Annotated in this window: 86 protein-coding genes, 4 tRNA genes and 2 pseudogenes; 59 read left to right on the top strand and 33 right to left on the bottom strand. The window is 64.8% G+C overall.

Annotated elements, in window-relative coordinates; genetic code table 11:
* Positions 1 to 463 (top strand): annotated as a pseudogene (locus CHB96_RS30235) (hypothetical protein); the annotation flags it as partial.
* 179 nt (positions 464 to 642) lie between these two features.
* Here CHB96_RS30235 and menE read toward each other — a convergent pair.
* The 5 genes from menE to CHB96_RS24760 are packed head-to-tail and all read right to left on the bottom strand — an operon-like array spanning position 643 to position 3,916.
* On the bottom strand, positions 643 to 1,785 hold the full coding sequence (gene menE, locus CHB96_RS24780) for an o-succinylbenzoate--CoA ligase (protein WP_089251313.1): 1,143 nt from the start codon (positions 1,783 to 1,785) through the stop codon (positions 643 to 645).
* A 9-nt stretch (positions 1,786 to 1,794) separates the two neighbouring features.
* The gene (locus CHB96_RS24775) at positions 1,795 to 2,097 is read right to left on the bottom strand and encodes a DUF3349 domain-containing protein (protein ID WP_089251311.1); all 303 of its coding nucleotides are present in this window, start codon (positions 2,095 to 2,097) and stop codon (positions 1,795 to 1,797) included.
* Positions 2,098 to 2,424 carry a DUF3349 domain-containing protein gene (locus CHB96_RS24770; RefSeq protein WP_089251309.1) on the bottom strand — a complete coding sequence of 109 codons (327 nt, stop codon included), beginning with the start codon at positions 2,422 to 2,424 and terminating at the stop codon, positions 2,098 to 2,100.
* A 35-nt stretch (positions 2,425 to 2,459) separates the two neighbouring features.
* Positions 2,460 to 2,738, bottom strand: a complete 279-nt coding sequence (locus CHB96_RS24765) for a hypothetical protein (RefSeq protein WP_089251307.1) — start codon at positions 2,736 to 2,738, stop codon at positions 2,460 to 2,462.
* A gap of 11 nt (positions 2,739 to 2,749) precedes the next feature.
* Positions 2,750 to 3,916, bottom strand: coding sequence for an inorganic phosphate transporter (locus CHB96_RS24760; protein WP_089251305.1), 1,167 nt, complete (start codon positions 3,914 to 3,916; stop codon positions 2,750 to 2,752).
* Between the two features lie 186 nt (positions 3,917 to 4,102).
* On the opposite strand from CHB96_RS24760, the gene CHB96_RS24755 reads away from it, so the two are divergent.
* Both CHB96_RS24755 and CHB96_RS24750 read left to right on the top strand, forming a co-directional pair.
* A complete protein-coding gene (locus CHB96_RS24755; RefSeq protein WP_089251303.1) occupies positions 4,103 to 5,308 on the top strand; it encodes a hypothetical protein in 1,206 nt (401 codons plus the stop codon).
* A gap of 54 nt (positions 5,309 to 5,362) precedes the next feature.
* The gene (locus CHB96_RS24750; RefSeq protein WP_089251301.1) at positions 5,363 to 6,667 is read left to right on the top strand and encodes a sensor domain-containing phosphodiesterase; all 1,305 of its coding nucleotides are present in this window, start codon (positions 5,363 to 5,365) and stop codon (positions 6,665 to 6,667) included.
* Here the strand turns inward: CHB96_RS24750 and CHB96_RS24745 are convergent.
* The 4 genes from CHB96_RS24745 to CHB96_RS24730 form a co-directional block, all read right to left on the bottom strand.
* Entirely contained in the window at positions 6,634 to 7,020 is a 387-nt protein-coding gene (locus CHB96_RS24745) for a VOC family protein (RefSeq protein ID WP_089251299.1), read from the bottom strand. The two genes, CHB96_RS24750 and CHB96_RS24745, sit on opposite strands and share 34 nt — an antisense overlap.
* Before the next feature lie 28 nt (positions 7,021 to 7,048).
* On the bottom strand, positions 7,049 to 7,486 hold the full coding sequence (locus CHB96_RS24740) for a hypothetical protein (protein ID WP_089251297.1): 438 nt from the start codon (positions 7,484 to 7,486) through the stop codon (positions 7,049 to 7,051).
* A gap of 162 nt (positions 7,487 to 7,648) precedes the next feature.
* Entirely contained in the window at positions 7,649 to 8,719 is a 1,071-nt protein-coding gene (locus tag CHB96_RS24735) for a GGDEF domain-containing protein (protein WP_245866147.1), read from the bottom strand.
* Positions 8,720 to 8,802: 83 nt separating this feature from the next.
* Complete coding sequence (locus tag CHB96_RS24730; protein ID WP_089251343.1) at positions 8,803 to 9,696, bottom strand: 1,4-dihydroxy-2-naphthoyl-CoA synthase; 894 nt, start codon at positions 9,694 to 9,696, stop codon at positions 8,803 to 8,805.
* 73 nt (positions 9,697 to 9,769) lie between these two features.
* On the opposite strand from CHB96_RS24730, the gene CHB96_RS24725 reads away from it, so the two are divergent.
* Genes CHB96_RS24725 through CHB96_RS24715 form a run of 3 tightly spaced genes read left to right on the top strand, consistent with a single transcriptional unit; the run spans position 9,770 to position 11,861 of the window.
* On the top strand, positions 9,770 to 10,399 hold the full coding sequence (locus CHB96_RS24725; RefSeq protein ID WP_089251341.1) for a PaaI family thioesterase: 630 nt from the start codon (positions 9,770 to 9,772) through the stop codon (positions 10,397 to 10,399).
* The gene (locus CHB96_RS24720) at positions 10,396 to 11,367 is read left to right on the top strand and encodes an o-succinylbenzoate synthase (RefSeq protein ID WP_089251295.1); all 972 of its coding nucleotides are present in this window, start codon (positions 10,396 to 10,398) and stop codon (positions 11,365 to 11,367) included. Before CHB96_RS24725 ends, CHB96_RS24720 begins: the two co-directional genes overlap by 4 nt.
* A 50-nt stretch (positions 11,368 to 11,417) precedes the next feature.
* Complete coding sequence (locus tag CHB96_RS24715; protein WP_089251293.1) at positions 11,418 to 11,861, top strand: DUF6918 family protein; 444 nt, start codon at positions 11,418 to 11,420, stop codon at positions 11,859 to 11,861.
* A gap of 50 nt (positions 11,862 to 11,911) precedes the next feature.
* Here the strand turns inward: CHB96_RS24715 and CHB96_RS24710 are convergent, their stop codons facing one another.
* The 3 genes from CHB96_RS24710 to CHB96_RS24700 form a co-directional block, all read right to left on the bottom strand.
* A complete protein-coding gene (locus CHB96_RS24710) occupies positions 11,912 to 13,330 on the bottom strand; it encodes a DUF2252 domain-containing protein (RefSeq protein WP_089251291.1) in 1,419 nt (472 codons plus the stop codon).
* Positions 13,331 to 13,438: 108 nt separating this feature from the next.
* Positions 13,439 to 14,518, bottom strand: coding sequence for an AbrB family transcriptional regulator (locus CHB96_RS24705; RefSeq protein ID WP_089251289.1), 1,080 nt, complete (start codon positions 14,516 to 14,518; stop codon positions 13,439 to 13,441).
* Positions 14,515 to 15,111, bottom strand: coding sequence for a flavin reductase family protein (locus tag CHB96_RS24700; RefSeq protein WP_089251287.1), 597 nt, complete (start codon positions 15,109 to 15,111; stop codon positions 14,515 to 14,517). Before CHB96_RS24700 ends, CHB96_RS24705 begins: the two co-directional genes overlap by 4 nt.
* Before the next feature lie 73 nt (positions 15,112 to 15,184).
* Here CHB96_RS24700 and menD point away from each other — a divergent pair, with 73 nt between their 5' ends.
* Entirely contained in the window at positions 15,185 to 16,828 is a 1,644-nt protein-coding gene (menD, locus tag CHB96_RS24695) for a 2-succinyl-5-enolpyruvyl-6-hydroxy-3-cyclohexene-1-carboxylic-acid synthase (RefSeq protein ID WP_089251285.1), read from the top strand.
* Here menD and CHB96_RS24690 read toward each other — a convergent pair.
* Positions 16,825 to 17,331: a DUF2505 domain-containing protein gene (locus CHB96_RS24690; protein WP_089251283.1), complete on the bottom strand. Its 507-nt coding sequence runs from the start codon at positions 17,329 to 17,331 to the stop codon at positions 16,825 to 16,827. The genes menD and CHB96_RS24690 overlap by 4 nt on opposite strands.
* A 58-nt stretch (positions 17,332 to 17,389) precedes the next feature.
* Between CHB96_RS24690 and CHB96_RS24685 the strand changes: the two genes are divergently transcribed.
* From CHB96_RS24685 to CHB96_RS24670, 4 genes are read left to right on the top strand one after another with little or no spacing between them, the layout of a single operon-like run.
* On the top strand, positions 17,390 to 17,824 hold the full coding sequence (locus tag CHB96_RS24685; RefSeq protein ID WP_089251281.1) for a DUF3592 domain-containing protein: 435 nt from the start codon (positions 17,390 to 17,392) through the stop codon (positions 17,822 to 17,824).
* A gap of 49 nt (positions 17,825 to 17,873) precedes the next feature.
* Positions 17,874 to 21,356 carry an ATP-binding protein gene (locus CHB96_RS24680; protein ID WP_089251279.1) on the top strand — a complete coding sequence of 1,161 codons (3,483 nt, stop codon included), beginning with the start codon at positions 17,874 to 17,876 and terminating at the stop codon, positions 21,354 to 21,356.
* Positions 21,357 to 21,402: 46 nt separating this feature from the next.
* Complete coding sequence (locus tag CHB96_RS24675; RefSeq protein ID WP_217899987.1) at positions 21,403 to 22,539, top strand: glycosyltransferase family 4 protein; 1,137 nt, start codon at positions 21,403 to 21,405, stop codon at positions 22,537 to 22,539.
* Between the two features lie 17 nt (positions 22,540 to 22,556).
* On the top strand, positions 22,557 to 23,249 hold the full coding sequence (locus CHB96_RS24670; RefSeq protein WP_176444488.1) for a demethylmenaquinone methyltransferase: 693 nt from the start codon (positions 22,557 to 22,559) through the stop codon (positions 23,247 to 23,249).
* Between the two features lie 72 nt (positions 23,250 to 23,321).
* Here the strand turns inward: CHB96_RS24670 and CHB96_RS24665 are convergent, their stop codons facing one another.
* A complete protein-coding gene (locus CHB96_RS24665; RefSeq protein WP_089251273.1) occupies positions 23,322 to 24,593 on the bottom strand; it encodes a geranylgeranyl reductase family protein in 1,272 nt (423 codons plus the stop codon).
* 113 nt (positions 24,594 to 24,706) lie between these two features.
* Between CHB96_RS24665 and CHB96_RS24660 the strand changes: the two genes are divergently transcribed.
* Both CHB96_RS24660 and htpX read left to right on the top strand, forming a co-directional pair.
* Positions 24,707 to 25,762, top strand: coding sequence for a polyprenyl synthetase family protein (locus CHB96_RS24660; protein ID WP_371829050.1), 1,056 nt, complete (start codon positions 24,707 to 24,709; stop codon positions 25,760 to 25,762).
* Positions 25,763 to 25,874: 112 nt separating this feature from the next.
* The gene (gene htpX / locus CHB96_RS24655) at positions 25,875 to 26,735 is read left to right on the top strand and encodes a zinc metalloprotease HtpX (protein WP_089251271.1); all 861 of its coding nucleotides are present in this window, start codon (positions 25,875 to 25,877) and stop codon (positions 26,733 to 26,735) included.
* A 63-nt stretch (positions 26,736 to 26,798) separates the two neighbouring features.
* On the opposite strand, the gene CHB96_RS24650 is transcribed toward htpX, so the two are convergent.
* Positions 26,799 to 27,299, bottom strand: a complete 501-nt coding sequence (locus tag CHB96_RS24650) for a YajQ family cyclic di-GMP-binding protein (protein WP_089251269.1) — start codon at positions 27,297 to 27,299, stop codon at positions 26,799 to 26,801.
* Between the two features lie 155 nt (positions 27,300 to 27,454).
* Between CHB96_RS24650 and CHB96_RS24645 the strand changes: the two genes are divergently transcribed.
* From CHB96_RS24645 to rplA, 11 genes are all read left to right on the top strand, one after another.
* Positions 27,455 to 27,537: transfer RNA gene (locus CHB96_RS24645), tRNA-Tyr, on the top strand.
* A gap of 183 nt (positions 27,538 to 27,720) precedes the next feature.
* A tRNA-Thr gene (locus CHB96_RS24640) sits at positions 27,721 to 27,793 on the top strand.
* Positions 27,794 to 27,876: 83 nt separating this feature from the next.
* A tRNA-Met gene (locus tag CHB96_RS24635) sits at positions 27,877 to 27,949 on the top strand.
* Between the two features lie 60 nt (positions 27,950 to 28,009).
* Positions 28,010 to 28,177: a 50S ribosomal protein L33 gene (gene rpmG, locus CHB96_RS24630; protein WP_027498281.1), complete on the top strand. Its 168-nt coding sequence runs from the start codon at positions 28,010 to 28,012 to the stop codon at positions 28,175 to 28,177.
* A 208-nt stretch (positions 28,178 to 28,385) separates the two neighbouring features.
* Positions 28,386 to 28,871, top strand: a complete 486-nt coding sequence (hadA, locus tag CHB96_RS24625) for a (3R)-hydroxyacyl-ACP dehydratase subunit HadA (protein ID WP_176444491.1) — start codon at positions 28,386 to 28,388, stop codon at positions 28,869 to 28,871.
* The gene (hadB, locus tag CHB96_RS24620; protein ID WP_089251265.1) at positions 28,858 to 29,283 is read left to right on the top strand and encodes a (3R)-hydroxyacyl-ACP dehydratase subunit HadB; all 426 of its coding nucleotides are present in this window, start codon (positions 28,858 to 28,860) and stop codon (positions 29,281 to 29,283) included. The genes hadA and hadB overlap by 14 nt, the downstream gene beginning before the upstream one ends.
* Before the next feature lie 159 nt (positions 29,284 to 29,442).
* Positions 29,443 to 29,515: transfer RNA gene (locus CHB96_RS24615), tRNA-Trp, on the top strand.
* Between the two features lie 66 nt (positions 29,516 to 29,581).
* Positions 29,582 to 30,034, top strand: a complete 453-nt coding sequence (gene secE / locus CHB96_RS24610; protein WP_245866143.1) for a preprotein translocase subunit SecE — start codon at positions 29,582 to 29,584, stop codon at positions 30,032 to 30,034.
* Between the two features lie 55 nt (positions 30,035 to 30,089).
* A complete protein-coding gene (gene nusG / locus CHB96_RS24605; protein WP_089251261.1) occupies positions 30,090 to 30,935 on the top strand; it encodes a transcription termination/antitermination protein NusG in 846 nt (281 codons plus the stop codon).
* A 66-nt stretch (positions 30,936 to 31,001) separates the two neighbouring features.
* A complete protein-coding gene (gene rplK / locus CHB96_RS24600; RefSeq protein ID WP_019666431.1) occupies positions 31,002 to 31,436 on the top strand; it encodes a 50S ribosomal protein L11 in 435 nt (144 codons plus the stop codon).
* Positions 31,437 to 31,516: 80 nt separating this feature from the next.
* Complete coding sequence (gene rplA, locus CHB96_RS24595) at positions 31,517 to 32,236, top strand: 50S ribosomal protein L1 (protein ID WP_089251259.1); 720 nt, start codon at positions 31,517 to 31,519, stop codon at positions 32,234 to 32,236.
* 149 nt (positions 32,237 to 32,385) lie between these two features.
* Here the strand turns inward: rplA and CHB96_RS24590 are convergent, their stop codons facing one another.
* The 3 genes from CHB96_RS24590 to CHB96_RS24580 all read right to left on the bottom strand — a co-directional run bounded on the left by CHB96_RS24590 (position 32,386) and on the right by CHB96_RS24580 (position 35,681).
* A complete protein-coding gene (locus tag CHB96_RS24590) occupies positions 32,386 to 34,353 on the bottom strand; it encodes a CocE/NonD family hydrolase (protein WP_089251257.1) in 1,968 nt (655 codons plus the stop codon).
* Between the two features lie 105 nt (positions 34,354 to 34,458).
* Positions 34,459 to 35,139 (bottom strand): hypothetical protein, encoded by a 681-nt coding sequence (locus CHB96_RS24585; RefSeq protein WP_089251255.1) that lies wholly within the window; start codon positions 35,137 to 35,139, stop codon positions 34,459 to 34,461.
* Positions 35,136 to 35,681 (bottom strand): sigma-70 family RNA polymerase sigma factor, encoded by a 546-nt coding sequence (locus CHB96_RS24580; protein WP_245866141.1) that lies wholly within the window; start codon positions 35,679 to 35,681, stop codon positions 35,136 to 35,138. Before CHB96_RS24580 ends, CHB96_RS24585 begins: the two co-directional genes overlap by 4 nt.
* A 185-nt stretch (positions 35,682 to 35,866) precedes the next feature.
* Here CHB96_RS24580 and CHB96_RS24575 point away from each other — a divergent pair, with 185 nt between their 5' ends.
* The 16 genes from CHB96_RS24575 to CHB96_RS24500 all read left to right on the top strand — a co-directional run bounded on the left by CHB96_RS24575 (position 35,867) and on the right by CHB96_RS24500 (position 53,358).
* Positions 35,867 to 36,571 carry a CHRD domain-containing protein gene (locus tag CHB96_RS24575; RefSeq protein WP_089251335.1) on the top strand — a complete coding sequence of 235 codons (705 nt, stop codon included), beginning with the start codon at positions 35,867 to 35,869 and terminating at the stop codon, positions 36,569 to 36,571.
* Between the two features lie 2 nt (positions 36,572 to 36,573).
* Positions 36,574 to 37,140 carry a class F sortase gene (locus tag CHB96_RS24570; protein WP_245866139.1) on the top strand — a complete coding sequence of 189 codons (567 nt, stop codon included), beginning with the start codon at positions 36,574 to 36,576 and terminating at the stop codon, positions 37,138 to 37,140.
* A gap of 319 nt (positions 37,141 to 37,459) precedes the next feature.
* Positions 37,460 to 38,035, top strand: coding sequence for a 50S ribosomal protein L10 (gene rplJ, locus CHB96_RS24565; RefSeq protein ID WP_089251253.1), 576 nt, complete (start codon positions 37,460 to 37,462; stop codon positions 38,033 to 38,035).
* Between the two features lie 81 nt (positions 38,036 to 38,116).
* Positions 38,117 to 38,503 carry a 50S ribosomal protein L7/L12 gene (gene rplL, locus CHB96_RS24560; protein ID WP_032380460.1) on the top strand — a complete coding sequence of 129 codons (387 nt, stop codon included), beginning with the start codon at positions 38,117 to 38,119 and terminating at the stop codon, positions 38,501 to 38,503.
* A gap of 356 nt (positions 38,504 to 38,859) precedes the next feature.
* Entirely contained in the window at positions 38,860 to 40,026 is a 1,167-nt protein-coding gene (locus CHB96_RS24555) for an ABC transporter ATP-binding protein (RefSeq protein ID WP_176444487.1), read from the top strand.
* A 5-nt stretch (positions 40,027 to 40,031) separates the two neighbouring features.
* The gene (locus tag CHB96_RS24550; protein WP_089251251.1) at positions 40,032 to 40,826 is read left to right on the top strand and encodes an MlaE family ABC transporter permease; all 795 of its coding nucleotides are present in this window, start codon (positions 40,032 to 40,034) and stop codon (positions 40,824 to 40,826) included.
* A gap of 6 nt (positions 40,827 to 40,832) precedes the next feature.
* Positions 40,833 to 41,693: an MlaE family ABC transporter permease gene (locus CHB96_RS24545; protein WP_089251249.1), complete on the top strand. Its 861-nt coding sequence runs from the start codon at positions 40,833 to 40,835 to the stop codon at positions 41,691 to 41,693.
* Positions 41,690 to 43,060: an MCE family protein gene (locus CHB96_RS24540; protein ID WP_089251247.1), complete on the top strand. Its 1,371-nt coding sequence runs from the start codon at positions 41,690 to 41,692 to the stop codon at positions 43,058 to 43,060. The genes CHB96_RS24545 and CHB96_RS24540 overlap by 4 nt, the downstream gene beginning before the upstream one ends.
* On the top strand, positions 43,057 to 44,124 hold the full coding sequence (locus CHB96_RS24535; protein ID WP_089251245.1) for an MCE family protein: 1,068 nt from the start codon (positions 43,057 to 43,059) through the stop codon (positions 44,122 to 44,124). Before CHB96_RS24540 ends, CHB96_RS24535 begins: the two co-directional genes overlap by 4 nt.
* Positions 44,121 to 45,113 carry an MCE family protein gene (locus CHB96_RS24530; protein WP_089251243.1) on the top strand — a complete coding sequence of 331 codons (993 nt, stop codon included), beginning with the start codon at positions 44,121 to 44,123 and terminating at the stop codon, positions 45,111 to 45,113. Before CHB96_RS24535 ends, CHB96_RS24530 begins: the two co-directional genes overlap by 4 nt.
* Positions 45,113 to 46,393 carry an MCE family protein gene (locus CHB96_RS24525; RefSeq protein ID WP_089251241.1) on the top strand — a complete coding sequence of 427 codons (1,281 nt, stop codon included), beginning with the start codon at positions 45,113 to 45,115 and terminating at the stop codon, positions 46,391 to 46,393. Before CHB96_RS24530 ends, CHB96_RS24525 begins: the two co-directional genes overlap by 1 nt.
* Before the next feature lie 5 nt (positions 46,394 to 46,398).
* Positions 46,399 to 47,664 (top strand): MCE family protein, encoded by a 1,266-nt coding sequence (locus tag CHB96_RS24520; protein WP_176444486.1) that lies wholly within the window; start codon positions 46,399 to 46,401, stop codon positions 47,662 to 47,664.
* Positions 47,661 to 48,908, top strand: a complete 1,248-nt coding sequence (locus CHB96_RS24515) for an MCE family protein (RefSeq protein ID WP_089251237.1) — start codon at positions 47,661 to 47,663, stop codon at positions 48,906 to 48,908. Before CHB96_RS24520 ends, CHB96_RS24515 begins: the two co-directional genes overlap by 4 nt.
* Positions 48,909 to 48,950: 42 nt before the next feature.
* The gene (locus CHB96_RS24510) at positions 48,951 to 49,658 is read left to right on the top strand and encodes a hypothetical protein (RefSeq protein ID WP_089251235.1); all 708 of its coding nucleotides are present in this window, start codon (positions 48,951 to 48,953) and stop codon (positions 49,656 to 49,658) included.
* A 48-nt stretch (positions 49,659 to 49,706) separates the two neighbouring features.
* Complete coding sequence (locus CHB96_RS24505) at positions 49,707 to 50,564, top strand: hypothetical protein (RefSeq protein WP_245866137.1); 858 nt, start codon at positions 49,707 to 49,709, stop codon at positions 50,562 to 50,564.
* Between the two features lie 229 nt (positions 50,565 to 50,793).
* Entirely contained in the window at positions 50,794 to 53,358 is a 2,565-nt protein-coding gene (locus CHB96_RS24500; RefSeq protein WP_089251233.1) for an aminotransferase class III-fold pyridoxal phosphate-dependent enzyme, read from the top strand.
* Positions 53,359 to 53,375: 17 nt separating this feature from the next.
* Here CHB96_RS24500 and CHB96_RS24495 read toward each other — a convergent pair whose 3' ends face one another.
* Both CHB96_RS24495 and CHB96_RS24490 read right to left on the bottom strand, forming a co-directional pair.
* Positions 53,376 to 53,999: a GNAT family N-acetyltransferase gene (locus CHB96_RS24495; protein ID WP_089251231.1), complete on the bottom strand. Its 624-nt coding sequence runs from the start codon at positions 53,997 to 53,999 to the stop codon at positions 53,376 to 53,378.
* Positions 53,989 to 56,157, bottom strand: coding sequence for an MMPL family transporter (locus CHB96_RS24490; RefSeq protein WP_176444485.1), 2,169 nt, complete (start codon positions 56,155 to 56,157; stop codon positions 53,989 to 53,991). The genes CHB96_RS24495 and CHB96_RS24490 overlap by 11 nt, the downstream gene beginning before the upstream one ends.
* 215 nt (positions 56,158 to 56,372) lie before the next feature.
* On the opposite strand from CHB96_RS24490, the gene CHB96_RS24485 reads away from it, so the two are divergent.
* Positions 56,373 to 57,341 (top strand): 3-oxoacyl-ACP synthase III family protein, encoded by a 969-nt coding sequence (locus CHB96_RS24485; RefSeq protein ID WP_245866135.1) that lies wholly within the window; start codon positions 56,373 to 56,375, stop codon positions 57,339 to 57,341.
* 61 nt (positions 57,342 to 57,402) lie between these two features.
* On the opposite strand, the gene CHB96_RS24480 is transcribed toward CHB96_RS24485, so the two are convergent.
* Positions 57,403 to 58,743 carry an aminotransferase class I/II-fold pyridoxal phosphate-dependent enzyme gene (locus tag CHB96_RS24480; protein ID WP_089251227.1) on the bottom strand — a complete coding sequence of 447 codons (1,341 nt, stop codon included), beginning with the start codon at positions 58,741 to 58,743 and terminating at the stop codon, positions 57,403 to 57,405.
* On the bottom strand, positions 58,740 to 65,168 hold the full coding sequence (locus CHB96_RS24475; protein WP_089251225.1) for a type I polyketide synthase: 6,429 nt from the start codon (positions 65,166 to 65,168) through the stop codon (positions 58,740 to 58,742). Before CHB96_RS24475 ends, CHB96_RS24480 begins: the two co-directional genes overlap by 4 nt.
* 1,134 nt (positions 65,169 to 66,302) lie before the next feature.
* Between CHB96_RS24475 and rpoB the strand changes: the two genes are divergently transcribed.
* Positions 66,303 to 69,809: a DNA-directed RNA polymerase subunit beta gene (gene rpoB / locus CHB96_RS24470; RefSeq protein WP_089251223.1), complete on the top strand. Its 3,507-nt coding sequence runs from the start codon at positions 66,303 to 66,305 to the stop codon at positions 69,807 to 69,809.
* A 95-nt stretch (positions 69,810 to 69,904) separates the two neighbouring features.
* Positions 69,905 to 73,861, top strand: a complete 3,957-nt coding sequence (locus CHB96_RS24465; RefSeq protein WP_089251221.1) for a DNA-directed RNA polymerase subunit beta' — start codon at positions 69,905 to 69,907, stop codon at positions 73,859 to 73,861.
* 123 nt (positions 73,862 to 73,984) lie between these two features.
* Here the strand turns inward: CHB96_RS24465 and CHB96_RS24460 are convergent, their stop codons facing one another.
* Positions 73,985 to 74,401 (bottom strand): VOC family protein, encoded by a 417-nt coding sequence (locus tag CHB96_RS24460; protein ID WP_089251219.1) that lies wholly within the window; start codon positions 74,399 to 74,401, stop codon positions 73,985 to 73,987.
* Between the two features lie 109 nt (positions 74,402 to 74,510).
* Here CHB96_RS24460 and CHB96_RS24455 point away from each other — a divergent pair, with 109 nt between their 5' ends.
* Positions 74,511 to 76,124, top strand: a complete 1,614-nt coding sequence (locus tag CHB96_RS24455) for an alkaline phosphatase D family protein (RefSeq protein ID WP_089251217.1) — start codon at positions 74,511 to 74,513, stop codon at positions 76,122 to 76,124.
* Here CHB96_RS24455 and CHB96_RS24450 read toward each other — a convergent pair.
* Positions 76,121 to 77,743 carry a GMC oxidoreductase gene (locus CHB96_RS24450; protein WP_089251215.1) on the bottom strand — a complete coding sequence of 541 codons (1,623 nt, stop codon included), beginning with the start codon at positions 77,741 to 77,743 and terminating at the stop codon, positions 76,121 to 76,123. The genes CHB96_RS24455 and CHB96_RS24450 overlap by 4 nt on opposite strands.
* A gap of 100 nt (positions 77,744 to 77,843) precedes the next feature.
* A complete protein-coding gene (locus CHB96_RS24445; RefSeq protein WP_089251213.1) occupies positions 77,844 to 78,212 on the bottom strand; it encodes a VOC family protein in 369 nt (122 codons plus the stop codon).
* Between the two features lie 155 nt (positions 78,213 to 78,367).
* Between CHB96_RS24445 and CHB96_RS24440 the strand changes: the two genes are divergently transcribed.
* A complete protein-coding gene (locus CHB96_RS24440) occupies positions 78,368 to 79,369 on the top strand; it encodes an MsnO8 family LLM class oxidoreductase (RefSeq protein WP_089251211.1) in 1,002 nt (333 codons plus the stop codon).
* Here CHB96_RS24440 and CHB96_RS24435 read toward each other — a convergent pair.
* On the bottom strand, positions 79,348 to 80,343 hold the full coding sequence (locus tag CHB96_RS24435) for an aldo/keto reductase (protein ID WP_089251209.1): 996 nt from the start codon (positions 80,341 to 80,343) through the stop codon (positions 79,348 to 79,350). The two genes, CHB96_RS24440 and CHB96_RS24435, sit on opposite strands and share 22 nt — an antisense overlap.
* 102 nt (positions 80,344 to 80,445) lie before the next feature.
* On the opposite strand from CHB96_RS24435, the gene CHB96_RS24430 reads away from it, so the two are divergent.
* Entirely contained in the window at positions 80,446 to 81,282 is an 837-nt protein-coding gene (locus CHB96_RS24430; protein WP_089251207.1) for a helix-turn-helix transcriptional regulator, read from the top strand.
* On the opposite strand, the gene CHB96_RS24425 is transcribed toward CHB96_RS24430, so the two are convergent.
* Positions 81,275 to 81,937: a hypothetical protein gene (locus tag CHB96_RS24425; protein WP_245866133.1), complete on the bottom strand. Its 663-nt coding sequence runs from the start codon at positions 81,935 to 81,937 to the stop codon at positions 81,275 to 81,277. The genes CHB96_RS24430 and CHB96_RS24425 overlap by 8 nt on opposite strands.
* A 52-nt stretch (positions 81,938 to 81,989) precedes the next feature.
* On the opposite strand from CHB96_RS24425, the gene CHB96_RS24420 reads away from it, so the two are divergent.
* Positions 81,990 to 82,193, top strand: coding sequence for a hypothetical protein (locus CHB96_RS24420; RefSeq protein WP_089251323.1), 204 nt, complete (start codon positions 81,990 to 81,992; stop codon positions 82,191 to 82,193).
* A 1-nt stretch (position 82,194) separates the two neighbouring features.
* Here CHB96_RS24420 and CHB96_RS24415 read toward each other — a convergent pair whose 3' ends face one another.
* On the bottom strand, positions 82,195 to 82,686 hold the full coding sequence (locus CHB96_RS24415; protein ID WP_089251205.1) for a SixA phosphatase family protein: 492 nt from the start codon (positions 82,684 to 82,686) through the stop codon (positions 82,195 to 82,197).
* Between the two features lie 93 nt (positions 82,687 to 82,779).
* Here CHB96_RS24415 and CHB96_RS24410 point away from each other — a divergent pair, with 93 nt between their 5' ends.
* The 7 genes from CHB96_RS24410 to CHB96_RS24380 all read left to right on the top strand — a co-directional run bounded on the left by CHB96_RS24410 (position 82,780) and on the right by CHB96_RS24380 (position 89,978).
* Entirely contained in the window at positions 82,780 to 84,447 is a 1,668-nt protein-coding gene (locus tag CHB96_RS24410; protein WP_245866131.1) for a hypothetical protein, read from the top strand.
* 71 nt (positions 84,448 to 84,518) lie between these two features.
* Complete coding sequence (locus CHB96_RS24405; RefSeq protein ID WP_176444484.1) at positions 84,519 to 85,109, top strand: biotin transporter BioY; 591 nt, start codon at positions 84,519 to 84,521, stop codon at positions 85,107 to 85,109.
* Positions 85,106 to 86,203: an AMP-binding protein gene (locus CHB96_RS24400; protein ID WP_089251203.1), complete on the top strand. Its 1,098-nt coding sequence runs from the start codon at positions 85,106 to 85,108 to the stop codon at positions 86,201 to 86,203. The genes CHB96_RS24405 and CHB96_RS24400 overlap by 4 nt, the downstream gene beginning before the upstream one ends.
* Entirely contained in the window at positions 86,200 to 87,327 is a 1,128-nt protein-coding gene (locus CHB96_RS24395) for a thiolase family protein (protein ID WP_089251201.1), read from the top strand. The genes CHB96_RS24400 and CHB96_RS24395 overlap by 4 nt, the downstream gene beginning before the upstream one ends.
* The gene (locus tag CHB96_RS24390) at positions 87,324 to 88,004 is read left to right on the top strand and encodes an energy-coupling factor ABC transporter ATP-binding protein (RefSeq protein WP_089251199.1); all 681 of its coding nucleotides are present in this window, start codon (positions 87,324 to 87,326) and stop codon (positions 88,002 to 88,004) included. The genes CHB96_RS24395 and CHB96_RS24390 overlap by 4 nt, the downstream gene beginning before the upstream one ends.
* Positions 88,001 to 88,603, top strand: coding sequence for an energy-coupling factor transporter transmembrane component T family protein (locus tag CHB96_RS24385; RefSeq protein WP_089251197.1), 603 nt, complete (start codon positions 88,001 to 88,003; stop codon positions 88,601 to 88,603). The genes CHB96_RS24390 and CHB96_RS24385 overlap by 4 nt, the downstream gene beginning before the upstream one ends.
* Positions 88,596 to 89,978, top strand: a complete 1,383-nt coding sequence (locus CHB96_RS24380) for an AMP-binding protein (protein ID WP_089251319.1) — start codon at positions 88,596 to 88,598, stop codon at positions 89,976 to 89,978. Before CHB96_RS24385 ends, CHB96_RS24380 begins: the two co-directional genes overlap by 8 nt.
* On the opposite strand, the gene CHB96_RS24375 is transcribed toward CHB96_RS24380, so the two are convergent.
* A complete protein-coding gene (locus tag CHB96_RS24375) occupies positions 89,926 to 91,356 on the bottom strand; it encodes a C40 family peptidase (protein ID WP_089251195.1) in 1,431 nt (476 codons plus the stop codon). The genes CHB96_RS24380 and CHB96_RS24375 overlap by 53 nt on opposite strands.
* A 197-nt stretch (positions 91,357 to 91,553) precedes the next feature.
* Here CHB96_RS24375 and CHB96_RS24370 point away from each other — a divergent pair, with 197 nt between their 5' ends.
* Positions 91,554 to 91,937, top strand: a complete 384-nt coding sequence (locus CHB96_RS24370) for a RidA family protein (RefSeq protein ID WP_245866129.1) — start codon at positions 91,554 to 91,556, stop codon at positions 91,935 to 91,937.
* On the opposite strand, the gene CHB96_RS24365 is transcribed toward CHB96_RS24370, so the two are convergent.
* From CHB96_RS24365 to aroQ, 3 genes are read right to left on the bottom strand one after another with little or no spacing between them, the layout of a single operon-like run.
* Positions 91,934 to 92,503 carry a vitamin K epoxide reductase family protein gene (locus tag CHB96_RS24365; RefSeq protein ID WP_089251191.1) on the bottom strand — a complete coding sequence of 190 codons (570 nt, stop codon included), beginning with the start codon at positions 92,501 to 92,503 and terminating at the stop codon, positions 91,934 to 91,936. The two genes, CHB96_RS24370 and CHB96_RS24365, sit on opposite strands and share 4 nt — an antisense overlap.
* Entirely contained in the window at positions 92,500 to 93,219 is a 720-nt protein-coding gene (locus CHB96_RS24360; protein WP_089251189.1) for a DsbA family protein, read from the bottom strand. Before CHB96_RS24360 ends, CHB96_RS24365 begins: the two co-directional genes overlap by 4 nt.
* Before the next feature lie 58 nt (positions 93,220 to 93,277).
* On the bottom strand, positions 93,278 to 93,715 hold the full coding sequence (gene aroQ, locus CHB96_RS24355) for a type II 3-dehydroquinate dehydratase (RefSeq protein WP_089251317.1): 438 nt from the start codon (positions 93,713 to 93,715) through the stop codon (positions 93,278 to 93,280).
* A 66-nt stretch (positions 93,716 to 93,781) separates the two neighbouring features.
* On the opposite strand from aroQ, the gene CHB96_RS24350 reads away from it, so the two are divergent.
* From CHB96_RS24350 to CHB96_RS24335, 4 genes are all read left to right on the top strand, one after another.
* Complete coding sequence (locus CHB96_RS24350; protein WP_089251187.1) at positions 93,782 to 95,068, top strand: MFS transporter; 1,287 nt, start codon at positions 93,782 to 93,784, stop codon at positions 95,066 to 95,068.
* 155 nt (positions 95,069 to 95,223) lie between these two features.
* Positions 95,224 to 96,861 (top strand): MDR family MFS transporter, encoded by a 1,638-nt coding sequence (locus CHB96_RS24345; protein ID WP_176444489.1) that lies wholly within the window; start codon positions 95,224 to 95,226, stop codon positions 96,859 to 96,861.
* 33 nt (positions 96,862 to 96,894) lie between these two features.
* Positions 96,895 to 97,290, top strand: coding sequence for a DUF6841 family protein (locus CHB96_RS24340; protein ID WP_089251183.1), 396 nt, complete (start codon positions 96,895 to 96,897; stop codon positions 97,288 to 97,290).
* A gap of 99 nt (positions 97,291 to 97,389) precedes the next feature.
* Positions 97,390 to 99,468, top strand: coding sequence for an ArnT family glycosyltransferase (locus tag CHB96_RS24335; RefSeq protein ID WP_371829049.1), 2,079 nt, complete (start codon positions 97,390 to 97,392; stop codon positions 99,466 to 99,468).
* A 103-nt stretch (positions 99,469 to 99,571) separates the two neighbouring features.
* Here the strand turns inward: CHB96_RS24335 and CHB96_RS30230 are convergent.
* A pseudogene (locus CHB96_RS30230) lies at positions 99,572 to 100,034 on the bottom strand (hypothetical protein); the annotation flags it as partial.

Genomic DNA, 100,034 nt, shown 5'->3' with positions numbered 1-100,034 from the left:
CCTGTGCCGCTACCACCACTCCCTCAAAACCATGGGCGCCTGGCATCCGACCATGCTCGCCGGCGCCATCGAATACTGGCAATCGAACTCCGGCACCACCGCAGTCACACTCCCCGGAAACACCATCGGGACAACCGACCTCACCGGCCACACACTCGCCCCACACATCCCACGCAAACGCCGACCCAAACACACCACCGAAACAGCCGACCAGATACCCACCGATCAGAAACCCGCCGATCAGAAAACCACCGACGAGAACAACACCGACGAGAAACCCACCGACACCGCGCAGACCGATACCGAACAGAAAGACAACGAGACGAAGACAGCAGACACCGCGTCGACCACAACCACCGCCACCGCGACGACCACCAAGCCACGCCCCACACCCACCACATGCTGGAGCTTGAAACTGTCACCCAGCGAAAGGGCAGACGCCGATGACCCTGCACCCTACTGAGCAGGCCGGTATCCGTACCGCAGGCGAAGTGGATGCCGACGCAACGAACGGCCGGACCGTCGACCGTCGACCGTCGTAGCGAAATCCCTCGCGGCGAAACCAGACGCGGCGAAACCAGACGCGGCGAAATCAGATTCGGCGAAATCCGTTGTCGCCGTGTGGCTTCGGTGCGTGACGCGTCAGTGCGGGCGATCGCCGATCAACCGCTCGCGCAGGGCCGCGCGGTCGAGTTTCCCAGGCCCGCGTACGGGCAACGTGTCGACCAGATACAACTCCCGGGGAGCCGCGGTGGAATCCAAGGTCTGCTCGACGTGCTCTCGCAACGATTCCAACGTCACCGGCCCCGACGCGACGACGGCAGCCACGACCCGTTCGCCGAGTCGCTCGTCGGGCAACCCGAGGACCGCGCATTCGCGCACGAGCGGGTGCGTCACCAACGCAGCCTCGACGACCTGCGGCACCACCGTCAGCCCGCCCGTCGAGATGGCTTCGTCGAGCCTGCCCTGGATGGCGAGAACGCCGTCGGACACGATGCCCGCGTCGTCGGTGCGAAACCACCCCGGCTCGGCGAACGCAGGATGATCCGGCATGCCGCGGTAGCCGAGTGCCACCGTCGAACCCCCGAGCACGACGCGTCCTGCGTCGATGCGGATCGTGACCCCGTCCAGCGGCACACCGTCGTAGACGCAGCCACCCGCTGTCTCGCTCATGCCGTAGGTGCGGACCAACGTGATACCAGCGGCAACGGCCTTCTCGCGCAACGGAACCGGAGTCGCAGCGCCACCGAGCAACACCGCATCGAACGACGCGAGTGCCTCCGTTGCGGCAGGGTCGTCGAGCACCTTCACCAGCTGTGTCGGAACCAAGGAGGTGTACCGACGGCCCGACATGCGGCCGACCGCAGCAACCAACCGAGAGGGATCGAAACCATTCGTGACGTCGAGGATCACCGGATCGGTTCCGGCGAGGACGCTGCGCAACAGCACCTGCATACCGGCGATGTGGTGGGCAGGCAACGCCAGCAACCACGAACCCGGGCCGCCCAACCGCGTGTACGTCGCGGTCCCGCTGGCACGCAGAGCCGACGCCGACAGCATCGCGCCCTTCGGCGTTCCCGTCGTACCGGACGTAGCAACGACGAGGGCGGCCGCGTCGTCGATCTCGGTGCCCGGCGCGAGTGCGTCGCGCAGTCGCGCAGTTTCACGCAGATCCGAGGAAGGCACCGGAAGCACCGCGGGGGAGTCACCGTCCAGAACCGAGCGAAGCCGCGGCAGGATATCTGCCACGGCTTCACCGGTCGGAATCTTCAATTCTTCGAGCACATCTCGAGTTTAGAGCGCGAATGGATCCGCGAGCGGCCACCCTCCGGACGCGAGCCGCGCCCGCACGCGAGAGATGTCCTCCTCGCGCGGCATCTCGTTGGTCACCTTCGTGATCGTCACTGCGATACCGGCCTTGTCGGTGGGTATCTGCCCGTCCGCGATGAGCGCATCCATCACGGCCTGGACCTCGTCGTCGGACAGTCGTCGCGCGAGGAGAGCGAACAGCGGAACGTAGTCCGAGTCCGGCACTCCTTCCGGGTAGCCGACGCGAAGCCACCCGAGAATCGACGAGAGGAACTGGGGTACTGCCATCTATTTCAGTGACGTCGGATCTGCGAGGGGCCATCCACCTGCCGCGAGCCGAGCAGAGACACGGGTGATGTCGTCCTGGGTCGGTTCGTGGTCGACGAGTTCACGAATGAACGTCGTGATCTCGTCGTTGGTGATGGCACCGTCCTCGAGGGCACCGCCGACGGGGGAGACGAGGTTGAGCACGATCTCGTGTACCTGCGAATCGGTCAGTTCTGCACGACGCAGCAGCGCGACGAGCGGAAAGCGATCCTTGGGCGGGACGCCCTCCGGGTATCCGGCGCGCAGCCATTGGAGTACGGAAGTAGGGAACGTGGTGGTCTCGGTCATGATGGTGGCCCTCTGTGGGTAAGGAGTGCGACGGGCTAGAAGACGGAGATTCCGAACGTGCTGTCGAGGAAGTCCTTCATGATAAAGAGAATTCCGGACACGATCGCGAGGACGACCACGGCGAAGCACAGAACAGCGGCTGCGGTGGCCACTGCGGGCCGTGCCGTGGTGACAGTGCTGCCGTCGTCGCGGGCTTCACCGACGGCGAGCGCCCTGAGCCCGAACGCGAAGATGGCGGGAAGACCTGCACCGAGCAGGAGTCCGACGAGGACGACCTGCCACAACGAGTCGAGCGTGTGCGTGAGGGTTTCCATTGTCCGCTTTCCTAGACCGTGGTGGGGGACTTCTCGTCGGCCGGGATGAGGCCGCCGTCCCACTCTTCGTTGACGTTGTTCGGGTCGATCGGCTGACGACGCGAGCGGATGTACATCAGGGCTGCCAGTGCGACGAGGATCGCGAAGACGACCAGGATGCCCGGCAGTCCGCCGACGATGTGTGCGAGGTACCAGCAGACCGCGCCGACGATGCCGGCCGACGGCAGCGTGATGACCCAGGCGACAGCCATGCGTCCGGCGACGCCCCAGCGCACGGCAGCGCCCGGCTTGCCGAGGCCCGAACCGAGGATCGAGCCCGTTGCGACCTGCGTCGTCGACAGCGGGAGCCCGAGGTGGCTGGAGGTGAGAATGATTGCAGCCGAGGAAGATTCGGCTGCCATGCCCTGAGGTGACGCGATCTCGACGAGCCCCTTGCCGAGGGTGCGGATGACGCGCCAGCCGCCGAGGTAGGTGCCGAGCGCAATGGCAAGAGCACACGTGACCTTCACCCACAGAGGCATCTCGGAATCGGGGGTGACGGTGCCGTAGGCGACGAGTGCCAGGAAGATGACGCCCATCGTCTTCTGCGCGTCGTTGGTGCCGTGAGCGAGCGAGACCAGCGACGCCGATCCGATCTGGCCCCAACGGAATCCGCGTTCCTTCGACTTCTCCGGAACGGCATTGGTGATGCGGTAGATGCCCCACGTGCCGACGGTGGCGACCAGGCCTGCGACGACCGGTGCGAGCACGGCGGGAAGAACGATCTTGCTCCAGACGCCGTCCCAGACGACGCCCGACGTGCCGAGCCCGGCGATGGTCGCGCCGATCAGGCCGCCGAACAGGGCGTGCGAGCTGCTGGATGGAATGCCGAGAAGCCACGTCGCGAGGTTCCAGAGAATACCGCCGACGAGGCCGGCGAAGATGATCGTCAGGAGGTCCTGACCTCCGGTGTCGCCCAGGTTGACGATGCCCTTCGCGACGGTGGCGGCTACCTCTACGGACAGGAATGCGCCGACCAGATTCAGGACGGCGGACAAGGTGACCGCAACCTTGGGCTTCAATGCGCCTGTTGCGATCGACGTCGCCATGGCGTTGGCGGTGTCGTGGAAACCGTTGGTGAAGTCGAAGGCGAGTGCCGTGACGACAACGACCAGAAGTACGAGGAATTCTGCGCTCACGACTGAAAGTGTGCGGCCTCGCGATCCAGATTCGATAATTTCGTTCGAAGTGTTCTTCTTGGGTTCCTGGAAGACCCTGTGCGTTCACCTTCTGTTCAACTAATTGCCTTATATGTCCGAATTGTCGGCGGCCCCCGTCACAGCCGTCGAAGTTTGTGTGTCGGTCTTCTGTGGGACAGTGAAAACATGGATTACGACGCGGCCCCGGGCGGCGAGCGACCCGGCGGCGGGCACGGTGTGGACGAGGCCGTCGCCGCTGCGTTGTCGTACCTCGATTCCGTCGATCCGGCCACCGCTGCCGATGCTCGGACCGGTTGGGAAGGGCTGAGTCTCGTCTCGCCGGTGGCGGGCCCGACTCAGAACTCGCTGCAGACATTTCTTTGGTTGCACCTGCGGGTGCTCAGTGAGGACTTCGACCGTGCGTGGGACATCGCGCAGGCGCTCGCCGACCTTCTCGACCGACTCGGTCACGGGCGCTATGCGGACATCGCGCGGAGCTCACGTACTCACGAACTCCTGGTCGCTCCCGACGACGAGACATGGCATCGGCGCTACGGTGAGGCCGTCGCGGATTCGGGCATCGGTGCCGAGGACACCGAGCTCGTGTCGTGGCAGGACGCACCGGAGGGGGCGGAACGCGCGATCGTCGAACTCATCGGTGAGACTCTCGAAGTGGCAACCGTCGCAGGCGAATTCGCGCCGAAGCGTCTGGGCGGTCCGCCTCTGCGGCCGTCGACTCTTGCAATGAGGCGACGCGGAATCACCGACTCGGTACTGCGGTCCGAGCGCGCGGGCGGTGTGCTGCTCGAGCAACTTCTCGACCATCGGATCGTGCTGTGGACTCAGTACAGTCCGCCGCGCGCCGAGCTGTACCGGGATCTGGCCGGGCAGTTACACGACTCCGCCGAGCCGGCGTACGGGTGTGTGCGGAAAGTCGAGGGTCTGCTCGCGGCCGTCGGCGACGGCGTCACGACCGCCGAATCCGCTGGTCTGCTGCAACGACTCGGGCTCGTCAGGAAACATCGTGGTCGTCTCGTGCCCACCGCTCGAGCCCGCGACATCAGTGCCGATCGAATGTGGACCACACTCGTCGGCAAGCTGATCGGCACCGAATACCACCCCGACGCCGTCGCAGCCGAGGTCGTGTTGGCCGAAGTCGCGCGCGGCACTCGGCCGCACGGCACGGCGATGTTGACCACCGCTCTGTTGCGCGCCGAGGGATGGACTCACGACGCCGCCGCGGACGAGCTTCTCGACGACCTCACCGCCGTCGGCGCATTCTCTCGCGACGGAGAACCGTCGCCGGACGGCATTCGATTGGCCGCGGCCGTGCTCCGACACCGTTTGCTCCACACCCGGCTTGATGGCTGTGTGATCCCGCCTCACGGCTAAGCTTGCACCGGTGCGTCCCGCCGGGGCCGGTAGGAACGTCGTTGGGAGGTTCGGATGGAGCACGACGCCGTCGAACCCAATCGGCGCTCGCAGGCTCGACGTCAGAGCGACTCGGCTCGTCGATACCTCGATCTCGAAGCCACCACTCCCGCCCTGCGCGCGACCGTCGAGCTGGCAGCACGCACCGTCGGATTCGCGATCGCACAGCTGAACGTGCTCGACGAGAAGACTCAGTACACGCTGGTGAACATCGGCGGACCGCCCGTGTCCACGGTCGATCGGTCCACGACTCTGTGCGACGACGTCGTCCGCAGCGAGAAACCTGCCGTCGTCTCCCGCACACGCGTCGACGCCACGGTGCGACAACGCAACATCCTCGACGAAGTCGGCGTCGCGGCATACGCGTCGGTACCGCTGAGGGGCCGCGAAGGTCTGGTGATCGGCACGCTGTGTCTGCTCGATCGGATGCCCCGCGAATTCGGCGACGGCCAGTTCCAGGAGCTGGAGCAGTTCGCGTCGATACTCGAGGAACAGCTCGATCTGCATCGACGCGTCGGATCCAGCCCGACACGACTCGACAGCGACTACGACCTCGCCGGCGCGCTGGACGCAGGACAGATGGTGCCGTGGTTTCAGCCCATCGTCGACATGCGCACCGACGAGACGGTCGGCTTCGAGGCGCTGGCACGCTGGCACCATCCCACCCGAGGTCTGGTGTCGCCCGCGGATTTCGTGCCGTTCGCGGAATCGACCGAGCTGATCATCGACGTCGACCTCGAAGTGATGAGGCAGTCGGTCGCAGAAGCCGAGGCGTGGCACACGGTGCGACCGGATCTGAGACTCAGTGTCAACCTGTCCGGTCGCCACCTGAAACACCCTGATGCCGTCGCACAACTGCAGGCCGCGGTCGCAGCGTCGTCGGTGTCCCCCTCGATGATCTCGCTCGAATTGACCGAAACGACATCGGTGTCCGACGGGCCGCTGATCCGCCGCCACATCGACGACGTCCACGCGCTCGGATTCAGGGTTCTGCTCGACGACTTCGGATCCGGCTGGTCCTCGCTCGAACGTCTCGTGACACTGGAGCCCGACGGCATCAAGATCGACGGCCAGCTGACCAGATACATCGACACCGAACGTGGTCGTGCGCTACTGCGCGCGTTGTCGGCCGTCGCGCAGGATCTCGGAATCTCGATGATCATCGAAGGGGTCGAAACGCGGGAGCAGGCGCAGATCGCACTCGACCTCGGTTGTACTCTGGCACAAGGGTTTCTGTGGTCGAGGCCGAAATCCGCCAGTGCCGTCAAACGAAGCCTCGGACTCGATCAATCACCACGGACGTCGCGTCGCAGCGGATGATCCGGCGGAATCTCGACGAGCACGATCGGAACGCCGTCGGGATCGCGTAACCACATCTCGATCAGCCCCCACGATTCCTGCTTAGGATCCCGCTCGATGACGACGCCGCGCTCGCGCAACTCGGTCGCGGTCGATTCGATGTCACGAACCTGGAGCCACAGGGCACCGTCGAACGTGCTCGGTGACGCGGACCCGCCGTGGGCTGCGATCTCGATGAGGCTCTGCCCGGCGAAGAACACGGTCCCGGCGCCGTACTCGCGGTGCACGGCAAGCCCGAGGCTGTCGCGGTAGAACGCGAGAGTGCGGTCGTAGTCGGCGGGGCGCAGAATCGTTCGACCGCTCAGAATCTCCACAGCACATCGATACCACACATATCGGACCTCAGGGGGTCGCCTCGTGCCCCGGCTTGCCATGGGTGCGGCGTGATTCCTTCATCTCTGCCTCGAAGATGTGCCGCTTGCCGTCCTGGAGTTCGTCGCGGACGCGCTGCTCGTGGCTGCGAAATTCCGACCAGTACAGGTCGTCGAAGTCCTCGACGATCTGAAACGACCACCGGCCGTCGATCACATTGCGGCCTACCATTTCTGTCTCGAGTCGATCCGCCTGCTCGGGATGGCCCGACTCCCGTAGCGCGGTGACGGCCTCACCGAGTTGCAGATCCGCATGTCCCATCAATTGATGGAACGAGTAGAGGCGTCCGCGGGCGCGCTCGATCGTCTCGAGGGCCTCGGAGACCTTGCCGACTGCGGCGACGGTGTCGTCGTCGACACCGTCCGGTCGGCGATGCTGCGGTGCGGGAGTCTGGCGGTCTTGGCTCATGTCCGGCGGATGCCCAGGCGAGAAGAAATCGAACCAGCGGAGTCGGATCAGCTCGGTCGCGACGCGGTTCCCACCTGCTGCATGTCTCGGAGAATTCAGATCAGCTGGATCGCGACTCGGTTCCCACCTGCTGTCTGTCTCGGAGATCTCGAACCAGCGCAGTCAGATCAGCTGGGTCGCGACTCGGTTCCCACCTGCTGCCTTGGCTTTGTACATCATCGAGTCCGCGACGCGCGACGCAGTCTCCACGGTGTCCGCGTCGGTCGCCCACAACTCGGAATCCGCATAGAGAATCGCGGCACCGACGCTGACCGTCACCGGAATCGCGTCGTTCTCGCCGTGCAGTGCGCGTCGAATTCCGTGAATCAGGGCATCGATGTGCAGACGGGACGTGACGACGGCCGCGAGATACTCCTCACCGCCGGTGCGTCCGAGGATGCCGTACCGCGCCACGTGCGCCGTCAACCGCTCGGCAACGCGGCAGATGACCGCGTCGCCCTCGTCGTGTCCGTGAATGTCGTTGACGGACTTGAAGTTGTCGATGTCGACGACGATGACGGCCGCACATCGACCCTCCTGCCTGCCCTGCTCCCACAGCACTTCGAGTGCATTGTCGAGGCCGCGTCGGTTGAGCAGGCCGGTCAGTGGATCGAGCACCGAACTACGCGCGTCGGCCGACAGCGTCGTCAGAAAGATGTGCGACGTGACGGGCACGCTCATGATCCCGAGCAGGACCACGTTGGTCTGCACGAACAACGTGATGACGTCGACGTCGCCGCGAAAGTAGAGGGCGACCGCGAACGTCACCGTCGTCGCCGACGCGAACAACAGATGCGCGACGACCCAGCGCGGGCTCAGGAAGAACGTCACGAACGCGCCGATGACGGCGAACAGCACACACCCCAACAACGCGTTGTGCCAGTCGAACACACTGAGTTCGGCGGCAACGCCGATATCCGCGTACAGCGCGAACGCGACGACACCGATCCTGCCGGGGAACGGAAGCAGCAGCCACATCGCCGCGATGACGATGTTGGCCGTGCTCAGCGTCAACGTCAGGGCGGTTGCTGCCGTGCCGGACGGGCCGCCGGCGGCGAACAACGACAGGAATGCCATGAGGCTGATGTTGACCATCGACAACGCGACGATCGTGCGGACGATCTTGCCCGACGGATGCGAGTTCTGGAACTCGGTCATCCACTCGTAGTCGTGGCGCTGAAGGAACCACTGCATCACCGACTCCCACACACCGCCGGGGCGAGGGCTCCGACGGCGTGTGAGGGGGTCACGGGAGAGGGACACTGCAGCGCTCGACGTCAGAAGTAACGAGGGAACGGCGACCAGTCGGGGTCACGCTTCTGCAGGAACGAGTCACGGCCTTCGACAGCCTCGTCCGTCATGTAGGCCATGCGCGTCGCCTCCCCGGCGAACAGCTGTTGGCCGACGAGACCGTCGTCCTGAAGATTGAACGCGTACTTCAGCATTCGCTGAGCCTGGGGCGACTTCGAGTTGATCTTCTTCGCCCAGTCGATGGCCACGTTCTCGAGCTCGTCGTGATCGACGACGCGGTTGACGGCGCCCATGTTGTGCATCTCCTCCGCCGTGTACACCTCGCCGAGGAAGAATATCTCGCGAGCGAACTTCTGGCCCACCATCTTCGCCAGATACGCACTGCCGTAACCGCCGTCGAAGCTGCCGACGTCGGCGTCGGTCTGTTTGAACCGTGCGTGCTCGCGGCTCGCGAGAGTCAGATCGCAGACGACGTGCAGGCTGTGTCCGCCGCCTGCGGCCCAGCCGTTCACGAGACAGATGACGACCTTGGGCATGAACCGGATCAGTCGTTGTACTTCGAGGATGTGCAGTCGGCCTGCTCGTGCTTTGTCGACCGTGTCTGCAGTTTCTCCTTCGGCGTACTGGTAGCCGCTGCGTCCGCGAATGCGCTGATCTCCGCCCGAGCAGAACGACCACACACCGTCCTTGGGTGCAGGTCCGTTGCCGGTGAGCAGAACGGTCCCGACGTCGGAACTGACCCGCGCGTGTTCGAGCGCGCGGTACAACTCGTCGACGGTGTGCGGACGGAAGGCGTTCCTGACCTCGGGTCGATCGAACGCGACGCGCACCGTGTCGTCGGTGACGTGACGGTGATAGGTGATATCGGTGAGATCTTCGAAGCCGGGAACGGGTTGCCACAGAGAAGGAGTGAAGGTCACCCCCGCCACGATAGATTGCGCCGGCCGGTCGGTCGCGGATACCCGAGATCCAGCCACGGGTTACGGTGCTGGAATGACGGAGATCGCAGGTAAAGACGAGTACGAGCATCACGGCGGGTTCCCTCGCTACACTCCTGCGGACGTCGGACCCGAGTACGGCAGGCTCGTCGACGCGCTGCGCACGCTGCAGGATCTGGCCGTCAGCACGAACCCGACACCCGAGGTGACGACGGAAGCCGCCGAACGAGTCGAGGCGCTCGTCGAACTCCTGCGGCCGTTCCAGGTTCCCGAAGGGGAGCAGCCCGCAGGCCGGGCCATCGCGTTGCCCGGCCGTGGCTCACTGTTGATGCTGCCGTGGACGATCGAGAAGTTCGACGCCGAGGGCGTGCGCAGCCGCGGAGTGTTCCGACGCTTCCACCTCGGCGGCAACGGTGCAGCACACGGCGGCACACTTCCACTGCTGTTCGACGACCTGTTCGGCATGATCCAGCACGCATACGGCCGCCCGATCAGCCGCACGGCGTATCTGCACATCAACTATCGAAAGATCACGCCGTTGAACGTCGAACTCGTCGTCGAAGGCAGCGTCGACAAGGTGGAAGGCCGCAAGACGTTCATCAGCGCGGTTCTGAAGGACTCCGAGGGCACCGTTCTCGCCGACTGCGAGGCCCTGATGGTCCAGCTCCTTCCGGGGCAGCAATGACGCCGACCGTCGACGAGATCCTGGACGGCTCGCACGTCCTGTCACTGCCGATGCGGACCAAGTTTCGCGGCATCACCACCCGCGAGGTCATGCTGATCCGCGGTCCCGCAGGCTGGGGGGAGTTCTCGCCGTTCGTCGAATACGACGACCAGGAGTCCTCGGCGTGGTTGCGTTCGGCGATCGAGGCCGCATGGGACGGCCCGCCCGAGCCGTACCGGCAGCGGGTACGCGTCAACGCGACGGTGCCCGCTGTAGCCGCTGAGGACGTCCCTGCGATCCTCGCGCGGTACTCGGGCGTCGACACGGCGAAAGTGAAGGTGGCCGAGAAAGGGCAGTCGCTCGCCGATGACGTCGCACGGGTGCGTGCTGTTCGCGCTCTCGTGCCGCGCGTCCGGGTCGACGCCAACGGTGGATGGACCGTCGACCAGGCGGTGGAGGCTCTGTCGCGGCTGAGGGAAGACGGTGAACTCGAGTATGCCGAACAACCATGCGCGACGGTTCCCGAGCTCGTCGAGGTTCGTCGTCGGCTGCCCGGAGTCCGCATCGCGGCCGACGAGAGCATCCGGCGTGCCGAGGATCCGCTGCGCGTCGTGCGCGCCGGGGGAGCGGACGTCGCCGTGCTCAAGGTCGCGCCGCTCGGCGGCATGCGGGCTCTCCTCGAATTGGCAGGCGAGCTGGGGGACTACGGCGTCCCCGTCGTCGTCTCCAGCGCGCTCGACTCGGCCGTAGGAATGGCGTCGGGACTCGCGGCGGCGGCAGCGATCCCTCGGCTCGAGTTCGCGTGCGGGCTCGGCACGGGGAGCCTGTTCGAGGCCGACGTCGCCGATACGCCCGGTTCGGTCGACGGGACCCTTCCTGCCGTATCCGTCGAGCCCGACCCGGAGCGACTGCGCGCGTTGGCCGCGCCCGAGGACCGGCGCCGGTGGTGGCACGATCGAGTTCGGCGGTGCCACGGCGTTCTGGGGTAGTCTTCCGGCGGTTACATGCTGACATGGAATTTTCTGGGAGGAATGTCGAAGTGGTTGCTGCACTGAAGGAATCGTTGCTCGACGAGTCGAAGCGCGATGTTCTGCTGCCCGACGTCATCGCACTGATCGACGCCGAGGTCTCGGACAAGAAGGGCGCGAGCGGCCTGGCCGTCAAGGGCGGTTACGGTGCCGTGAAGAAGGTCGGACCGTCGTACATCGAGCGGGCCGTCGAAGCTCTGTGGCCCGACTTCGTCGACCAGCTCGATCCGTTCTGGCAGGCGTACAACGCGGCGCCGACGGGAACCTTCGCGGACTACCTCGTCGCGAACTCCGACCAGGTGTCGAACGCGCTGCTGTCCGTCACGGACTCGCGCATCGAGGAGACCGACAAGAGCGTCGTCAAGAAGTTCTACGGCAGCCTGCGCGGCTCGGCTCAGAAGAACGTCGCCGAGGCGCTGCCGCGTCTGGGTGCGTTGGTCACGAAGCACGCTTAGCGGCTCCGCCGCTCGTGAGTGAATATGTGTAGCCCTCTATACATTTTCACTCACGAGGCGGCGAAGCGGCCCTTCCTGACAGCCTCGACCAACAACGCGTGATCGGCCTCGGTCTGATCGGCGTACAGCCGCGCGAACCTGCTGAGCGCGATGTCCACGGCGTCGGACTTCCCGAGATATCCCGCGATCATCGACGCCCCACTCGTGCGGGCATGCCCCTTGGCCAGCAATCGGCCGACGACACCCGCATAGTCCACGAGCGCAGGCGCGTCGATGGACCCCAGGTCGATCGTGCCCTTCATGTTCCTGAACTGCCGGACGTAGTACTGACGCCCGTCGATCGTCGTCCACCCCAGTAGCGGATCGCTCACCGTCTGCAGGTCCTGCTGATATTCGACGACGCGTTGGCCCTGATGCGCGTGCCACGCCGACTCACCATGGACATACGGCGCCAACACCGAACGTCGAGCCTGCTTGAGCTGCAAGAACACGACGTCGTCCGGGCTCGAGCCCTCCAGCAGCGCGACGTACGCCCGCAGCCCGACGCTGCCCACACCCACGACCCGATGCGCGACATCGATCAGCGTGTAGCCGCCCAGCACCCGACGCCAGTGGGGTGACAGCGTCGTCAAATACTCGTCGAGGCCCTCGGCCAGCAGGTCCTCGTCGCGCGCCGAGATGCGCGTCGTGATCGGCGGCTCCTCGACGAGTCGCCGCTTCCCCTCGTGTTCCTCGGTGAACTGAGGCAGCACGCGGTCGCTCGTGCGTCGTCGCGCCTTCTTCGTCGCCCGTTTGATCTCCTTGCGCAGCGAGCCCTCGGTCGCGTCGGCCTCCAGGCGGTCGGCCGTCAGACGCTGGAACGACCGCGACATCAGCGGCTCGTCGGCCAGGCGCGACACCTCCACCCGGTACGCCCGAACACACGCGACGACGGCCTCCTCGCACTGCTGCTCGGTGCGTCCGTTCTGCCGGCCTGCCACCCAGATGCTGGCGGCGAGGCGTCGTAGATCCCATTCCCAGGCGCCGGGGTGGGCCTCGTCGAAGTCGTTGAGATCGATGACCAGATCACGTTCGGGCGATGCATAGAATCCGAAGTTGCCGAGGTGCGAGTCGCCACTGACGACGGGGGTGATGCCCGTCGACGGCAACATCGCGACGTCACGGGCCATGACGATCGCAGTGCCGCGCAGGAATCCGTAGGGCGACTCGACCATGCGCTCGGCGCGGACGGGAATCAACCAGTCGATCCTGCCCTCGTGTGAGATCTCGATCTGACGAATCGGATCGGGGCGGTCTGCCGGAGGTGTCCAATCGCCCATGGATTCACGAGAAACCTTGTCGCGCAACTGCTTTCCGAGTCGATACCGTTCCTCGCGGGGGACCGGTCGAGCTCGCAGGCTGGCGAAGGATCTACTGTCCACGTCACCGATCTCGGGGACGACGGTGTGACCTGAACGCGCTTGGTGCATAGGTGAACTGTAAATCTTGTGCGCGCGGTGACCGAATGTCACCCTCGCTCACTCCGAGTGACCGGATGCCGCCCTCGCTCACTCTGAGTGACCGAATGTCACCCTCGCTCACCCCGGGCCGAACCCGGACGACCCAGACCCCCCACCGGGCGGCCGACGGTACCGCCGGACCACCTTGGCACCCACGGGTACCGCGAACAGCATCATGAACACCCGGATGACCTGTGCGGCGACGACGAAGGTGACGTTCGCACCCGTCGACGCGGCGATCGCGAGTACGGCGTAGACGCCGCCCGGAGTGGTCGCGAGATAGCCCTCGTACGCGTTCAGCTGAGTCGACGCGGACAGCCACAGACCCAGCACCGCGCAGCCTACGGTCACGCCGACGATGAGCAGCAAGGCCGTCGGCAGCACCCGGGAGATCGAGCGCAGACTCTCCATCGTGAACCGCAGCCCCGCCTGCCACCCGATGCCGATGTACGCGGCCGTCAGCAGCAGCGACGGCACGCCCGCGTCCATGGACAGGCCGAGCAGATCGAGGGCCGTCGCGACGATCAGAGGCCCCAGCAGCCCCGGCGCGGGCAGTCGGATCAGCCGGGCCAGCACGATCCCGACTGCCGAGCACCCGGCGACGAAGAGCAGGTCCAGGTACCAGGGCGCCCCGTCGACAGGGACGACCGCGACGTCGGATCCACGAGCGGCGAAGACCGTCGTCGCGACGAGAGGCATGGTCGTCGTCACGAGCACGACACGGAGATACTGCACGACGGCTACGACACGTTCGTCACCGCCGAGTTCGTGTGCGATCGCGACGAGTCCCGACGCGCCACCCGCGACGAGGGCCAGCGCGCCCGTCAGGGAATCGACGTCCTTGCGGAGTCCGAGCAGTGCACCTGCGGCGATGGACAGCACGAGCGTCCCGACACACGCGAGTACGACGGGCAGCCAGTCGTCGCCCAGGGTCGAGAGGGTGTCGCTCTGCACGAGAGTGCCGATCTCGACGCCGAGAACGGCCTGCGCGGCGACGCCGAGGCGTCGGGGCATCCCCGACGCGGGCGCCCATCCGGCGAGCGCGAACACGACGGCGACGAACAACGCGACGAAGAGTCCGGCCGAAGGCACCCCGAGCCGTGACGCCAGGACCGTCAGAAGAACGGTCGCCAGCGTGAGCGAGAGCCAGCGCGTCAAGAAGGCGTGCCGGGACGCTCGATCGACTTCACCTCGGGCGGCAGTCCCCACTCGGCACGCCCGAGGCGACTCAACGGCGCGATCGCCTCGAACGACGGCAGTCCGTCGTCGGCCAGGAACTCGGGACGGACGGCGACCGCGACGACGTCGCCCATGACGACGAACGAGTTACCGACCTCGACGATGCGGTGCAGCGTCGCCTCGATCGCGATCGGTGACGCCGCGACGCGTGGAGGCGCCACCTTCTCGCTCGGCTCGCTCGCGATCCCGAGTTCTTCCAGCTCGCTGACGCCGTGCTCGTAGCCGGCCGACGACGCGTTGACCTGTTCCATCAGCGGCTCGGTGGCCAGATTGATCACGAACTGACCCGTCGCCTCGATGTTCTTCAGGCTGTCCTTGCGGCCGACGGACGTGAATTGCACGACAGGCGGGTTCGCCGACGACACCGAGAAGAAGCTGTAGGGCGCGAGATTGGCGACGCCGTCGGCCGACACCGTCGACACCCAGGCGATCGGACGCGGCACGACGGACGCTGTGAGCAGGGGATAGAAGGCGCTCGACGGCAACACGGCCGCATCGAAGACAGTTCGCACACATCCATCGTGTCAAACTGCGGCGCGGCGGGCCGACTGAGGCGTCCGGCCGAGAATCTGACAATCTGAACTGGTGAATCCGTCCAGTGCTCAGGCCGCAGCCGTCGTCGACGAGCTGGTTCGTGGTGGTGTCCGTGAGGTCGTGCTGTGCCCTGGCTCGCGGAACGCGCCGCTGGCGTTCGCGTTGCAGGAAGCCGATGCCGCAGGCCGGCTGCGTCTGCACATGCGCATCGACGAGCGGACCGCAGGCTTCCTCGCGATCGGTCTCATCCTGGGCAGTGGCCTTCCGGTTCCGGTCGTCATGACGTCGGGCACGGCCGTCGCGAATCTCGGTCCTGCCGTTCTGGAGGCGAACTACGCACGCGTGCCGTTGATCGTGCTGAGCGCGAACCGGCCGTACGAGATGCTCGGGACGGGCGCGAACCAGACCGTCGAGCAGCTCGGTTTGTTCGGAACCCAGGTGCGCGCGACGGTCAGTCTCGGCCTCGCCGAGGACGACGCGCGTCAGAACAGCCAGTGGCGTAGCGCGGTGTGCCGCGTGCTTGCGGCCGCGCGCGGTACCCGCTCCGGCAACGCGGGTCCGGTGCATTTCGACATCCCGCTGCGTGAGCCGCTGGTTCCGGATCTCGGCGATCCCACGCCTGCGCCACACGGCCGCGACGGCGGCGCCGCATGGACGACGACCCAGCAGGCGACCCTCGACGTGCCCGTCGACGTGGATCTGTCGTTGGACACGATCGTCGTCTCGGGCCATGGCGCTGCGCTGCGGCCCGAGCTCGCAGGCCTCCCGACGGTCGCCGAGCCGACCGCGCCCCTGCACGGAACGCCGTTGCACCCGATGGCCCTGTCTCAGCTGAAGCCGCGGCAGGCCATCATCACCGGCCGCCCGACGTTGCACCGCCCCGTGTCGAGCCTGCTCGCCGACCCGGCCGTCGACGTCATCGCTCTGACGACGGGTCCGCGCTGGCCCGACGTCTCCGGCAACGTGCTCGCGACGGGCACCCGAGCGGTCGTGTCCGGCACTCCGCGCGACGCGTGGCTCCACCGCTGCGAGGCGTTGAGCGCGAAGGCGGATCTCGCGGTTCGCGATCAGCTAGCCTCGCACCCGAAGCCGACGGGCCTGCACGTGGCCGCGACGGTCATGTCCTCGCTTCGCGACGGCGACCAACTGCTCCTCGGTGCGTCGAACCCCGTGCGCGACGCGGCCCTGGTGAGTTATCCGACCCCCGGCGTGCGAGTGCTGTCCAACCGCGGCGTCGCGGGCATTGACGGAACCGTCTCGACGGCCGTCGGCGCAGCGCTGTCGGGGGGAGGGCGCACAATCGCGCTGCTCGGTGATCTGACCTTCCTGCACGACGCGTCGGGCCTGCTCATCGGATCCGGTGAGCCGAGGCCGAACGATCTGACGATCGTCGTCGCGAACGACGACGGCGGCGGCATCTTCGAACTGCTCGAGCAGGGTGATCCGCAGTACGCGGGCGCGTTCGAGCGCGTGTTCGGCACCCCGCACGGCATGGATCTCGCGGCGTTGTCGGCGGCGTATCGGATCGAGCACCGAGCCGTCGACGTCACCGAGCTGGCCGACGCCCTGCAGAGCAGTGCGGAAAATTCGGGTCATTCCGCAGGCTCCACTCCTGGCGGGATGCGCGTGCTCGAGGTGACGACGGAACGCTCGGGCCTGCGCGAGCTGCATGCAGGAATCCGGGCGAGGCTCTAGCCCTCTTCCTGCTGGGAAGCCCAGTCGTTGGTCTCCTCGGTCTCCTGCTCGACCATGTCCTTGATCATGTCGTTGATCAGCGATTCGATCTTGCCGCCGATCAGCGGAATCTTGACGGTCGAGGTGCCCTTGACCGTCAGCAGCGCACCTGTGCCCTGGGGGCGCAACGTGAGAGTCCCGTCGACGGACGCGGGGATCGCGGACGTGCCGCCGACGAGTGTGCCGTCGGCGCGGTCGCCTTCGAGCGGTCCCCACGAGTCGGTGCGCGTCACGAGCAATGTGCCGCGCACGACCTTCTTGACGAAGCCGGGTAGCTCCGACGTGCCGATCTCGTCGGTGATGTCGACGGTCAAGCCGCCGTGCTCGTGCTTGGTCAGCGTGTAGCCGTCGGTCTTCTGCGCCTTTTCGAACCGGGCGAGCCACTGCTCTTCGCTGTTGAGGGCCTCGTAGACCTCCTCGGGAGTGTGTTCCGACGAGACCGTGAACTCGAAGTCGCGAGACATAGCTGCAGAGGCTACCGGAGCACCGACGTCGTCGGCATCGCAAGTAACGTCTACCGACGTGGCATCCGAAGACAGCGACGACGGCACGTCGAAGGCCTGGCGCCGAGCACGAATCTCGGTGATCGTGGTCGCGACCGGGATCTCGGTCCTCGCGTTCCTGTTGGTCGTCGCTGCCTGGCAGAACGACCGAACCATCACGTCCGACGAGGGCACCGCGACGGCCGAAGTCCTATCCGCGGGAAGGCTGCGGTCGGCCGTCAGTTTCGTGACGCCCGACGGCATCACCCACAACCCACAACTCGGGGTTCTGTATCCGACCAACCTCATCGCGGGCCAGCGGATCGATGTCGAGTACGCCGAATCGGATCCCGATCTCGTCAGGGTCTCCGGTCGTGACGCCAGCGTCGCGATCATCCCCGCCGGATCGGTCGTCGTGGTGACGTGGGCCGTCGCGGTGCCGGTGTTGCTTCTACTCAAGCGTCGGGAACGCTGAACGCTGTACTTTCTCACAGTAAAGACAAACCTGTGTTTTGATTTTCCCCATGACCGCAGTGGACGGCGTGACCGTTCGACTCGTGGGCGAAGTGTCCGTCCGATGCGGCGCGCGGATCGTCGATCCGCGGACCGTCGGCGGTCCGCGCTGTGCGGAAACGCTCGCCTACCTGGCGGTTCACCGACATCGGGACGTTCCGATGGCCGAGATCGCCGGGGTGATCTGGCCTCGAACCAGACCCAAGTCGTGGAACGCCGCGCTGCGTGGAGTCGTGTCGAAAGTGCGGGAGACGCTCGAAGCGGCATCTGTGTCCGGTCACAGTCTCAGATCGCGGAACGGATACGTCAGCTTCGCATTGCCCGCGGGGGTCGAGGTCGACCTGGAAACCGTCAGAGAGCAGTGCAGGCCGTCCGACGAGTCCGCTGCGGTGCGCGCGGACAGAGCGCGGGCAGCCCACCTTCTTCTCACCCGCCCGGTCCTGCGCGGCGTGGAGGGACTGTGGGCGGACGATCTCCGGTCTGAGGGCGAGGACCTGAGGAAACAGGCTCTCGAGATCGACGCCGTCGCGTCGTACGACATCGGTGCGTTCGATCGCGCGGTGTCCTGTGCGGAATCGTTGATCTCGCTCGACCCGTTGCGTGAGCGGGCCTACCGCATCGCGATGCGCGCGTACCTGGGGCTCGGTGACGGCGCCCGCGCACTCGAGGTGGCCACCCGGTGCCGCGTCGCACTCGCCGAACACCTCGGAGTGGATCCGTCGCCCGAGACCGAACGCCTGTTCCTCGACGCGCTGAATCACACGCACCCGAGCGAAGACGCCGCGGATACGGCGTCGGGACTCCCGAGAAATCACGATCCACTCGTCGGACGAGATCGAGAACTCGCACTCGTCGCACAGGCCTGCGAGAAGGCAGCGCGCGGGACAGGTCAGTGTGTGGTCGTCACCGGGGATGCCGGATCGGGCAAGACGACCCTCGTTCTCGAGGCGATGCAGCGCGCGTCGAACGACGGTGTCGACGTCCTGTTCGGCCGCTGCAGCGAGGACGCGATCGTCGCGTTCGAGCCGTTCGCCGAAGCGGTCGAGCGCGAGTTCGTCGCGTGGGGACCGGCAGGTGCGCGACGATGGCTCGACGACAACGGCCCGGACATCCTGAGGCTGATTCCCCACGTCGCGCATCGATTCGGCGAGTATCCCCCGTCCACAGCGAGTTCCGACGACCGTTCCCACGTGGTCACCGCGGTTCATCGGTGGCTCACGTCGTCGTCCAGGTCGAGCTCCACGATGATCGTCGTCGACGATCTGCAGTGGGCGTCGAGCGCGACGCACGCGCTACTGCGTTACCTGCTGGCTGCGTCGTCGTCGAGCACGGTGTGTGTGGTTCTGACGGCCCGCACCGAATCGCTCGATCTGCCGGACGTGACGCGCACGATCAACACCGGCACTCGACTGGGGCACGTGTGCCGTATTCCATTGTCGGACTTGAGTATCGACGATGTCCGGCAACTCGTCGAAGTCGGCGGGTCCTCGGTCGACCCGGCCGCTCTGCACCGTCGAACCAGTGGCCACCCGCTGTTCGTGGCGTCGCTGCTCGCCGCCGAGTCGACCGAACCGCCTGGCTCGCACCCGATGTCGATCGTCGAGTTCGTTCGTCGCCGCGAACACAGCCTCACGCCGATCGCGCTGTCGCTGTTGCAACTCGGCGCAGTGATCGGTATTCCAGTGTCGACGCAGGTGCTGCGGATGGCGGCGCACGACATCGACGACGCCGACTTCTCCGACGCGTTGGACGAGCTGGTTCACTCCCGAATGATCACCGTCGCAACGGAATCCGATCCGATGTGGTTCGACGATCTGGCGATGCGCCATCCACTGGTTCAGGAGGTCGTCTACTCGTCGATCGCACCGGGCAAGCGGGCGTCGCTGCATTCGAAAGTCGGTCGCGCATTTGCGGAGTGGTCGAGCGAGACTCGGTCGGACCACTCGGCGCGCGTCGCCTATCACTTCGGCCGAGGCTCGAGTTCCGACCGAGCCCTTGCTGCAACGTATTCGCAGCGTGCCGGTGACAGTGCTTCCGTCCTCGGGGCACACGAGGACGCCGTCGAGCATTACGGGAACGCGCTGGGTCACCTGCCTCCGAACGAGTTGTCGCCGACGCGATGTCGCCTCCTCATCAGTCTCGGGCGTGCGCGTCGAGCACTGCGTGATCCGGATGCTCGCGCCACCGCGATCGCCGCGTTGGACATGGCGAGAACTATCGGTGATCGGGATCTGCAGATCGAAGCGGTGTTGGCCAGTGAACGCCGCGGCATGATGTTCGCCCAGAGCTACGTCGCCGACGCCGAACGCGTGGCACATATCGAGACGATGTGTGCGGAGATGCAGCAGGCCGGGCAATCTGGATCCGCGGAGTTCGCACTTCTGTTGTCGCAGTGGGTGATCGAGCATGCATGGAGTGCCGACTACGAGAAGCGAATGGACATGATCGCGTCGGCGACGCGCATCGCTCGTGAACTCGGTGACGGGCCGCTACTCGCGAGGGTCGGGATCGCGTCGCTCATCGGTACCCGTATCCCGCATGCCGCAGATGCCGCGAACAGTGCACGCGCCGATCTCGACGACCTGGTCGACGCGAGACACGAACTGCTGCAGGATCCCACCACGGCTGTATGGCTGTTCCGCGCTCGGCTTCAGTCGGGGGATCTGACGGGGGCACGCACCGCGCTCGACGCCGTCAACGCCGCGCACATCGACGCCGACCCCGAATTGGCGTGGCTGACCGAATACGGGCGATTCGGAATCGACCTTGCCGCAGGTGATCTGCGTGCCAGTGAAGACCGACTGACAATTCTTCGAGCCATTCCGACATCGCCGACCGACGCGAGTTACTACGGACGTCTGCTTCCGGTGTCGACCACACTGCGTACGTTGCGCGGGGACATGACGGAGATCCTCGACCAATCTGCTCTGCTGCGTGCGAATGTCGATCTGCTGCCGATACTGCGGCCGACCCTGGCTGTCGCGCTCGTCGATGCCGGTGAGCGCGTCGCTGCGGCGGACCTGCTCGAGTGGTTCACACCGGAGGCGTTGGCCGGGATCCCGGCCGATCCCATGTGGCTTCCGACGCTCGCCCTGGTGTCTCGGACTGCTGCCGACGTCGGAGCAGCGTCGCTGTGCGAACGGATCCACGGGCTCCTCGAAGGCCACGCGGACAGTACGGTGCTGGCGTGGGCCGGGATCTACGGTGTCGTCCATCATCACCTCGCACACCTGGCGCTGGGTTTCGGTGACCTCACGGCGGCCGCCCGACATATCGCCGACGCGCAGCGGGTGCACGCCGAACGGGGATTCGCAGCCTGGCTCGCCGAATCCGACTACCTGGCAGTGCGGATCGACGTAGCGACGACGGGCGTTCTGGACGACGCGGCCCTCGCGCGGGCCAGGCAGCGCGCAGCCGATCTGGGTGCCACTGCCGTCGTCCGACGCGTCGACGCCCTCGCCGAAACCATTCGTGTGAACTTCGCCCGCCCGTAACGAAACCGAAGCCGGCTGGCCGGAGACGCTCCTCACACTGAGGATCGTGCGAGTAGCCATCGTTGCGGAATCGTTCCTACCCAACATGAACGGCGTCACCAATTCGATTCTCCGAATGCTCGAACACCTGGAGCGAAACGGGCACGACGCCATGGTCGTCGCGCCGGACAACCCGGCAGGCAAGCCGCGTGCCGACGTACTGCACGGCCGCATCCCGGTTCACCGAGTACCCGCCGTCATGGTGCCCAAGGTCAGTTCCCTTCCCGTCGGCGTCCCCGGTCCGGGACTGACGGCCACGATCCGTGAATTCGAGCCCGACGTCGTGCATCTCGCGTCGCCGTTCCTGCTCGGTGCGGGCGGACTCGCGGCGGCGAACCGGCTGAACGTTCCGGCTGTGGCCGTCTATCAGACCGATGTCGCAGGCTTCGCCGAGAGCTACGGTCTCGGCCTGACGTCCAAGGCTGCGTGGCGCTGGACCAGGCGCGTGCATCGAGGGGCCGCGCGGACGCTCGCGCCGTCGTCCTCGGCGGTCGAGGCGCTGGAGAGCCACGGCGTTCCGCGGGTGCATCGCTGGGCGCGAGGGGTCGACGCCGTGAGGTTCGCACCGTCGGCGCGTCGGGAATCGGTGCGACGCGAGTGGTCATCCGACGGGAAGCTGATCGTCGGCTTCGTCGGACGGCTCGCACCCGAGAAGCACGTCGAGAGGTTGGCCTCGATCGCCGACGACGTGCAACTCGTCGTCGTCGGCGACGGGCCCGAGCGACCCGCGCTCGAGAAGCTGATGCCGTCGGCGATATTTCTCGGTCAATTGGGCGGCGACGAGTTGGCGCAGGCCTACGCGAGTTTCGACGTGTTCGTGCACCCAGGTGAGCACGAGACGTTCTGCCAGGCGGTGCAGGAAGCACTGGCCAGTGGGATTCCGGTGATCGGACCCGACGCAGGCGGCCCGCGCGATCTGATCTCGCATTGTCGCAACGGATACCTGCTTCCCGTCGACCGCTTCGCCGAGCTCCTGCCGAGCGCGGTGGCTGCATTGAAGTCGCCGGTGGCGCGTGCCCGATTCGGTGAGGCGGCGCGGAAGTCCGTTCTGCACCGCACCTGGCCTGCGATCTGCGACGAACTGCTCGGGCATTACGGCGACGTCCTCGGCTGGGAACGGCACCGGACGCTCAGAACTGCCTGACGGCTAAGCTCGAGGCCGTGCCAACAAGTTCGCGTGCAACGCTCGAGAAGGACCCACACGAAGTCGCGTCGATGTTCGACGGCGTCGCTCGCCGTTACGACATCACCAACACCGTTCTGTCCTTCGGCCAGGACCGAAGCTGGCGGAAGCTGACTCGGGCCGCGCTGAACCTGAAGCCGGGGGAGAAGGTCCTCGATCTCGCCGCAGGCACCGGAGTGTCGACCGTCGAGCTGGCCCGCAGCGGTGCGTGGTGCGTCGCCACCGACTTCTCGAAGGGCATGCTGCACGCAGGCTCGGGCCGACCCGTCCCCATGGTCGCAGGTGACGCGATGGCACTGCCGTACGCCGATGCGAGCTTCGACGCGGCCACCATCTCGTTCGGGCTCCGCAACGTCTCCGACTTCCGGGCCGGGCTGCGCGAGATCGCCCGCGTCACCAAGCCCGGCGGACGGCTCGTCGTGTGCGAATTCTCGACGCCCGTGTTCGGCCCGTTCCGAACTGTCTACATGGAGTACCTGATGAAGGCGCTCCCCGCCGTCGCGCGGGCGGTGTCCAGCAATCCCGACGCGTACGTCTACCTCGCCGAATCCATCAGGGCGTGGCCGACGCAGAGGCAGCTGGCCGTCGACATCGCGGAGTCCGGATGGTCGAACGTCCAGTGGCGCAACCTCACCGGGGGAGTCGTCGCGCTGCACCGCGCGGTGCGCTGAGTGCGCTGACGCGCCCGTGCGTGAAGAGTTGGTCTCTGGACGGACTACGCACGCACGGGTGGCGAAGCCGCACTACGTGAACGGCGGGCGGGAATCGATCTTCAGCGACGCACTTCCCGACGCCCGCCAGGCGCGCGCGACGAGATCGGAATCCGCTTCGGTGACAAGGTTTCCCATCACGCGGACGGCTACGGTCATCAGTGCGCGAGAACGCATTCCGATCGGACCGGTCGCAGGCAGGAACCGCGGCACCGTCAGGAGTCCTGCGAGGCGTCGGGCAATGGAGAACGCTTGACCGTAGTGCTCGCGCAGGAGAGTCGGCCACACATCGGTGAGGTCACGCTCGTCCAGTAGATCAGCGACCATGCGCCCGCCCTCGAGCCCGTAGTCGATACCTTCGCCGTTCAGGGGATTGACGCAGGCGGCCGCGTCGCCGATGATCGCCCAGTTCTCACCTGCCACGTTGGACACGGCCCCGCCCATCGGCAGCAACGCCGACGCGACTGCCCTGAGCTCGCCCGTCAGTGCCCAGTCGTCGCGGCGCTGCGAGGTGTAGAGGTTCAGTAGCGGCCGTAGCGCACCAGGTCCCGGCCGCTTGGCCGTCGCCAGCGTGCCGACGCCGATGTTCACCTCGCCGGTACCGAGCGGGAAGATCCAGCCGTAACCCGGCTGTACGGTGCCGCCAGAGTCACGAAGCTCGAGGTGCGACGAGATCCAGGGGTCAGTGCTGCGTTCCGAGCCGATGTAGGCGCGTGCGGCGACACCGAACGTAGTGTCCCGATGCCACTGCCGGCCGAGCTTCTTGCCGAGGGTGGAGCGGACGCCGTCGGCGATTATCAGTGTGGAGCACTGTATTTCGTCACCGTTCTCGAAAACGACCGAGGTGACACGGTTTCCGTCTCGTTGCACGTCGACGGCCTTGAACCCCTCCAGCATCGATGCGCCGGATTCGATTGCCGCACTGCGGATTCTGTCGTCGAGCTCGGTGCGCGGGACGGCACTACCGACCGAGGGGAGCGAACCGCCCGGCCATTCGAGTTGCAACTCCTGGCCGAACCCGGTCAGCCGCAGGCCGCGGTTCTCCGCGCGCCCGCGCGCCCATTCGCCGAGCCCCAGTCGGTCGAGCTCGGCCATCGCTCGCGGCGTCAAGCCGTCGCCGCACGTCTTGTCGCGGGGGAAGGTGGCAGCGTCGGCGAGAACGACGTCTCGGCCCGCGCGCGCCGCCCACGCTGCTGCTGCGGAACCGGCCGGACCTGCGCCGATGACGAGGACGTCGGTGGATCGGGGAGCGGTCACCTGTCCAGTAAAGCAGCGGCGCGCGGGACGAACGAAACTCCCGGCCATGGCCTACGACACCTTCCATCTGTGTCACCTACTAGGTTCACTACGGTAGAACCAGGTAGGTCGGGGGACCCGAAGAGTATCCGCGGACGACGAAGAGGACAGGACCAACAATCGTGAGCACAGACGACACGGCCGGAGTGGAGCCCGCGGAACGACCCAGTCGGTCCGTTGGATCGACGGTCGTTGCCGGGGTGGATCTGGTCGATCCGGAGCTTGCACGAACAGTGGCCGCAGGACTGACGAGTGTCGAGGATCTGATGATCGCCGAGCTGTCCGACGGCGAGGACTTCCTCACCGAGGCCGCCTTGCATCTCGCGAAGGCAGGCGGCAAGCGATTCCGTCCGCTGTTCACCGTTCTGACCGCCCAGTTGGGGCCGGATTCGTCCAACGAGTCGGTGGTGACCGCGGCCACCGTCGTCGAACTCGTCCACCTCGCGACGCTCTATCACGACGACGTCATGGACGAGGCCAACATGCGACGTGGCGCCGAGAGTGCCAACGCGCGCTGGGGCAACAGCGTCGCGATCCTGGCGGGCGACTACCTGTTCGCACATGCGTCGCGCCTGGTGTCGACGCTCGGGCCCGAGGCCGTGCGCATCATCGCCGACACCTTCGCCGAACTGGTCACCGGTCAGATGCGCGAGACGATCGGCGTCAAGAAGGACCAGGATCCCGTCGCGCATTATCTTCGGGTCGTGTGGGAGAAGACCGGCTCGCTGATCGCGGCCTGCGGTCGATTCGGCGGCACGTTCTCTGGGGGAGACGCCACCCACGTCGCGGCTCTCGAGCGTCTCGGCGACGCCGTCGGCACCGCGTTCCAGATCTCCGACGACATCATCGATATCTCCTCGGTGTCCGCACAGTCGGGCAAGACACCCGGCACGGACCTGCGTGAAGGCGTTCACACTCTTCCCGTTCTGTTCGCGCTCCGCGAGGAAGGCGCCGACGGCGACCGACTGCGGGAACTTCTCGACGGGCCCGTCACCGACGACGATGCAGTCACCGAAGCGTTGACGTTGCTCGACCGGTCGCCTGGCATGGCGAAAGCCAAGGAGACGCTGTCGGAATTCGCCGCCAAAGCGCACGCAGAACTCGCGACGCTGCCTCAGGGTCCGGCGAACGACGCGCTGGGACGGCTCGTCGACTACACCGTCGAACGGGTGGGCTGACGCAGTCAGTGGTGGGATCGAGCGTCGCTGGGCTGACGAACCGGGGAACCTGGGTCGGTGTCGCGATCGTTGTTCGTTGTAGGGAACAACGACACGAAGGAAGTTACGACAGATGAGTTACGCCAACGGTGCCAAGACATTCGGGTTGCTCGTGGGCATGTCGGCGCTCATCGTGTTCATCGGGTCGCTGTTCAACAGCCCCGGGATCCTGATCGCGTCGGTGGCACTGGCCGTCGGCATGAACGGGTGGGCCTACTTCAACAGTGCGAAGCTCGCGCTGCGTTCGATGCATGCGCAGCCGGTCACCGAAGTGGAGCAGCCGGCGATGTATCGCATCGTCAGAGAGCTGGCAACGACGGCTCACCAGCCCATGCCTGCGCTGTACATCAGCCCGACCAACAATCCCAACGCGTTCGCGACCGGGCGTAACCCGCGCAACGCGGCGGTGTGCTGCACGACGGGCATCCTGCAGATCCTCGACGAACGGGAACTGCGTGCCGTCCTCGGGCACGAACTATCCCACGTGTACAACCGCGACATCCTGATCTCGTCCGTCGCGGGCGCGATGGCGGCGGTGATCTCCGGCCTCGCCAACTTCGCGATGTTCGCGTCGATGTTCGGTGGACGCGGCAACAACGGCGCCAACCCGATCGCGTTGCTGCTGGTCTCCTTGCTGGGGCCCATCGCCGCGACGGTCGTCAAGCTCGCCGTATCGAGGTCGCGGGAGTACCAGGCCGATCAATCCGGCGCCGAGCTGACCGGAGATCCGCTGGCTCTGGCGTCGGCGCTACGGAAGCTGGAACGTGGTGTCCAAGCAGCGCCGCTACCGCCCGAGCCGCGTCTGGCGGCCGAGTCGCATCTGATGATCGCGAACCCGTTCCGCGCCGGCGATCGCGTCGGGAAGCTGTTCTCGACGCACCCGCCGATGGCCGAGCGCATCGAGCGGCTTGAGCGGATGGCGCGCGGCGGGTAGGCAGCCGGCGCCGCTCGTGAGTGTTTATGTATAGAGGACTACACATAAACACTCACGAGGTCGTTATCTGTAGTTGACGTACTGCAGCGCGATGCCGAAGTCCTCGGCCTTGAGCAGCTGCTGAATCGCCTGTAGGTCGTCGCGCTTCTTGCTGCTGACGCGGAGCTCGTCACCCTGGATCTGAGCCTTGACGCCCTTGGGTCCGTCGTCGCGAATCTTCTTGGAGATCTTCTTCGCGTTTTCGGCGGTGATGCCCTGGACGAGCTTTCCGGTGACTTTCCACACCTTGCCCGACGGCGCCGGGTCGTTGGTCTCGAAGGCCTTCAGCGACACGTCGCGTCGAATGAGCTTCTCTTTGAAGACGTCGAGTGCTGCCTTGACCTTCTCCTCGGACTCGGAGGTGATGACGATCACCTCGGATTCCCCGCTGCCGGACCACTCGATGGTGGTGCCCGAACCACGGAAGTCGAAGCGCGTCGCCAACTCCTTCGCAGCCTGACCGAGAGCGTTGTCGACCTCTTGCCGATCGACCTTGCTGACGATGTCGAAGGAAGAATCTGCCACTGAAGAACTCCTGTGTCGTATCGAATGTTCACGTGCTTCGCACCCGACGTTAGCCGCTCCGCACCCCCGCTATCCACCCGGTTTGCGTTCCGGGGGCACGTTCGTTGTATTCTTTTCAGCGCAACGGAGAGAGCATGATTCTTCGACAAGCACCCGGCAGATTGCCCGAGCGGCCAATGGGAGCGGACTGTAAATCCGTCGGCTTATGCCTACGTAGGTTCGAATCCTACATCTGCCACCCGAAGGGACCCCAGCGAGTTCGTCTCGCTGGGGTTTCTCCGTGAAGAGGAACCGCAGCGAACGCGCTGACCACGCAATTTGGTAGTCGGCGCTGGAACTGTGTAACCTCTTGAAGGCTTCGGCGCACGGGAAACCGTGCGCAGGAGAGTAGCTTGCGGAACGACCAGGATTCGCAGGCAACGCCCCCTTAGCTCAGTCGGTAGAGCGTTTCCATGGTAAGGAAAAGGTCAACGGTTCGATTCCGTTAGGGGGCTCGCTGGATTGGATGGTTCGCCCAGGCAATTTCTTCGACGAGGAACCCCTCGAAGATGAGAAGGTGTAGGGGTGAGCAACCTGAGGCGGTGTAGCTCAGTTGGTAGAGCAAACGACTCATAATCGTTGCGTCGCCGGTTCAAGTCCGGTCACCGCTACACAAGAAAAATGCACAGTCCTGATTCACCGGATCAGAGTTACCTGAAAGTAGGCGTCCAGTGGCCTCCTCCACCGATGTGCGGCCCAAGATCACCTTGGCCTGCGAGGTTTGCAAGCACCGCAACTACATCACGAAGAAGAACCGTCGTAACGATCCCGACCGCATCGAGCTGAAGAAGTTCTGCTCCAACTGCGGAACGCATCGCGCGCACCGCGAGTCTCGCTAGTCGAGTTTCTCGGCCGCTGGTTCTCGTTCGAAGTCGACGCCGCGCGTTAGGCTAACTTCTTTCGCCCTAACGGATCTTGCGTCCTGGGTAGAAAAGGTTCGAATTTCGCGTGTCTGATACTGATTTCATCGTGACCGCGACGGCGCAACCTCTTGCGCCGTCGCCGGATTCCGATTCACCGCAGGACCCCGCCGCACATGCCGCGACGATGGTCGGACACCACTACAAGGTGGACCACCCGTACGAGGTAGGCCGGGAGAAAGTGCGTGAGTACGCGCGTGCAGTCCAGGACTGGCACCCTGCTCATCACGACGAAGAAGCCGCGAAAAGCTTCGGCTACGACGGCCTTATCGCTCCGCTGACCTTCATCTCCCTCGTCGGCATCATCGCGCAATCGCGGATGTTCAAGGAGTTCATCACCGGGTACGACCCGAGTCAGATCCTCCAGACGGACCAGCGGTTGCAATTCCACAAGCCCATCCAGGTCGGCGACGAGCTGACGTGCGAGGTCTTTCTCGAGTCGTTCCGTCAGATGAGTGGCAGCGACATCATCACGACGAAGAACATCGTGACCGATCAGAACGGCGAGCTGGTGCAGACCACGTGGACCACGTTGGTCGCACGGACCGGCGGAGAAGTCGACGAGAACATCGCCCACGCAGTCAAGGAAGTGATCATGCATGGCGCTTCGTAGTTTCGCGGACGTATCGGTCGGCGACGAGCTCCCCGAGCGCGTCGTCAAGCTCACTCGTGGCGATCTGGTCAACTACGCCGGCGTGTCCGGTGATCCCAACCCGATCCATTGGAGCGACGAGGTCGTCAAGCTCGCCGGACTGGACAACGTCATCGCGCACGGCATGCTGACGATGGGCCTCGGTGCAGGCTTCGTCACCTCGTGGCTCGGCGATCCCGGTGCTGTCACCGAGTACAACGTCCGTTTCACCAGCTCGGTCTACGTACCTGCGGATTCCGCGGCGTCGGTCGAGTACACCGGCAAGGTCAAGTCGGTGGATCCGGAGTCGAAGTCGGCGGTCATCGCGATCACGGCCAAGTCCGAGGGCAAGAAGATCTTCGGTCGCGCCACGGCGACCGTCCGCCTGGCCTGACCTGCTGGTTTCAAAGTTCCATAGCCTGTGCAGTACACTGAGATTTCTGGGGTAATTCAGCGCTGCGCGCTGCCTAGGCTCTTTTCTTGAAGAGTGCTTCGGGTAGCGCGTATGTTGTGTGACCGCAGGACGGTCGGATCCACTTGAGGATCGGACCGAAGGGGCGTAGCTCAATTGGTAGAGCAACGGTCTCCAAAACCGTAGGTTGCAGGTTCAAGTCCTGTCGCCCCTGCCCATGTTGTACATCCCTCGCCCCGGCGAGGGTGTACGGCAATTTCGGCTACTGAGAGGAACGACGGTGAGCGAGGAGCGCGGTAAGCGCGACGAGACGTCGGAAGATGTCTCCACGTCGGACTCGTCGACGTCCGACAACGCTGCGTCCCCCACCGACGATGCAGCCGGTGCCGCTACGAGCACCGGCGGTAACGACGCACCGGCCAGGCCGACCGGTAAACGGACGACTCGGCGCACACGCGCCGTCTCCATCGAGAAGACGCCGGCTGCCGCGTCGGCCACCAAGGTTGCCTCTCGTTCCGAGAAGCCGCGCGAGCCGAAGCGTATGAACGTCTTCAAGCGTCTGCGCAGGTTCTTCCGCGAGGTAGTCGCCGAGCTCCGCAAGGTCATCTGGCCGAATCGCAAGCAGATGGTCACCTACACCAGCGTCGTGCTCGTGTTCGTGGCCTTCATGGTCGCGTTCATCAGCGGCTTGGATCTGGCGTTCATCAAGGGTGTCGGCTGGCTGTTCGGCTGACCGAGAGAACGAAGATGACCGAATCGAGCACGAAACGACAGAAAGGGTGCCTGCTGTGAGCACGCCGCACAACGACGCCACCGAAGTGGCCGCATTCGACGCCGATGTCGAGGCGACCAAACAGGGCCTCGAGGCGGAGCAGGCCGCTCAGGACCGCGAGACCGACGAGGCCATCGCCGATGCCGTCGCAGAACAAACTGCGGACGAAGACGCTGCCGATGACGACGTGACCGAAGAAGCCGTCGCCGAGACCGAAGAGGTCGAGGCTGTGGAGGTCGAAGATCCCGTCGCTGAGCTGAAGGCCGCGCTGAGACGCGCCCCCGGCGACTGGTACGTCATCCACTCCTACGCCGGGTACGAGAACAAGGTGAAAGCCAACCTCGAGACCCGCGTTCAGAACCTCGACGTCGGCGACTACATCTTCCAGGTCGAGGTCCCGACCGAAGAGGTCACCGAGATCAAGAACGGCCAGCGCAAGCAGGTCAACCGCAAGGTACTGCCGGGATACATCCTGGTCCGCATGGATCTGAACGACGAGTCGTGGGGCGCAGTGCGCAACACACCCGGCGTCACCGGATTCGTCGGCGCCACGTCACGCCCGTCGCCGCTGACGATCAACGAGGTCGTCAAGTTCTTGATGCCGCAGCCCGGCGAGAAGAAGGACGCCAAGGCTGCAAGTGCAGGCACCGATGCCACCGCAACGGAGAGCACCGCGAAGCCCACCATCGAGGTCGACTTCGAGGTCGGCGAGTCGGTCACCGTCATGGACGGGCCGTTCGCAACCCTTCCGGCGAGCATCAGCGAAGTCAACGCAGAGCAGCAGAAGCTCAAGGTGCTGGTGTCGATCTTCGGCCGTGAAACTCCGGTCGAGCTCGGCTTCACGCAGGTCGCGAAGATCTAGCGAGCCGAACAACAGAAACTTGCAGTAGTAACCGCAAGAAACCCGAGCGAATACAAGGAAAACGAAATGCCCCCGAAGAAGAAGAAGCTAGCCGGGATCATCAAGCTTCAGATCCAGGCAGGACAGGCCAACCCTGCTCCTCCCGTCGGCCCCGCATTGGGTCAGCACGGCGTCAACATCATGGAGTTCTGCAAGGCGTACAACGCAGCGACCGAGTCGCAGCGCGGAAACGTCGTGCCGGTGGAGATCTCGGTCTACGAAGACCGGACCTTCGACTTCAAGCTGAAGACCCCTCCGGCTGCCAAGCTGCTGCTCAAGGCTGCAGGCGTCGCCAAGGGCTCCGGCGAGCCGCACAAGACCAAGGTCGCCAAGGTGACCATGGATCAGGTGCGCGAAATCGCCAAGACCAAGGCAGAAGACCTCAACGCCAACGACATCGATCAGGCCGCGAAGATCATCGCCGGAACTGCTCGCTCGATGGGCATCACGGTCGAAGGCTGATCCTCAGCTCCCGTACGACCTCCGTGGTAGGGCCGGCCAGGCCCGCGAACCACACTGAACTCACGATTGGACAGTAAGACATGGCAAAGCGCAGCAAGGCTTACCTCGAGCAGGCCGCAAAGGTCGATGCAGACAACCTGTACTCGCCCCTGCAGGCAGCTAAGTTGGCCAAGGACACCGCGTCGAGCAAGTTCGACGCAACCGTCGAGGTCGCCGTTCGTCTCGGCGTCGATCCTCGCAAGGCAGACCAGATGGTGCGCGGCACCGTCAACCTTCCCCACGGCACCGGCAAGACCGCTCGGGTCATCGTTTTCGCCGCTGGTGAGAAGGCTGCAGAAGCCGAAGCAGCAGGAGCCGACGTCGTCGGCGCCGAGGATCTGATCGAGCGCATCCAGGGCGGATTCCTGGACTTCGACGCAGCGATCGCCACCCCGGACCAGATGGCCAAGGTTGGCCGCATCGCCCGTGTCCTCGGACCGCGTGGCCTGATGCCGAACCCGAAGACGGGCACCGTCACCAACGATGTGACCAAGGCCGTCAACGACATCAAGGGCGGAAAGATCAACTTCCGCGTCGACAAGCAGGCCAACCTGCACTTCGTCATCGGCAAGGCATCGTTCGACGACGCCAAGCTGGTGGAGAACTACGGCGCCGCTCTCGACGAGATCCTGCGTGCGAAGCCGTCGTCGGCCAAGGGCCGTTACGTCAAGAAGGTCACCGTCTCGACGACGACCGGACCTGGCATCCAGGTCGACCCGAACCGCACTCGCAACCTCCTCGAGGACGACGCAGAGGCGTAAGCACTCAGATCGGACGAAGCCGGCCCCCACCTCGGGGGTCGGCTTTCGTCGTGTTCGGGGGGTGGGGTGGTGGTGGCCCGGAGCGAGGGTGACATTCGGTCACTCAGAGTGAGCGAGGGCGGCATTCGGTCACCTGGGGGTGGGCCTGGTCACCATCCAGGACGCCCGAGGATCGGTACGACGAGGAAGCTCGGCTCGTCGGCGTCGAGCACGATGTCCTGTCTGCACCCCCTGGTGCGCAACAGGTCGGGGAGTATCGGCATGAAACGTGGTGCGTCCGTTGCGAAGACGTCGACCCGGAGCCTGTGGCCTTCGTCGACGCGAGCCTCGGTGGTCAGCAGGTCGATGTCGAGCGTCAGAGTTTCGCCGACGGGTACGGGGAGCAGCGATTCCTTGCTCAGGGGGTGGTACGGCCTCGTGTAGTCGCCGTTCGGCGCGAACAGTGAGAGCTCGTCGTCGACGGCTCGTCTTGACGTCAGCAGCGCGCCGTTGGTCAGAACCGTCGGCCGCCCGGACGGGTCGACGTCGCACACCATGACCGCCCACAGTGCCTCCGGAGCATGGCAGCGGACGCGAAGGTGCAGGTTCATCGGACCCGACAACACCGTGTCCTCGTGCGCCGCGCCGGTGGTGAACGTCAGCGCGCCCTTCTCGGCGAATCGGTTGTCATAGGTGAATCCACCCCCGAGCGCGGCGGGAACACCAGCGAGGACCTGCGTGGTGTCGCGGGAGATCACGGATCGCAGGGTCGGTCGGACGGAGAAGTCACCGCTGCTGCGGTCGTGAGTTCCGAGCAGGCTTCCGTCGGCAACGGCGTGCGGTGCTGTGCCCGACGACGCAGCCGACAGATAGAGACGCGTCGGGAGCGCGTGTGGTGCGGGGAACCTACCGTGTGCGGTCCAGTCGCCGCCCTGCTGACGCAGGGTGACGGGACCGAAGTGCTCGATTCCGTTGTTCTCGTCGCGAAGCCACCGATCGAACCATGCCCGTTCGAGGACATCGAGTCGCGGCGGGAATCCATGTCCACCGAAACCGATTCCGGGGTTGCCGTGGTAGCCGTCGCCGACTAGGAGTTGCTTGCGCCCGCGTTCGAGCGGCAGTCGGTTGTAGATGTCGGGTGCAGAGCCGCCGAAGATGTCGTGCCAGCAGCCGTACAGGAATGTCGGGACGTCGATGTCCTCGATGACGGGATCCCGGGCGTCGTAGTAGGCGTCGTCGTAGATTCGTGGGTCGCCGCCGGTCAGGAAGCCCTTGGCGAGATCGAGCATGTTGGTCGCGGGGGAGCGGAGTCGATCGGACAGCCAGGTGGTGGCATCGAGATTCCGTAGTGACGGCGTCCACTTGAGTCCGTTGACAGTGGCGAGCCACAGGGGGATGAACAACGACGGGGCGCCGCCAGTCGCGAAGATCTCACGGACGATGTCGACGGACCCCTCGACCGCGAAGATCGCCTCGAGGCCGTCGGGACGCTTGGATGCCGCCTGTAGTGCGTTGATGGCCGAATAGGAGATGCCCGTCATCCCGACTCTGCCGTTGCACCAGGCCTGGGAGGTGATCCAGTCGACGACCTCGATGGAGTCCGACTGTTCGCGATCGCCCAGGATGTCCCACTTGCCTGCCGACGAGCCCGTGCCTCTGGCGTCGACGATGATCTGGACGTACCCACTGCGGATGAGATGGCGATTGACTGCCAACAGATCCGCGGCGCCGCCGTCGACGATTCGGGTGAGCTCGGTGATCCCGTCGAACGGGGTGTCGGTGAGGTCGAATCTGCGCGAGAAGCTGCGGATCGCTCGGCCGAGGACGGGCGTTCCGAGCACCGCGTCGATGCCGGTGATGAGCTTCTTGTTGTACGGCGTGATGTTCAGAACCGCAGGCAGTTCGACCGGGACGGCACGACCGGACGCGTCGGCGGGACGCAGTACGTCGGCGCGCAGCACGGTCCCGTCGCTCATCGTGACAGGAACGTTCTTCAGTCTGGCGATCTGCGGAAATACGGGCGGAGCCTCGACGAGTCTGCGCCATGCTTCGGCGATGTCGCCGCCGCTGGGGTCGCGGACGTGGTCCGGAACAGGGAGCCCCGGACGGAGCAGGGGGCGTGGCTGCGCTGCCGTCATACACTTGATTGAACCTTCGAAGTGCGTGGTTTGTCCTGCGGTGACGGTTTATTGACCCCAGCTGACAGCCGTCGACGGCACTTTTCGTGGGCATTCACATGCCGATCAGGTGCGTGGCACCGCGGCCGCGGCCAGCACGGAACCGTCGGACGCGCGGATCTCGATACCGCTGACGTTCTCTCGCAGGACGGCGGCGTTCATCCGGCAGTCGATGGTGACGGAACTACCGAGGAACGTGCCCGACGCCCGAGCCGCACCGGACTGTTCCAGCACGAACACCTCGTAGGCGCCCCGGTCCGGTACACCCTCCATTTCGAGAACGGTTTCGGTGCCCCACGTGTGCGCGACGAGACCTCCCTCGATGTCGATGCCCGACGGCACTCCCGTGAACGCGATTTCCTCGAACGCGCCGAGTGTTCCCGGCGGTCCGGTGACCGGTCTGTCCGTTGCGGCGCCGATTCCGAGAACGGACGCGGCTCCCACGGCGATGCCCGCGACGGAGGCGGCGGCAGCCCAGAGGAAAGGGCGCCCGCCGGTGCGTCGAGTGGTCGTGTCCGGGCCGAGCACTCGTTCGCGAAGAGAATCGGACGGGCCGACCTCGGCCCAGGGGAGCGACACGGACGCGTCGGACATCCGGGCCGCGACGCGGCGATACTGGTCGATCTCGGTGTCGACGGTGGGATCCGCTGCCGCCATCGCGCGTAGCTCCGCGCGTTCGGCGTCGGTGAGGTCGTCGGCGACGGCGGCGGCGATCAATTCGGCGCGACGACCTGCGTCTGCGCTCATCCTTCCTCCTGGCTTTCGAAGTGGCCCCGCAGAATTCGCAGTGCGTAGTAGGACCGCGTGCGCAGAGTGCCCGCAGGCACACCCGTCGATTGTGCGAGCTCGGCGTAGGTCGCGCCGGCGAGGTGGACGGCGACGACGACCTGACGGTGTTCGGGAGACAACAACGCGAGGGCTTCGGCCACACGCATCTTCTCGACCGTGTCCGAGGCGGAGTCGCGGTTGCCGTGTATGTCGTCGTCGACCTGGTTCGACGCGATCGTCGGCATCCGTGCGAGCGAGCGCTGCACGTCGATGATCACGTTGCGTTCGATGGCGAACAGCCACGTTCTGAGTGGGCCGCGCGCGGGATCGAAACCTTCGCGTGCCCGCCATGCTCGAAGGAACGTCTCCTGGACGCAGTCCTCGGCAAGAGCCCTGTCGCGCAGCAGGTTCACTGCGAAACCGAGCATGGACGACGCGTGTTGGTCGAAGGCGGTCGGCAGATCGAAGTCACCGACACGAGCGGCTTCGCGACGTCGGCGCCGAAAGTCCAGCGTGATCACACTCCCACCTCGGCCCCGGCAGGGCTCGTCGGCCCACTGTGCTTCGCTCACGGAAGTGGATACGTCCGCGGTCACGAATCCGTTCGATTCGGAAATTCTTTACTTCCGCTTGAACATTACCGATGTCGTCGACGTATCACCTTCGACGGGCGCATCGGCCCGACGTCGACGGAAGGTTTCTCGCCATGACCACAGCACGATCGATCGCACTCGCCGGAGGGGCTGTCGCCGCGGCATCCATCATGGTTCTCGGCGCGGCCCCGGCCAGCGCAGAGACACCGGTCGAGCCCCCGGCCACCTTCACCAGCGCGTTCACCGCCATGGCCACCCCGGATCAGGTCTTGAACGGCGACGGCGCACCGACGCCGGGGCAATCGGGGGCCACCGGAAGCTTCACGTTCCGGATCAACTCCGACCTCGACATCATCTGCTACGACATCGAACTCGACGGTGTCACCGGCGATTACATGAGTCCGGCCAAGACAGCGACGCACATTCACCAAGCCGCGTCGGGAGAGGCAGGACCGCCACGACTGGCGTTCGAGAACCCGACACCGATCGGCGACGGCCCGCGAACCTCCAGCGGGTGTATTCAAGGTCCCTTCACCACCGGGCTCGCACCGGACGGGACGGACACCGGCACAGGATTCAGCCTGACCGAGATCGAGGCGAACCCGGCAGGGTTCGCGGCGGACACACACACTGTCGACTTCTCGGCCGGCGCGGTGCGTGGGCAGTTGACCCCGATCCCCGTCGGTGGCGTCGCGACCGGCGGTGGCGGATCGGCGATCTCGACGGCACCGGTCGTCGCAGGTGCATCGGTCTTCGGCGTCGCTGCGCTCCTCGGCGCTGCCGTGGTCGTACGGCGACGGAACGGCGCATCGTCCTGATCGTGCGTCGGTTCACGGGTGCTCTGCTGATGGTCGTGGTGGTACCGACGGCAGCGTGTGCGCCGTCGGTACCACCGACATCGGAATCGACGTCGTCTGCGCAGCCCGCAGTGCATACGACGACCGGGATCCCGGTTCCGGAACGTGTCGCCATCCAGGCGATCGGACTCGACGAACCACTGGTCGAGCTGGGGCTCCTCACCGACGGCCAGATGGAGGTGCCGTCGGACTACGACGATGTGGGCTGGTTCGCCGGAGGTGGACGGCCAGGCGGCCACGGCCCGAGTGTCCTTGCAGGACATGTCGACTCGACAACGGGCCCAGCGGTATTCGACGGATTACGACGCCTGTCCTGGGGAGATGTCGTGGCGATCACGAGCGCTGCAGGGGAGGAGGCGCACTATCGTGTGACGTCGACCGGTGAGTTCTCCAAGGACGACTTTCCGACGGTCGACGTGTTCGGCGCGACAGCCGCCGATACTGTTCGCCTGATCACCTGTTCGGGCGATTTCGATGCCGCGGTGGGTAGCTACGATCGGAATTACGTAGTCTTCGGTGAGCGCATCTGACTCGTTTTGGAGAAGCAGCCCAGCTCGAGGTAGTGTTGCCGACGGTTCTGATGCAGTCATGAAGTATGAATGCACTGGATCCACCCAATCGAGTTCTACCCAAGACCGTTGGTCACCGCCTTCTCTCAGGGAATGCGGTTGAAGGTCCGAGATGCTTCGGACGGCCCACGCAGGAGGACGAGGTCAGGGACCTGTTCGACGGCTTTGTTCGCAGTGCCGCCTTCATGTCTACGCCCCGTGTGCTTCTTGCGCCGGGGCGTTCGTCGTTTCTACAGGACCTCTCGCGATCGACATTACTTCCCACGAGAGGAGGCGAAGTATGGCAAAGCCCGAAAAGGTCTCGGCAGTTTCCGAGATCACCGAACAGTTCAAGGGTTCGACGGCTGCCGTCGTCACGGAATACCGTGGCCTGTCGGTATCCGGTCTGACTCAGCTCCGGCGTGCGCTCGGCGAAGGTGCCACGTACTCCGTCGCCAAGAACACCCTGGTCAAGCGCGCTGCTGCCGAAGCCGGCATCACTGGGCTGGACGAGTTGTTCGTCGGACCGACCGCCATTGCATTCATCAAGGGCGAGCCGGTCGACGCTGCGAAGGCCATCAAGGCGTTCGCAAAGGACAACAAGGCCTTGGTCGTCAAGGGCGGCTACATGGACGGCGCAACGCTGTCCGTGGACGAGATCAACAAGATCGCGGACCTCGAGTCCCGCGAGATCTTGCTGGCAAAGCTCGCAGGTGCCATGAAGGGCAACCTGTCGAAGGCTGCTGGTCTGTTCAACGCTCCGGCGTCGCAGGTTGCACGTCTGGCTCAGGCGTTGGCGGACAAGAAGGCCACCGAAGCACCGGCAGCTGCTGCTGCCGAAGCACCGGCAGAAGCAGAAGCTCCCGCCGAAAGCTGATCCGCACTCATCAGCGAACAGCTACACACCACCAACTGTGTCGCGGATCAGCGACTCGGTACTAAAGGAAGGACCGCCACCATGGCGAAGCTCAGCACCGAAGAATTGCTCGACCAGTTCAAGGAGCTCACCCTCCTCGAGCTCAGCGAGTTCGTGAAGGCATTCGAGGAGACCTTCGAGGTCACCGCAGCTGCTCCCGTCGCAGTCGCAGCAGCCGGCGCAGCCGGTGCTCCGGCTGAGGCTGCCGAAGAGCAGGACGAGTTCGACGTCGTCCTCGAGTCGGCCGGCGACAAGAAGATCCAGGTCATCAAGGTCGTCCGTGAGGTCGTTTCCGGCCTCGGCCTGAAGGAAGCCAAGGACCTCGTCGAGAGCGCTCCGAAGGCCATCCTGGAGAAGGTCGCCAAGGACGCAGCCGAGGCTGCCAAGGAGAAGCTGGAAGCAGCCGGCGCGAAGATCTCCGTCAAGTAGTTCTCGCCGGGCCGATCACGGTCCGACGGTTTCAACGAGAGAAGGCCACCTCCCATCAGGGAGGTGGCCTTCTTTTTTTGTCGGTACCTCTGTCGTAGGTGTCCGCGGTTGTTGCTGCGGAGATGCCGGTGCCGCAATAGTCTGTGGTCTGTCACAGCGCCGTGGCGTTGGGTTTTGTCACAAATCGGGCGAGTCGCCCGCGTGTTGCAGTGACATGGGCCACACTGATCAATGGACGGCAGCCCGCGTCGGGGATTTTATTACTGGGCAGTAAGCTCCTGTGTCGGTGCGGACACTCGCGTGCGATAGAGTGACCCAACCCACATCCGGTGATGTGCACGAACTTGGAGGTCAGCGTGGGAGTCGAGGTTTCGGTCGAGGGTCTGACCAAGTCTTTCGGTGTTCAGAAGATTTGGCAGGACGTGTCCCTGACGCTGCCGTCGGGTGAGGTCAGTGCGCTCCTCGGACCGTCCGGCACCGGCAAGTCCGTGTTCCTCAAATCGTTGATCGGCCTGCTGCGTCCGGAGCAGGGCAAGATCTTCATCGATGGAACAGACATCTTGCAGTGTTCGTCGCGTGAGCTGTACGAGATCCGAAAGCTGTTCGGGGTGCTGTTCCAGGACGGCGCGTTGTTCGGGTCGATGAATCTGTACGACAACGTCGCGTTCCCTCTGCGCGAGCACACCAAGAAGTCCGAGTCGGATATTCGCAAGATCGTCATGGAGAAGCTGGAGCTGACCGGTCTGATCGGCGCCGAGGACAAACTGCCCGGTGAGATCTCCGGTGGTATGCGCAAGCGCGCGGGCCTGGCTCGTGCCCTCGTTCTGGACCCCGAGATCATCCTCGTCGACGAGCCGGATTCCGGTCTCGATCCGGTTCGCACCACGTACATCTCGCAGACGTTGATCGACATCAATGCCGAGATCGATGCGACCATTCTCATCGTGTCGCACAACATCAACCTGGCACGCACGGTGCCGGACAACATCGGCATGCTCTTCCGTCGACAGTTGGTCATGTTCGGTCCGCGTGAAGTCCTGCTGACGAGTGAGGAGCCCGTCGTCAAGCAGTTCCTGAACGGCACCATGATCGGGCCGATCGGTATGTCCGAGGAGAAGGACGAGGCGCAGATGGCTCACGAGCAGGCGCTCGTCGACGCCGGTCACCACGCAGGCGGTGTCGAGGACGTCGAAGGCATCGTGCCGCAGATGAAGGCGACGCCCGGAACCCCTGTCCGACAGGCAGTTGCGCGTCGTCAAGAACGAGTCCGACGCATCATGCACACGTTGCCGCACAGTGCTCAGGTCGCCATCCAGGAAGATCTCGATTCGACCAACGCGTCGGAGCAGGTCCCGGCCTACGCCGGACAGGGATACGACGACGGCACCGGCTATCAGCAGGCGGGCTATCAGCAGGCCGGTTACGAGCAGACCGGCTACGAGCAGACCGGGTACGACAACTCGGGTTACGACACCGGATACAGCGATCAGGGCCACGGCTCTTCGCAGGGGCGGGGACAGTGAGGGCTATGGGGGGTTCCAAGAAATCCGCGCTCGCTCCGGCTAGCGCAGCGCTGACGCAAGCCGGAAATATCGTCGAACTGCTGGTCGACGTCGTTCGAAACACCTTCCGACGGCCGTTCCAGCTCCGTGAGTTCATCGAGCAGGCCTGGTTCATCGCGAGTGTCACGATTCTCCCGACGGCACTCGTGGCGATCCCGTTCGGCGCGGTCGTGTCGTTGCAGACGGGATCGTTGATCAAGCAGCTCGGTGCCGAATCGTTCACCGGCGCTGCGAGCGTGCTCGCGGTCATCCAGCAGGGCAGTCCGATCGTGACCGCGTTGCTCATCGCAGGCGCGGCAGGGTCGGCAGTCACTGCAGACCTGGGCTCTCGCACCATTCGCGAGGAGATCGACGCGATGCGGGTGCTCGGTATCGACCCCATCCAGCGCCTCGTCGTTCCGCGAGTGCTCGCGATGATTCTGGTCGCTCTGTTGCTCAACGGCCTCGTCTCCGTCGTCGGAATCGCGGGCGGTTACTTCTTCAATGTCGTTCTGCAGGGCGGAACTCCTGGTGCCTACCTGGCGTCGTTCTCGGCGCTCGCACAGCTACCGGACCTGTACGTGGCGGAGTTGAAGGCCGCGATCTTCGGACTCATCGCCGGCATCATCGCGTCGTACAAGGGGCTCAATCCCAACCCCGGCCCGAAGGGGGTCGGTGAGGCAGTGAATCAGACGGTCGTCATCACGTTCCTGTTGCTGTTCTTTGCCAACCTCATTCTCACTCTGGTGTATCTCCAGATCGTGCCGGCGAAGGGAAGCTGACCCGCAATGACCATCGCCAAAGGTCGGGGCGACCGTACTCTCATGCGCGCGAAGCGAATCGCGAGCGCGCCACTGTCGGTGCTCGACAGCGCCGGCGAACAGATGTCCTTCTACGTCCGGGCGATCGGGTGGATCCCGCGCACGCTTGTCCACTACAAGAAGGAAGTTCTTCGCCTCCTCGCCGAGGTCACGTTCGGCAGCGGCGCACTCGCCGTCATCGGCGGCACCATCGGTGTCATCGTGATGATGTCGGGCGCAACGGGTGTCGTCGTCGGGTTGCAGGGCTACGCAGCTCTGGAACAACTCGGTAGCTCGGTGCTCACCGGCTTCCTCTCCGCCTACGTCAACACTCGCGAGATCGCGCCGATCGTTGCGGGTCTTGCGCTGTCCGCCACCGTCGGAGCAGGCTTCACGGCGCAGCTCGGTGCGATGCGTATCTCGGAAGAGATCGACGCGCTGGAAGTCATGGCGGTGCCGAGCGTTCCGTTCCTCGTGACGACGCGCATGATCGCCGGATTCGTTGCCGTCATTCCGCTCTACATCGTCGGTCTGTTGGCGTCGTACGTCGCGTCGCGCGGTATCAGTACGTTGTTCAACGGCCAATCGGGTGGGTCGTACGACCACTACTTCAATCTGTTCCTACCGCCCGAGGACGTTCTCTATTCGTTCTTGAAGGTGTTGATATTCGCCTTCGTGCTCATCATGATCCACTGCTACTACGGATTTCACGCTTCGGGCGGACCTGCGGGAGTCGGTGTCGCAGTGGGTCGTGCCGTGCGGACCGCCATCGTGACGGTCGCTGTTCTGGACTTCTTCCTCAGCCTTGCCATCTGGGGAACCACCACCACAGTGAGGGTTGCCGGATGATCGACTCGCCGTCGCGCCTCAGGCGACTTCTGTTGGGTCTCGCTTTCTTCTTGGTTCTCATCCTTTTTCTCGGGTGGTCCATCACGTCCTACAACAAGACGTTCAAGAAGGTCGTCAGCATCGACCTGGTCACCGATTCGGTCGGTAATGCGTTGCCGGTGAACGCCGACGTGAAGGTGCGTGGGTTGATCGTCGGTGAGGTGCGCTCGGCGTCTACCGTCGACGGAGTCGTCACCGCCCATCTGGCGATCGATCCGGACAAGGCCGAGCAGATCCCGTCGAACGCCACCGCACGCCTGCTGCCGAAGACATTGTTCGGTGAGCGCTACGTATCGCTGATCGTTCCCGAAGGAGATACCGCGTCGCCGATCACGAACGGCACCGTGCTTCAGCAGGACAAGAGCGGCAGCGCGATCGAGGTCGGCGAGTTGCTCGACAACTTGCTGCCGCTTCTCGAAGCGATTCCGCCGCAAGATCTTGCGAACACGCTCGGTGCGTTGGCGCAGGGGCTCAGCGGCCGCGGGTCGGAACTGGGATTGACGATCGATCGACTCGAACGCATCTTCGGTGGCTTGAACACCGAACTGCCCGACATTCAGGAAGGTCTGCGCGGTCTTGCGGACTTCTCGCAGACGTACTCCGACGCTGCGCCGCAGTTGGTCGATGCGCTCGACAATCTGACGGTCACGGGTAACACGTTGGTCGAACAGCGTCCCGCCGTCGACACGTTGATCGCGTCGCTCACGTCGACGAGCTCGACGACAGCGGACTTCCTGCAGACCAATTCGAGCAACCTGATCAACATCGCCGCGGATTCACGTGAGGCGTTGGAACTTCTTGCCAAGTACTCGCCGTCGTTCGGATGTACTTTCGCGCAGTTCGTTCCGACGGTGCAGGAAGCGCAGAAGGTGATCGGCGTCGGAGACGAGTACCGCGGCATCAACGTGTCGGCGTCGTTCGTCAACCCGAAGGGCCGCTACCTGCCGAACCAGGACGAGCCGCGACTCTTCGACAACCGCGGACCGAAGTGCTACACGCCTGCGGACACCGCAGCGGGAGAGTTCTTCCCGCAGTATCCCGGCGGCTCGGCAAACGACGGGTCCTATCAGGTGCCGTCGAGAAACCCTGGGCCACAGGATATTCCGGACCTACCGGCTCCCCAGTTGTCCGGCGTGCCTGCGGCAGCGAACGGCGCTGGGACGGGCACGGACGCCACGCCCGCCTCGTACGAAGGGTCGGATTTCGAGCGTGACACCCTTGCCGTGATCTACGGCGAGGCCGGGGGCGTCGGCCCCGACGAGATCCCGTCGTGGACGACGACTCTCGGAGCACCTGCATTGAGGGGAGCGGAGGTGACCATCAAATGAGGGGACTTCTGGCTCCGCTCGTCAAACTGATCGTGTTCGCGGTGGTGACCATCCTGGCAACCGGGACATTGGCATTCTCCATCGCGAACGTCAGCGGTGGTGGCGGTGAGAAGTACAGCGCGATCTTCAGCGACGTCGCATCGCTCAACAAGGGTGACGAAGTCCGTATCGCGGGTGTGCGCGTCGGCGACGTCAAGAACATCGAGATCGTCAATCAGCGTGAGGCCCGAGTCGAGTTCACGGTCAACGGCCGCGACTGGTTGCCGTCGACGGTGACCGCGAATCTGCGCTACCGAAACCTCGTGGGCCAGCGCTACATCGCGCTCGAGCAGGGGGCGGGCGAGCAAGGCGGAAAGATCAACCCCGGCGGGGAGATTCCGCTCTCGCAGACCAAACCTGCGGTCAACCTGACAACGCTGTTCGACGGCTTCCGTCCGCTGTTCACGACCCTCAGCGCCGACGACGTCAACAAGCTGTCGTACCAGATCATCCAGGTGTTCCAGGGCGAGGCGGGAACGATCTCGGATCTGGTGCGCAGCACGGCAAGTCTGACCAACACGGTTGCGGACAAGGATCAGGTCATCGGCGCCGTCATCACCAACCTGAACACGGTGCTCGAGACGGTGAACCAGCACGACCAGGACCTGGATTCGTTGATCGTCAACACTCAGCAGCTCGTGTCGGGGCTGTCTGCGGATCGTGACGTCGTCGGATCCGCGGTGACGTCGCTCGCCGGCCTCACCGATGCCACGTCGGATCTGCTGGAGCCGACACGGCCGTCGATTCAAGGATCGGTCGCCGCGTTGAACACGCTGGCGACCACGTTGAACAGTCGCGAGGAGGACTTGACCAAGGTCATCCAGACGTTGCCGAAGAAGCTCGACAAGCTGATTCGTACTGCGCAGCAAGGTTCTTGGTTCACGTTCTACCTGTGCGGCATCGACATTCAAGCCGGACCGGGAACCTCGCCGAACCTGAATCTGCCGACAGGACTGCCGACTGTGAATCAACCGCTGTACACGAACGCGGCCGAGCGGTGCAAGGCTGGGGGGATCAAGGAATGAAAAAGCGTAGCCCGGTAGTGGCCGGCGCGCTCGGCATCATGATCGTGCTGCTGGCGACCGTCGCAGTCTTCTTCCTCGATCGGCTGCCGATCCTGGGAGCAGGCTCCACGTATACCGCGGAATTCTCCGAAGCCGCAGGACTGAAGCCCGGCAACGAAGTTCGTATCGCCGGCGTCAAGGTCGGCAAGGTGGATTCGGTCGAACTCGCCGGAGACAAGGTCAACGTGGAGTTCCGCGTGCAGGATGCGTGGGTCGGCAACAACTCGTCGGCGTCCATCCAGATCAAGACGTTGCTGGGTCAGAAGTACCTGGCGATCGATCCCCGCGGCGACGAGGTCCTGAAGCCGAAGGATCCGATTCCGTTGGAGCGCACCACGTCTCCGTACGACGTCATCGACGCGTTCTCCGACGCGGCGCAGACCATCACGGACATCGACACCGATCAGTTGGCGTCGAGCTTCCAGACGCTGTCGCAGGCGTTCTCCGAAACTCCCGACGACATTCGGGCATCCCTCGACGGAGTCAGTCGACTGTCGGAGACCATCGCGAGTCGAGATGCGGAGTTGCAGAGGCTGTTCGAGGCGACCGGCAAGACGTCGAAGGTCCTTGCCGACCGCAACGAGGAGTTCAACCGCCTCATCACCGACGCCGGACCGCTCCTCGAAGAACTGAACAACAGGCAGCAGTCGATATCGCAGTTGCTGACGGGAACGCAGCGGCTGTCGACCGAACTGACCGGACTGGTCCGCGACAACGAGGAGCAGATCAATCCGATGCTCCAGCAGTTGAACGGAGTCATCGACATCTTGAACGAGAACAACGACGCACTGTCGCGGGCGCTCGAGCTGTACGCACCGTTCGTGCGTCTGTACGCGAACGTCACCGCGAACGGTCGCTGGCTCGACATCACTCTCGCCAACCTGACACCGCCCGGTCTGCCGCTCATCCCCGGCTACCGTGAGCCCGCTCGCGACCTCGGGGGCAACTGATGACCGACATCGCAGAGAACGACAAGAAGTCCGGGATCGGCAAAGCGGTCATCGCCGGAATCGTCATCGTCGCGTTGGTCGTCGCCGCAGGTCTGTGGTGGCTGTTCACCCGTGCGGGCTCGACCGACATCACCGCGTACTTCGACAAGTCGGTCGGCATCTACGAAGGTTCCGACGTCCGAGTCCTCGGTGTGGAGGTCGGCGAGGTCACGTCGGTCGTGCCGCAGGGCGACCAGGTCGAGGTGAAGATGCGCGTGCAGCGTGGCGTCGACATTCCCGCAGACGCGAAGGCCGCACAGATCACTCCGTCGCTCGTCTCCGACCGGTACATCCAGCTCGCACCCGCTTACAGCGGGGGCGAGACGATGGCGTCGGGCACGGTGATTTCTCGCGATCGGACGGCGACTCCCGTCGAGGTCGATCAGATCTACGCGAGCATCGACGAACTGTCGACGGCGCTCGGGCCGGACGGTGCGAACAAGGACGGCGCACTGACCGACCTGGTCAACACCGGCGCCGCGAACCTCGACGGCAATGGCGAAGCGTTGGGCGAGACCATCACTCAGCTCTCCGACGCGTCCCGCACGCTCAACGAGTCACGCGGCGACCTGTTCGACACGGTGAAGAACCTGCAGACCTTCGTGTCGGCCCTCGCGGCGAACGATCAGCAGGTTCGCCAGTTCAACAACCAGCTGTCGGATCTGACGGGCTTCCTCAACGGCGAGCGAGAGAATCTCGGGGCCGCGTTGAATCAGCTGTCGATCACGCTCGGTGACGTCGCCGGGTTCGTCGCGGACAACCGAGATCAGTTGGTGCAAGCCGCGGACGGTCTCGTCCAGCCGACTCAGACGTTGGCCGACGGCAAGGAATCGCTCGTCGAAACGCTGACGCTGCTGCCGCTCGCGATCAGCAACCTCGTCAACTCGTACGACGCGGAATCGGGAACGCTCGCCACTCGCGCGAATCTGCAGAACGAGACGCAGGATCCGCTCGGGACGTTGTGCCGACTGATCGACCTCGGCAAGCTCGTGCCGGGAGATCCGCGCTTCGAACAACTCGGTGCGCAGATCCAGCCGATCATCGATCGGTGTGGCGAATTCACGACGTTGATCCAAGGCCCGGTCCGCGATTCCGGTGTGGTTCTTCCGTTCGGCGTTCTCAGCGGTACGACGGAACAGAACCAGGCAGTTCCGGGCACTGTGCCCGGAAACGTCTCGCCGCGTCTCGGCGACAACAACACGTTGCCCGGTTTGCAGCAGTCGTTGGGAGGGGGACAGTGATGCGCATGCGTCCGCTCGTCGCGATCGTCGGTGCAACGGTCGTCGGTCTGTCGGCGACGGCGTGCTCACAGGGCGTCTACGGCATTCCGCTCCCGGGTGGTGCTGACACCGGGAGCAACCCGATGCACCTGACCATCCAGTTCCAGGATGTTCTCGACCTCGTTCCGCAGTCGACCGTCAAGGTCGACGGTGTCGAGGTCGGCCGCGTCGATTCCATCTCGGTGCCGAACGGGGAGTGGACGGCCGACGTCGACGTCGTCGTCAACGATTCGGTGGATCTGCCCGCGAATGCGCTTGCAGCAGTGGAACAGACGTCGATTCTGGGTGAGAAGTTCATCCAGTTGACGGTCCCGACCGACGACGCCGATCCGCAGAAGCTGCAGGACGGCGACACGATTCCGCTCGATCGGACTCGGTCGACGACCAACATCGAACAAGTGCTCGGTGCGTTGTCGCTCGTGCTCAACGGCGGTGGCGTCGGCCAGCTCGCTCCCATCGTCAAAGAGCTCAACGCGGCATTCGACGGGCGGGAAGGCACGACGCGAAGTCTGTTGGAGCAGGCGAACACGTTGATCGGCGGGCTGGAGGAGCAGCGCGACGACATCACCCGCGCGCTGGACGGTCTCGACGTTCTGACCACCGAAGTGAGTGGACAGACCGAGAAGATCGATCGTGTGCTCGCGGACCTTCCGATCGCGACCGACGTTCTCGAGCAGCAGCGGCCGCAGCTGACGCAGATGCTGGGTCAGCTCGACCGGCTCGGCGCGGTGGGGACCGACGTGATCAACCAGTCCAAGGACAATCTGATCGCAGACCTTCGTGCTCTGCGTCCGACGTTGCAGGCTCTCGCCGGCTCGGCCGACGACATCGTCACGACGCTCCCGCTCATCCCGACGCTTCCGTTCCCGGACGGCATCGAGGAGATCACGCAGGGCGACTCCGCGAATCTGTACCTGTCGCTCGATCTGTCGATCGGCACGACGCTGCGCAATCTAGGTGTCGGCGAAGGAGATCCGGTCTACATTCCGCCGAAGTACGGTGACACGTTGCCGCTGGTGGATCCGTCGAACCCGTACTACAACGGCAACGGCCCACGTCCCGGATGGCCGACCATCTCGTTGCTGCCGCTTCCGCCCATCGTTCCGAATCCGTCACCGCCGCCGGGAGTTCCGGTGGCGCCGGGTACGGAACCCGTCGCTTCGCCGGTGAACGCACCGACTCCGTTCGCTCCGTTGAACGACCTGCTCGAACAATTCGGAGGTGGACTGTGAGGTCGCGGCTGGTCAGGATTCAGCTGTTCGCTTTCATCGCCGTCGCGGTGCTCGGCATCGTGTACGTCGGTGGCAAGTACGTGCGTATCGACAATCTGCTCGGTTTCGGGCAGTACGACGTCAACGCCCAGTTCGCCGATTCCGGCGGCATCTTCACCAACGCCGAGGTCACGTATCGAGGAGTTCCCGTCGGTACCGTCGGAGCGTTGTCGCTGACGTCGGACGGAATCAACGTCGAGCTGCTTCTCGACAACGGTGGACCGAACATTCCGTCGTCGGCGAAGGCAGTGGTGGCCAACCGGTCCGCCATCGGTGAGCAGTACGTCGATCTCCAGCCGACGAGCGACGAAGGGCCGTACCTCGAGAGTGGTTCGATCATCGCCACCGCGGACACGGCGACGCCGGTGCCCGTCGAGAACGTCCTCGCGAGCGCCAATCAGTTGGTCAGCTCGGTGCCACTGGAGAACCTGACGACCGTCGTCAAGGAACTCGGCACGGCGTTCAACGGCAAGGGTGACGATCTGCAGGTCCTGCTGGACTCGCTCGGAACGCTGACGCAGTCCGGTGACGAGGCGTTGCCGCAGACTCTCGCGCTGGTACGGGACAGCCGGACGGTTCTCGACACACAGTCCGAACAGTCGTCGGCGATTCGTCAGTTCAGCACCGACCTGAACAACGTGACGGCCCAGCTGCGCAGCAACGACCCGGATATACGACGCCTCATCAACACGGGCACCGCGGCCAGCGATCAGATCGGTGCGCTGATCGACGAGGGCGGTCCGGCGCTGACGACCGATCTGAACAACTTGAACGAGGTCGTCACGTTGGCAGCGCCGCGCACACTCGCGCTGCAGCCGCTGCTCATCTTCCTGCCCGCGTTGGCGGCCGGGTCGGGGACTCTGACACCGGGCGACGGCACGATTCACCAGGGTCTGCTGCTCGAGACCAACAATCCGCCGCCGTGCACCGTCGGTTACGAGGGCACGCAGGCGATCTTGGCGGAGGAGAAGGCCAAGAACCCGAACTTCGACATGACCGAGGAGAACTACCCGCTGAACCTGCAGGCGAACTGTGCGACGCCTCAGGGCAGTGTGACGGGTGTTCGGAGCTCCAACCGCATCGTCTTCGCGGATCCCGAGACTCCGCAGCCGTGGGATTCGATCCCCAAGGTCGATCCCGACAAGCTCAACCTGAATCCGATTGCGACACAGCTTGCACCGCTGATCGGGGTCACCCCGAAGTGATCGAAGTCGGGTGACGAAGTTACCGAGTAGTAGGGTGTCAGTGTGACGTCAAACACCGAAGCTCAGGAGCCGACTTCCGACGCTCCTGGGCCGAAGAACTCAGCGAGGCCGGTTCTGATCGGCGTATCCGTCGTCGCGGTCGTGGCTCTCGTCGCGGCCGTGTGGTTCGGAATCGGATGGAAGAACGCGCTGTCCGAGAAGTCCGTCGCGGACACCCGCGAATCTGCGCTCACGGGGGCGCAGCAGGTCGCGATCAACCTCAACACCGTCGACGCCGCGAACATCGACCAGTCGTTCGAGGACATGAAGTCGTCCATCACGGGCGACACGATGCTGAACGATCTCGACGCGACGCGGTCGCAGATCGACGACACGGTCCGCACGTCGGGCGCCAAGAGCTCGGCGGAGTTGATGCATTCCACTCTGACCGAACTGAGCGCCGACGAGGGTACGGCCACCGCACTGGTCGTCATCGCCGGGACGACGACGTGGCCCGACCGTCCCGAGCAGAAGGTCAAGCTGACGATGCGTCTGTTCATGGAAGATGTGGACGGTACGTGGAAGGCCAACAAGGTCGACCCGATCGGCAGCCGTATCGCGCTCGATCCGTCCGGGGGAGAGGCCGACGCGAACGCGCTGCCGCTGGACCCCAACGGCGCGCCGGCGCCCGCCGAGCCTGCCGATCCGAATGCCACTCCGCCCGCGAGCGAAGAGCAGGCACCTGTTCCCGACGCGACCGGCGGGGAGTAGGCAGCGTCTTTCCGGACCGTCGGCCCAGTTCTCGTACATTTCAAGGAGTTGTCCGCATTGCCTCCTCAGCGTCGGAAGATCGTTCCACCCACCACCACCAGCAAGGCTCGCAAGAAGATCGCAGGCAGCAACCGCAAGGCTGCGCCGGAGGGCGTGACGCCTGACAGTGCTACGCCTGACACTGCTGCTACACCTGACACCGTTGCTACACCTGACACTGCTGCTACACCTGACACCGTTGCTTCTTCCGACGCTGCTGCACCTGGCGAACCGACTACAGCCGATGTCGCGGATTCGACGACGCCCGAGGCCCCTCGGGCCACCGAGTCCGACAAGGTCGACCTCGGGAAGCCTGCGCCCGCAGTGGCAGCGGACGCTCCCGAGGCCGCCCCGGTGTCGACGCCCGTGCCCGCCGACCGCCCGAAATGGACACCCGTGATCGCAGTGGGTGCTGTCGCGGTGGTGCTCGGAGCCTTCGCGGTCGTCGCCGCGATCAAGCCGGGAGTGAACGTCGACAACGCGGCGTGGGTGGATTCCAACGCCACGTCCGAGGTCACCGGTGCCGCGACCGACGCGTTGACGACGCTCTACACGTACAGCGACGCGACTATCGACGAGGATTTCGACAAGGCACGCGCTGTGCTGAATCCCGACATGCTCGCCGAGTTCGATCGCGTGGCCGACACGACGAAATCGGCTGTCCGCCAGACACAGACGGCGACGCAGGCGGACGTGTCGGACATCGGTGTCACGCGACTCGAGTCCGACAATGCGGAGCTTCTTGCGGTGCTCAACGTCAGTGCCACGCAGGCAGGCGTAGCGCAGGGCAATGCCGAGGGCCCGATCGTGGTCAACATGGAGAAAATCGACGGAAAGTGGATTCTTTCCGCCATCTCCGATCAGTAACTTGTGACGTTGGTTACGAGTCGGTCCGCTCGACGGCGGTGAAACCGACCGTAAGTGCGGTGAAAGTTGTTTATCCATACTTCGTGTTCGAATTGTCATCTGTTCTCCACATGGCAGCCGGTTAGCATCGCGAATGCGTCCTGCTGTGGGGCGAGCTCTGGTTGCACCCTTCGGTCGCCGGCGGCGCGCAGGGTGGCCAGGGGTGAACTCTCGAGAACACGGAGCACTCATGACCGACATGGCTTTTCGACGTCCCGAGACTGAACCTTCAGTCGGCCGGGACGGGTATTCGACTTTTCTCAATCCCGAACTGTTCGGCCTGCTGAGTGCCGTCGACCTCGACGCCGAATACGTTCGCGGCGAGGGAACGACGTTGTACGACGCGTCGGGTGATGCGTATCTGGATTTCGCGGGTGCCTATGGCGCGTTGCCGCTTGGGCACAATCCTGCCGCGGTGTGGCGCGCGGTCGACGGTGTGCGACGGGGCAGTGAGCCCGCCTTCGTACAGCCGTCGGTTCTGCCGGCAGCGGGAGAACTCGCGGCACGATTGGTCGACGTCGCACCGAGCGGCCTCGGCCGCGTCACGTTCGTCAACAGCGGCGCCGAGGCGGTCGAGATCGCGATCAAGATCGCCCGGTCGGCCACCGGTCGGCTGGGAATTCTCAGCACGCGCAACAGTTTTCACGGTAAGACTCTCGGTGCGCTGTCCGCGACGGGCAACGAGAAGTACCAGGTGGGGTTCGGTGCGCCGGTGGCAGGGTTCGACACGATCCCCTTCGGGGACGCCGACGCACTCGAGCAGGCCTTCGTCTCGGCGCCGGACCGGTTCGCGGTGTTCGTCGTCGAACCGATTCAAGGTGAGGGCGGCGTCGTCACTCCACCTCCGGGGTATCTGACGCGGGTCCGCGAACTCTGCACTGCACACGGGGTTCTGATGGCCGTCGACGAGGTACAGACCGGTCTCGGCCGGACCGGCCGCATGTTCGCATGCGAGCACGAGTCCGTCGTACCCGACATCCTCGCCGTCGCCAAAGCTCTCGGCGGTGGGCTCGTGCCCGCGGGAGCTGTGCTCTGCAGGCCCGACTTGGTCGGAGAGAGTTTTGCATTGAGGCACACCTCGACGTTCGCGGGTGGCGCGTTGACGTCACGCGTCGGACTCGCGGTACTCGGCGAGCTGACCGAGAACGGGCAGCATTTGATCGGCCGGGTGCGCCGACGCGGTGAGCTACTGAAGCGTGAACTGCAGCAGGTAGCGAGTAAGTACCCCACGGTCATCACCGACGTGCGAGGTGAAGGGCTGCTTCTCGGTGTCGAATTCACCGACGACGTCAACTTCGTCGGCGCTCAGTCGCTCATCGGTTCCATTGCCGATCAACAGAATCTGGCCGTGATGATCGCGTCGTACATGTTGCGCGTCGAGGGGGTCAGGATCGCGCCGACACTGTTCGGGGCACGGGTTCTTCGAGTCGAGCCGCCGCTGACGGTCACCGAGTCCGAGTGCCGACGTCTCGTGGCGGCCTTGGAACGCGCTGTGGCATTCGCTGCGGCAGGTGACCTTGCCGGATTGATGGGTCACCTCGTCGGACATGCTCCGAAGTCCGCGCCGACGGTGTATTCGACGCCCGGGCGCAGGCTGCCACACGTCGTGCCGCACGAGACCGATCACCGATTCGGATTTCTCGCGCACCCGCTCGATCTCGCGGTCTTCGGGGCGTTCGACGACGCACTCTCCGAATTCAGCGAGCCAGAACGCGGTGAACTACTCGATCGATTCGCAGGCGCGACATCGGAACTCAATCCCGCACCGATGGTCATCGGAAGTGGCCGCGTCGTGCCGACGGAGGGCGCCGCTGCGCATGGCAGCTTGATCGGGATTCCGTTCACGTCGTCTGCTCTGCTGAAACTGCCTCCGCGCGTGGCGGTGTCGGCGGTCGCTGCTGCTGTGGACCTGGCGTTCGACCGGGGAGCCGAGGTGGTGGGACTCGGCGGATATTCGTCGGTGATCACCGGCAACGGTCTCGCGCTCGGCACACGCGCTGGTGTGCTGACGACGGGCAACTCGTTCACCGCGGCAGCGAGCATCCGCGCCGTTCGTCGTGTGTGCGCCGAACGTGGAATCGACCTGGCGGACATGAGGGTCACCGTCCTCGGTGCGGCGGGTGCGATCGGCAAGACGATCGCACGTGCGTTGGCGTCCGACGTCGGCACGGTGTCTCTGGTCGGCCGGCCTGGGGAGCACGGCAAGATCGCCCCGAAGTTGTGGACCGCGGCGGGTGTCATCGTGGAGGGCGCACGAGGCGGGGCAGGGCGTTTCGCCGACGCGGTCCGGCTGTCGAGCGGGTCGATCGACGACCTGATCTCGTCGGGCCGTCTCGAGTTCTTCGACGACCCGAGAGCCGGAGTGGCGCGGGCGGACATCGTGATTGCCGCGACGTCGGCGCCGCATTCTTTGATCGATGCGGAGGATCTCGGACCGAACGCCATCGTGTGCGACGTCGCTCAGCCACCGAACATCTCACACGACGTCGGCCGTGTCCGACCGGACGTGACGGTGTTCGACGGCGGAATCGTCCGCTTGCCCGAGGGGTCGGACTTCGGGCTCACGTTCGGTCTGGCGCCGGGGCTGACGTATGCGTGCATGGCAGAGACGATGCTCCTGTCCCTGTCCAGGGAGTTCGAACTTCGCAGTATCGGAACGGAATTGGTGACCGAGAACGTCGAACGACTCGGTGAACTCGGTGACCGGTACGGATTCGAGCTGGCCGAGGCGACGCGGTGGCGTGAAGTGAAGTAGCTGGGTGGACGGGCGGGCTACGGCCCGCTCGTCACCTGTGCGGGTGGTCGATTCATCCGATACACGAGAGGGCCCTTGGGGCCGATGGTCGTCGATCCCGCGGGAAGAAACCCCATCGCACTCCAGAACGGGATGTTGCCCTCCTTGCAGATCCCGTACGTCGTCCGGCCCTGGCGGTCCATCCGGTCGAAGAACGATCGAGACAGTAGGCGTCCGACACCCGACCGATGAAGCGACGGCTCGACGCCCAGATACACCCACAGCACTGCCTCCTCGTCCGGTGCGCCTGCCAGCAGAGTGCGATCCATCTGGATTCCGGGGCGAACGCCGCGACCCATGGCCCACAGAAGATGAGGCCCGCTGATTGCCTTGCGCCACCACGGTTCCGGCGGGGAGTCGTGTGGATACCACAGGCTGACGCCGACGATCGTGTCGTCGATGGTGGCGACTTCGGCTCCGTCGATGGGGAGGTAGCGATGGCGTATCAGCGCAGCCATCATGCGTCGCTGCTTCTTCGGGCGTTTGCTGTCGTCGGGAAAGAAGTAACCGCTGACCGGGTCCTCCACCTGGAATGCGCGTGCCATCAACGCGGACATCTCACGAATGTCTGCCTTCGACGCGGGTCTGATGTCAACCGACATTCTCGTTGTCCTTCTCCAGTGGTCGTGAAACCTGTTCGGGGACTGTCTTTCTGGGGTGCAACCACCAATTGGCCTCGCCCATCAGTGCGACCAGCGCGGGTACGAGCAGCATGCGGACGACGGTGGCGTCGAGTATCAGTCCGATGATGATGCCGATTCCGACGAGGCGCATCATCGCGAGTTCGGACAGCGAGAAGAAGGCGGTGACGGTGATCAGCAGCAGAGCGGCAGCAGTGACCACTCTGCCGGTGCGGGCGGCGCCGATCTTCACCGCCTCGCGCGTCGTCGCGCCTACGTCGTGTGCTTCGACGATGCGTGACAGCAGGAAGATCTCGTAGTCGGTGGACAGTCCGAACACGACGGCCATGATGAGGATGCTCATCGTTGCCTGGAGTGGACCGGGGGTGACTCCGATGATTCCGGCGCCGTGACCGTCGTGGAACACCCACGTCAGCACACCGAACGTGGCTGCCAGGCTGAGCATCGCCATGGCAATTGCTTTGGCGGACAGTACGATCGATCGAAACGCCGCAGTGGTGACGACGAACGTCGCCGCGATCATGATGGCGAACATCCACGGAATCGTGTCGTAGATCGACGTGATGCCGTCCTGGCTCAGTGCCGTGGCTCCACCGATCCGGATGTCGGTGCCCTCGGGCGCTTCGACGGCACGCAGACGCGTGACGGTGTCGAGCGCACCCTGAGTTCGATCGGGCGAGGTCAGGATCGCCCTGATGACGCCGTAGTCGTCGGCGCTGCCCGACGGCAAGGCGGCCGCGATGCCGTCGACGCGTCCCATCTCGGCCGCGAGTTGCTGGACCACGAGGGCGTCGGGTGGACTCCCGTTCTCGGACTGGACCATGATCGTGACGCCCGAGTTGGCGAGCGGAAAGTCGGCGAACAGCTTGTCCGTCGCGATACGAGCCGGTGCGTCGGGTGGTAACCCCGTGTGGTCGAGATCGCCGAGTGCGACGCCCGCGATGGGGGCAGCGAGCAACGCCAGAAGCGCGAAGATGGCAGTTGCGACGACGACTGGCCGTCGCATCACACGTTCGGCCACCGATCCCCAGAATCGTTCGGCACGAGCGTCTCCGCGGTCTGCAGCGCCCGCTCGCCAGCTGAGCGAGTTGATCCGCGGACCGAGCAGGGCGAGCGTCGCGGGCAGAGCCGTGAGCGAGACGAATGCCGAGACGGCGACCGCCGCCATGCCGCCGAAGCCGAGGGATCGAATCATCGCTTGCGGGAAGATCAGCATGCCGACGAAACCGCACACCAGAAGCAGTGCCGAGAATGCCACCGTGCGGCCCGCCGTCGCCATGGTGCGGTGGACGGCCTCCTCGGCAGACGCGCCGCGTCGCAGTTCCTCCCTGAATCTGGTCAGGACGAACAGGCTGTAGTCGACGGCCATGCCGAGTCCGACGAGCGTCGCGATGTTGGTGGCGAAGATGCTGACTTCGGTGAAGTTCGCGAGGACGCGCATCACGGCCAGCGACGCCAGGATGCTGAGGCCACCGATGCACAGCGGTACGGCAGCAGCGGTGACGCCGCCGAAGATGACGAGCAGGAGCACCATCAGGATCGGGAACGTGATGGTCTCGGCGCGGATGAGATCGGCCCGAGCCTCGGTGTTGTAGGCGTCGGCGATGGTCGCGAAACCGCCGAACTGGACGTCGACGCCGTCGATGGCGAGGTCGTCGCGAATATCGAGAAACGTCTTGACCCGAGCATCCTCGTCGCCGTTCATCGTGAGAACCGCGAGCGCCGATCGACCGTCGAACGACTTCAACCCTTGCGCGATGGCCGGCGGCATGTTCCAGTACGACACGGGATCCCGAGCGAGCAACGACGCATCGACGTCCGACAGGTTCTGCTCGACGTCACCGCGAATGTCGTCGACCGTTCGACCGTCCGTCGGCGTGTAGAGAATCGCGACGTCGGGAACCTGGCGGCCGAACTGGGCTTCGACGATCTCGTCGACCCGTGCTGCCTCGCTACCCGGGTCGGAATAACCGCCGAGGCTCAGGTCGTGCAGTACTCCGAACCCCCATATGCCGGCGAGAACGATGACGACTACACAGGAGGCGACCACCAGGCGGGCACGGCGAACGACGAACTGCGCAAGCCTGTTTCGGCTCGCAGTTCGATCCTCACGTGTCATTCCCGCGTCCCCCCGATGACCGCGCAACATCTTCGAATGCACGCGAGGTTACACCCATCGTGTGGGGTAGTCGACACTGTTCGCGAAGTCGGAGTGCTGATACCGTCCATCGGGTCGAATGTGGCCTCCTGCTTCACTTTTCGGTTCGAGGCTTTGTCAACAATTCAACTTGTCCATCGACGATGGGGAGAAGCATGGATGCCAGGAATTCTGCGGTGACCGTCCGTCATTTCGCCGACGCGCTACCGGATCGAATGGTGTCCAACTCGGAACTGTGCGCCACAGTCGATTCGAGCGACGAGTGGATCAGGTCAAGAACCGGCATCGAGTCTCGACGGTTCCTGGAGGACGGCGCCGCTGCATCGGATCTCGCGCTTCGGGCTGCGCGTTCGGTTCTGTCCGAGAGTGGTCTTCCTGCAGTCGATGTCGATGCGATCGTGCTCGCGACGGTGAACCCCGATCAGCCGTTTCCATCGACGGCGTTGACGGTCGCTCAGGCGCTGGGTGCGGTGCGCGCCGTTCCGATCGACCTCACGCAAGCAGCGTGTTCCGGTGGATTGTTGGCGATCGAGATCGCTGCATCGATGATCGGCGAGCGTTACCGCAACATCCTCGTTCTCGCCTCCGAAGTTCTGTCACGCCAGATGAATCCCACCGATCGGACGACACGGATCTTCTTCGGCGACGCTGCGGGCGGTGCTCTCGTCTCTGCCGAGCGAGCAGTGGGACGCGGGATACGGTCGAGCGTCGTCGAATCCGAACTCGACATGTCCGTCGGGATTCGAGACGGTGGATCGAGGCATCCGCTCACCGCCGACTCGGTCGCGCACGGTCGGCATTACGTCTTCATGGACGGGCCTCGCGTGTGGAAGTTGGCGACCACGATGCTGCCCACTGTCGTACGTAGAGCTGTCGACGAGGCCGGGTTGGCATTGGACGACGTCGACCACTTCGTTTTTCATCAGGCCAACCGCAACATCGTCGAGACCGTCGTCGACTCGCTCGGTGTTCCGCGGGACAAGGCACCGATCACTGTGGACAGGCTCGGAAACACCGGTGCTGCCAGTATTTTCACGGTTCTCGCCGAGCTGGAGCGAGCGGCGCTCCTACGGCCCGGCACGGTGACGGTCATCGCCACCATCGGCGCCGGGTTCATCTGGGGAGCACTGGTTCTGGTCCACTGACACCCCTCGTGAGCGAAAATGTGTAGCGGGCTATACATTTTCGCTCACGAGCGTGAAGAGCCTATGACAGGATCGCGGCGAGAGTGGTCAGCGCGGTGTCGATCTGTTCTCGCGTGTGTTCACTCGAAACAAAGAACCGAAGGCGCTCCTCGCCGAGTGGCACCGACGGGTAGGTGATCGAATTCGCGTTGATGCCGGAGTGCAGCAACCCGACACCCGCCATGACTGCCTTCTGTGTGTCGCCGACGATGATTGGGAGGATCGGCGTCCCTTCTGCAAGTCCGGTGCGAAATCCCAGCGATTGACACTGCGCGAACGCATACGACGCATTGTCGCGAAGGCGCGCAACACGTTCCGGTTCGGCATCGATGATGTCGAGCGCAGCCAGAGCGGCGGCGATCGATGCCGGTGCCGGCGCGGTGGCGAACATGCTCAGTCCTGGAGCGGAGTACTTGAAGGCACGAATCAGTTCGCGCGATCCTGCGAGGAAACCTCCGACGCTGCCGAGCGCCTTGGACATCGTGCCCATCCAAACATCGACGGCGTCACCGGGAAGGCCGTACAACTCACGGATGCCGTGGCCACGTTCGCCGAGAACACCGAAACTGTGCGCTTCGTCGATCATCACCGCGCAGTCGTACTTGCGTGCCACGTCGATCAGTTGGGGAAGCAGCGCGACGTCGCCGTCCATGCTGTAGTGGCTTTCCAGAATCACCAGCGCTCTCCCGAAGCTGGCTCGCGACATCTTCAGAATCGCCTCCAGCGCGGCGGGATCGTTGTGCCGGAACGTGACTCGTCTACACCCCGCCCATTCGGTGCCGGACACGATGCTGCTGTGTACCAGTGCGTCGCATATCGCGAGATCGCCCTGGCCCAACAGATATCCGACGGCGGCAGCATTGGTCAGGTAGCCGCTCGTCGTGATGACGGCGTCGTCGACGTCGTAGGTGGCGGCGATTCTGGATTCGAACTGCGCGTACAGAGGAATCTGGCCGGACACGATCCGGCTCGCCGACACCGACGTGCCGTACTCGTCGATCGCAGCCTTCGACGCCTCGGCGACTCGCTTGTCCGCGCTGAGGCCGAGGTAGTTGAAGCATCCGAAGTTGATCATGTCGCGGTCGAGTTGGCGGATGGTCGCACCGCTCGTTCCGTCGTGCGGCAGATACAGCGGGTTCGGCAGGTTCAACCCTGCGAACATCTGGTCGACGCCGTCGAACTGGGCCACCGTTGCGACGATGTCCGGGTGATCGAGCAGGCCGCGGCCCACGGGAGCTGCCCCCGTCGGTGGCACGGCCCTGGGTACCGCGGGCGTCACCTCGGCGGAGGCGTCGACCTGCACCGTGGAATAGCCGGTGCGAGCGAGCAATTGACGCGCGATCTCTCGGGAATCTGTGGTCACGACGCACTTCCTACGGATTCGTGTGACTTCGGTGCAGGCATGACATCGACGGCGATGGGAGCAGGTGCAGGGGCTGCTGCAGCGCCTTCTGCTCGGGCGGTGAGCGTCGCAGCCAGCTTGGCGCCGATGGCCGACAGACCGTGCCCGCGGCCGAACTCGAGCACCGACAGTTCCAGCCCGACGGCCTTGCCGACCCGGGCCGCGAACTCGACGGCCATGAGCGAATCCAATCCGAGCTCGGGCAACGGTGTCTGGACGTCGACTGCTTCGGCGTCGATTCCCATCACGAGTGCCAGTTGCTCCGCGAGGACGAACGTCATGACCTCCGCGCGCTGCTCCTCTGGGAGAGCGAGGATCTCGGCTTGCAGAGCCGAGATGCCGGAGCCTCCCGTGCTGGCCGCGGCGATGTGGGCGGCGAAGCGCGGATTGGTCGTCGACGCAGGGTTGGCGACGCCCCACTGTTCCCAATCGATGCCGACGAGCGCGACGTGCGGGATGTCGAGCGTCAGGCATTCGCGGAGATACAGCGTGGCGGCGTCCATGTCGATGTTCCTGAACCCGAGCATCTCCAGGTACCGCACCACTTCCGGCTGCGCCTCCGCCATCCCGCCGCCACTCATCGATCCCCAGCTGACGGTGAACGCGGACTTGCCACGGTTGCGCCGAGACCAGGACAGAGCGTCGAGCACCGAGTTGGCCGCCGAGTACGACACTTGCGGCGCACCGCCGGTAAGGCTGCTCATCGACGAGAACATCACGAAGAGGTCCGGATCGACACCCGCCGCGTCCAGCGCGCGATCGAGGTTGACGGCGCCGGTGACCTTGGGAAGGAACACACTGCGTAACGAGTCGTCGTCGATGTCGTTGACTGCGTGGTTGTTCACGACGCCCGCCGTGTGGAAGACGCCGCGCAGCGGGTGTGTGGTGCCGATGCGATCGATCATCGATGCCACGGCGTCGTAGTCGGCGATGTCGACCAGTTCCTGTGTCACGGAAACACCTGCAGCCGAGAATGATTCGAGGGTCTCTCGCGCGCGGTCCGTCGTCGCACCGCTCCGGCCGACCAGGACGAGGCGACGAGCACCCTCGTCGACGAGCCATCGCGCGATCGCCGACCCGAAGGCGCCGAACCCGCCCGTCACCAGGTACGTCGCGTCGGAATCGATGTCGACGGTCGGAATCCGCGGCCGCACGACCGGCGCGTCCCCGTCGAGGCTGAGAACGACGCGTCCTGTGTGCGACGACCGGACGACGGCGTCGAATGCCTCACCTACGCGATCGAGAGGATAGGTGGTGTACGGAAGGTGCCGGTAGTCACCGTCTTTCATCTTGTCGAGAACCTCACGGGTGACCTGACGCGCCAGCTCCGGTTTGAAGTTGAACATGCGGTCCATGTCCACGGCGTAGAACGACAGGTTCTTGTCGAACGGCTCGAGGTCCATCACACCACCGAAATAGATGTCCGCCTTCCCGATCTCGACGATCCGGGCGAATTCGGCTGCCACGTGCAGGTTCTGGGCCATGATCTCGCCGGGGGAGGAGTTGAACACGACGTCGACGCCTCTGCCGTCGGTGAGCGTCAGGACGTCTTCGGAGTAGTTGAGCGATCGTGAGGCGAGGACGTCGTGCGCGCCGGCCTCACGAGCGATCTCACGACGCTCCTCAGTGCCTGCCGTTCCGATCACCCGCGCGCCGAGCAGTCGCGCGACCTGGACGGCGGCCATGCCCATGCCTCCCGCTGCGCCGTGCACCAGAACCGTGTCGCCCGGCTGCACGCGAGCGAGATGCACCAGCCCGTAATGCGCGCACAGGAACGGCAGAATCGACGAGCACCAACCCGCTTCCCAGCCGTCGGGAATGGCCGTCGTGCCGCCCTCGTCGATGCCGACGGTGACATAACGACGCATCATGTCCCTGGCACACACGCCCATCTGGTCACCGGGTGCCACTTCCGTCACGCCCGGTCCGACGCGGGTGACGACTCCCGCACCTTCGAGGCCGAGTCGCGTTCCGAAGTAGGTGCCCGCGAGTTCCTTGTCGGTCAGGACTCCCATGACCTTGAGCGGATCCTTGTAATTGAGTCCGATGGTCGACATTCTGACTTCGACCTCGCCGGGGCCGGGTGCGCGACGGTCGTTGGCGCGGAAAGCCAGGTCCGACAACAACTTCGACTTCGGTACTTCGACGGCGAACGACTGCTCGGGATTGCGCAGGACCGTCGGCTGGTCGCGAACGGCGAGGTGCTCGTCGAGGTTGCTCTTCAGCGTGATCACCCACCGCGAACCCTGCCGCAACGCGACCTCGTCGACGACGTCGGAGGCGAACGAACCGGACGCGAACGTCTCGGTGACGAGTTCGGACAAGGTGGTCGTCGGTTCGGAGTCGATGAATCGCCACGCCGCCGTCGATTGTTCGTTTCTCAGCGAGCGACGTGCACCGACGAGCCCGGCATGCGCCAGGTCGGCACCGTCCACGTCGCCCGGCATGCAGAAGGCGCGTTGGGTGAGCACGACGGCCGACACCGAAGCGGGATCGACGGCAGGGCCGGTTTCGTCGCCGTAGACGGCGACGTGGACGGCGCGGGCGACCACCAGTAGCGACGCGACCGCGTCGGCAGGCTCGGTGAAGCGACCGGCGACTGCGACGACGGTGACGTGTTCGACGCCATCGCGTGAGAGGCCTTCTCGTAGTGCGGTGACGACGTCGACGTGAGTCGACGTGTCGGCATGCAGAACAACCGATTCCCGTCGCGATGCCGTGATCGCGTCGATCCGGTCCGTCGTCGAGGCCTCGGGCTGACCGAGCACGACGACGAGCGCGAAGTCTCGTGCTTGTTCCGTGACGGTGGTACCGGGATCGCGGTTGTCGCGCAGCTCCCACACCGGTTCGTAGAAGACCGAGGACATCTGCGCGTGGAGACTCTGCGGTGGTGCGATGGGCCGGAATTCGACGCCGTTCAACGTGACCGCGGCGCGTCCTTCCTCGTCGGTGACGGCGATGTCGGCGCGCATCGGGTCGGTGCCGGTGCGTCGTACGACGACGGTCGCACGATCGGGTATGGGGCCGTAGCGTCGAACCGTCTTCATCGCCGCGGGTACGACGGCACCCGTCGCTGCGGTAGGGGCCGCGAGCGTTGCGACTGCCTGCAGAGCGGTGTCGAGGACGGCCGGGTGCACGAGGTGGCCGGAGCCGGACTGCGCGAATGCGTCGATGGACGCGACGACGACGTCCGAGCCGATGCTCGCCGATTCGATGCCCTGGAACGTGGGCCCGTACTGCAGCCCGGCCGCGTGGAGTAGCGGATACAGTGCCTGGCCGGTGACCTCGTGGATCACGTCAGGAGCGTCCGACGCGACGAACGGCGCATCGAACTGACCTTCCACGAGCCGGCCGATCGCGTGAACCGTCCAATTCGACGACGCCGCAGGCCTTGATCTGATGACGAAGCGTCTCGTGCTGTCTTCGACGGAGACCTGCAGCACGGGTACGTCGTGCTTGTCGACGACGAGGGGTGCGACGAACTCGACGTGTTCGAGACCGACCTCGGTTCGTCCCGAGCGCACCGCGGCGGCGCTGAGTGCAGCATCGAGATACGCGGTACCGGGAAGCAACACGATGCCGTCGACCACATGGTCGTGCAGCCACGGGAACTGGGATATCGCGAGTTCGGCGTGCCATTCGCTGGCCGCCGCGGCGGTGCGGTCGCCGAGCATCGGGTAGACGGTCGACGACCCGAAACGGTCTGCGACGGACGCGTCGTCCTCGCTCCACACGCGGGTGCGCTGCCAGGGGTACGCAGGCAGCGCGACGTGCGGAGATGCGACGGCGTCGCCGGGGGAGTAGATGTGTCCCTCGAACGTGCCCGCTGCGTACAGGCTCGACAGCGTCGCCGCCAGGCTCTCGGCGTCGTTCTGCTTGCGGACGAGAGTGGGGATCGACGTCCCGGGATCGCCGGTGCGGATGAGGATCTCGCGAATGTTGCCGGACAGCACGGGGTGCGGCCCGACTTCGAGGAACAACCGGCGACCCTGCGCGATCAGTGCGGTCATGGTGTCGGCGAAGCGGACCGGCTTGCGGACGTTGTCGCACCAGTACGCTGCATCCCAGCCGGCCCCGGTGACCTGCTCCGCGGTGACGGTCGAGAAGAGCGTGAGCTCGGGTGTCCGTGGATCCAACGACGCGAGCGCCGACGACACCTCGCCGAGAATCGGATCCATCAGGTGGCTGTGGTACGGCACCTCGACCTGTAGTCGCTTCGCGAAGATACCTGCGTCCGTGAGGGATTCGGCCAACGTGGTGAGATGGTCGACGTCACCTGCGAGGGTGACCGCAGTGGGGCTGTTGACGGCCGCGACGGATACATGGGAGCGCATGTCGTCGCCCGCCTCGGCGATGCGGGCCAGGGCGTCGGCCTCCGACAGCCCGACGGCCAGCATCGATCCACTGCCGGCCGTGGTGGCTTGGAGGCGCGCGCGGTGGCAGCTGACGAGGAGAGCGTCGTGCAGGCTCAGTGCACCGCTGACATAGGCAGCGCTGACCTCACCGACACTGTGGCCGACGACGGTGTCGGGTTCGATGCCCCGGGCCCGTAGCTCGGCGACGAGTGCCACCTGCACGAGAAAGTTCGCGGGCTGCGCGACCTCGGTGTCGGTGACACGTGACGACTCCTCGTCGCGCGTCAGTTCCTCGATGATGGACCACCCGGCGATCTCGGTGAATGCATCGTCGACAACGCGTGCTTCGTGCGCGAACACTCCACCCTCGTTCAGGAGGTCGCGAGCCATGCCCCACCACTGCGGGCCCATGCCGCTGAAGACGAAGACCGGTGCGCCTGCGCCGTCGATCGTATGCGCGGATTGACCGGTGCCCGAGGCGAACTCGCGTAGGCCGCTCAGAAGATCGGAGGCGCCGGTGAAGCTCAGCGACGCCCGCAACGGGTGATGTGCTCGACGCGTCCATGCGGCCGATGCGAACGCGGTCGCGACGTCGTCCGCGGTCTCGGGGACCGCCGAGTCGAGCAACGACTCCAAGCGGTCCGCGAGGGTCGACGCGACCTCACGCAGCGCGGCGTCGGTACGCGCGGACAACGGGAAGATGCGGGGGCGTGGTGTGGACCGGGGGACCGCTGCCGACGCGGGTGCGTCGTGCATGATGACGTGCGCGTTGGTGCCGCCGTAGCCGAAACCGTTGATGGCGACGACGGGGCGATCGTAGGTGTTCGGGAACGGCTCGGCGTCCACCGGAATGCGAATCTGCAGTTCCTCGAACGGAATCGCCGGGTTCAGTGTGTCGAGCCACGCCTGCGGAACGATGGTGCGGTGATGGATCGACAGTGCGCTCTTGATGACGCTCGCGATGCCCGCGGCCGCTTCGGTATGCCCGATCGACGCTTTGATCGATCCGACGACGAGCGGTGTCGTTCGCCCGGCGACGGAGCCGTACGCCCCGCCGAGTGCCTCGATCTCGAGCGGATCGCCGACGGCGGTACCCGTGCCGTGCGCTTCGACGTACCCGACCTGGCTGGGGTCGATTCCGGCTTCGGCGCACACTCGCTCGGCGAGGCTGCGCTGCGAGACGGGGTTGGGTACCGGAATGGCGATGGTTCGACCGTCCTGGTTGACGCCGGAGCCGCGGATGACCGAGTAGATGCGGTCGCCGTCACGTAGCGCGTCGGCGAGCGGTCTCAGCAGCACCATGCCTGCACCCTCGCCGCGACCGTAACCGTCGGCGGTGGCGTCGAACGACTTGGACCGGCCATCGAACGCCAGGAAGCGGCCCTTGCACATCGAGACGAACGTTTCCGGCCTGATCATCGTGTTCACGCCGCCCACCAGGGCCATCTCGCATTCACCGCGATCGAGAGCGCGGACGGCTTCGTGCATCGCGACGAGCGACGACGAGCACGCAGTATCGATCGTCATCGACGGGCCGACCAGGTCCAATGCGTAAGAGATACGGTTCGACAACAGAGTGTGCGACGAGCTGGTGGCACTGTGAGCATTGATGTACGGCCGAACCGAAGGCGAACCACGAAGTCCGGCAGAGTCGTTGGTGAAACCGCCGACGTACACGCCGATGGGTGAGCCGGTGACGCGGCCTGCATGCCCTGCATCGTCGAGAGCTTCCCAGGCGACCTCGAGCAGGAGTCGCTGCTGGGGGTCGGTGACGGATGCCTCGCGTGGCGATATGCCGAAGAACTCCGGATCGAACTCCCACAGCGACTGCGTCAGGAACCCGCCGCGACGGGTGTACATCCGCCCGGGTGCGTCCGGGTCCGGGTCGTAGAACCTGTCGGCATTCCAGCGGTCGGCCGGAATATCGACGATGCCGTCGCCCTTCGCGAGCATGAACTCCCAGAAACTCTGCCCGTCGTGAACCCCGCCCGGGAACCGGCACCCGATACCGACAAGAGCGATCTCGACCATGAATCTCCCCCGATTACTAGTCCGACTACCCACCAGAGGTGTGAGTTCGGTATCCCCCCGAAACGCCTCGTGCGCGCCGGGAACCCCCTGCGCGTGAGGAGAATACAACCAGACTCCGACACGAACCGCCATAGGAAAGTCGGAGCGTGCACCGATGTCTCGATATCCGTTGACAAGGTACAGATTTCAACTGTCCCCGATGTTCGGGGAGTGGTGGAATGCGGGATGGTGCTGCGAAACATGGTGCAGTGCACTGTATTTCGCTGGTCACAGGGATGCGTTGTCGCGCAACGAATTCCGACATTCCTGGCTGGTCGAGCGGCTTCGGGTGGCCTAGGGTGGCGCCCGGGGTGACCGAGGGCTTCCTTCGGGGTGACCGAGGGCGTCCTTCGGTAACTCCAAGTGACCGGATGGGGCATTCGCTCTGGATGTGTGGGCCGCCCTGGGTGACCGCCGGGTGGCCCTCGGGGTGACCGAGGGCGTCCTTCGGTAACTACAAGTGACCGGATGGGGCATTCGCTCCGGATGTGCGGGCCGCCTGGGTGACCGCCGGGTGACCCTCGGGGTGATCGAGGGCGTCCTTTGGTCACTTCAAGTGACCGGATGAGGCATTCGGTCCCTAATCCCGGGTCCCTGAGCCCGGTCCCTGAGGCCCGGTCCGTAAGCCCAGACCCGCCCGGCCCCGCCCGGGACGCCGTCGGTTCGACGTCCGGAGCGCGAACCGACCGGTGCCGATGTTCGTGTGCGGATCAGGTGGGCTCGGCTATCGGTGGGTAAACGGTTTGCCGTCCCTCTTGACGCACGCGCGCGCAGGGGTCACTCTTGTCCTCGAAAGCACCCCGCAGCGATCGGGAGGACCGATCTCGCAGACCCGCGACACGCCGCTCTCGAGCGCCACGCAGGTTTCCATCTCGGGTGCTACTTTTGATGCCCCTGTTGCGCTCTGCGCCGATGTGGGGTACCTTTGGACGTTGCGCTGGCTGCCTCCTGTCCACCTCTCGATTGCTGTGTCTGCGAAGTGAAAGCTTCGAAGAGATTGCGGTGGGGATTCGGTCTGGTTGTGACCAGCGAATTCGCCCCACATATAGCAAGCAGATACAGCGGCGGTCGCACTGCACGAGCGGCCCGCGTGAGGTGCTGGAAGGACGCATCTTGGCAGTCTCTAGCCAGACCAAGGCAGTTGTCGGAACACCGGGAGCCCCGAGGAGGGTTTCGTTCGCGAATATTCGCGAACCGTTGGAGGTACCCGGTCTCCTCGATGTACAGACAGACTCTTTCGAATGGCTGGTAGGCGCGCAGAGCTGGCGCGACCGTGCCGCCGCGCGCGGTGACGGTGAGGTCTCCGGTGGTCTCGAGGACATCCTGACGGAACTTTCTCCGATCGAGGATTTCTCGGGCTCCATGTCCCTGTCTTTCTCCGACCCACGGTTCGACGAGGTCAAGGCCTCGCAGGACGAGTGCAAGGACAAGGACATGACGTACGCAGCTCCGCTGTTCGTCACCGCCGAGTTCATCAACAACAACACCGGTGAGATCAAGAGCCAGACGGTGTTCATGGGCGATTTCCCCATGATGACCGACAAGGGCACGTTCATCATCAACGGCACCGAGCGTGTCGTCGTCTCGCAGCTCGTTCGTTCGCCCGGCGTCTACTTCGACCACACGGTCGACAAGACGACGGAGAAGGACCTGCACAGCGTCAAGGTCATTCCCGGCCGTGGTGCATGGCTCGAGTTCGACGTCGACAAGCGCGACACCGTCGGTGTTCGTATCGACCGTAAGCGTCGCCAGCCCGTCACGGTGCTGCTGAAGGCTCTCGGCTGGACCACCGAGCAGATCACGGAGCGCTTCGGCTTCTCCGAGATCCTGATGGCCACGCTCGAGAAGGACAACACTGCCGGTACCGACGAGGCACTCCTCGACATCTACCGCAAGCTGCGTCCGGGCGAGCCGCCCACGAAGGAGAGCGCACAGACGCTCCTGGAGAACCTGTTCTTCAAGGACAAGCGCTACGACCTCGCTCGCGTGGGCCGTTACAAGATCAACAAGAAGCTCGGACTCAACTCCGGCCAGCCGATCGTGGCGTCGACCCTCACCGAGGAAGACATTGTCGCGACCATCGAGTACCTCGTGCGTCTGCACGCAGGTGAGACCTCGATGACGGCTCCCGGTGGCGTCGAGGTTCCCGTCGAGGTCGACGACATCGACCACTTCGGAAACCGTCGTCTGCGTACCGTCGGCGAGCTGATCCAGAACCAGATCCGCGTGGGCCTGTCCCGCATGGAGCGCGTCGTGCGCGAGCGTATGACCACTCAGGACGTCGAGGCGATCACGCCGCAGACCCTGATCAACATCCGCCCCGTCGTCGCTGCGATCAAGGAGTTCTTCGGAACGTCCCAGCTGTCGCAGTTCATGGACCAGAACAACCCGCTGTCGGGCCTGACGCACAAGCGTCGTCTGTCGGCTCTCGGCCCCGGTGGTCTGTCACGTGAGCGCGCCGGCCTCGAGGTTCGTGACGTTCACCCGTCGCACTACGGCCGCATGTGCCCCATCGAGACCCCTGAAGGCCCGAACATCGGCCTGATCGGTTCGCTGTCGGTGTATGCGCGGGTCAACCCGTTCGGCTTCATCGAGACGCCGTACCGCAAGGTCGTCGACGGCCAGGTCACCGACGAGGTCGATTACCTCACGGCCGACGAAGAGGATCGCCACACGCTCGCGCAGGCGAACTCGCTCGTCGACAACGAGGGTCGCTTCATCGAGGACAAGATTCTCGTCCGTCGTAAGGGTGGAGAGGTCGAGTTCGTCTCGTCCGCCGACATCGACTACATGGACGTGTCGCCTCGCCAGATGGTGTCGGTCGCTACCGCGATGATTCCGTTCCTCGAGCACGACGACGCCAACCGTGCCCTCATGGGCGCGAACATGCAGCGTCAGGCCGTCCCGCTGGTGCGAAGCGAGTCGCCGATCGTCGGTACCGGCATGGAACTGCGTGCCGCTGTCGATGCCGGTGACGTCGTCATCACCGAGAAGACCGGTGTCGTCGAAGAGGTCTCCGCCGACTACGTCACGGTCATGGCCGACGACGGATCGCGCAAGACCTACCGCATGCGTAAGTTCGCGCGCTCCAACCAGGGCACGTGCGCCAACCAGCGTCCGATCGTGGACGAGGGTCAGCGCGTCGAGTCCGGTCAGGTCCTCGCCGACGGCCCGTGCACCGAGAACGGTGAGATGGCGCTCGGCAAGAACCTGCTGCTCGCGATCATGCCGTGGGAAGGCCACAACTACGAGGACGCGATCATCCTGTCGCAGCGCCTCGTGGAAGAGGACGTTCTCACCTCGATCCACATCGAGGAGCACGAGATCGATGCCCGCGACACCAAGCTCGGTGCCGAGGAAATCACTCGCGACATCCCGAACGTCTCCGACGAGGTCCTCGCGGACCTGGACGAGCGCGGCATCATCCGTATCGGTGCCGAGGTTCGTGACGGCGACGTGCTGGTCGGAAAGGTCACGCCGAAGGGCGAGACCGAGCTGACCCCGGAAGAGCGCCTGCTGCGCGCGATCTTCGGTGAGAAGGCACGCGAGGTTCGCGACACGTCGCTCAAGGTTCCTCACGGCGAGAGCGGAAAGGTCATCGGCATTCGCGTGTTCTCGCGCGAGGACGACGACGATCTGCCTCCCGGCGTCAACGAGCTCGTTCGTGTGTACGTCGCGCAGAAGCGCAAGATCCAGGACGGCGACAAGCTCGCAGGCCGCCACGGAAACAAGGGCGTCATCGGCAAGATCCTCCCGCAGGAGGACATGCCGTTCCTGCCCGACGGCACCCCGATCGACATCATCCTGAACACGCACGGTGTTCCGCGTCGTATGAACATCGGCCAGGTCCTGGAGACCCACCTCGGGTGGATCGGCAAGACCGGCTGGAACGTTCAGATCGCAGCGGACGGCACCAAGCCGGATTGGGCCGATCGTCTGCCGGAGGAGATGTTGGCGGCACCTGCCGACAGCAACATCGCCACTCCGGTGTTCGACGGCGCCAAGGAGCACCAGCTCGCCGGCCTGCTGGAGAGCACCATCCCCAACCGCGACGGCGAGCAGATGGTCGGACCCGACGGAAAGGCCACGTTGTTCGACGGCCGCTCCGGCGAGCCGTTCCCGTACCCGGTGTCGGTGGGCTACATGTACATCATCAAGCTGCACCACTTGGTCGACGACAAGATCCACGCTCGTTCGACCGGGCCGTACTCGATGATCACGCAGCAGCCCCTCGGTGGTAAGGCTCAGTTCGGTGGTCAGCGCTTCGGTGAGATGGAGTGCTGGGCCATGCAGGCGTACGGCGCTGCCTACACGCTGCAGGAGCTCCTCACCATCAAGTCGGACGACGTGGTCGGCCGCGTGAAGGTGTACGAGGCCATCGTCAAGGGCGAGAACATCCCCGAGCCCGGCATTCCCGAGTCCTTCAAGGTTCTCCTCAAGGAGCTCCAGTCGCTGTGCCTCAACGTGGAGGTGCTGTCCTCGGACGGCGCAGCCATCACGATGGCCGACGGTGACGACGAAGACCTCGAGCGTGCAGCAGCCAACCTGGGAATCAACCTTTCCAGGAACGAAGCTGCGACGGTCGACGACCTCGCCCAGTAGTTCTTCGGTCCCCGGGCCTGCAGTGATGCAGGCCCGGGGGCGATAGTTCTTGTTTTCGATTCGGCACAACACCCATCACGGGGAAAGGAAGTTACGTGCTCGACGTCAACTTCTTCGATGAACTCCGCATTGGCCTCGCCACTGCAGACGACATCCGTCAGTGGTCCTACGGCGAGGTCAAGAAGCCGGAGACCATCAACTACCGCACGCTCAAGCCCGAGAAGGACGGCCTCTTCTGCGAGAAGATCTTCGGCCCCACTCGGGACTGGGAGTGCTACTGCGGTAAGTACAAGCGCGTCCGCTTCAAGGGCATCATCTGCGAACGCTGTGGTGTCGAGGTCACTCGCGCCAAGGTTCGTCGTGAGCGCATGGGCCACATCGAACTGGCTGCGCCCGTCACGCACATCTGGTACTTCAAGGGCGTCCCGTCGCGCCTCGGCTACCTGCTCGACCTGGCTCCGAAGGATCTCGAGAAGATCATCTACTTCGCTGCCTACGTCATCACCACGGTCGACGACGAACTCCGTCACAACGAGCTCTCGACGCTCGAGGCCGAGATGGAGGTCGAGAAGAAGGCCGTCGCAGATCAGCGTGACGCCGATCTGGAGGCTCGCGCGCAGAAGCTCGAAGCCGACATCGCCGAGCTCGAGGCGGAGGGCGCGAAGTCCGATGTCCGTCGCAAGGTCAAGGACGGCGGCGAGCGCGAGATGCGTCAGCTCCGTGACCGCGCGCAGCGTGAGCTGGATCGTCTCGAGGAGATCTGGAACACCTTCACCAAGCTGGCTCCGAAGCAGCTCATCGTCGACGAGCTCATCTACCGCGAGCTCATCGACCGCTACGGCGAGTACTTCACCGGTGCCATGGGCGCCGAGTCGATCCAGAAGCTCATGCAGACCTTCGACGTCGACGCCGAAGCAGAGATCCTGCGCGAGACCATCCGTAGTGGCAAGGGCCAGAAGAAGCTTCGCGCGCTGAAGCGTCTCAAGGTCGTCGCCGCGTTCCAGGCCGGCCGCAACTCGCCGATGGGCATGGTCCTCGACGCCGTTCCGGTCATCCCGCCGGAGCTTCGTCCGATGGTTCAGCTCGACGGTGGACGTTTCGCGACGTCCGACCTCAATGATCTGTACCGCCGCGTCATCAACCGCAACAACCGCCTCAAGCGACTGATCGACCTCGGTGCTCCCGAGATCATCGTCAACAACGAGAAGCGGATGCTGCAGGAGTCGGTCGACGCCCTGTTCGACAACGGCCGTCGTGGACGTCCGGTCACCGGGCCGGGTAACCGTCCGCTGAAGTCGCTGTCCGACTTGCTCAAGGGCAAGCAGGGGCGTTTCCGTCAGAACCTCCTCGGCAAGCGCGTCGACTACTCGGGCCGTTCGGTCATCGTCGTCGGCCCGCAGCTGAAGCTGCACCAGTGTGGTCTGCCGAAGCTGATGGCTCTCGAGCTGTTCAAGCCGTTCGTGATGAAGCGTCTGGTCGATCTGAACCACGCGCAGAACATCAAGTCGGCCAAGCGCATGGTCGAGCGTCAGCGTCCGCAGGTGTGGGACGTCCTCGAAGAGGTCATCGGCGAGCACCCCGTGCTGCTGAACCGTGCACCTACCCTGCACCGGTTGGGCATCCAGGCGTTCGAGCCGCAGCTCGTCGAGGGCAAGGCCATCCAGCTGCACCCGCTCGTGTGTGAGGCGTTCAACGCCGACTTCGACGGTGACCAGATGGCTGTCCACCTCCCGCTGTCCGCCGAGGCACAGGCCGAGGCACGCGTGCTGATGCTGTCGTCGAACAACATCCTCTCGCCTGCATCGGGCCGTCCGCTCGCCATGCCGCGTCTGGACATGGTCACCGGTCTGTTCCACCTGACGCGCCTCGATCCGGGTGCCAAGGGTGAGCGTGCCGACGCCACCAACGACGAAGCCGAGTTCGGTGCGTACTCGTCGCCGGCCGAGGCTCAGATGGCCGTGGATCGTGGCGCACTCACCGTGCAGTCGCAGATCCGTGTGCGGTTGACCGCACAGCGTCCTCCGCGCGACATCGAGGCAGAGCTGTTCCCGAACGGCTGGAACCGTGGCGACGGCTGGACCGCCGAGACCACCCTCGGACGCGTTCTCTTCAACGAGCTGCTCCCGGCGGACTACCCGTTCGTCAACGAGCAGATGCCGAAGAAGCGTCAGGCAACGATCATCAACGATCTCGCCGAGCGCTACCCGATGATCGTCGTCGCACAGACCGTCGACAAGCTCAAGGACGCAGGCTTCTACTGGGCCACGCGTTCGGGCGTCACCATCTCGATCTCCGACGTGCTCGTGCCGCCGGAGAAGCCGCAGATCATGGAGACGTTCGAGGCTCAGGCCGATCAGATCGAGAAGAAGTACCAGCGTGGTGCTCTCGACAAGGTCGAGCGCAACTCGGCTCTCGTCAAGATCTGGCAGGACGCGACCGAGCAGGTCGGTAAGGCCATGGAGGCGCACTTCCCCGACGACAACCCGATCCCGATGATCGTGAAGTCCGGCGCAGCCGGAAACATGACTCAGGTTCGGTCGCTCGCCGGCATGAAGGGTCTGGTGACCAACCCGAAGGGTGAGTTCATCCCGCGTCCGATCAAGTCTTCCTTCAAGGAAGGCCTGACGGTCCTCGAGTACTTCATCAACACGCACGGTGCTCGTAAGGGTCTGGCCGACACGGCGCTTCGTACCGCCGACTCGGGCTACCTGACGCGTCGTCTCGTCGACGTGTCGCAGGACGTCATCGTTCGCGAGGTCGACTGTGGCACCGAGCGCGGCATCAACACGACCATCGCCGAGAAGCTCGCCGACGGCACGATGATCCGTGACGCTCACGTCGAGACCAGCACCTACGCTCGTACGCTGGCCGCCGACGCAGTGGACGAGGGCGGCAACGTCATCGTCTCGCGTGGACACGACCTGGGCGACCCTGCCATCGACGCACTGCTCGAAGCAGGAATCACACAGGTCAAGGTCCGTTCGGTGCTCACCTGCACCACCGGCACCGGCGTCTGCGCAACCTGCTACGGCCGTTCGATGGCTACCGGCAAGCTCGTCGACATCGGCGAGGCCGTCGGTATCGTCGCCGCACAGTCGATCGGTGAGCCCGGTACCCAGCTGACCATGCGTACCTTCCACCAGGGTGGTGTCGCCGGAGATGACATCACCGGTGGTCTGCCTCGTGTGCAGGAGCTGTTCGAGGCACGTGTGCCGAAGGGCAAGGCTCCCATCGCGGACGTGTCGGGACGCATCCAGCTCGAGGACGGCGATCGTTTCTACAAGATCACCATCGTCCCGGACGACGGCGGCGAAGAGGTTGTCTACGACAAGCTCTCGAAGCGTCAGCGTCTGCGTGTCTTCAAGCACGACGACGGCACCGAGCGCCTTCTGGCGGACGGTGACCACGTCGAGGTCGGCCAGCAGCTCATGGAAGGTGCTGCCGATCCGCACGAGGTTCTGCGCGTGATGGGTCCTCGCCAGGTTCAGATCCACCTGGTGAACGAGGTCCAGGAGGTGTACCGGTCGCAGGGTGTGTCGATTCACGACAAGCACATCGAGACGATCGTGCGCCAGATGCTCCGTCGCGTCACGATCATCGACTCCGGCTCCACCGAGTTCCTGCCCGGTTCCTTGACCGAGCGCAGCGAATTCGAGGCGTCGAACCGTCGCGTCGTGTCCGAAGGTGGCGAGCCCGCAGCCGGACGTCCGGTCCTGATGGGCATCACCAAGGCATCGCTGGCAACCGATTCGTGGCTGTCGGCAGCGTCCTTCCAGGAGACCACTCGTGTGCTCACCGATGCGGCCATCAACACCCGCAGCGACAAGCTCATCGGTCTCAAGGAGAACGTGATCATCGGTAAGCTGATCCCCGCTGGTACCGGTATCAACCGTTACCGCAACATCACGGTTCAGCCGACCGAAGAGGCACGTGCCGCGGCGTACGCGGTGCCGTCGTACGACGATCAGTACTACAGCCCGGACGGCTTCGGCCAGAACACCGGTGCTGCAGTGCCGCTCGACGACTACGGTTTCTCGAACGAGTACAGATAAAGCCCACGTGAGTGGAAATGTATAGCGCTCAAGGGTCGTTCCGCAGGCTCCACTCCTGTCCGCTATACATTTCCACTCACGACCGAAAGCCCCGCATCCTTCTGGGATGCGGGGCTTTTCGCGTCAGGAGTGGTGACAGACCGCCTCGAGATCGATGCCGTTGAGGTCTCGGACGAAGGCGCCATAATACTCCGCGTGGTACTCCGGCTGCAGGCCGGGCGGACGGAGTTCGACGGCCCCGGCGGACACAGCTGCCGCGTGGAAGGCGTCGACCTCGTCGTGGCTCCCGGCGGTGAATGCGAGGTGCGTGTGCGGGCCGATCCGTGAGCCCGGTGCGTCGACGATCCAGAAGAACGGCTTCCGGTCTGCCCAGCCGAACGCGATCATGGTGAGCTGATCGGGCCCCGGGGGTACACGCATGATCTCGGTGATACCGAGCGGTGCGAGTGCCGCACGGTAGAAGTCGGCGCTGGCATCCAGATCTGCGACGCCGATGTTGAGGTGGTCGATCTGAGATCCCGAATGGTCTGGTGTGGTCATGGAGCCATAGTGCCGTCGATTGCGGACAACTACGGCCCTTCGTGATCGGTTCATGTGTAAGTCTCTTCGATGACGGCTCACGTTGACCGCGTCGGGAGACCCTCGAACGATGGTGAGACGAGGAAACGACATAGCCATCGGCTCGGACATCTCCCTCCGTGGGGGATCGACGCGCCGGCAATTCCTGACGTGGAGTGCGCTGGTCGGCGCGTTGGCGTTCACGCCTGCACTGAACCCGGCCAGCGCATCGGCGCAGTCGGTGGTGCCACCCGACTATCCGTTCCGGTTGGGCGTCGCGTCGGGCGATCCGCTTCCCGACTCGGTGGTGCTGTGGACGCGACTGGCAACGAATCCCTTTGCGCCGCTGGGTGGTATGACTCCAGGTGTGGTTCCGGTGCAGTGGCAGATTGCGGCCGACGACCGATTCGCGCGCATCATCACGCAAGGCGTCGAGCTTGCAACGGAATTCGACGGTTGGTCCGTTCATGTCGATGTCAAAGGCCTCGAGCCCGGGCGCGAATATTTCTATCGTTTCCTTGTCGGACCCCATGCCAGCACAGTCGGACGCACGAAAACCGCTCCAGCACTTGGTCAACCGCTCAGCAGGCTGGACTTCGCCTGGGCATCGTGCCAGAAGTGGGAAGACGGATTCTTCGACGCGTACAAGGACCTGGCGTCGTCGAATCTCGATGTCGTGTTCTTCCTCGGTGACTACATCTACGAGTACGCGATCAAGGACGAGGGTGCTCGCGCTGGACAGCCCAGAACTGAGTCTGCGGCGCGAGAAACCATGCAGATCAACGACTATCGTGATCGATACGCGATGTACAAGGCCGATGAGAACTTGGCCGCTGCACACGCGTCGGCGCCGTTCGTCACGACGTTCGACGACCACGAAGTCGACAACAACTGGGCATCGCAGATCAGTCAGGACGACGACGACCCAACACAATTTCTTCTCCGAAGAGCGGACGCGTTCAAGGCCTGGTGGGAGAACACCCCTGTGCGCGCGAACCTCCGTCCGAACGGGCCGGACATGAAGGTCTACCGTCGGTTCAGCTTCGGCGATCTCGTCGACTTCTCCGTCCTGGACACCCGCCAGTATCGCAGTGATCAGGCGAACGGCGACACGGAGCACGCCCAGAACGCCGAGACCGCAGACCCGTCGCGCACCATCACGGGCGCCGAGCAGGAGCAATGGATCCTCGACGGGTTCTCCTCGCCGTCGAAGTGGAAATTCCTTGCGCACCAGACGGTCATCTCGGATCTCGCACGGGGGCTGGATGCGGACAGGAAGGTGGGCATGGATCCGTGGAGCGGCTACGAAGCGTCGCGTCACCGCATCCTGGACGGAGCCAAGGATCGCGGCACTACGAACGTGGCGTCGATCGTCGGCGACATCCACCGAACGATCGTGTCCGAGCTACGGCGTGACTACCAGGATCAGGTCTCACCGGTCGTCGGAGTCGAGATCGCGACGACGTCGATCGCGTCGGGCAAGGATGGTGCCGACGTGGACACGACAGGTGCCGCCATCGCGAACGGGTCGCCGCACGTGAAATTCGGCAATGCGCGACGCGGCTACCTGCGTGGAACGTTGACTCCGAGTGAATGGCGTTCGGAGGCAAGGGTTCTCGACGCGGTATCGACGCCGGGGCACCCCGTCCGCACCGCAGCGACCGTCACAGTTCCCGATGGCAGGCCCGAAATCCAGTTGGACTAGCGCCCGTCGGCGATCATGCGGGCGACGTTGCGCTCGGCCAATGCGGTGATGGTCAGTGACGGGTTGGCGGCGCCCGTGCTGCCGGGGATCAGGGCGCCGTCGACGACGTACAACCCGTCGTGACCCTTGACGCGCCCGTAGGAGTCGGTGACGTCACCGAGCACAGCACCGCCGAGCGGATGCGCGGTGAAGGTGTCGTCGACGTCGCGGGTGAACGGCTCCGCGGATACGACGGTTCCGCCGGCGTCGGCCATCCGATTCTGCACTGCGCGAAGGGCTTCCACGGTATCGCGGCTGCCTCCCTGCGGCCAGGACAGCGACATCGAATCGGTTGCGGCGTTGTACGAGAAGTTCGCGCGCAGTGGGTCGATCGTCATACCGAGCGAGCCGAGGAACCCGAGATCCCACGGAACGCCTGGGACGTACCAGTTCTCGACGGTCAGGGGGAGCCCGGACTCGTCGACGATGCGCGACGCACACGGCACACCCTGCGGGCCGCCGTTCGCGGGACCGAGTGACCGAGTCATCGACGCATCGCCGTTGGTTCCGAAGCCGCGACCGACGAATTCGTTCAAATTGCCCAGCGCGCCGGTCGCCTGCGCACGCAGCAGCAGTTCGGTGGTGCCGATGGACCCTGCGCCCAGGACCAGCTTGTCGCACGTCAACGTCCGAGTCTCGACGACGTTGCCCTCGGGGTCGACGCGTCGGACCTCGACGCGGTAGCGACCACCGGATTCGGTGCCGATCGCGGCGACCTCGTGGCTGTGCGCAACCAGTGCGTTGCCGGTGCCCTCGGCTTGCGGGATGTAGTTCTGCGTCAGGTCATGCTTGGCGCCGTTGCTGTTGCCGAACGTGCTGGCGCCGACGGTCGCCGACGGACGCGACCGTCCGGACATCTCGTCGCGCAGGACGTTCCAGTTCCAGTTGCCGTCGACGGCTTCGGGCGAGAAGCCTGCGCGTCGGGCATGGTCGTCCCACGTGCGTGAATGTGCGAAGTTCGGACTGTTGTAGATATCGGCGGGGATGGTCGACGGCAGCAGCATCGAGCGTGCCTTGGGGTACCAGGTGGCGGCCATCTCGTCGTACGACAGGCGGCCGCCGAAGGACATGTCGAAGAAGCGCTTGTCGGGGGCGATGGTGACGCCGGTGTAGACGATGGATCCGCCACCGACGGCAGCGCCGCGCCACACCGACAGATTCTCGAAGCGCGTCGTGTCGAGGACGCCACCGAAGTGGTCGACGGGCCCGACTGGCAGACCGGTGATGTTGGTGAACGACCCCTGACGCCACAGACCGCGGCCGTCGGCCGTCATGTCCGCGGTGAAGATCTCGCGCCACGGGTCGCGAGGCCAGCGGAGACCGCGCTCGAGAACGGTGACCTGACGGCCTGCCTGAGCGAGCCGCAGCGCTGCTGCACTTGCTCCGAAGCCCGATCCGACGACGATGACGGACGAGTGGTCCGGCGGACGAGGCGGGTCGGCGAACACCTCGGGAACGAGGTTGCGGATCGAACCGATGCCGATGGGGATCGCTCCCGCGCGCGACGCCGAAACCAGAGGCGGCGCGGCCAACCCGACCAGTCCCGCTGCTGCCAGTTGAAGCAGTTGCCTGCGTTTCACTTCGATTCGTCCCCTGCACTCGTCCCCGACCCGACGGACATTCTTCCCTAAGTGGGGGACAAAAAGCGACCACAGGTTCGGAAACACCGCCCTCCGCAGGTCATGGGTGCTTCGGCAACTCCTGCACCGCCCACTTGTTGCCGTCGGGGTCGGCGAAGAACACGAACTTCCCCCAGCCCATGTCGACGACGGGGTCGATCTCGAGCCCTGCCGCGACGAGGTGATTGCGTGCCTTCTCGGCGTCGTCGACTACCACCTGCATGCCTTCGACGCTGCCCGGTGTCGCCTTGGTGATGCCTTCGCCGATCGCGATGGAACACGCCGACCCGGGCGGTGTCAGCTGCACGAAGCGGATTCCGTCCATCGGGCGCTCGTCGTAGTCGGCGTTGAATCCGATGCTGGTGTAGAAATTCTTGGCCCGGTCCACGTCGGTTACGGGAATCATGATGAGTTCGATCTTGATGTCCATGGCGTTCTCCCTCGATCGGTTCGTTGTCGAGGTTCAGTCTGATCCGAATCGAGGACACATTCGGTCCGCTTCACGAAAATTCGATAGGCGCTGCGCGCACGTGCATGGAAATACATAGCCTGCTATGTATTTCCATGCACGTAGGGGCGAGAAATATGCCCGACGCGTCCCTGGTTGGGAGTGGTGTGCTTCCGTCCATTCTCGATCGCTCCCGAACCCGCGAGGGATTCGCCGACGCAGATGCCCTGACCGCGACGATCGACCGTGCCATCCACGCAGAACGGCTCGGCTTCCACCGATTCTGGGTCGCGGAGCATCACGGTGTTCCCGGTATCGCGAGTGGGGCGCCGCCGGTGCTGCTTGCTGCGATCGGGGCTCGCACGTCACGGATCCGGCTCGGGTCGGGCGGCGTCATGTTGCCCAATCATCAGCCGTTCGTGGTCGCCGAGCAGTTCGCGATGCTCGAAGCCCTCTATCCCGGGCGCGTCGATGCGGGCCTCGGCCGGTCGCTCGGGTTCACCGAACCCGTCCGCGCAGCCCTCCGTTCCGGTGCCGCGGACACTTTCGCCGACGACCTGACAGAGCTGCGCGGTTACCTGGCCGGCACCGGTCCGGTCACGGTGAGGCCTGCGGTGCCGCCGCCGCCGATCTACGTTCTCGCGACGGGGCAGGGACTGAAGGTCGCGGCCGAGGCCGGGCTGCCCGTCGTCGTCGGCGGCCCTATCCTGCAGGGGGACGGCACGGCACTGGATGCATATCGGCGTCATTTCCGTCCGACCGAGGACAATCCGGCGCCGACGGTCATCGTGTCTCTGGACATCACCATTGCCGACACTGCAGAGAAAGCCCGCGAACTGGTCCTGTCCGAGGCATGGGCCTTGGCGCAGTCACGACGAACCGGCGAATTTCCGCCCCTGACGAAACCGTCGAACATCGATCTCGACGCGGCCCCGGCGCGCATGCGAGACCGCGTCGAAAAGTCTCTATCGGCGGGACTGCACGGCACGCCGGATATGGTTGCGACACAACTCGATCGACTGATCGAGAGAACCGGCGCCGACGAGATCCTCGCCTCCACGTCGACCTACGACCGACAAGCGCTGTACGACGCGGATGCCGCCCTCATGACGCTTTTTCAGGCCTCGCTGTCGAGCTGAGCCATCTGGGCTTCTGCGTATCGGGCTCCGGACACCGCGTCGGCGGGTACAGCCTTCTCGATGCGGGACACTTCTTGGGGCGACAGGGAGACATTCAGCGCCGCAAGCGTTTCGGACAAGCGTGCGACGGTCCGCGCTCCGATCACCGGAACGATGTCGTCGCCCCGGCTGAGTATCCACGCAATGGCGAGCTGTGCAACGGACACCCCGCGCTCGTCGGCCAGCGTCGCGAGCACCTCCACCAGCGCGCGGTTACGCTGCAGATTCTCACCCTGAAAGCGCGGGCTGTGCGCGCGGAAATCGTCTGCAGCCAAAGGCTTCTCGCTGCGGAAGGTATCACTGAGCAACCCGCGTGACAGAACGCCGTACGCCGTGATTCCGACGCCGAGTTCCCGAGCCGTCGGCAGAATGTCCGCCTCGATACCGCGAGACACCAAGGCATATTCGATCTGCAGGTCGCTGATGGGATGTACCGCCGCGGCGCGGCGTAGTGTCGCGCTGCCTATTTCGGACAAACCGATATGCCGCACGTATCCGGCGTCGACCATGTCCTTGATGGCGCCGACGGTGTCCTCGATCGGCACGTTCGGATCCAAGCGCGCGGGCCGGTAGATGTCGACATGGTCGACGCCGAGGCGCTGCAACGAATAGCCGAGTGCGCTCTTCAATCCTTCCGGGCGACCGTCGAATCCGAGCCAGCTGCCGTCGGGACCGCGCAGCGCGCCGAACTTGACCGACAACGTGACATCGTCGCGGTTCCGTTCCTTCAGCGCACGCCCGATCAGCATCTCGTTGTGGCCGGCTCCATAGAAGTCGCCTGTATCTATCAGGTCGACGCCCGCGTCGATGGCGGCATGAATCGTGCGAATCGATTCCGCTTCATCCGATGCGCCGTACGCGCCGGACATGCCCATGGCGCCGAGGCCGATGCGCGAGACGGTGGGTCCACTTTTTCCGAGTCGTGTCGTGTTCATGCGGTCCACAGTTCTCCGAAAGTCGTCCGCGCGGCAGAGAGCGCTTGTCGTGGGACTGCCGATCCCTGGCTGGGCCCGTCCGAGAAGAGCACACTGAACCACGTGGAACGAGACCAACTCGCAGACTTCCTTCGCCGACGCCGTGAACTGCTGACGCCCGCCGACGTCGGTGTCGCGCCCGGGGTACGGCGGCGGACACCCGGGTTACGACGCGACGAGGTAGCTCTGCTGGCGGGGATGTCCACCGACTACTACACGCGGCTCGAGCAGGGGCGTGGTCCGCACCCGTCGACACAGATTCTGGGGTCGCTCGCCCGGGCACTGCGATTCGACGACGACGAGCGCGACCACCTCTACATTCTCGCCGGTCAGGCGCCTCCGACACGGGTCGGCGGGGACAAACACGTCGGGCCCGGTCTGATGCATCTACTGACCAAGCTCGACGACACCCCGGCGTTGGTGGTGACCGACCTCGGCGAGATTCTCGCCTACAACGCCATGTTCGACGCGTTGTCCGGTGGCGTGCCGGACTACACGGGCTTGGATCGATTCGTGGTCTGGAGGTTCTTCATGGATCCGACGGCCCGGCGGGGCTTCGTCGAGGACGACTGGGATGCCATGGCGCACAAGCATGTTGCCGATCTGCGTGCGGTGTCCGCGCGTCGGTCCGGTGAGGCGGAGATCGTGAACCTCGTGCAGCGGTTACGTGCGGAGAGCGAGGAATTCGAGAAGGTCTGGAGCGAGCATCGAGTCGCGTTCAAGGCGTCGGCGGTCAAGCGATTCGTGCATCCGGACGTCGGCGTCGTCGCGGTGCACTGCGAAACCCTCGCGACGCAGAAGGAAGGCCAGCACCTCATGGTCTACTCGCCGCTCCCCGGAACCGATGCCCGCGAGAAGTTCGAACTGCTCAGGGTCATCGGCACGCAGGCATTCAGCTAGTCGACGACTGCTCGTTCCTCCTGCCTCGCACCCACAGCGGAGCGGTGACGAACCAGATCGCCGTGATGATGCCGATGGGTTGCACGACGTCCTTCAGGGCTGCGGCCTGCTCGTCGTCGGCGACGGTTGCTGCGAGGCCGAACGTGATGACGAGTGCGATCGCCGCTGCGCCGAGCCATTTCACGAAACTTCTTATCTCGCGACTGTATGCGGCGGGACCCTGCTTCGGTGGCTTGATCGGAGCAGGCCCGCCGGCGAATCGGTGCGCGAAGCGGACGTCGAGCCAGGTGACGGTGGAATGGGCGAACATGATCGTCCATCCGAGGTAGATGCCTGCCAGACGGTGCGCGAAGCCGACCTCGCCACCTCGATGCAGGTCGAGTGCGACCGCGACGATCAACACGATGTCGAGCACCGGTAGGAGTGCGAGTACGAACGTGCTGGTCCGCCGTAGTCGGGCGAGGTATCGCAGGGCCAATCCGCCCAGCACGATCACCCAGAAACCGACCTCGCACACCGCAATCGTGATCAGTACGGGATTTCCCGGATCCAGTTCCTGTCCGTCCGCAAGCAACAGTTCCCCCTTCGCGCATGTGCCGTCAGGTCCGAAGAGCAAGGATGCCGCACATGTTCCGTCGGCACCAGTTCTTCGCATGCGCGCTACTGTGAAGAACCAGGACAAATCAGTCGCAGGAGAGGTGCTCGACATGGCAGGCAAGAAGCTCGACCGCGTTCATGCTCAGTCCGCGCTGGAGACGGTGCGTGAGAGCCCTGGCATTGCTTTGATCGCCGCAGCACCCGCGCTGGTGATCTTCGCGCTGGTCTGGTGGCTCGCCGGTTTCGGCACCGCGCTGTTGCTGCTCATCGCGCTCGGCGTCGTCGGTTTCGTCGTGGCCAAGCTGAAGAGCTGACCTACCTCGGCACGTGGAAGTTCGTCAGCTCCCCGGTGCCGCGGCCGAGTTCCGACCACGGTGTGTCGAAGGTGATGACCGCGATCGCCGACGTCGGGAATTTGCGGCCGATCTCGATCGCGGCCTGCGATCCGGTGGCTTCGCCCAATTCCAGTGCAGTGAACGGTATTCCAGGAGCATGCCCGACGACCAAGAGCGTCGACACCGCGTCGTCGGTCAGCGCGATCTCGTCGATGATTTCCTCCGGTGACGCCCCGTACAGGCGTTCCTCGTAGGTCACCGGTGCGTCGATCTTCGTGGCCGTGAGGGTCTCGCGTGTGCGTGTCGCCGTCGAGCACAGCACTGCGTCGACCGTGCCGATGTGCTCGGTGATCCACTGCCCGGCCAGCCCGGCTTCACGTTGTCCCCGCTCGGCGAGCGGCCGATCGTGATCCGGGGTGCCCTCGGGGTATCCGGATTTGCCGTGCCGCATCAGGACGATCGTTTTTGTCATGGTTCATAACGTATCTGCGTTCTCCTGACCGTGTCGGTGGCCTGTTCTAGTGTGTCCCGCGAGCGAGGGGGAGACATGCGGAGACTTGTGTCTGTGGCAGTGGGAACGGTGCTGTTGTTCGTAATGGGAAGCGTGCCCGTGGCGGCGGCGCCGACCAGGTCGGAGTCGTCCGTCGAGTCGAGTTCGCCTGTCACCGATGTCGCGGCTTCGGTGGTCTCGGTGTTCGCCCCGTTGCCTCCTGACTCACTTCCGCACCCGCCTGAGTGCGACTATCTGTCCTACCTACGCTGGCGCTCGGTCGACGGGCCTGCGGATTCCGCAGAGGCCGATCGAATCCTGGTGGCGCAGCCCGGCATCTTCGAGGGTGCGGGTGCGTTCGAATCGGTCGCGCGCAATACGGTGTCGGCGGCCGCGGCGGCGGGTTCGCACATCGAGTTCTGGGCGCTGGACCGGCGGTCGAATTGCCTCGAGGACCATACCGGTACGCAGGCCGCGCTGGCGGCGAACGATCTGTCGGTCGCGTCGGACTACTACTACGGCGGCTCCGAGATCGAGGGCCGAACGTTCGCCGGTTTCGCCGACGGCGCCGCGACAACGTGGCTCGCGAACCAAGGCCTCGAACAGACGCTGCGCGACCAGTACGACCTGCTGAGGATCGAATTGCCCGACCAGCAGGTGCGCAAGGAGAAGGTGCTGTGCGGCGGTCATTCGCTCGGCGGTTTCGTGACGGGCTATTTCGCGGAGTGGGATTTCGACGGTGACCCCGCGACTCTCGACGACGCCGGATTCAACCAGTGCGCAGGATATTTCGCTCTCGACACCATCGTGAAAGCCGGGACGCCGCCGGTGGTACGTGGCATCCCGGACCTGGAACTTCCGGCGGCGATCGCCGATCCCCTCGCGGACCTCACCGGTCGCCTCGACACGGCTCTGCCGGTACTCCGGTTACCTGCAGTGATCAATCCCGAGACCACCAATCTGCTCGCGTTGGCGGGTGTGGCTGCCAGGATCGATCCCGACGGAGTGAACGGTCTCGTCGACGTACTGCCGCACAACACGAATATCGATGCGACACTGAGGGTTCTGTTGTCGAAGGATGCGGCGATGGCGGCGACGGGCAGCCCGTCGGTTCGGTCGCTGTACGCCACCAACGACGCCGTACTCGGGGCACTGCTCGACGACAACTCGCAGCCCTTCGGGTTCCTCCAGGCGAGTGTGGGATTCATCGGCCCACAACCTGTGGTGGACAAGGCTTTTCCGACTCTCCCTGGCATGGAGTCGCTTCCCGTGATCGGCAGCACTCTCGGCGATGCGCGCAAGGCGGCGCCTGCGGTGTACGGCGATCCGAACGTCGTCTACACCTGGAACGACTACGACAGACTGGATGCATCCGAGCAGACACTGCGTTACACCGATCCGAGCAGCGAGGTCACGTCGATCTCGCAGCTCGCTCGAAGCCTTGCCGAGCCGCCGCTCGACTTCACGGAGTGGTATTTCCCGACGGCACTGACGTTCGACCTCACACAATCCGGGTCTACCGCGATTCGTGAACACCGGCTGCACCGCGACGGCGTGGACCGCAATCCGATTCTGACGTTGCAGGGCAGCGGCGGCATCGACCTACCTCCGTCGGGCCATCCAGGTGACAGGCCGATCGTCGTGCAGGGGTACAACCATCTCGACGTACTTCACTGCCGCACGCGAGCAGAACAACGGTCTACCCGAGGTCGTCAGCACCGAGCTCGCGCGGTTCGCCGCTGATCCTGCTTCCTGATCCGCGCCGCGACCTGCTACCTTGAACGCCGTTCAAGTTCGCATCACGAGGAGTGATCATGGCAGGCGCACAGGAGTCGACAGTGGCCGGTTCGAAGTTTCGTATCTCGGCTCGCGACATGGCACAGATCGCCGTGTTCGCGGCACTGCTCGCGGCTCTCGGGTTGCCCGGTGCCATCACCGTCGGATTCAGTGGCGTGCCGATCACGCTGCAAACGCTCGGCGTCATCCTCGCCGGCGCGATCCTCGGTGCTCGCAAGGGCACGGCGGCGGTCGTCGTGTTCATCGCGCTTACGTTGATCGGTCTGCCGCTGCTGTCGGGCGGACGCACGGGCCTGACGGCTCTCGCCGGACCCAGCGCCGGCTACCTGATCGGCTGGATCCCGGCGGCCTTCGTCATCGGCCTGCTGACGGCACGGATCCTGCCGAAGTACCCCGTCGTCCTCGGCCTGCTGATCAACGCCCTCGGCGGCATCGTGATCATCTACGTCTTCGGCACGATCGGTCTGCTGCTGCGCACCGACATCGGAGTCTGGGGTGCCATCTCCACCAACTTCGCGTTCCTCCCCGGTGACGCGCTCAAGGTCGTCATCGCCACCGTCGTCGCGAAGAGCGTGCACCGGGCCTACCCGGGCTTGATTCGTCCGTGACTCTCGTTCTCGGCGGCGCCGGTGATCAGCCGGCTTTCCGCTGGGCAGGCAGAACGGTCACCTACGCCGAATTCGACGACGCGATCGACGAGTGGCCCGAACAGCCCGTGTGCGACGCGTCGGAACTCGACGTCCCGACGGCCCTCGTCGCCGTCTGTGCGGCTGCCCGCCGAGGAACGGCAGTACGCGTCGAGAATCCCGATGCGAGACCTCACCGCGAAACAATCGCCGACGCCTGGCTGCTCGTCGCGACGTCGGGATCCACCGGCCGCCCGCGCCCGCTCGCTCGGACAGTCGCATCCTGGGCCGACAGTTTCGACGAATTCACGGCAATCACGGGCTTGAAGCCCGAGGACCGGATTCTGATCACCGGCCCGTTGCACGCGACGATGCACCTGTTCGCCGCAGTCCACGCGCTGCACATCGGTGCGTGCGTCACCGACGATGCGGAGTCCGCGACGGCCGCTCACGCCGTGCCCGCGGTGCTGCGCCGCCTGGTCGAGCACTCGGGAAAGCTGCGAACCGTCGTCGTGGCGGGTACCGCGCTGGACTCCGGTGCTCGGGACAAAGCATTCGGCGTCGACCTCGTCGAGTACTACGGCGCCGCCGAACTGTCGCTCGTCGCTGCGCGCAGAGTCCCCGAACCGTTGAGGCTTCTCGACGGCGTGGATGCACGAATCGAGGACGGTCTGTTGTTCGTCCGCAGTCCGTATGCAGTCCTCGGCACGCCGGAGTGGGTGAGCGTCGGCGATCTTGCGGAACTCGGGCAGGACGGCACGCTCACCGTGCACGGCCGTGGGGACGCCGCGATCGACGTCGGCGGCACGACGGTCCTCGCGGAGGAGGTCGAGCGGATTCTAGACGGTATCGACGGCATAAGAGCAGCAGCAGCAATCGGCACACGTCACGACGTGCTGGGGGAGACCGTGACGGCAGTGATCGAGCTGGTCGGCGACCTCGACGCGGTCAAGAAAGACGCACGCCGACTGCTGCAGAAGGAAGCCGTGCCGCGGCGTTGGGTCGTCGTCGACGAGCTTCCACGCACGGGCAGTGGGAAGATCGCGCGCGGCCGGGTGAAAGACTTGATTCCATGAGCTCGATGCCCGTCCTCGTCGCGCCGTGGCGGACACCCATCGGCAACGCCGGGCACGGATTCAAGGACCTGACGACGACGGATCTCGCGGCGCCGGTGTTGTCCGCGGTCGTGGCGTCGCTGCGTGAGTCGGGCTGCTCCGAAAACGTCGACGACGTCGTGCTCGGCAACTGCCTCGGCCCCGGAGGTGACCCGGCTCGTATCGCGGCACTGCGCGCGGGCCTCGGTGTCGACGTGCCGGGTGTGACCGTGGACCGTCAATGCGGTTCGGGTCTCGACGCGGTCGTCCAAGCGGCGATGCGAGTCCGCAGCGGCGACGACCAGCTGATCCTCGCCGGTGGCGTCGAATCCGCCAGCACTGCCCCGTGGCGATTCTGGCCACCGGCACCCGAACAAGATCCCGTCCGTTACACCCGCGCCCCGTTCGCGCCGGAAGGCTTCCCGGACCCCGACATGGGCGTCGCCGCCGATGATTTGGCACGGAAGTTGGGAATCGATCGCGACCGCCAGGACGCCTACGCGGCCCGGTCTCACATGCTGGCCGCGGCAACGGATTTCGCCGACGAGGTGGTCTCCGTCGCAGGTATCGAGAGAGACGAACGTATTCGTCCGAACATGACTCAGCAGCGACTCGCGCGACTGCGACCGACGTTCACCGCCGATGGCACCGCGACGGCCGGTAATTCGTGCGGAATCTCCGACGGCGCAGCCGTTCTCGCGGTGACGACAGAGGCCATGGCGAAAGGTATACCAGCGCTGCGGGTTCTGGGATCGGCTGTCGCCGGTTCGGATCCGGCTCTGCCTGGACTCGGCCCGGTGCCGGCGATCGAGAAAGCGTTGCGACGCACCGGCGTCGGGCTGGGGGACATCGGGATCGTCGAGATCACCGAGGCGTTCGCGTCGGTCGTGCTCGCGGTGACGGACACTCTCGGCATCGACGAGGACATCGTCTGCCCGCAGGGAGGCGCCATCGCGATGGGGCACCCATGGGGCGCGTCGGGCGCAATTCTGTTGGTGCGCTTGGCGAAACAGATGCTGAAGGACGACGGCCCCGATGTGGGCCTGGCCGCGTGTGCCATCGGCGGCGGCCAAGGTGTGGCAATGATCGTGGAGCGTGCGTGGTGAGCGACATAGTGTTTCGAGGGATCCGGCATTCGTTCGGCGAGCGAGAGGTGTTGCGCGGCATCGACCTGCACATCACCGAACGTCGGGTCGGCATCGTCGGATCGAACGGTTCGGGCAAGTCGACGCTGGCGCGCATGATCAACGGTCTACTGACGCCCACGTCCGGCACCGTCACCGTCGACGGCGTGGACGCGGCGAAGAAGGGTGCGCAGATTCGCAAGAAAGTCGGGTTCGTGTTCACCGACCCCGACACCCAGATCGTCATGCCGACGGTGTCCGAGGACCTCGCGTTCTCGTTGCGCCGGTCGGGGTTGAGCAAGGCCGAGATCGCCGATCGAGTGCACCAGATCCTCGTCAGATTCCGGCTCGACGGGCATGCCGACCATCCGTCGCATCTGCTGTCCGGTGGGCAGAAGCAGCTGCTCGCCATCGGTGCAGTGCTCATCAGGCGTCCCGAGGTCGTCATCGCCGACGAGCCGACCACGTTGCTCGATCTGCGTAATGCACGCGTCGTCGCCGACGCGTTGGACTCGATGGATCAGCAGGTGATCGTCGTGACGCACCAGTTGGCCTTGCTCGACAGCTTCGAGCGGGTCGTCGTCATCGACAACGGCCTCGTGGCGTTCGACGGCGCGCCGGACGACGCCGTGCCTGCGTACCGGGAGCTCGTCGGATGATCGGGCTGTACCGCCCGGGGAACTCGGTGCTGCATCGTCTGCCGTCGGGTGTGAAACTGCTGCTGCTGATCGCCTCGATCCTCGTCGCAACGATCACGGTCCGCACGCCCCTGGAGGTCGGGATCGTGGCCCTCGTGGTCGCAGGTCTGTTCGCCGTTGCCCGCATCCCGGCCAAAGTTGCTCTCGCACAGCTCCGTCCGATCATCTGGATGCTGCTGGTCATCGGTGTGTTCCAGGTGATCATCACGTCGTGGCAGCGTGCGCTCGTCGTGTGTGGTCTGTTGCTGATCTCGGTCGCGCTGGCAGCACTCTTCACGTTGACGACGCGAATCAGCGACATGCTCGACACGGTGGCGCGAGCACTCGGCCCTCTGCAGCGATTCGGTGTGAACCCCGAACGCGTCGGGTTGATGCTGGCCCTCGCGATCAGGTGTATTCCGTTGCTCGCCACCATCGTTCACGAGGTGGCCGAGGCGCGGAAAGCCCGCGGCCTGCAGTGGTCGATGACGGCACTGGCCACTCCGGTGATCGTGCGAGCGCTGCGGACCGCCGACGCGATGGGTGACGCCCTCGTCGCCCGCGGTGTCGACGATGACTGAGCTACTGGCTGAGCGAATTGCGACGCAGGCGAGCAGTTCTCTCGCCGTCGTCGACCGTCGAGAATCGCTGAGCTACCGCGACTTCTGGACCCGCGTGACCGGCACGGCTGCCGGGATGCGCGGGATGCGTCGTGCAGCAGTTCTTCCGACGTCCGACGTCGGGTCACTCGTCGCGGTCACCGCGGCAATGCTGTCCGGAACGTCGGTCGTGTTGCTGCACCGTCATTTGTTGCCCGAGCAGTTCGCGCGAGTTCTCGCACTCACACGACCGGACGTAGTCCTCGCCGCACCGAGCCAGCATGCGCGACTGCGGAAGCTCGGGTGTACGAACCCCGTCGACGCACTGCACGCCGATGGTCCACACGACACGGCAACCCCTGACGACGAACTGCTCGTCGGCGTCACGTCCGGTACGACGGGGGAGCCGAAGCTGTTCGTACGCAATCAAAGATCCTGGGCGACGACGCTCGATCGGTCGGATGCCACGTTCGACATCTCACCCGGGGACAGGGTTGCCGCGCCCGGCGTACTCGATCACACACACTTTCTATACGGGGCGTTGCACGCGCTGACGAGGGGAGCGTCCGTGGATCTGCGCCCGGCTCTCGATGCGCTGAAAGATGCTCCGACACATCTGTATTCGGTGCCGACAATCGCGTGGGACATCGTCCGTGCAGGTATCCGCGCGCCGACCGTCCGCGAAGTGCTCTCCAGCGCTGCTCGCTGGCCGTCTCCCGGGAGGCTGGCGCTGCAGGAAGTCCTGCCGAACGCGTCGCTGGTCCACTTCTACGGTGCGTCCGAGCTGAGTTTCGTCTCCTACGACCGCGGCGTCGATCCGGGGCCGGGAACACTGTTCGACGGCGTCGACGCCGAGATTCGTGACACGCTGGTTCATGTCCGCAGCGACATGCTGTTCGACGGCTATCTCACCGACTCGGGTCTGGTCGGAGGCCCGGTCGACGGGTGGATGACGGTGGGGGACAGGGGAATTGTCGACGGCCGGAAGCTGACGCTGTTCGGCCGCGACAGCGACATGCTGATTCGCGCGGGCCTGAACGTCGAACTCGCGCCGATCGAGGCCGTGCTCACGGCGATACCGGGAGTCACAGAGGCCGCGGTGATCGCTGTACCCGACGTCAGGATGGGTGAAGCGCCCGCTGCTGCAGTGGTTCTCGGAACAGACCCGCCGGCGACGGCCGAGATCTGGCGCAGCCTGCGCGCGTCGCTGCCGAGCCCCAGCATTCCGGTGCAGCTACTGGCGGTGGAGGCTCTGCCCCGGACGCCCCGTGGCAAGCTCGACCGTGACGCTTTACGTGCGCTGCTCAGCCGAGAACGTGACGCGCCTTCATCCCGTCGAACACCGGGCCGACCTTGACGACGTCACCGAACGTCGGGGCATGCACCATCTGGCCGTTGCCGATGTAGATCGCGACGTGGCCCGGGCCGCCGGACTGCCAGTTGCCGAACAGCAGGTCGCCCGGCTGCGCCATCGACAGTGGAACCTCGGTGCCGACGTTCCACTGTGTCTCGGACGTGCGCGGCAGTTTCACCAACCCGTTCGACGCCTTGTAGATCGCGTACGACGTCAGGCCCGAGCAGTCGAATCCGCCGCCCGACGGCCCGTTGATGTTGCCGCCGCCCCACACGTAGGGGAGGCCGAGGTAGTCCATCGCGAGTTGCACGGCGCGGCCACCGAGGCCGGAGAGGTTCAGCGCCGAGAATGGTGTCAGCAAGGCTGCGAACTGCGGTTCCATCGCGCGGATCTTCGCGACGTAGGGCTTGGTCTGATTCTCGTAATCCGGTGTGCCCGAAGGCATTCCGCCGGACCTGAGAACAGCGCCCGCGCCTGCGTTGTAGCCGGCGATGGTCAGGTCGAGCGTGTCGCCCGACACGCGCCCCTCGTCTTTCCATTTCGACACTTGAGAGTGGATGTCGCACAACAGGTTTCCCGACGCCATGACCGAGTCGGCGATGCCGTTGATGTCGGCGACGCCGTCACCGTCGGCGTCCTTGCCGTACTTGCGCCACGTCGACGGCATGAACTGCCCTGGCCCGCGGGCGCCTGCGCTCGAGACCGGGGCCGTCGGGCCGTATCGAAATCCGTTCTCGGCTGCGTACAGTGCGGCGATGGTCGGTGCGTTCACGCCGTCGCAGATCGCGCCGGCGCGCGTCAGCCACGGTACGAATGCGGTGATCGCGCCGATGGGCGACAGTGACACACCGGTGAAGGTCGCGGGCATGCCGGGGAAGAGTGCCCGGCGAACGGCTTCGGCTGCAGGCATGAAAGCCGTCTGGTTCGTGAGTTCCGAGAGCGAGAAGCTCAGCGATCCGAACTGCATGGCGCCCGCGCCCGACGGGAAGATCGACGGCGCGAACGTGCTCGGTGTGACCGGAACGCTGGCTGCCAGTGGCGTGACGGTAGGCGCAGGTGCATCAGCAGCAGGAGTCTCGACAGCGGCGGCTTCGGCAGGTTTCTCCGGCTCGGGCGGTTTCTCCGGCAGCAAGGGCTCGGCGGCGGATTCGAGCGCCGCGGCCCCGTTGTCCAACGCGGTGGATGCGGCGTCCCGAGCGGGCTCGGGCATCGTCTTCAACATGTCGTCGAGTTGCTGGGTCAGTCCGGCTGCACTGTTCTCGGCTGCTGCGGCGACGCCTGCGGCTGCGTCCTGAACGGGTTGGGGGAGATCGGTTCCGGCGACTGCGCCGGCGGCGGACACTATGACGGCAACTATCACCGCGATTGGATCGCCTGCCATGTACAACTCCTGGTGCTCGAGCTCTCCCCGACATGCCACGCCAACCCTCCGCTAGTGAGCTGACTCACACATCATGCCTTGCCGAACTGATTCCATGGGCCGAAACGGCGACGGATTCCAGTACAGCCGTGCCGAAATCGTGCACGCGATAAAGTCGTCACCCGAGCACTCGAGGAGGTAGTCCCATCGACAAGTACGTGCTGTCACCGGACACCGTCTGGGATCCCGGCTCGCAGTTGCTGTCCCAGTGCGTCGTCGTGGAGAACGCCTCGCGCACGCTGTATCTGTCGGGGCAGACCGCGATCACTGCCGACGGACAGTTCGAGGGCATCGGCGACATCGACGCGCAGATCAGGCTGTCGTTCGAGAACATTCGGCTGATCCTCGACGCGGCGGGCGGAACGCTGGACAACGTCGTGAAGCTGACGGTCTATTTCGCCGACATCAGCACCCTCGACACGTACACCGGAATTCTCGGTGAGCTGTTCCCGCAGACGCGACCGGCGCAAACCGTCGTCGAAGTTGCTCGTCTCGCGATGCCGGAACTACTGATCGAAATCGACGCCGTAGCCGTCCTCTAGATCAGCGTGGCCCAATAGTCCGAGAAGCGAATGCCGATCAGCACGATCACGACGGCGTACCAGACCGCGAGGATGGTCCAGCGCCATTCGAGCAGCAGTCGCGGCACGGTTCCTGCGTGTTCTCGATCGACCAACTGCGACAGCGCGACGACGAAGATCGGCATCGTGACGGCCCAGACGACCATGCAGTACGGGCACAGTGCGCCGATCTCGTACAGGCTCTGGTAGATCAGCCAGTGGATGAACACCTCGCCGAGCAGGGTGCCGAGGGCGAGACCGAGCCAGTACCAATGCGGCAGTGCCACCTTCGCGAGCGTCAAGATGCCGGTGACGACGACGATCGTGAACGCGACGATGCCGATGATCGGGTTGGGGAATCCGAAGACCGCGGCCTGTTCCGTCGTCATGACCGAGCCGCACGACAGCACGGGATTCAGGCTGCACGACGGCACGTACGACGCGTCTTCCAGCAGCTTGATCCGCTCGATCGTGAGAGTCAGTGCGGCGAGCAGTCCGAGCGCGCCGCCGATCGACAGAACCCAAGCGGTTGTCCTGGCGGGTCTCACTGTGCGGCAGCGATGGCGGCGCGCAGACCGTCGGGCGTTGGGTTGGAGACGACGGTGCCGTTGACCGAGACGGTCGGGGTGCCGGTCACGCCGTCGGCCAGGACTTTCTGGGTCTGGCTGGTGACGTAGTCGGTGTAGGTGCCGTCGGTGACGCAGGAAGCAATATCGACGCCGACATCGGATGCGAGGGAAATCAGTTCATCGTCACTGAGTCCAGCCCCACCCTCGGCAGGCTGCTGCTCGAACATCGCCGTGTGCCATGCAGGCCACGCCGAGATGTCGGCGTCCGCGACGCACATGCTCGCGTTGGCGGCGCGGGTGGAGTAGTTCGTCGACGACATGCGGTCGAGGATCGCGATCGGCTTGTAGTCGACGGCGATGGTGTTGTCGGCGATCAGGTCGGACAGCGTGTCACCACTGATGGCCTCGAACTGCTTGCAGGCAGGGCACTGGAAGTCCTCGACGGCGGTGACGACGACGGCAGCATTCGGGTCGCCGATGCGGATGGCACCGTTCTCCGTGACCGACGACGGCGTCGCGGCGGGTGTCGCGGTGGTGTCGTCGGAATTCTTCGAGGCGATCGAGAAACCGATGACGGCGATGAGCGCGATCAGCACGACGGCGACACCGACCTGGATCAGCGTGCGGCGCTGCTTGTCCTTCTTGCCCTGCAGTGCTGCGGCTGCGGCCTGTGCCTTCTTCTTGCTGTTGCTCACTGGTTCCCTCGCTCGCCCGAAAAATCCTTCGACCAGGATAAGCGCGCAAACCTGAGCGCTACGTAAGAGCGACGATGCGTTCGACCGCGTAGCCGTACCCCGCGATCCCGAGCCCGGCGATGACGCCGCTGGCGATGGGGGACACGAACGAGTGGTGACGGAACTCCTCGCGGGCATGGACGTTGCTGATGTGCACCTCGATGATCGGGACCTCGGGGATGACGAGGGCGTCGCGCAGTGCGACGGACGTGTGAGTGAGACCACCGGGGTTGATGACGATTCCCGACGCCTGTCCTCGTGCTTCGTGGATCCAGTCGATGAGCTGGCCCTCGTGGTTGGACTGCTCGGCGCGGACGCTGCGCCCGTGGGCCGCGGCTGTCTTCTCGCACAGTGCCACGACGTCGGCGAGTGTCTCGTTGCCGTACACCTCGGGCTGACGCGTGCCGAGCATGTTCAGGTTCGGACCGTTGAGCACCAAGATGTAGCCGGTGGTCATGTGATTGCTCACTTTCTGCTAGCCGCACGCTGCCGGGTGCGATCTTCCCACAGGGCACCGGGCAGAATGTTCACAGTGAAAACAGTGTGGGTGGTGTGGGGCGTCGGTGTCTTCGCCTACATCATCGGCATTCTTCACCGCACTGCCTTCGGTGTTGCCGGGCTCGAAGCCGCCGATCGATTTTCGGTCAGTCCGTCGCTGCTGTCGTCGTTCGTCGTTCTTCAGGTCGTCGTATATGCGTCGATGCAGATTCCGTCGGGCGTCCTGCTGGACCGTGTCGGCTCGCGCAAGATGATCGCCCTCGGCGCGCTGGTGATGACGACGGCTCAGATCACGCTCGCCGTCACGGAGTCGCTGCCGGTGGCGGTGGGAGCACGCGCGCTCGTCGGGATCGGCGACGCCCTCACCTTCATCGCGGTATTGAGGCTGGTGCCGAGGTGGTTCCCGCCGCGTCAGGTGCCGATCGTCTCGCAGTTGACGGGTCTGCTCGGCCAGATGGGCCAGATCCTGTCCGCGGTCCCGTTCCTGATGCTTCTGCACGGTCCGGGGTGGACGTTCGCGTTCGGTAGTGCAGCGTCGCTGGGGTTGCTGGCGTTCGTGTTGTCGCTGGCGTTGATTCGCGATTCCCCGCCCGGCGTCGAGGTACTCGATACGAAGAGTTCCCTGCGTGAGGCGTTCTCGACGATCGGCCAGGTATGGAAGCGTCCGGGCACGAGGCTCGGCTTCTTCAGCCATATGGGCACTCAGTTCTCGATCACGGTGTTCGCGTTGCTGTGGGGGATCCCGTATCTGACATCGGCGCAGGGTCTGTCGTCGTCGACCGCTGGTGCGTTGTTGTCGATCTCGGTGATCTCGGCGGTGTTCTCCGGTATCGGGCTCGGGATTCTCACGGGCCGATATCCGATGCGACGGTCGTGGCTGGTGCTCGCCATCATGATCAGCAATGCCGTGATGTGGGCCGTCGTGCTCGCTCTTCCCGGTCCGGCCCCGCTGTGGTTGCTGGTCATGCTCGTCATCGTGATCTCGGTCGGTGGCCCGGGGTCGGTCATCGGATTCGACTATGCGCGCACGTTCAATCCGAGCGCGAACCTCGGCACCGCGCAGGGGATGGTCAATATCGGCGGCTTCACGGCGTCCTTGCTTGTCATCGCCGCGATCGGGTGGATCGTGCAGGCGATGGGCGGCTACACCTTCGATGCGTTCCGCGTCGCGTTTCTCGCGCAGTATCCGGTGTGGATCATCGCGATCACGGGTGTTGTGCTGACGCGTCGCAAGACCCGGCAGAAGTTGGCCGAAGAGGGGATCTATCCGCACACGATGCGTGAGGTTCTGCAGCGCTTCCGCGATCGCTGAAATCGCTTTGCTTTCTTGTTCCGCCGAGCGCATGCTGGTGTTCGCAATTTAGTTGCATGACGAAAGCAAACAAAACGTAAAGGTGTGACCAAGCGGTGGTATCTCAACCTGACGTGACGGCATCCGACTCCGGCGAGTACAGCCACCGGGAGATCATGACGATTCTCTCCGGGCTGATGCTGGGCATGTTCCTCGCTGCGCTGGATCAGACGATCGTCTCGACGTCGGTGCGCACCATCGCCGACGACCTGAACGGATTCTCCGTTCTCGCGTGGGTCACGACGGCCTACCTGATCACGTCGACGGTGTCGACGCCGCTGTACGGCAAGCTGTCCGACCTCTACGGCCGCAAGCCGTTCTTCATGACGGCCATCTCGATCTTCGTCGTCGGCTCGATGTTGTGCGGTATCGCGACGTCGATGTACGAGCTCGCAGCGTTTCGAGCCGTGCAGGGACTCGGCGCCGGTGGCCTGATGTCGATGGCGTTGGCGATCATCGGCGACATCGTTCCACCACGTGAACGGGCCAAGTATCAGGGTTACTTCCTGGCGGTGTTCGGGACGTCGAGTGTGCTCGGGCCCGTCATCGGCGGATTGCTCGCGGGCCAGTCGTCGATTCTCGGTATCACCGGGTGGCGCTGGGTCTTCTACATCAACGTTCCGCTCGGCATCATCGCGCTCGTCGTGGTGTGGCGGGTGCTGAATCTGCCTGTGTTTCGGCGTGAGGCCCGCGTCGATTGGTGGGGTGCGGCCCTGCTGTCGGTCGGTCTGGTCCCGTTGCTCATCATTGCCGAGCAGGGTCGCGTCTGGGGGTGGAGCTCGCCTCGCGCGTTGGCGTGTTTCGCCATCGGTGTCGTCGGCGTCGTGCTGTTCGTCGTGGTCGAGATCAAGATGCGCGACGACGCCCTGATCCCCATGCGCTTCTTCCGCAATTCGCTGTTCTCGCTGTGTATCGCCGTCAGTGTCATCGCAGGCGCGGCGATGTTCGGTGGTATCTCGTTGCTGCCGCAGTATCTGCAGGTGGTGAAGGGCTCGTCGCCGACGCTGGCCGGCTATCAGACGCTTCCGCTCGTCGGTGCGTTGATGGTCAGCTCGATCGTGTCGGGTCGGATCATCTCGAAGACCGGTCGTTACAAGATCTTTCCGATCATCGGCACTGCGTTGATGGCGGTCGCGATGTTCACCTTCCATTACGTGCACGCGGATACACCGCTGTGGCAGACGATGGTCGTGATGGCGGTGTTCGGCATCGGTCTCGGCTCGATGATGCAACCGCTGACGTTGGCCATTCAGAATGCGATGCCGCCCAAGGACATGGGAGTGTCGACGTCGGCTGCGACGTTCTTCCGGCAGATCGGTGCGACGCTCGGTGTCGCGGTGTTCCTGTCGATGCTGTTCAACCAGCTCACGCCGAAAACCACCGATGCTCTGGTGACGGCCAGTTCCGATCCCCAGTTCCAACAGGCGGTGAAGTCGGCTGCAACCAGTAGCGACCCTCTGGAGTCCGGTTTCGCGAACGGGCTCATCACGCAGGATCCCTCGGTTGCCGGCAGTGCGCTGACGGACTCGTCGTTCATCCAGAAGATCGATTCGGTTCTGGCCGAGCCGTTCCGGATCGGGTTCTCCGACGCCATGGATTACGTATTCCTTGCCGTGTCGATCCTGATGGTCCTCGGATTCGTGCTGGTGTTGTTCGTCAAGGAAGTGCCGTTGCGGACCATGTCCGGGCTGGCTGCGGCGCGTGCCGAACGTGAAGCCGAGGCTAAATCGGAGCAGGAGTCTTCGGGGCCGTAGTAATCGGGGCAGGAGCGTCGTACGTTGCTGTTCATGGCACACAACGAACGAGAGACGATCGACGACTTCTTCGCCCGATACACCGGCTATCTGTCCGACGGCGACATCTCCGGTCTCGCCGACATCTACAACTATCCAGCGCTGGCGGTGTCGCCTCGGGGATGCTTGGCCGTCACGGATCCGCAGCAGACGCGCGACTTCTTCACGCAGGGACAGCAGTTCTACCGTTCCCGCGGAATCCACGCGGTGCGCGCGAAGGACATCGTGACCGATATCGAGGTGGGCGGCATCTGGGTAGGACACCTGGTGCTCGAGAATCTCGATGCCGCAGGTGAGCCGGTGGGTGTCGAGCGCAACGCGTATCAGGTGGTGATCGACGCCGGCGGCCGGCGACGCATCGCCGTGACGACTCCGCTGGACGGGGTCTGACCGACTCTCCAGGCTCACAGCTGTCCTCGAGCTTGCTCCCAGGCTGACCGAGGGTGGCGCGGTCACTCTGGTACTCGACATCTTCGATGGAGGACCAGCGTGACTACAACACTTCTGCCACCGCGGCATTCGAGTTCGAGCCCACAACCCCGGCACCGCCGGGGGCGACGTCTCGCACTGAACCGCAATCATGCTCTGTTGGCTGCATTGCTCGCGGCGACAGCGGTCCTCTATCTGTGGAACCTGACTGCGAGCGGCTATGCCAACACCTTCTATGCGGCTGCGGCGCAGGCGGGTTCGAAGGATTGGACGGCGTGGTTCTTCGGATCGCTCGACTCCGAGAACTTCATCACCGTGGACAAACCGCCCGCTTCGCTGTGGGTGATGGGCCTGTCCGCGCGCATCTTTGGATTCTCCAGCGCGAGTCTGCTTGTGCCGCAGGCGTTGATGGGCGTCGGTGCGGTGGCGACGGTGTATGCCTCGGTCAAGCGGGTCGCGAATCCCACTGCCGGGTTGTTGGCTGGAGCGGCTCTGGCGTCCGTTCCAGCTGCTGCGTTGATGTTCAAGTTCGACAATCCCGATGCGCTGCTCGTGTTGCTGATGTCGGTCGGCGCGTATTTCGTCGTACGGTCGCTGCAGACTGCGGCGGGTCGTCGTGCTGCGATGTGGTTGGCGTTCGCCGGTGTCGCATTGGGATTTGCGTTCCTGACGAAGATGCTGCAGGGGCTGCTCGTGTTGCCTGCGTTCGGTCTCACGTATCTCGTTGCGGGACAGTCTCGTCTGCGTGCACGACTGCTGCATCTGGTCGGTGCCTTCGCGGCATTGATCGCCGGGGCTGGCTGGTGGGTGTTGACGGTTGCGCTGTGGCCTGCCGATGCGCGTCCGTACATCGGTGGTTCGACGGACAACACGGTGATGGACCTGGTGCTCGGCTACAACGGGTTGGGCCGCATCTTCGGTGGTGACGGCAATGGCGGCGGCGGTGGCGGCGGCATGAGCGGTGGCGCTGCGGGATCGAGCTTCGGTGGTTCGACCGGGTTGGATCGGTTGTTCGGCAATGAGATGGGCATTCAGATTTCGTGGCTGATTCCGGCTGCGCTCGTTGCTCTGGTGTTCGGGTTGATATCGCGCGGTCGAGCTCCCCGGACGGATCTGTTGCGGGCGTCGCTCGTGTTGTGGGGCGGGTGGTTCCTGGTGACGGGGCTGATCTTCAGCTACATGTCCGGCACCATTCACCCTTACTACACGGTCGCACTGGCTCCGGCGATCGCAGGGCTGATCGGAACCGGTGGTTACGCGTTGTGGCTGCGCCGCGAATCGATCTGGGGCAGAGCAGGTCTCGCGTCGATGATGGTGGCTGCTGGAATCTGGTCTTGGGTTCTGTTGAATCGCAACGCGGATTGGCTCCCTGCGCTGAGGTGGGTTCTGTTGGTCGGAACTGTTGTCAGCGCTGTGCTGTGGCTTGCGGCCGGACGATTCCGTCGGTTGGCGGCGGTGGCGTTGATCGTCGGTGCGCTCGCCGGCCTGGGCGGTGGGGCGTCGTACGCCATTGCGACGGCAGCGACCGCGCATGGTGGTTCCATCCCGACCGCTGGTCCGACCGGTGCCGTCGAGGACTCCGGAATGGGCGGTGGCGGCATGGGTGGCGGTGGTATGGGCGGCAGCATGCCCGACGGCCAGCCGCCTTCGGGTGGCGAGATGCCGTCCGGTGAGGCGCCCAGCGGCGAGGTATCCAGTGACCAGGGTGGCTCGCAGTCGGGTGGACCAGGTGTCTCGGAGGCCGGTGTCTCTCAGCCCAGCGGCCAGGGCGGTTCCCAATCCAACGATGAGCTGAACGAATTGCTCGAGTCCGCGGACACCACGTGGTCCGCTGCGGTGAACGGATCGCAGTCTGCTGCCACTTATGAATTGGCGACCGACACGGCTGTCATGGCCATCGGCGGGTGGAGCAGTGATCCGGCTCCGACGCTCGATCAGTTCATCTCCTATGTCGCGGACCACCAGGTCAAGTACTACATCTCCGGTGGTCAGGGTGGAGGCATGGGAGGTCAAGGTGGCGGTATGGGTGGTAGCTCGGACAGTACGTCGTCCGAGATCGCCGAATGGGTCGCTGCGAACTTCACCGCAACAACTGTCAACGGCACGACCGTCTACGACCTCAGCAGCTACACCGGCTGAGCAGCTCGTACCAACTGAGCTGCTCATACGGACTGAGCACCGCGCTGACTGATTCCGCCGACGATCCCCTGTCTTTCCACTGCGGTGGGGCAGGGGATCGTTGTCAGTAGGGTGCCGGGTCATCGGCGTCTGCCCTTTCGCCGGGGGACAGTTTCATGCTCCAGCAGGTGGTGGGTGTGGGGCGTGGCTTTGTGGTCGTCGCGGTGGTGGTGGTGGTGGTCGACGCGGTGTCGGCCGTCTTCGTCTCGTTGTCTTTCTGTTCGGTATCGGTCTGCGCGGTGTCGGTGGGTTTCTCGTCGGTGTTGTTCTCGTCGGTGGTTTTCTGATCGGCGGGTTTCTGATCGGTGGGTTTCTGGTCGGCTGTTTCGGTGGTGTGTTTGGGTCGGCGTTTGCGTGGGATGTGTGGGGTGAGTGTGTGGCCGGTGAGGTCGGTTGTCCCGATGGTGTTTCCGGGGAGTGTGACGGCGGTGGTGCCGGAGTTCGATTGCCAGTATTCGATGGCTCCGGCGAGCATGGTCGGATGCCAGGCGCCCATGGTTTTGAGGGAGTGGTGGTATCGGCACAGG

This window comes from Rhodococcoides kyotonense, from assembly GCF_900188125.1.
In the GTDB taxonomy this organism is placed as follows: domain Bacteria; phylum Actinomycetota; class Actinomycetes; order Mycobacteriales; family Mycobacteriaceae; genus Rhodococcoides; species Rhodococcoides kyotonense.
Note: the sequence above shows the minus strand (reverse complement) of the source record. Positions and strands in the feature narration are given on the sequence as shown.

Coding starts and splice junctions, on each gene's coding strand:
- CHB96_RS24775 (WP_089251311.1), bottom strand. CDS start 2,097: ATGGCAGTACCCCAGTTCCTCTCGTCGATTCTCGGGTGGCTTCGCGTC.
- CHB96_RS24770 (WP_089251309.1), bottom strand. CDS start 2,424: ATGACCGAGACCACCACGTTCCCTACTTCCGTACTCCAATGGCTGCGC.
- CHB96_RS24765 (WP_089251307.1), bottom strand. CDS start 2,738: ATGGAAACCCTCACGCACACGCTCGACTCGTTGTGGCAGGTCGTCCTC.
- CHB96_RS24755 (WP_089251303.1), top strand. CDS start 4,103: ATGGATTACGACGCGGCCCCGGGCGGCGAGCGACCCGGCGGCGGGCAC.
- CHB96_RS24750 (WP_089251301.1), top strand. CDS start 5,363: ATGGAGCACGACGCCGTCGAACCCAATCGGCGCTCGCAGGCTCGACGT.
- CHB96_RS24740 (WP_089251297.1), bottom strand. CDS start 7,486: ATGAGCCAAGACCGCCAGACTCCCGCACCGCAGCATCGCCGACCGGAC.
- CHB96_RS24735 (WP_245866147.1), bottom strand. CDS start 8,719: ATGCAGTGGTTCCTTCAGCGCCACGACTACGAGTGGATGACCGAGTTC.
- CHB96_RS24725 (WP_089251341.1), top strand. CDS start 9,770: ATGACGGAGATCGCAGGTAAAGACGAGTACGAGCATCACGGCGGGTTC.
- CHB96_RS24720 (WP_089251295.1), top strand. CDS start 10,396: ATGACGCCGACCGTCGACGAGATCCTGGACGGCTCGCACGTCCTGTCA.
- CHB96_RS24710 (WP_089251291.1), bottom strand. CDS start 13,330: ATGCACCAAGCGCGTTCAGGTCACACCGTCGTCCCCGAGATCGGTGAC.
- CHB96_RS24690 (WP_089251283.1), bottom strand. CDS start 17,331: ATGTCTCGCGACTTCGAGTTCACGGTCTCGTCGGAACACACTCCCGAG.
- CHB96_RS24680 (WP_089251279.1), top strand. CDS start 17,874: ATGACCGCAGTGGACGGCGTGACCGTTCGACTCGTGGGCGAAGTGTCC.
- CHB96_RS24665 (WP_089251273.1), bottom strand. CDS start 24,593: ATGGCCGGGAGTTTCGTTCGTCCCGCGCGCCGCTGCTTTACTGGACAG.
- htpX (WP_089251271.1), top strand. CDS start 25,875: ATGAGTTACGCCAACGGTGCCAAGACATTCGGGTTGCTCGTGGGCATG.
- hadA (WP_176444491.1), top strand. CDS start 28,386: ATGGTCGGACACCACTACAAGGTGGACCACCCGTACGAGGTAGGCCGG.
- hadB (WP_089251265.1), top strand. CDS start 28,858: ATGGCGCTTCGTAGTTTCGCGGACGTATCGGTCGGCGACGAGCTCCCC.
- rplK (WP_019666431.1), top strand. CDS start 31,002: ATGCCCCCGAAGAAGAAGAAGCTAGCCGGGATCATCAAGCTTCAGATC.
- rplA (WP_089251259.1), top strand. CDS start 31,517: ATGGCAAAGCGCAGCAAGGCTTACCTCGAGCAGGCCGCAAAGGTCGAT.
- CHB96_RS24590 (WP_089251257.1), bottom strand. CDS start 34,353: ATGACGGCAGCGCAGCCACGCCCCCTGCTCCGTCCGGGGCTCCCTGTT.
- CHB96_RS24585 (WP_089251255.1), bottom strand. CDS start 35,139: ATGAGCGCAGACGCAGGTCGTCGCGCCGAATTGATCGCCGCCGCCGTC.
- CHB96_RS24575 (WP_089251335.1), top strand. CDS start 35,867: ATGACCACAGCACGATCGATCGCACTCGCCGGAGGGGCTGTCGCCGCG.
- rplJ (WP_089251253.1), top strand. CDS start 37,460: ATGGCAAAGCCCGAAAAGGTCTCGGCAGTTTCCGAGATCACCGAACAG.
- rplL (WP_032380460.1), top strand. CDS start 38,117: ATGGCGAAGCTCAGCACCGAAGAATTGCTCGACCAGTTCAAGGAGCTC.
- CHB96_RS24550 (WP_089251251.1), top strand. CDS start 40,032: ATGGGGGGTTCCAAGAAATCCGCGCTCGCTCCGGCTAGCGCAGCGCTG.
- CHB96_RS24545 (WP_089251249.1), top strand. CDS start 40,833: ATGACCATCGCCAAAGGTCGGGGCGACCGTACTCTCATGCGCGCGAAG.
- CHB96_RS24540 (WP_089251247.1), top strand. CDS start 41,690: ATGATCGACTCGCCGTCGCGCCTCAGGCGACTTCTGTTGGGTCTCGCT.
- CHB96_RS24535 (WP_089251245.1), top strand. CDS start 43,057: ATGAGGGGACTTCTGGCTCCGCTCGTCAAACTGATCGTGTTCGCGGTG.
- CHB96_RS24530 (WP_089251243.1), top strand. CDS start 44,121: ATGAAAAAGCGTAGCCCGGTAGTGGCCGGCGCGCTCGGCATCATGATC.
- CHB96_RS24525 (WP_089251241.1), top strand. CDS start 45,113: ATGACCGACATCGCAGAGAACGACAAGAAGTCCGGGATCGGCAAAGCG.
- CHB96_RS24520 (WP_176444486.1), top strand. CDS start 46,399: ATGCGTCCGCTCGTCGCGATCGTCGGTGCAACGGTCGTCGGTCTGTCG.
- CHB96_RS24500 (WP_089251233.1), top strand. CDS start 50,794: ATGACCGACATGGCTTTTCGACGTCCCGAGACTGAACCTTCAGTCGGC.
- CHB96_RS24495 (WP_089251231.1), bottom strand. CDS start 53,999: ATGTCGGTTGACATCAGACCCGCGTCGAAGGCAGACATTCGTGAGATG.
- CHB96_RS24490 (WP_176444485.1), bottom strand. CDS start 56,157: ATGACACGTGAGGATCGAACTGCGAGCCGAAACAGGCTTGCGCAGTTC.
- CHB96_RS24475 (WP_089251225.1), bottom strand. CDS start 65,168: ATGGTCGAGATCGCTCTTGTCGGTATCGGGTGCCGGTTCCCGGGCGGG.
- CHB96_RS24460 (WP_089251219.1), bottom strand. CDS start 74,401: ATGACCACACCAGACCATTCGGGATCTCAGATCGACCACCTCAACATC.
- CHB96_RS24455 (WP_089251217.1), top strand. CDS start 74,511: ATGGTGAGACGAGGAAACGACATAGCCATCGGCTCGGACATCTCCCTC.
- CHB96_RS24445 (WP_089251213.1), bottom strand. CDS start 78,212: ATGGACATCAAGATCGAACTCATCATGATTCCCGTAACCGACGTGGAC.
- CHB96_RS24440 (WP_089251211.1), top strand. CDS start 78,368: ATGCCCGACGCGTCCCTGGTTGGGAGTGGTGTGCTTCCGTCCATTCTC.
- CHB96_RS24435 (WP_089251209.1), bottom strand. CDS start 80,343: ATGAACACGACACGACTCGGAAAAAGTGGACCCACCGTCTCGCGCATC.
- CHB96_RS24425 (WP_245866133.1), bottom strand. CDS start 81,937: ATGCGAAGAACTGGTGCCGACGGAACATGTGCGGCATCCTTGCTCTTC.
- CHB96_RS24420 (WP_089251323.1), top strand. CDS start 81,990: ATGGCAGGCAAGAAGCTCGACCGCGTTCATGCTCAGTCCGCGCTGGAG.
- CHB96_RS24415 (WP_089251205.1), bottom strand. CDS start 82,686: ATGACAAAAACGATCGTCCTGATGCGGCACGGCAAATCCGGATACCCC.
- CHB96_RS24405 (WP_176444484.1), top strand. CDS start 84,519: ATGGCAGGCGCACAGGAGTCGACAGTGGCCGGTTCGAAGTTTCGTATC.
- CHB96_RS24395 (WP_089251201.1), top strand. CDS start 86,200: ATGAGCTCGATGCCCGTCCTCGTCGCGCCGTGGCGGACACCCATCGGC.
- CHB96_RS24385 (WP_089251197.1), top strand. CDS start 88,001: ATGATCGGGCTGTACCGCCCGGGGAACTCGGTGCTGCATCGTCTGCCG.
- CHB96_RS24380 (WP_089251319.1), top strand. CDS start 88,596: ATGACTGAGCTACTGGCTGAGCGAATTGCGACGCAGGCGAGCAGTTCT.
- CHB96_RS24375 (WP_089251195.1), bottom strand. CDS start 91,356: ATGGCAGGCGATCCAATCGCGGTGATAGTTGCCGTCATAGTGTCCGCC.
- aroQ (WP_089251317.1), bottom strand. CDS start 93,715: ATGACCACCGGCTACATCTTGGTGCTCAACGGTCCGAACCTGAACATG.
- CHB96_RS24350 (WP_089251187.1), top strand. CDS start 93,782: ATGTTCACAGTGAAAACAGTGTGGGTGGTGTGGGGCGTCGGTGTCTTC.
- CHB96_RS24345 (WP_176444489.1), top strand. CDS start 95,224: ATGACGATTCTCTCCGGGCTGATGCTGGGCATGTTCCTCGCTGCGCTG.
- CHB96_RS24340 (WP_089251183.1), top strand. CDS start 96,895: ATGGCACACAACGAACGAGAGACGATCGACGACTTCTTCGCCCGATAC.